General features: G+C 55.0%; 97 protein-coding genes and 20 pseudogenes (1 of these 117 running past the window's edge). 62 read left to right on the top strand and 55 right to left on the bottom strand.

Annotated features, from left to right (window positions below):
• From istA (RAE21_RS19245) to RAE21_RS19230, 4 genes and pseudogenes are all read left to right on the top strand, one after another.
• A protein-coding gene (gene istA / locus RAE21_RS19245; RefSeq protein ID WP_313881606.1) for an IS21 family transposase crosses the window boundary here: on the top strand, positions 1–346 show its 3' portion. 1,187 nt of this gene lie to the left of the window's left edge; the window shows 346 of its 1,533 coding nt (coding positions 1,188–1,533); the start codon falls outside the window, past its left edge; its stop codon occupies positions 344–346.
• A gap of 20 nt (positions 347–366) precedes the next feature.
• A complete protein-coding gene (gene istB / locus RAE21_RS19240) occupies positions 367–1,140 on the top strand; it encodes an IS21-like element helper ATPase IstB (RefSeq protein ID WP_313881564.1) in 774 nt (257 codons plus the stop codon).
• Between the two features lie 180 nt (positions 1,141–1,320).
• A pseudogene (locus tag RAE21_RS19235) lies at positions 1,321–1,652 on the top strand (hypothetical protein); the annotation flags it as partial.
• 146 nt (positions 1,653–1,798) lie between these two features.
• Positions 1,799–2,290: a hypothetical protein gene (locus RAE21_RS19230; RefSeq protein ID WP_313882789.1), complete on the top strand. Its 492-nt coding sequence runs from the start codon at positions 1,799–1,801 to the stop codon at positions 2,288–2,290.
• Positions 2,291–3,142: 852 nt separating this feature from the next.
• Here the strand turns inward: RAE21_RS19230 and RAE21_RS19225 are convergent.
• From RAE21_RS19225 to RAE21_RS19200, 6 genes are all read right to left on the bottom strand, one after another.
• Positions 3,143–3,427, bottom strand: a complete 285-nt coding sequence (locus RAE21_RS19225; RefSeq protein WP_313882788.1) for a transposase — start codon at positions 3,425–3,427, stop codon at positions 3,143–3,145.
• A gap of 274 nt (positions 3,428–3,701) precedes the next feature.
• On the bottom strand, positions 3,702–4,745 hold the full coding sequence (gene trfA, locus RAE21_RS19220) for a plasmid replication initiator TrfA (RefSeq protein WP_313882787.1): 1,044 nt from the start codon (positions 4,743–4,745) through the stop codon (positions 3,702–3,704).
• 1,858 nt (positions 4,746–6,603) lie between these two features.
• A complete protein-coding gene (locus RAE21_RS19215) occupies positions 6,604–7,599 on the bottom strand; it encodes an IS1595 family transposase (RefSeq protein ID WP_313881603.1) in 996 nt (331 codons plus the stop codon).
• A gap of 64 nt (positions 7,600–7,663) precedes the next feature.
• Entirely contained in the window at positions 7,664–8,698 is a 1,035-nt protein-coding gene (locus RAE21_RS19210; RefSeq protein WP_313882786.1) for a ParB/RepB/Spo0J family partition protein, read from the bottom strand.
• Positions 8,699–8,714: 16 nt separating this feature from the next.
• The gene (locus tag RAE21_RS19205) at positions 8,715–9,410 is read right to left on the bottom strand and encodes a nucleotide-binding protein (RefSeq protein ID WP_313882785.1); all 696 of its coding nucleotides are present in this window, start codon (positions 9,408–9,410) and stop codon (positions 8,715–8,717) included.
• A 1,335-nt stretch (positions 9,411–10,745) separates the two neighbouring features.
• A complete protein-coding gene (locus RAE21_RS19200; protein WP_313882784.1) occupies positions 10,746–11,144 on the bottom strand; it encodes a hypothetical protein in 399 nt (132 codons plus the stop codon).
• Positions 11,145–12,170: 1,026 nt separating this feature from the next.
• Between RAE21_RS19200 and istA (RAE21_RS19195) the strand changes: the two genes are divergently transcribed.
• From istA (RAE21_RS19195) to RAE21_RS19170, 6 genes and pseudogenes are all read left to right on the top strand, one after another.
• On the top strand, positions 12,171–13,685 hold the full coding sequence (istA, locus tag RAE21_RS19195; RefSeq protein WP_313882783.1) for an IS21 family transposase: 1,515 nt from the start codon (positions 12,171–12,173) through the stop codon (positions 13,683–13,685).
• A pseudogene (locus RAE21_RS19190) lies at positions 13,675–14,199 on the top strand (ATP-binding protein); the annotation flags it as partial. The gene istA (RAE21_RS19195) and the pseudogene RAE21_RS19190, both read left to right, overlap by 11 nt.
• A gap of 78 nt (positions 14,200–14,277) precedes the next feature.
• Positions 14,278–14,664 (top strand): transposase, encoded by a 387-nt coding sequence (locus RAE21_RS19185; RefSeq protein ID WP_313882625.1) that lies wholly within the window; start codon positions 14,278–14,280, stop codon positions 14,662–14,664.
• A complete protein-coding gene (tnpB, locus tag RAE21_RS19180; protein WP_313879805.1) occupies positions 14,661–14,996 on the top strand; it encodes an IS66 family insertion sequence element accessory protein TnpB in 336 nt (111 codons plus the stop codon). Before RAE21_RS19185 ends, tnpB (RAE21_RS19180) begins: the two co-directional genes overlap by 4 nt.
• A 110-nt stretch (positions 14,997–15,106) precedes the next feature.
• Positions 15,107–16,666 (top strand): IS66 family transposase, encoded by a 1,560-nt coding sequence (gene tnpC, locus RAE21_RS19175; RefSeq protein WP_313879806.1) that lies wholly within the window; start codon positions 15,107–15,109, stop codon positions 16,664–16,666.
• 32 nt (positions 16,667–16,698) lie between these two features.
• Positions 16,699–17,001: pseudogene (locus RAE21_RS19170) on the top strand (ATP-binding protein); the annotation flags it as partial.
• Between the two features lie 66 nt (positions 17,002–17,067).
• On the opposite strand, the gene RAE21_RS19165 reads toward RAE21_RS19170, so the two are convergent.
• Positions 17,068–17,286, bottom strand: a complete 219-nt coding sequence (locus RAE21_RS19165; protein WP_313882782.1) for a hypothetical protein — start codon at positions 17,284–17,286, stop codon at positions 17,068–17,070.
• A gap of 255 nt (positions 17,287–17,541) precedes the next feature.
• Between RAE21_RS19165 and RAE21_RS19160 the strand changes: the two genes are divergently transcribed.
• Positions 17,542–18,558, top strand: a complete 1,017-nt coding sequence (locus RAE21_RS19160; RefSeq protein WP_428984073.1) for an IS66 family transposase — start codon at positions 17,542–17,544, stop codon at positions 18,556–18,558.
• On the opposite strand, the gene istB (RAE21_RS19155) is transcribed toward RAE21_RS19160, so the two are convergent.
• Positions 18,555–19,382 (bottom strand): IS21-like element helper ATPase IstB, encoded by an 828-nt coding sequence (istB, locus tag RAE21_RS19155; RefSeq protein WP_313881566.1) that lies wholly within the window; start codon positions 19,380–19,382, stop codon positions 18,555–18,557. The genes RAE21_RS19160 and istB (RAE21_RS19155) overlap by 4 nt on opposite strands.
• The gene (gene istA, locus RAE21_RS19150; protein WP_428984048.1) at positions 19,379–20,452 is read right to left on the bottom strand and encodes an IS21 family transposase; all 1,074 of its coding nucleotides are present in this window, start codon (positions 20,450–20,452) and stop codon (positions 19,379–19,381) included. The genes istB (RAE21_RS19155) and istA (RAE21_RS19150) overlap by 4 nt, the downstream gene beginning before the upstream one ends.
• 175 nt (positions 20,453–20,627) lie before the next feature.
• Here istA (RAE21_RS19150) and tnpC (RAE21_RS19145) point away from each other — a divergent pair, with 175 nt between their 5' ends.
• The 3 genes from tnpC (RAE21_RS19145) (at position 20,628) to RAE21_RS19135 (ending at position 24,404) form a co-directional block, all read left to right on the top strand.
• Positions 20,628–22,229 (top strand): IS66 family transposase, encoded by a 1,602-nt coding sequence (tnpC, locus tag RAE21_RS19145; RefSeq protein WP_313881599.1) that lies wholly within the window; start codon positions 20,628–20,630, stop codon positions 22,227–22,229.
• 353 nt (positions 22,230–22,582) lie between these two features.
• A complete protein-coding gene (locus RAE21_RS19140; RefSeq protein ID WP_313882781.1) occupies positions 22,583–23,032 on the top strand; it encodes a helix-turn-helix domain-containing protein in 450 nt (149 codons plus the stop codon).
• Positions 23,022–24,404, top strand: coding sequence for a type II toxin-antitoxin system HipA family toxin (locus tag RAE21_RS19135; RefSeq protein WP_313882780.1), 1,383 nt, complete (start codon positions 23,022–23,024; stop codon positions 24,402–24,404). The genes RAE21_RS19140 and RAE21_RS19135 overlap by 11 nt, the downstream gene beginning before the upstream one ends.
• An 82-nt stretch (positions 24,405–24,486) precedes the next feature.
• On the opposite strand, the pseudogene RAE21_RS19130 reads toward RAE21_RS19135, so the two are convergent.
• The 5 genes and pseudogenes from RAE21_RS19130 to RAE21_RS19110 form a co-directional block, all read right to left on the bottom strand.
• Positions 24,487–24,993 (bottom strand): annotated as a pseudogene (locus RAE21_RS19130) (IS3 family transposase); the annotation flags it as partial.
• Positions 24,994–25,022: 29 nt separating this feature from the next.
• Complete coding sequence (gene tnpC, locus RAE21_RS19125) at positions 25,023–26,624, bottom strand: IS66 family transposase (RefSeq protein WP_313881599.1); 1,602 nt, start codon at positions 26,622–26,624, stop codon at positions 25,023–25,025.
• Positions 26,625–26,693: 69 nt separating this feature from the next.
• Positions 26,694–27,041 (bottom strand): IS66 family insertion sequence element accessory protein TnpB, encoded by a 348-nt coding sequence (gene tnpB / locus RAE21_RS19120; protein ID WP_313882779.1) that lies wholly within the window; start codon positions 27,039–27,041, stop codon positions 26,694–26,696.
• Positions 27,041–27,343 (bottom strand): hypothetical protein, encoded by a 303-nt coding sequence (locus RAE21_RS19115; RefSeq protein ID WP_313882778.1) that lies wholly within the window; start codon positions 27,341–27,343, stop codon positions 27,041–27,043. Before RAE21_RS19115 ends, tnpB (RAE21_RS19120) begins: the two co-directional genes overlap by 1 nt.
• Positions 27,340–28,164 (bottom strand): hypothetical protein, encoded by an 825-nt coding sequence (locus RAE21_RS19110; protein ID WP_313882777.1) that lies wholly within the window; start codon positions 28,162–28,164, stop codon positions 27,340–27,342. Before RAE21_RS19110 ends, RAE21_RS19115 begins: the two co-directional genes overlap by 4 nt.
• Positions 28,165–29,225: 1,061 nt before the next feature.
• On the opposite strand from RAE21_RS19110, the gene RAE21_RS19105 reads away from it, so the two are divergent.
• A complete protein-coding gene (locus RAE21_RS19105) occupies positions 29,226–31,316 on the top strand; it encodes a site-specific integrase (RefSeq protein ID WP_313882776.1) in 2,091 nt (696 codons plus the stop codon).
• Positions 31,317–31,513: 197 nt separating this feature from the next.
• Here the strand turns inward: RAE21_RS19105 and tnpC (RAE21_RS19100) are convergent.
• Positions 31,514–32,248, bottom strand: a pseudogene (gene tnpC / locus RAE21_RS19100) (IS66 family transposase); the annotation flags it as partial.
• Positions 32,249–32,347: 99 nt separating this feature from the next.
• On the opposite strand from tnpC (RAE21_RS19100), the gene istA (RAE21_RS19095) reads away from it, so the two are divergent.
• The 4 genes and pseudogenes from istA (RAE21_RS19095) (at position 32,348) to RAE21_RS19080 (ending at position 35,796) form a co-directional block, all read left to right on the top strand.
• On the top strand, positions 32,348–33,421 hold the full coding sequence (gene istA, locus RAE21_RS19095; protein ID WP_428984048.1) for an IS21 family transposase: 1,074 nt from the start codon (positions 32,348–32,350) through the stop codon (positions 33,419–33,421).
• Positions 33,418–34,245, top strand: a complete 828-nt coding sequence (gene istB, locus RAE21_RS19090; RefSeq protein WP_313879687.1) for an IS21-like element helper ATPase IstB — start codon at positions 33,418–33,420, stop codon at positions 34,243–34,245. The genes istA (RAE21_RS19095) and istB (RAE21_RS19090) overlap by 4 nt, the downstream gene beginning before the upstream one ends.
• A gap of 142 nt (positions 34,246–34,387) precedes the next feature.
• Positions 34,388–34,717, top strand: a pseudogene (locus RAE21_RS19085) (transposase); the annotation flags it as partial.
• Between the two features lie 128 nt (positions 34,718–34,845).
• The gene (locus RAE21_RS19080) at positions 34,846–35,796 is read left to right on the top strand and encodes an IS5 family transposase (RefSeq protein ID WP_313882775.1); all 951 of its coding nucleotides are present in this window, start codon (positions 34,846–34,848) and stop codon (positions 35,794–35,796) included.
• Between the two features lie 181 nt (positions 35,797–35,977).
• Here the strand turns inward: RAE21_RS19080 and RAE21_RS19075 are convergent, their stop codons facing one another.
• From RAE21_RS19075 to RAE21_RS19040, 8 genes are all read right to left on the bottom strand, one after another.
• A complete protein-coding gene (locus tag RAE21_RS19075) occupies positions 35,978–37,450 on the bottom strand; it encodes an IS5 family transposase (RefSeq protein ID WP_313880209.1) in 1,473 nt (490 codons plus the stop codon).
• Positions 37,451–37,912: 462 nt separating this feature from the next.
• Positions 37,913–40,084 carry a type III secretion system outer membrane ring subunit SctC gene (sctC, locus tag RAE21_RS19070; RefSeq protein WP_313882774.1) on the bottom strand — a complete coding sequence of 724 codons (2,172 nt, stop codon included), beginning with the start codon at positions 40,082–40,084 and terminating at the stop codon, positions 37,913–37,915.
• A complete protein-coding gene (locus RAE21_RS19065; protein WP_313882773.1) occupies positions 40,081–40,545 on the bottom strand; it encodes a CesT family type III secretion system chaperone in 465 nt (154 codons plus the stop codon). The genes sctC and RAE21_RS19065 overlap by 4 nt, the downstream gene beginning before the upstream one ends.
• Before the next feature lie 16 nt (positions 40,546–40,561).
• Complete coding sequence (locus RAE21_RS19060) at positions 40,562–40,840, bottom strand: hypothetical protein (protein WP_313882772.1); 279 nt, start codon at positions 40,838–40,840, stop codon at positions 40,562–40,564.
• Between the two features lie 29 nt (positions 40,841–40,869).
• Positions 40,870–41,103, bottom strand: a complete 234-nt coding sequence (locus RAE21_RS19055; RefSeq protein WP_313882771.1) for a hypothetical protein — start codon at positions 41,101–41,103, stop codon at positions 40,870–40,872.
• A 32-nt stretch (positions 41,104–41,135) separates the two neighbouring features.
• Positions 41,136–41,906 carry a type III secretion system inner membrane ring lipoprotein SctJ gene (gene sctJ / locus RAE21_RS19050; protein WP_313882770.1) on the bottom strand — a complete coding sequence of 257 codons (771 nt, stop codon included), beginning with the start codon at positions 41,904–41,906 and terminating at the stop codon, positions 41,136–41,138.
• A complete protein-coding gene (locus RAE21_RS19045; protein ID WP_313882769.1) occupies positions 41,903–42,058 on the bottom strand; it encodes a hypothetical protein in 156 nt (51 codons plus the stop codon). Before RAE21_RS19045 ends, sctJ begins: the two co-directional genes overlap by 4 nt.
• Positions 42,059–42,310: 252 nt before the next feature.
• Complete coding sequence (locus RAE21_RS19040) at positions 42,311–42,646, bottom strand: hypothetical protein (RefSeq protein WP_313882768.1); 336 nt, start codon at positions 42,644–42,646, stop codon at positions 42,311–42,313.
• A gap of 169 nt (positions 42,647–42,815) precedes the next feature.
• On the opposite strand from RAE21_RS19040, the gene RAE21_RS19035 reads away from it, so the two are divergent.
• The 11 genes and pseudogenes from RAE21_RS19035 to RAE21_RS19000 form a co-directional block, all read left to right on the top strand.
• On the top strand, positions 42,816–43,418 hold the full coding sequence (locus tag RAE21_RS19035; RefSeq protein WP_313882767.1) for a hypothetical protein: 603 nt from the start codon (positions 42,816–42,818) through the stop codon (positions 43,416–43,418).
• Positions 43,415–44,029, top strand: a complete 615-nt coding sequence (gene sctL, locus RAE21_RS19030) for a type III secretion system stator protein SctL (protein ID WP_313882766.1) — start codon at positions 43,415–43,417, stop codon at positions 44,027–44,029. The genes RAE21_RS19035 and sctL overlap by 4 nt, the downstream gene beginning before the upstream one ends.
• A gap of 236 nt (positions 44,030–44,265) precedes the next feature.
• Positions 44,266–44,382, top strand: a pseudogene (locus RAE21_RS19390) (IS6 family transposase); the annotation flags it as partial.
• A gap of 218 nt (positions 44,383–44,600) precedes the next feature.
• Positions 44,601–44,750: pseudogene (locus tag RAE21_RS19385) on the top strand (transposase); the annotation flags it as partial.
• A 135-nt stretch (positions 44,751–44,885) separates the two neighbouring features.
• Positions 44,886–45,113, top strand: a pseudogene (locus RAE21_RS19020) (DDE-type integrase/transposase/recombinase); the annotation flags it as partial.
• 105 nt (positions 45,114–45,218) lie between these two features.
• Positions 45,219–46,157 carry a CesT family type III secretion system chaperone gene (locus RAE21_RS19015; RefSeq protein WP_313882765.1) on the top strand — a complete coding sequence of 313 codons (939 nt, stop codon included), beginning with the start codon at positions 45,219–45,221 and terminating at the stop codon, positions 46,155–46,157.
• 30 nt (positions 46,158–46,187) lie between these two features.
• Positions 46,188–47,507 (top strand): hypothetical protein, encoded by a 1,320-nt coding sequence (locus RAE21_RS19010; protein ID WP_313882764.1) that lies wholly within the window; start codon positions 46,188–46,190, stop codon positions 47,505–47,507.
• A gap of 21 nt (positions 47,508–47,528) precedes the next feature.
• Positions 47,529–47,645: pseudogene (locus RAE21_RS19380) on the top strand (IS6 family transposase); the annotation flags it as partial.
• Positions 47,646–47,863: 218 nt separating this feature from the next.
• Positions 47,864–48,016, top strand: a pseudogene (locus RAE21_RS19375) (transposase); the annotation flags it as partial.
• 21 nt (positions 48,017–48,037) lie between these two features.
• Positions 48,038–48,244: pseudogene (locus tag RAE21_RS19370) on the top strand (IS6 family transposase); the annotation flags it as partial.
• Between the two features lie 204 nt (positions 48,245–48,448).
• A pseudogene (locus RAE21_RS19000) lies at positions 48,449–48,652 on the top strand (IS5/IS1182 family transposase); the annotation flags it as partial.
• Between the two features lie 93 nt (positions 48,653–48,745).
• Here the strand turns inward: RAE21_RS19000 and RAE21_RS18995 are convergent.
• Entirely contained in the window at positions 48,746–48,928 is a 183-nt protein-coding gene (locus RAE21_RS18995; RefSeq protein WP_313882762.1) for a hypothetical protein, read from the bottom strand.
• 204 nt (positions 48,929–49,132) lie between these two features.
• Between RAE21_RS18995 and RAE21_RS18990 the strand changes: the two genes are divergently transcribed.
• Positions 49,133–49,471, top strand: a complete 339-nt coding sequence (locus RAE21_RS18990) for a hypothetical protein (RefSeq protein WP_313881598.1) — start codon at positions 49,133–49,135, stop codon at positions 49,469–49,471.
• Complete coding sequence (gene tnpB, locus RAE21_RS18985) at positions 49,471–49,818, top strand: IS66 family insertion sequence element accessory protein TnpB (RefSeq protein WP_313873004.1); 348 nt, start codon at positions 49,471–49,473, stop codon at positions 49,816–49,818. The genes RAE21_RS18990 and tnpB (RAE21_RS18985) overlap by 1 nt, the downstream gene beginning before the upstream one ends.
• Positions 49,819–49,984: 166 nt before the next feature.
• Here tnpB (RAE21_RS18985) and RAE21_RS18980 read toward each other — a convergent pair whose 3' ends face one another.
• Positions 49,985–50,980, bottom strand: a complete 996-nt coding sequence (locus RAE21_RS18980; protein WP_313882754.1) for an IS1595 family transposase — start codon at positions 50,978–50,980, stop codon at positions 49,985–49,987.
• A gap of 169 nt (positions 50,981–51,149) precedes the next feature.
• Here RAE21_RS18980 and RAE21_RS18975 point away from each other — a divergent pair, with 169 nt between their 5' ends.
• The 5 genes and pseudogenes from RAE21_RS18975 to RAE21_RS18955 all read left to right on the top strand — a co-directional run.
• Positions 51,150–51,467, top strand: coding sequence for a hypothetical protein (locus RAE21_RS18975; protein ID WP_313882761.1), 318 nt, complete (start codon positions 51,150–51,152; stop codon positions 51,465–51,467).
• 187 nt (positions 51,468–51,654) lie between these two features.
• Positions 51,655–52,041, top strand: a complete 387-nt coding sequence (locus tag RAE21_RS18970; protein WP_313882625.1) for a transposase — start codon at positions 51,655–51,657, stop codon at positions 52,039–52,041.
• Positions 52,038–52,373 carry an IS66 family insertion sequence element accessory protein TnpB gene (gene tnpB, locus RAE21_RS18965; RefSeq protein ID WP_313879805.1) on the top strand — a complete coding sequence of 112 codons (336 nt, stop codon included), beginning with the start codon at positions 52,038–52,040 and terminating at the stop codon, positions 52,371–52,373. Before RAE21_RS18970 ends, tnpB (RAE21_RS18965) begins: the two co-directional genes overlap by 4 nt.
• 110 nt (positions 52,374–52,483) lie before the next feature.
• On the top strand, positions 52,484–54,043 hold the full coding sequence (gene tnpC / locus RAE21_RS18960; RefSeq protein WP_313882760.1) for an IS66 family transposase: 1,560 nt from the start codon (positions 52,484–52,486) through the stop codon (positions 54,041–54,043).
• Positions 54,044–54,081: 38 nt separating this feature from the next.
• Positions 54,082–54,369: pseudogene (locus tag RAE21_RS18955) on the top strand (transposase domain-containing protein); the annotation flags it as partial.
• A 154-nt stretch (positions 54,370–54,523) separates the two neighbouring features.
• Here RAE21_RS18955 and RAE21_RS18950 read toward each other — a convergent pair.
• Positions 54,524–55,375, bottom strand: a complete 852-nt coding sequence (locus tag RAE21_RS18950) for a nucleotidyl transferase AbiEii/AbiGii toxin family protein (RefSeq protein ID WP_313882759.1) — start codon at positions 55,373–55,375, stop codon at positions 54,524–54,526.
• Positions 55,375–56,286, bottom strand: a complete 912-nt coding sequence (locus tag RAE21_RS18945) for a type IV toxin-antitoxin system AbiEi family antitoxin domain-containing protein (RefSeq protein ID WP_313882758.1) — start codon at positions 56,284–56,286, stop codon at positions 55,375–55,377. The genes RAE21_RS18950 and RAE21_RS18945 overlap by 1 nt, the downstream gene beginning before the upstream one ends.
• 338 nt (positions 56,287–56,624) lie before the next feature.
• On the opposite strand from RAE21_RS18945, the gene tnpA reads away from it, so the two are divergent.
• From tnpA to RAE21_RS18920, 5 genes are all read left to right on the top strand, one after another.
• Positions 56,625–57,020 (top strand): IS66-like element accessory protein TnpA, encoded by a 396-nt coding sequence (tnpA, locus tag RAE21_RS18940; RefSeq protein ID WP_313876360.1) that lies wholly within the window; start codon positions 56,625–56,627, stop codon positions 57,018–57,020.
• Positions 57,017–57,292 carry an IS66 family insertion sequence element accessory protein TnpB gene (gene tnpB, locus RAE21_RS18935; RefSeq protein ID WP_346432779.1) on the top strand — a complete coding sequence of 92 codons (276 nt, stop codon included), beginning with the start codon at positions 57,017–57,019 and terminating at the stop codon, positions 57,290–57,292. The genes tnpA and tnpB (RAE21_RS18935) overlap by 4 nt, the downstream gene beginning before the upstream one ends.
• A gap of 147 nt (positions 57,293–57,439) precedes the next feature.
• The gene (locus RAE21_RS18930; RefSeq protein ID WP_313882757.1) at positions 57,440–60,406 is read left to right on the top strand and encodes a Tn3 family transposase; all 2,967 of its coding nucleotides are present in this window, start codon (positions 57,440–57,442) and stop codon (positions 60,404–60,406) included.
• 294 nt (positions 60,407–60,700) lie between these two features.
• Entirely contained in the window at positions 60,701–61,003 is a 303-nt protein-coding gene (locus tag RAE21_RS18925) for a type II toxin-antitoxin system MqsR family toxin (RefSeq protein ID WP_313882756.1), read from the top strand.
• Positions 61,004–61,005: 2 nt separating this feature from the next.
• Positions 61,006–61,407, top strand: coding sequence for a type II toxin-antitoxin system MqsA family antitoxin (locus RAE21_RS18920; RefSeq protein WP_313876341.1), 402 nt, complete (start codon positions 61,006–61,008; stop codon positions 61,405–61,407).
• Between the two features lie 409 nt (positions 61,408–61,816).
• On the opposite strand, the gene RAE21_RS18915 is transcribed toward RAE21_RS18920, so the two are convergent.
• Positions 61,817–62,470 carry a LysE family translocator gene (locus RAE21_RS18915; protein ID WP_313882755.1) on the bottom strand — a complete coding sequence of 218 codons (654 nt, stop codon included), beginning with the start codon at positions 62,468–62,470 and terminating at the stop codon, positions 61,817–61,819.
• A gap of 595 nt (positions 62,471–63,065) precedes the next feature.
• Positions 63,066–64,061, bottom strand: a complete 996-nt coding sequence (locus RAE21_RS18910; RefSeq protein ID WP_313882754.1) for an IS1595 family transposase — start codon at positions 64,059–64,061, stop codon at positions 63,066–63,068.
• Between the two features lie 60 nt (positions 64,062–64,121).
• Here RAE21_RS18910 and RAE21_RS18905 point away from each other — a divergent pair, with 60 nt between their 5' ends.
• From RAE21_RS18905 to RAE21_RS18895, 3 genes are all read left to right on the top strand, one after another.
• A complete protein-coding gene (locus RAE21_RS18905; RefSeq protein ID WP_313882797.1) occupies positions 64,122–65,786 on the top strand; it encodes a site-specific integrase in 1,665 nt (554 codons plus the stop codon).
• An 80-nt stretch (positions 65,787–65,866) separates the two neighbouring features.
• Positions 65,867–66,244: a type II toxin-antitoxin system RelE/ParE family toxin gene (locus RAE21_RS18900; protein ID WP_313876344.1), complete on the top strand. Its 378-nt coding sequence runs from the start codon at positions 65,867–65,869 to the stop codon at positions 66,242–66,244.
• Positions 66,225–66,551 (top strand): XRE family transcriptional regulator, encoded by a 327-nt coding sequence (locus RAE21_RS18895; RefSeq protein WP_313876345.1) that lies wholly within the window; start codon positions 66,225–66,227, stop codon positions 66,549–66,551. Before RAE21_RS18900 ends, RAE21_RS18895 begins: the two co-directional genes overlap by 20 nt.
• Before the next feature lie 123 nt (positions 66,552–66,674).
• Here the strand turns inward: RAE21_RS18895 and RAE21_RS18890 are convergent, their stop codons facing one another.
• From RAE21_RS18890 to RAE21_RS18835, 12 genes and pseudogenes are all read right to left on the bottom strand, one after another.
• Complete coding sequence (locus RAE21_RS18890; protein WP_313882753.1) at positions 66,675–67,544, bottom strand: hypothetical protein; 870 nt, start codon at positions 67,542–67,544, stop codon at positions 66,675–66,677.
• A gap of 169 nt (positions 67,545–67,713) precedes the next feature.
• Positions 67,714–68,229: pseudogene (locus RAE21_RS18885) on the bottom strand (transposase); the annotation flags it as partial.
• Positions 68,230–68,823: 594 nt separating this feature from the next.
• Positions 68,824–69,543, bottom strand: coding sequence for an NYN domain-containing protein (locus RAE21_RS18880; protein ID WP_313882752.1), 720 nt, complete (start codon positions 69,541–69,543; stop codon positions 68,824–68,826).
• A gap of 354 nt (positions 69,544–69,897) precedes the next feature.
• On the bottom strand, positions 69,898–70,194 hold the full coding sequence (locus RAE21_RS18875) for a hypothetical protein (RefSeq protein WP_313882751.1): 297 nt from the start codon (positions 70,192–70,194) through the stop codon (positions 69,898–69,900).
• 24 nt (positions 70,195–70,218) lie between these two features.
• Positions 70,219–71,691, bottom strand: coding sequence for an IS5 family transposase (locus RAE21_RS18870; RefSeq protein ID WP_313880209.1), 1,473 nt, complete (start codon positions 71,689–71,691; stop codon positions 70,219–70,221).
• Between the two features lie 343 nt (positions 71,692–72,034).
• Positions 72,035–72,586 carry an RNA polymerase sigma factor gene (locus RAE21_RS18865; RefSeq protein ID WP_313882750.1) on the bottom strand — a complete coding sequence of 184 codons (552 nt, stop codon included), beginning with the start codon at positions 72,584–72,586 and terminating at the stop codon, positions 72,035–72,037.
• Between the two features lie 631 nt (positions 72,587–73,217).
• Positions 73,218–73,643, bottom strand: a complete 426-nt coding sequence (locus tag RAE21_RS18860) for a hypothetical protein (RefSeq protein WP_313882749.1) — start codon at positions 73,641–73,643, stop codon at positions 73,218–73,220.
• A gap of 370 nt (positions 73,644–74,013) precedes the next feature.
• Positions 74,014–75,255: pseudogene (locus RAE21_RS18855) on the bottom strand (IS5 family transposase); the annotation flags it as partial.
• Between the two features lie 172 nt (positions 75,256–75,427).
• Entirely contained in the window at positions 75,428–76,201 is a 774-nt protein-coding gene (gene istB / locus RAE21_RS18850) for an IS21-like element helper ATPase IstB (RefSeq protein WP_313881564.1), read from the bottom strand.
• Positions 76,202–76,221: 20 nt separating this feature from the next.
• Entirely contained in the window at positions 76,222–77,754 is a 1,533-nt protein-coding gene (gene istA / locus RAE21_RS18845; protein ID WP_313881606.1) for an IS21 family transposase, read from the bottom strand.
• Between the two features lie 193 nt (positions 77,755–77,947).
• Entirely contained in the window at positions 77,948–78,130 is a 183-nt protein-coding gene (gene tnpB, locus RAE21_RS18840; protein WP_313882748.1) for an IS66 family insertion sequence element accessory protein TnpB, read from the bottom strand.
• A gap of 265 nt (positions 78,131–78,395) precedes the next feature.
• Positions 78,396–79,868: an IS5 family transposase gene (locus RAE21_RS18835; RefSeq protein ID WP_313880209.1), complete on the bottom strand. Its 1,473-nt coding sequence runs from the start codon at positions 79,866–79,868 to the stop codon at positions 78,396–78,398.
• A 242-nt stretch (positions 79,869–80,110) separates the two neighbouring features.
• On the opposite strand from RAE21_RS18835, the gene RAE21_RS18830 reads away from it, so the two are divergent.
• Together RAE21_RS18830 and RAE21_RS18825 are read left to right on the top strand one after the other, a co-directional pair.
• A complete protein-coding gene (locus RAE21_RS18830) occupies positions 80,111–80,485 on the top strand; it encodes a plasmid pRiA4b ORF-3 family protein (RefSeq protein ID WP_346432778.1) in 375 nt (124 codons plus the stop codon).
• A gap of 42 nt (positions 80,486–80,527) precedes the next feature.
• Complete coding sequence (locus RAE21_RS18825; protein WP_313882796.1) at positions 80,528–80,848, top strand: DUF1153 domain-containing protein; 321 nt, start codon at positions 80,528–80,530, stop codon at positions 80,846–80,848.
• 23 nt (positions 80,849–80,871) lie between these two features.
• On the opposite strand, the gene RAE21_RS18820 is transcribed toward RAE21_RS18825, so the two are convergent.
• The 6 genes from RAE21_RS18820 to RAE21_RS18795 form a co-directional block, all read right to left on the bottom strand.
• Positions 80,872–81,480: a helix-turn-helix domain-containing protein gene (locus RAE21_RS18820; protein WP_313882746.1), complete on the bottom strand. Its 609-nt coding sequence runs from the start codon at positions 81,478–81,480 to the stop codon at positions 80,872–80,874.
• A gap of 152 nt (positions 81,481–81,632) precedes the next feature.
• Positions 81,633–83,105 (bottom strand): IS5 family transposase, encoded by a 1,473-nt coding sequence (locus RAE21_RS18815; RefSeq protein ID WP_313880209.1) that lies wholly within the window; start codon positions 83,103–83,105, stop codon positions 81,633–81,635.
• A gap of 658 nt (positions 83,106–83,763) precedes the next feature.
• The gene (locus RAE21_RS18810) at positions 83,764–84,639 is read right to left on the bottom strand and encodes a L,D-transpeptidase Cds6 family protein (protein ID WP_313882745.1); all 876 of its coding nucleotides are present in this window, start codon (positions 84,637–84,639) and stop codon (positions 83,764–83,766) included.
• Between the two features lie 4 nt (positions 84,640–84,643).
• The gene (locus RAE21_RS18805; protein WP_313882744.1) at positions 84,644–85,798 is read right to left on the bottom strand and encodes a beta-barrel domain-containing protein; all 1,155 of its coding nucleotides are present in this window, start codon (positions 85,796–85,798) and stop codon (positions 84,644–84,646) included.
• Positions 85,799–85,821: 23 nt separating this feature from the next.
• Complete coding sequence (locus RAE21_RS18800) at positions 85,822–87,924, bottom strand: ATP-binding cassette domain-containing protein (protein WP_313882743.1); 2,103 nt, start codon at positions 87,922–87,924, stop codon at positions 85,822–85,824.
• Positions 87,924–89,180: a TolC family protein gene (locus RAE21_RS18795; RefSeq protein WP_313882742.1), complete on the bottom strand. Its 1,257-nt coding sequence runs from the start codon at positions 89,178–89,180 to the stop codon at positions 87,924–87,926. Before RAE21_RS18795 ends, RAE21_RS18800 begins: the two co-directional genes overlap by 1 nt.
• Before the next feature lie 241 nt (positions 89,181–89,421).
• Between RAE21_RS18795 and RAE21_RS18790 the strand changes: the two are divergent.
• The 4 genes and pseudogenes from RAE21_RS18790 (at position 89,422) to RAE21_RS18775 (ending at position 94,702) form a co-directional block, all read left to right on the top strand.
• Positions 89,422–90,390, top strand: a pseudogene (locus RAE21_RS18790) (IS5 family transposase).
• 273 nt (positions 90,391–90,663) lie between these two features.
• Positions 90,664–91,614: an IS5 family transposase gene (locus RAE21_RS18785; protein ID WP_313881594.1), complete on the top strand. Its 951-nt coding sequence runs from the start codon at positions 90,664–90,666 to the stop codon at positions 91,612–91,614.
• Positions 91,615–91,902: 288 nt separating this feature from the next.
• Positions 91,903–93,375, top strand: a complete 1,473-nt coding sequence (locus tag RAE21_RS18780; protein ID WP_313880209.1) for an IS5 family transposase — start codon at positions 91,903–91,905, stop codon at positions 93,373–93,375.
• Positions 93,376–94,123: 748 nt separating this feature from the next.
• Complete coding sequence (locus tag RAE21_RS18775) at positions 94,124–94,702, top strand: hypothetical protein (RefSeq protein ID WP_313882741.1); 579 nt, start codon at positions 94,124–94,126, stop codon at positions 94,700–94,702.
• Between the two features lie 556 nt (positions 94,703–95,258).
• On the opposite strand, the gene RAE21_RS18770 is transcribed toward RAE21_RS18775, so the two are convergent.
• The 3 genes and pseudogenes from RAE21_RS18770 to RAE21_RS18760 all read right to left on the bottom strand — a co-directional run.
• Positions 95,259–96,008, bottom strand: coding sequence for a hypothetical protein (locus RAE21_RS18770; protein ID WP_313882740.1), 750 nt, complete (start codon positions 96,006–96,008; stop codon positions 95,259–95,261).
• 194 nt (positions 96,009–96,202) lie between these two features.
• Positions 96,203–97,198 carry an IS1595 family transposase gene (locus tag RAE21_RS18765; protein WP_313881603.1) on the bottom strand — a complete coding sequence of 332 codons (996 nt, stop codon included), beginning with the start codon at positions 97,196–97,198 and terminating at the stop codon, positions 96,203–96,205.
• 114 nt (positions 97,199–97,312) lie between these two features.
• Positions 97,313–97,591: pseudogene (locus RAE21_RS18760) on the bottom strand (ATP-binding protein); the annotation flags it as partial.
• A 98-nt stretch (positions 97,592–97,689) separates the two neighbouring features.
• On the opposite strand from RAE21_RS18760, the gene istA (RAE21_RS18755) reads away from it, so the two are divergent.
• Together istA (RAE21_RS18755) and istB (RAE21_RS18750) are read left to right on the top strand one after the other, a co-directional pair.
• A complete protein-coding gene (gene istA, locus RAE21_RS18755; RefSeq protein WP_428984048.1) occupies positions 97,690–98,763 on the top strand; it encodes an IS21 family transposase in 1,074 nt (357 codons plus the stop codon).
• Positions 98,760–99,587 (top strand): IS21-like element helper ATPase IstB, encoded by an 828-nt coding sequence (gene istB, locus RAE21_RS18750; RefSeq protein WP_313879687.1) that lies wholly within the window; start codon positions 98,760–98,762, stop codon positions 99,585–99,587. The genes istA (RAE21_RS18755) and istB (RAE21_RS18750) overlap by 4 nt, the downstream gene beginning before the upstream one ends.
• Positions 99,588–99,912: 325 nt before the next feature.
• Here istB (RAE21_RS18750) and tnpB (RAE21_RS18745) read toward each other — a convergent pair whose 3' ends face one another.
• The 3 genes from tnpB (RAE21_RS18745) to RAE21_RS18735 all read right to left on the bottom strand — a co-directional run bounded on the left by tnpB (RAE21_RS18745) (position 99,913) and on the right by RAE21_RS18735 (position 102,384).
• The gene (tnpB, locus tag RAE21_RS18745; protein WP_313879805.1) at positions 99,913–100,248 is read right to left on the bottom strand and encodes an IS66 family insertion sequence element accessory protein TnpB; all 336 of its coding nucleotides are present in this window, start codon (positions 100,246–100,248) and stop codon (positions 99,913–99,915) included.
• Positions 100,245–100,631: a transposase gene (locus RAE21_RS18740; RefSeq protein WP_313882625.1), complete on the bottom strand. Its 387-nt coding sequence runs from the start codon at positions 100,629–100,631 to the stop codon at positions 100,245–100,247. The genes tnpB (RAE21_RS18745) and RAE21_RS18740 overlap by 4 nt, the downstream gene beginning before the upstream one ends.
• 541 nt (positions 100,632–101,172) lie before the next feature.
• Positions 101,173–102,384 (bottom strand): reverse transcriptase/maturase family protein, encoded by a 1,212-nt coding sequence (locus RAE21_RS18735; protein WP_313882739.1) that lies wholly within the window; start codon positions 102,382–102,384, stop codon positions 101,173–101,175.
• A gap of 102 nt (positions 102,385–102,486) precedes the next feature.
• Between RAE21_RS18735 and RAE21_RS18730 the strand changes: the two genes are divergently transcribed.
• Entirely contained in the window at positions 102,487–102,861 is a 375-nt protein-coding gene (locus tag RAE21_RS18730) for a four helix bundle protein (RefSeq protein ID WP_313882738.1), read from the top strand.
• A 145-nt stretch (positions 102,862–103,006) separates the two neighbouring features.
• Here the strand turns inward: RAE21_RS18730 and RAE21_RS18725 are convergent.
• Positions 103,007–103,975: pseudogene (locus tag RAE21_RS18725) on the bottom strand (IS5 family transposase).
• Between the two features lie 133 nt (positions 103,976–104,108).
• On the opposite strand from RAE21_RS18725, the gene RAE21_RS18720 reads away from it, so the two are divergent.
• The 8 genes from RAE21_RS18720 to RAE21_RS18685 all read left to right on the top strand — a co-directional run bounded on the left by RAE21_RS18720 (position 104,109) and on the right by RAE21_RS18685 (position 114,609).
• Positions 104,109–104,387, top strand: coding sequence for a type II toxin-antitoxin system Phd/YefM family antitoxin (locus RAE21_RS18720; protein WP_313882737.1), 279 nt, complete (start codon positions 104,109–104,111; stop codon positions 104,385–104,387).
• Positions 104,387–104,707: a type II toxin-antitoxin system RelE/ParE family toxin gene (locus tag RAE21_RS18715; RefSeq protein ID WP_313876290.1), complete on the top strand. Its 321-nt coding sequence runs from the start codon at positions 104,387–104,389 to the stop codon at positions 104,705–104,707. The genes RAE21_RS18720 and RAE21_RS18715 overlap by 1 nt, the downstream gene beginning before the upstream one ends.
• Positions 104,708–104,982: 275 nt before the next feature.
• The gene (locus RAE21_RS18710; RefSeq protein ID WP_313882736.1) at positions 104,983–107,574 is read left to right on the top strand and encodes a type I restriction-modification system subunit M; all 2,592 of its coding nucleotides are present in this window, start codon (positions 104,983–104,985) and stop codon (positions 107,572–107,574) included.
• Position 107,575: 1 nt separating this feature from the next.
• Complete coding sequence (locus RAE21_RS18705) at positions 107,576–108,103, top strand: restriction endonuclease subunit S (protein ID WP_313882735.1); 528 nt, start codon at positions 107,576–107,578, stop codon at positions 108,101–108,103.
• Positions 108,104–108,175: 72 nt separating this feature from the next.
• Complete coding sequence (locus tag RAE21_RS18700; RefSeq protein ID WP_313882734.1) at positions 108,176–109,678, top strand: IS5 family transposase; 1,503 nt, start codon at positions 108,176–108,178, stop codon at positions 109,676–109,678.
• Positions 109,659–110,450, top strand: a complete 792-nt coding sequence (locus tag RAE21_RS18695) for a restriction endonuclease subunit S (protein WP_313882733.1) — start codon at positions 109,659–109,661, stop codon at positions 110,448–110,450. The genes RAE21_RS18700 and RAE21_RS18695 overlap by 20 nt, the downstream gene beginning before the upstream one ends.
• A gap of 23 nt (positions 110,451–110,473) precedes the next feature.
• A complete protein-coding gene (locus RAE21_RS18690) occupies positions 110,474–111,469 on the top strand; it encodes a virulence RhuM family protein (RefSeq protein ID WP_313882732.1) in 996 nt (331 codons plus the stop codon).
• Positions 111,470–111,477: 8 nt separating this feature from the next.
• Positions 111,478–114,609 (top strand): type I restriction endonuclease subunit R, EcoR124 family, encoded by a 3,132-nt coding sequence (locus RAE21_RS18685; protein ID WP_313882731.1) that lies wholly within the window; start codon positions 111,478–111,480, stop codon positions 114,607–114,609.
• On the opposite strand, the pseudogene RAE21_RS18680 reads toward RAE21_RS18685, so the two are convergent.
• A pseudogene (locus tag RAE21_RS18680) lies at positions 114,606–115,183 on the bottom strand (integrase core domain-containing protein); the annotation flags it as partial. The gene RAE21_RS18685 and the pseudogene RAE21_RS18680 sit on opposite strands and share 4 nt — an antisense overlap.
• Positions 115,184–115,343: the final 160 nt, after the last annotated feature.

The raw sequence follows: 115,343 nt of genomic DNA, 5'->3' as shown, positions 1-115,343 counted from the left end.
GCCAGAGGCACACCGGGCGCATGCACAGTGGAGTCCGGAGCGGCTTCTGGCCTGGGGCGAGCAAATCGGCGTGGCCACGGCCGGGGTAGTGAGCAAGATGCTGGAGCGCCAGCGCCACCCTGAACATGCCTACCGGGCCTGCTTGGGTTTGCTCTCCCTGGGGCGCCGATACGGCCATGCCAGGCTGGAAGCGGCGAGCTTGATGGCGCTGCAGTTGGGCACCTGCAAATACAGCCATATCCGCGACATCCTGGTCAACCGCGGGGATCAGTTGCTTAAGACCGAGGCCCCCGAGTGGAGCAGCCCGGCACATGCTCACGTGCGCGGGCCTGGCTATTACCAATAGAGACGAATGGAGAGACCCCCATGATGATGAATACGACATTAGCCCAACTGCGTGAATTGAGGCTGGAGGGCTTGGCCACGGGGCTGCAGGAGCAGCTCAGTCAAGCAGGCGTGGCGGCCATGAGCTTTGAAGAGCGGTTGGCGCTATTGGTAGACAGGGAGGTGCACTGGCGCAATGACAAGCGCCAAACCCGCCTGTTGAAACAGGCTAGGCTGAAGTATCCGCAAGCGGCTATCGAAGACATTGACAGCCGCGCCGGGCGCGGCATTCAACGCAGTGCAGTGATGAGTCTGGCCCTGGGCGGGTGGGTGCAAAGCGGACATGCTGTGCTGATTACGGGGCCGACCGGGGCGGGTAAATCCTGGCTGGCCTGTGCGTTGGCCCAACATGCGTGCCGGCGGGGCTTCAGTGCCCACTACCAGCGGGTGCCACGACTGGGGGAGGAATTGCGTATCCGCCATGCCAACGGCACGTTTGGCAAGTGGCTCGATCAGATCCGCAAAACCGATGTCCTGCTGCTCGATGACTGGGGCATGGCTGCGCTGGACAGCCAGAGCCGGGCGGACTTGCTGGAGATCATTGATGACAGGACATCAAGTCGGGCCACGATCATTACCAGTCAGTTGCCCATTGAGCATTGGCACGAGTGGATTGGTGACCCGACAGTGGCCGATGCGATGCTGGACCGGTTAATGGAGAACCATCATCGCTTCACGATCACGGGTGAGTCGTTGCGAAAGAAACCTGCACCCGGAAAAGGCAAAACCGCCAACGCTGAGTCCGCGGCGGGTTGATTAAGAAAAGCCCCAATCAACCAACCTGACAAGGAGTCACTCTGCCGAAAAACCACCTCGGCCTAAAATAAAAGAGCGCAATATCAGTTCCTCACTGCCGCTGCGTTCATATTGGCCGGAATCCATGTTCACGATCCCGGAATCGCCGTTCATCTTCGCCGAAATACGCAGGAGTTAACAGGGACGCAGATCCTGAGGTCTGGTCAGCGCACAGGGGTAACACAGGCTATGAAAGCCATGATCAAACGGCGCAGTGCCATTGAACCCGCGATCGGTCACATGAAGATGGACGGCAGACTGGGAAGAAATCCCCTCAAAGGCGCTATCGGGGACGCGTTGCATGCGGTTCTTTGTGGCGCTGGCCACAACATCCGTATGTTGATCAAGAAGCTGCTGCTTCTTTGTACTCTATATGGCTTGAACTTACGAGCGTTACTGCAAGGAATTCCAGACATGCAGCATTGCCAGTTTCGCTTGGTCGTTTGATAATTGTTTTATTCAGCGCGGACTAAGGAAACAGCTCATCCAAAAATTTACAGGGAACCACATTTCCTTTTGGCGTTAACGGTCGAACCGTAGACCCGACTTGAGTTCGCAGGAAGGTGTGCAAGCAACTCGCAATCTCTATTTATGATTTTTCTGGATATTCAAGCCAGAATTGCACTACCAAATCAAAGGAAATTTTGCGATGACCCCTCAGGATAGCGAGCGCTATGAACAAGTAGACGCCGATGCTCACCAAACGACGCTGGATTTACTGAAAGAGGTGGCTGACTACTTGGACCGTTTGCCTAAACACCCAATGACTCACAGCGTATTGCAGAAGGTCCGTTCTCACTTGAACAGCCCAAGCGCAAAGGCACAAGAAGTACGGTTAGCCATGCTTTCTAAAGATCAGGTAATGAGTGCAAAAGTTAAGTCGGGCAATGGATTCAAAGGCGCATCGCAATACACGCCAACTGGGTTGCCTATCATTTCTGCGAGGTTGCTCTATCCAACCTTACAACTGGAGTCACCCGCAGTACAGGAGCTGCTCAATGCAAGAGAGCCGCTGAAGGCGGAACGCCTCTGTACGGCAATTGGACGTGACATCGCTGGTGGAGTGTCAATTCACCTTTCATCCATTCACCCAAAACTTGACCACGTTTGATCTGATCTCGAAGTAGTAAATAACCACCACCCCCATGAACGAAAATTCTTAAGGTAATCCACCAAAAGGTAATTTGGATCACGATTACCAGCTGGATGATCAAGTCAATCATAGATAAGCACCACCGTACTCTAGATTCACCGAAATCACTGAAGTCTTTGAGGTTGGAGTGTTGGCGCCGATGGAATCTTGATAGTCATATTTCTGTGGGCGGCAACAAGAACGAGCGAGCTGATCAAGCGTCCCAGCAGACCCCGACAAAATGGCCGCTCGAGAGAAGCTTAGTTTCCGCTTCTGACCAAACGCACACCGGTTGTGGCGTCACAAAGACGGCGGGACATGACAACACTGTCACGGCTCAAATTTAAATCCACTGCATTGGTTCTATGGACCCGCCCCTGCGGTTCACTTAACTCATTGGTCCTTGTCATGCTAGGCAGCAAGCAACCCGCTCTCCCCTAGCCTCGCTCAGATCATTTAGACCCGTATGAGCGCGTCATTAATCGAGACCCCCGATGCGGGGCAGTTTTCAATGCAAGCTCAATTTCAACCGGTCCCACAGGCAGCGACACCAGAGCGCGTCGCAAACCAACCAGATGAGCATTGATACGATTGATGATAGCCTACACCGCACCTGTAGTGTGCCCTCCTCTTACGTCACACGCTTTTCAATGTTGTCATCATCCATGCGAAAGCGCAGGCTTGCAGCGTACTGGCCGTTTCTGTTCTGTGTTACAGAGGCACCCTGCTTCTCATCGGAGAAGTGCTAACTCATTTTTCTCACACGGCTGGACTTCACCCACTTCGAGTTGCATGGCAATCAATTGCGCATGCTCTGTGGCCGCTTGAAACTCACTTCATTTGCAGCCAGCGCCACGGGCCGGCAAGTAGTAGATGCTGCCGTTGTGTCGTGATGTACGTAAGCGTCCGGCCATCCCATCTAGATTTCCGATGGCCACTGTCAGACAGCTCACGCAACCAGCGGTGCAGGATGTTGTGATTGATGCCGTGGTTTCGGGCCACGGAGGCGACCGACATGCCGGGGATGCGGCAGGCGGCCACCAATTGGGCCTTGAACTCAGGGCTGTAGGAGCGACGGCCGCGGCCAGTCGGAGTGAGTTGCTTGTTGGTGTACATGTGTCCACGATCAATTGTTGTGGACGCAATGTTGCAAGGTCGAGGGTCGGTCAACAAGGTGACTTCGCTGGCCGCTTACGCATAAGATCACTAGTCGCGCGAACTACTTGTAGAACGGTGCCAAGAGGTTCCAATAAGCCCTATTGGTGAACTTCACTTGCATATCTACTGGTTACTGGCCTGATGCTAGCGATGACATTTTGGAAGGGATCGCACCGTGGCAGGTCTCAAGCCCTAATTCAGCTAGGAGGGCCCTACTGGGTCGTTGAGCGATTTACTCTGTTACTTTTTTCTTCGTTGTTATACGAGGCTTCTTGACCGCTGCAAGGCGTGGCTTGGAATACTTAGTGACTCGAACCATGTCGTTTACGACAGTGAAGGATTCCAGCAAGTCGCGCTCTTGGAGGTGCATCAATGCGGTCTTGAGGTTGCGTCGGAAGCTACTCAATGAATCTTTGGATCTGCAAAGCTCGTGTAGACGAGAAACAGCGTTTGGAAGTGGGTCGCCCCGGTGGGAGAAGTAGAAAGCGTGCAACCACTGCGCGAGCTTGGCGCGGGGGCCGATCCGCTTACGCTCTTCCCATTGCAGAAAAGTCGTTGTGTCTTCCATGAACAATGCGGATATGCGCGGCTCAAATCGAACCATCCACTTTGTATCGCCATCTTCTGAATTAGCATCGGTGAACGCATAGTCACGAATCAACGATCCGGTATAGGCCGACTCATTGCCTTTGGCCGAGATAGATATCGCGGTCACTTTCAATCGCTTGATCGCGTCTTTGACTTTCTTGTAGCTATCAGAATGCAGACGCCAGCCGCAGTCGGTCACGATCTGATATCCGGTGAAGAAAATGCCTTCGGACAAGGGCTTGTTTCGAGCCAAATTTATCAAGGCCATCCAGACCGTTAGGTCTGACTGATGTAGCTCTTCGCCTCTGTAGAGCACATCCAAATTGGAGAGCGAGGCAATTTTTAGATCAGGTATGAACTCGCGTTGAAGACCGCTGTTCACGGTGAATAGACCAGAGCGGATGAAATGGTTTGGGACAGCTCTGTTTTCATCGTCCCACAACGGCAGAACGGCTTGCAATACTCGTTGCTCGATACTTGCACTGCTTGGAACCCTTCGGACAACGACTTCCCCAGCAGTTTCAGATTCCAATGCTTTCTTGGCTTTTTCGACTCGTTTCGCCAAAAAGTCTTTGCTCTTATCCGAGATCTCTGCAACTGTACGGGGCTTGGTTGCTGGTTTCAGTGCTGATTTTGCCGCTTCCTTTTTTCCTGATGCAGTAACTGCCTTTGCAACATGTGGTTGCATCGTGTCTTCAGGAAGTAGATCGGCTAGGGCTCGCATGGCGTCCGGGTTTGTTACGTCTGTGGATTAGATGCATCAAAACCTTGTGCGTCAAGCGACAGTATTAGCGGAGCAGCACGTTTTTTCTTTGGCTTTGAAAATTTATAAAGTGTGCGTTTTGGACTCAATAACCCCATCGGAGAGCCATCGCGAAGACTTTAAGAAAGACTTTAAGAAAGACTTAGGAGGCCGCAAACGCCCTATTCATGCGGGTTTCAAGAGATTTTGAGTGTTGATCCGCTAATAGCTAAGCGTCGTATCGCTATTAGCGGAACAGCACAGCGCTATTAGCGGAATGACACATCGCTAATAGTCGCCACCCACTTATCCACAGGTAGCTCATTAAATCATTAGCGGAGCAACACGCTTCCCCCCTATTTCCTTCTGTTAAGTTAGTGTCTGCTCATTGTATAGGCATCGTCAGCAATGGATTTCTTGATGTCGGTTGGCACAATCGTGTTGTACCGCTAATGGTTTGATTATTTTTTAATCACACCCTGCCTTTCACCGAAATTTGGCATCCCATCACCGACTCTTTTAGCGACTTATTTCTATTAGCGGTACAACACGATTGATCAGTCCCCCATTTCTCGCTATCTAAAACTCACTTCGTTTGGATTCTGGTCGCACTCATCCCGCTGCACTGGGTAAATGAACAAAGTATTAGCGCTGCAACACGATAGAGTGGGACTGTCTCTTTCATATGTTAGTGCTTACCCTCTTGGGAGAGCCCTTCTATAAATATGTTTGTTGAATGCGTTTCTTAAATCGTGTTCGTCCGCTAATACAAGTGCTCAATCTTTCTGCGTCCTGGCTTTTGATGTGTTCTTGCATCGTTGCGTGAGTTTTTTGCATCTGATAGTGACTTTTACACAGTACGGTCTATTAGCGGAACAACACGGCCTATCGTGCAAACCCTTTATCCATAGGCCTTCCAGCCGGTTTGCCTTGAGATCGCTATGGAGCAGGCTATTAGCGGAACAACACGATCTTGATCTGCGGCTCGCTGGTCTTGCTTTTCCTTGGAGTCAGACGCTGATAAATTATTTTTGGATTGAAGTTAGTGTTCGCTTTCGCTAAATCTTCCTATTTGTAACGGCTAATTTCTGAGAGCGATGCAAAATCGTGTTCGTCCGCTAATACTAAGGGCACTGAATATTTCCCTCCCGAGCTATGACACCGTTTCAATGCGTTGAACCATGACACTTTGGGTAGCTGTGGACGTTGTACTCATGATTTATTAGCGGAACAACACGTTTCTCCTTGGACGCGCCTACCCATGGTGGTTCTGGACTTCCACTCTGCCCATCCGCGACGTCGAAGTATTAGCGGAACAACACGCCTGCTATGGGGTCAGGCCCTGATTCCGGCCACTACTATTAGCGGAGCAACACGTTTTTGGCATCCAACGCCGTTAGCTTTGCTTCGCGCCTTGTGTGATGGGCTGAAAAAAGGGCAAACGTATTAGCGGTACAGCACGTTCTTGAGCGGGAACGTCACAACAAGACGGTTTCCATGGGCGTATGGCGATTAAAAATCGGTCCCAATCTATTAGCGGAACAACACGTTGTGCCTTTTTCACTCAGTCCTGTGACCGCGAGACGTCGGGTTTTGCTGATTAACAGTATTAGCGGAGCAACACGACACCAGCTGGAGCGCTAATATCCATGAGCGTTCTCACCCAGATAGGCAGTCCAAGTGCTCAAGATCCGTATTAGCGGTACAGCACGTTTTCCACTCTGGGGCTGATTGTTTTCTGGCGAAAAAAAGCCACCCGAGGGTGGCCTTTTTGAAAGGCTCTGTCACCTTATCGTGTTGGAATTTACTCCAATGTTGATGTTTCAGAGGGGCCGTTGGGTCTCACACGCGGTCTGGATATGACATCCTTTATCAAGTCTTCAGGGACTCGTGACCATCCGCTCTCGTCGTAGAACCGGAACCACGCCAAGTAGACAGGGAGGTACTTCGTTGCAACTCCCTTAAAGGGTTTGAACCAGCTCTTCATGCGACTGTGCAGAGCGTTAACGTTCTGGATGTGATACGGCCCCAGCTTGTGAGTCCCCCTGGGGATTTGACGGATAACAATTCCCAAGTTCTTGGCTGCGGTTTTATACGAACTTGCTGAGTCCGATACCAAGACCGTATCTTTGGACAGGAGCGGCCCCAAAGAAGAAGTAATCGAGGAAGCACTTGGTACACCAGGTAACACAGACATGAAGCTTGTGCGGGAGCCGCGGGATACGGCTGTAAGTACAGGAATCTGCTCTTTGGAGATTCCTCGCTTGCCCGCCGGCATAGCGCGCTTATGGGCTGTTCGAGGCATTCCTTTCTTGAGACCCTTAAACGACTCCCGAAAGAAGGCTTCATCGACCTCTGCCACTCCCTCTAATGCTTCGGGTTGATGCGCGCTATTTGGCGGCATCAGTCGGTGTCGCCAACGAAACACCACATTGCGGTGCAGTCCGAGTTGCTCAGCAGTCTCTCGCACGCTCAAACCGACCTTCATGCACTGGGCGTACTCCAGCAGCAGACTTTTATGCCAGAGGCCGTTTAACGGGGAACCCGTGAGCCCGGTGAAGCTCTTGAAGCACTTCTTGCACCGGTATCGCTGCTCCCCGGACGCAGTAGTCCCCCACCGCTGGAACGCATTACCTTGGCAGTGAGGGCATTGCCCCTCACGTTCCACATGCGCAGTTACGAGCTCCCGCACGGCAGTTTGCTGGGCGAGCTTGCTTACGGTCTCGTCCAGTTGACGCAATTGATGGGGGCTGAGGGACTCTAAGGACTCCACCAACCGCTGGAAATCTCGGCGGCGCATAGCGCCAAAGTGTACTCACCAACACGATAAGGTGACAGAGCCTTTTGAAAGGGGTGTTAAACCCTCAGTTCGCCTTTTGCTCGCTCAGCGCTTTCTTGATCAGTTCTTCCAACTCGGTGACCTTCTCCGGTGCCAGGCCGGTGAACGACAGATCGAGCTGGCCGCGCTGTGGAAACACTTTCAGCGTGCCCGCAATGCCGCCGTAGTTGATCGCGTTTGTGAGAGGCTGTAGACGGGTTTTTGGGCCATCCATGCGCTTTTTGATCAAGGCCTCGACTTGGCTACGGCTCAGGTCGCCCTTGGTGGCCATATCCACGATCTCTTCAGCGATCTTTTCGCACTCTTCGGCTCCACGCTCTTGAACCACTTTGGTTTCGAAGATTTGGCTGATCGCATACGCCATGGCCCATCCACTTGTAGACGGATGCTCCACCATCGTCTTGATCAGCCGTTCTGGGATGCGGGTGATGCCCAGTATTTTCGACACCTGTGGTGGCTTCACGCCCAACCGTGTTGCCAGTTCTTCTTGCGTCCGGTAGACGCCTCGATCAAGCAACTCTTTCCACTTGAAGGCGTCATCAATGCCACTTTGAGCGCTGCGATGCAGGTTGATCAAGCGGGACTGCTCGTACTCTTCCGCTTCTGTTTCTGGCTCTGGAATGATCTTCACTTCCAGTGTGTAAATGCCAGCCATCGCCGAGGCTTGCAGGCGCTTACCGCCATCCGTCAATACGACCTTCCCGTCCCGCACGTAACCCAGTGCAGGCTGGAGCTGCTTGTTCTGAATCAGGCTTTCAGTCGTCTCTTCAAGATCGGCAGCGGTGTAGTAAATCCGAGCGTTGTTTTTGCTGCGAATGATGCGCTGGTGCGGAATGATGTAGTTCTGACCGATGACGAAATCCTCACCTTCCAAGGCGAGCTTTGCGGCTTGGAAGCCCAGTGCACGCTCACCCGGCACAGCTCGGGGCGTAGTCGTGACGGTAGTCGCTTCAGGCAAAGTGCTCAAGGCGCGTCGCATCTGCTCATGGTCAGTGCTGCGTCCAATGGTCGGCACAACAATTGCCGGGATGACTACTGCGCCAGGACGGCGTTGGGGCATCACTGGCCCTTTTGGTTTATGTGTTGCCATTTTTGGCCTCCTTTTGGAACTGGTCGTAAATGCTGAATGCTTCGTTGAAGAACGCTACGAATTCAGCCTCTGCTTTGCGACGTTGAGCTGGTGCCATTTCCATGATGGTTCGGCCCATCTTGTCAGCGTCACGGTAGATTTTTCGCTCGCACAGCACGGAGTTCATCACTGTCACTTCAGGTGCGTACTGACGTAAGGCATCAATGGCTTCCTGTGCTTCGGTGGAGTTGCTACTTGCGGGTGCGCGGTTGTAGACGAACGCGAGGGGAATCTTGCCGTTTTTGTGTTTGTGGTTAGCGCTTGCGAAGGCTTCGATAAGGTTGATGTTGGAATCAGCCTCTTTCTGGCTGGGGCCAGTCGGCGCAATCCAAAGGTCAACGATCCGGGCCATCTCAATCAATCGCTTGTAGTCACCGGCGCCAACATCAACCACCACGATGTCATATACCTTGGCGAGGTTGGGTATGTTCGCGGTTGGGTCGATGGCCTGATTCATGATCGTTACATCGCTAGTCAGTCCCATGCTAGACCGCAGCTGGCCCCACATGCATGTGTTATTGGACTCATCTGTATCTACCAAAGCTACTTTGGATTTTGTGACTTGAGCAATGAGATGGGCCAAGGTGATGGCGATCGTGCTTTTGCCTACGCCGCCTTTTTCGTGTCCGACCATCAAGATCATCGTATTGCACTCCTTTTGATGAAATGCGGGTCACGCCGCATCAGTGTTTAACTATGTTTGACAGCTATTGTAAAGATTTGACTATATTTTGTCAATTGCTGCCAATATTCAATAGTTTTAATTTACTAGTTGTTTATTGCTCAGTGTTGCTTGCTAGATCAATTGATGTTGGTTGCTACTACTGCGTCCCATGCTCTCGGACGTGCGATTATCCAGCCACCGAGAACTTTCTCTGGAGAAAGTTAGATCGGCCCAAGGCTTCCAAACCCTTGTATTCAGAGTTTCTCCAGGGAAAGATTTGAGGGCAAGGCTGCGGATTGAGCATCTCAGGCATCCGATTTATGAAGTTTCGTAAGAGTGAATTTGTTTGCGCCAGGTGGTATTCAAGATAAGTCGAGAGCCCGGTGAGCTATTTTTGAGGTGGCTTGCGCTTTTGGTTTCAATATTTCCCCGGAGAAAGTTCACCTGCTTTTCGGTTTGATGCGGAGTGTGGCGCAAGTTCATTTTTTAGGGTGAGCATCAGGTCATGGAGCTGGATGTTTCTCTGGAGAAAGATCGGAAGTTGGTTTTGGCGGATCGAGGATTGCAGTCTGTTGGTTTCTGGAATTGCATATCCTGGACTGAGTTCCTGGTCTCAAGCTCTATAGAGCAAAAGTCCTTTGCTGTCTGGTCCTGTTGGCTCTTGCGGCGAGCGTGAAACTTTCTCTGGGGAAAGTTTTGCGTGATGTCTGTGGAGAATGTTTCTCTGGTTGAAGTCTACTTGCCCGTGATTCGATGCGCTAGGTGGTGAAAACTTTCTCTAGAGGAAGTTGGGTTGTAAAGGTGGCCCGACAACGATCCGAGGTTGGCTGTGATATTCTTTGCAGTGAAATCAGTGAAAGCCGCAAGTCGTCAACCAGTTCATCTCCCCAATCAGCCTCGCATGCTTTGCGTTACTGAATCAATCGTCTGGCTGGTATTCATCAAGCCTAGCAGACGCGGAGTTTAACTATTTGCACAAGCGCGTGAAGTATTTTGCGCGCTGAGCCATGTACTGGTAGCAACCAATCATCGAGCTTGGGATGATCGCAATTCCATATTTCAGAAGAAGCCTCGTTGTTTTCAGTGCTGCATCGTTATGGGGCATAGCGCTGAAGTTTGTGTTGCATTAGCGATCAATCAGTGCCGCCATCCCTGCATTGACCTAAAGGGTCTCCCCTTCTGCAGACTAGACAATTCGCTATCCAGCGATCTTCGTATGTGCAATCCGCCGATCATGATGCCAATTCCAACTCACTGCTGCAGAAAAACGCAGGCCGTCTGTTGGTACAACCTTGTCAAATGTACCAATTCAAACTATCGCACCTCATCAATCCCATCGCCTTTAGGCGCCTTCTTCATGGTTGAAATCATGCAGTGGAAACCCAATTGCTTGATGTGGCACCAAATATGCAGGGCTCGAAAGCCGCTGTTCACAAAGTGGTGCAAGCCCCATTTAAAGTCTATTGGGATTACATCGTGTTCGTTTGCACGCTCAAACTGGTGTGCTGACTTGCATAGGTTGTCTGCAGTACGTGGTGTCTTACCGGTGGTGGAGTCTGCTTCAAGAGGCTCTGCGCGTTCGCGCTCCATCTCATCGGGCCTAAGCAGGTAAGCCAGAAGGTGCCGACAAATCGACAAGTCATATCCGTCAGGATGCACAGCAAGGTTGCCGGTATGACTGGTGGCTTGCCCCACAACCTCACGCTTTGACATATCCAACTGCGTCGCATTGAGGTAACTCCTGAAGTTGTTCTAGCCGCGCAAATAGGCGTACTTATCATCGGTGTCCAACATCGAATCCATGGAGCAATCGTTATCGCCGTTAAAAGTGTATGCGAAACTGCCGGAGAGGCTCCCGTACGCTCCCTTCTTGAAACTAAGCATGAACATACCGCAAGTGCCAGAGTTTCCAGTATGAATAAAAATTCAGCATCCCTCGAACAATGTCTCCATCAACGTACGCAGTGAAGGGAGGAAGAGAGCCGCCAAAATACTGAATGAGAACATCCCAGACATATAACTCATGTCAGCCTGTAATCAGCGAGAGCGTGAAGTATCTAGATGGATCGCGATTTGGCACAGCGGCCTATTCGCCTTGCGCATGGAGATTCCGCACGCCTTAGACTTATCGAAGTGGGCGTCAAGCATCGATTTGGTTTCACTGCGGCAGGTGGCTTTAACTTTGTTGCTGAACGCCTTCAAGGTTGCTGCTGGAGAGGTTGTGCTAATTGGTCAGAAATGCAGCAACCCTCGCTTACGCTCTCAACAACTCGGGGAAGGAAGCTACGCCCTGTCGTTGACGCCAAAAACTTTGTTGCGCGGTGAAGCCCAACCAGATCGGCTTAGACTGGCAACTTGAGAGCGATGGTTCATCAGGCGATGTTGTCGTGTGCTCCTGACAGCAATTGTTCAATTGCCAGGTTCCCCACACAAGTGCGGCTGCTACTTATAAAGTGAACGACTTGCTGCATACCACGGGCTGCACAGCAGCCAATATGCTTTAAGGCAGGATAGGTTCGTGGTCGTCGAATCCTTACCGTAGCTGAGTGTCATTTCGAAGGAATGAAAACCTTCAATCAACTTCGCCGTAGTGTGGAGAGCTCATCCAGTCAGCGTCTCCAGGATGTTGATTCCAACTGAACACTGGGCCAATTTAAAAGGAATTCCAGTCGAAAACTGAGCCACGTTATCCACAATCCTTGCTTCATTTTTAAGCAGGGGTACATAGGAGTGATAGACGTGGGAACCCTCAGCAAACTCAGACGTATGGTGTTACGTGAGAACGTATCCGTGCGCGAAGCGGCCAGACGGCTGCGTATCTCCAGAAACACCGCAGCCAAGTGGTTGAATGAATCACAGATGGTGGAGCCGCGCTACCCACAGCGCGCAGCTGTGCCAAGCCTGCTGGATCCGTATCGAGAGCAATTGGCCAATTGGCTCAAAGCCGACAGTTACCGTGGCAAACGTGAGCGCCGTAGTGTGCGGGCTTACTTTGAGGCGATCCGTGCCATGGGTTTTACCGGCAGCAAGAATCTGGTTTATGGTTTTTGCAGCAACTGGCGGCAAGAGCAGGCCAACGCCCCGCGCAATGCGGGGTTTGTGCCGCTGAGCTTTGAACTCGGCGAGGCATTCCAGTTTGACTGGAGCTGCGAATACGTAGTAATTGGGGGCTTACGCAAACGTCTGGAAGTGGCGCACACCAAGCTGGCGGCCAGTCGGGCATTCGTGCTGGTGGCGTACTTCACCCAGTCCCACGAGATGCTGTTTGATGCGCATACCAAGGCCTTTGAAGTGTTCGGTGGCGTGCCCAAGCGCGGTATCTACGACAACATGCGAACGGCCGTGGACAAGGTGGGTAAAGGTAAGGAGCGCAGCGTCAATGCCCGGTTTGAATCGATGACAGGGCACTACCTGTTTGAGGCCGAGTTCTGCAACCGCGCAGCGGGCTGGGAGAAGGGGCGCGTGGAGAAGAATGTCCAGGACCGGCGTCGGCACATCTGGCGGGAAGCGGCCGAGAAGCGCTGGACCAGTCTTGCCGAGCTCAATGACTGGTTGCTGCAGGCCTGTCAGGACAGTTGGGCAGAACTGAGCCACCCGGACTGGCCGGAGCTCACAGTAGCCGACGTCATGCAGGATGAGCGTAGCCGCCTGTTGGCCTTGCCCAAGGCATTTGACGGCTATGTGGAGCAACCTTTGCGGGTCACCTCCACGGCGCTGATCCACTTCCAGCGCAACCGCTACAGCGTGCCTTGCGAATGGGTGAACACGGTAGTGAGTCTGCGGGCGTATCCAGAATTCCTTCGCGTGGTGGACAGCCACGGCGAAGTGGTTGATCTGGTTCGCAGCTTTGAGCGTGATCAGACCTTCTATGACTGGCGCCACTACATCAGCCTGATAGAGCGCAAGCCCGGTGCCCTGCGCAACGGCGCCCCCTTCAAGACCATGCCCGAGCCACTTCAGGAGTTGCAACGGCAGTTACTTAAGAACGCGGGAGGGGACCGCGTGATGGCGCAGGTGCTCAGTGCCATCCCTATGCATGGCCTGGACACTGTTCTGGTGGCCATCGAGATTGCGCTGGAAGGAGGACGTGCGAGCGCCGAACATGTCATCAACACGCTGGCCCGGCTCAAGGATGGCGCACGCCCGTTGGCAGTGCTTCAAATTGATACGCCGCTGACATTGCAGACCCCGCCACTGGCCAACGTATCGCGCTACGACAGTCTGCGCACCCAGGAGGCCCGCCATGTCCAATGACATCGTTGCCGCTCTGAAGTCCTTAAGCCTGCATGGCATGGCCAGCGCGTGGCCGGAGGTGCTGGGTACCGCACGCATCAAGACGTTGGACCATGAAACAGTGCTACACCAGCTGCTCAAGGCGGAATCTGCACAGCGTGAGGTGCGCTCCATGGCCTACCAAATGCGGGTCGCGAGATTCCAATCACACCGTGACCTTGCTGGGTTCGACTTCAGCCAGGCTAATGTTGATGAGGCTTTGGTTCGCGATCTGCACCAAATGAAATTCTTAGAGTCGGCTCATAACGTTGTTCTGATTGGCGGGCCAGGCACTGGCAAGACGCATCTGGCTACCAGTCTTGGGGTTGCAGCAATTCGCAACCATGGCAAACGGGTGCGGTTCTTCTCTACGGTCGAGTTGGTCAACGCCCTGGAACTGGAGAAGACGCAGGGGAAGTCAGGACAACTGGCCTACCGACTGATGTATGTGGACATGGTGATCCTGGATGAGATGGGTTACCTGCCGTTCACCCGTAAGCGGCCAGCGAAGTCACCTTGTTGACCGACCCTCGACCTTGCAACATTGCGTCCACAACAATTGATCGTGGACACAATGCTCAAAGACTCAGACACCCCGAGGTACGCCGTGCGCCGTACCAAGCGAACCTATTCAGCAGATACCAAAGCCGCGTTGCTTGCCGCGTGCAGGGCGCCGGGCGCGTCCATCGCAGCGGTCGCCAGCGCGCATAGCATGAACGCCAATGTGTTGCACCGCTGGCTGAAGGAGCAAGCACAGCCGGACGCTCACGCCGAAGCCCTTCCGTCAGAGCCGATAGACATGCCAGCATTTATCCCGGTGCCCCTGCTCACGCAAACGGCAGAGCCCGTGGAGCGCACGATTCGTGTGGAGGTCCGCAAAGGTAGTTTGAGCATGACCGTCACTTGGCCCATGTCTGCTGCCCATGAATTTGCCGGCTGGTCGGGCGCCCTTCTCAAGTGATCCGCATCGACTTCGCCTGGTTGGCAGTCCAACCACTGGACATGCGTGCGGGTACGGATACGGCGCTGGGGCGAGTCGTGCAGGTGTTTGGCGCTGCCCACCCGCACCATGCCTACCTATTTGCGAACAGCCGTGCCAACCGCATGAAGGTTCTGGTACATGACGGCATTGGCATCTGGCTGGCCGCGCGTCGGCTCCATCAAGGCAAATTTGTCTGGCCCACACCGGGCGTCGGTCGGCACCAGCAACTCAGCAATGAACAGCTCCAAGCGCTGGTATTGGGACTTCCCTGGCAGCGCATTGGAAGCGCAGGAATCATCACCGTCGTCTGAGGGGTGGGCGTGTACGCCAATGGTTTGCCAATCGAGTAGCGCGCGTACTTGGCGTCCATTAGTGCATGCACCGATGGCGAAATTCTGCGCCATTTGGCACACTTCGATCCATGGTTTTTACGCCCGATTCACTGCAACAAATGAGCGCGTACGATGTGTGCAATCTGGTCAGTGGACTGATGGAAAAGGTCAGCACGCAGAGCAAAGAGCTGCTGTACCGTCAGAGCAAGATCGACCAGCTCACGCACGAGATGGCGACCTTGAAGCGACTGCAGTTTGGTCGTAGCCGCGAACAACTCGATGCCACGCAGACCAGTCTGCTCGATGAAGCCTGCGATGAAGACCTGGCGGCAATTGAGCAAGAACTCAAAAACCTCACGCCGACGCCCAAGCCCGATAAAGACCACCGTAGCAAGCCCAAACGTGCAGCGCTGCCGGATCACCTGCCCCGTGTAGAAATCCACCACGAACCAGACTCCACCACCTGCACTTGTGGCTGCCAGCTCAAGCGCATTGGCCAGGACGTCGCGCAAAAGCTGGACTACACGCCCGGCGTATTCACTGTTGAGCTGCATGTTCGCGGCAAATGGGCGTGTGGCCAGTGTGAAACACTGATTCAGGCGCCGGTACCGGCCCAAGTCATTGACAAAGGCATTCCAACCGCTGGCCTGTTGGCACAGGTGCTGGTGGCCAAATATGCGGATCACTTGCCGCTGTACCGGCAAGAGAAAATCTTTGGCCGCGCCGGCTTGGAGATTGCATGTTCCACGCTGGGAGCCTGGGTGGGCATGTGCGGCGTGCAATTGCAGCCGCTGGTGGATGCGTTGAAAGAGACGGTACTGAGTCACGCTGTGGTGCATGCCGATGAGACTCCGATCCCGATGCTCAAGCCCGGCAATAAGAAGACCCACAAGGCCTACTTGTGGGCATACGCTCCTGGTGCCTTTGAGCAGATACACGCCGTCGTCTACGACTTCTGCGAGACCCGCGCCGGCCAGAATGCCAGAACGTTTCTGGGGAAGTCTGATGACGATGACCGTGGCTGGCGTGGCTCTCTGGTTTGCGACGATTACGGGGGTTATAAATCGCTGTTCACCAAAGGCGTCAAAGAAGCCGGATGCATGGCGCATGCACGCCGAAAGCTGTTTGAACTGCACGCCAATCACAGCAGTCTGATTGCCGCAGAGGGACTGAAATTCTTCGACCTACTGTATGACGTCGAACGTGACATCAAGTCATTACCAGCGGCCATTCGTCTGCAAATCCGGCAGGAAAAATCCAGGCCCATTGCCGACCTACTGCACCAGTGGCTACTGTTGCAGGCCAGCAAGGTGCCCAGTGGATCGGCCACCGCAAAAGCGATTAACTACAGCATCAAACGTTGGGAGGCGTTGACGCTGTATCTGGACGATGGGCAAGTACCCATAGATAACAATTGGTGCGAAAACCAAATTCGCCCGGCAGCTGTCGGCAGGGGCAACTGGTTATTCGCGGGTTCCCTGCGTGCTGGTCAACGTGCGGCGGCGGTGATGAGTTTGATTCAGAGTGCCAAGCTCAATGGGCACGATCCGTACGCCTATCTGAAAGACGTACTCACACGCTTGCCCACGCAGCGGGCCAGTCAGATCGGGGAATTGCTGCCTCACAACTGGGCACCGCAGACCACGTAAACATTGCGCCGTCAATGTGTGTTGACCGGTTGCTTACGTTCACCCAGTCCGGTGGTGCTCTGCTGTTCCATTTACTGTCCAAACTCTATGAGAGAACCAGTGTGGTGATCACCACCAACCTGAGCTTCTCGGAATGGGCCAACGTGTTTGGGGACGCCAAGATGACCACCGCGCTATTGGACCGGCTGACCCATCACTGCCATATCGTGGAGACCGGCAATGACAGCTGGAGGTTCAAGAACTCCAGTGCGCAGGCTAAGCCAGCACGCAAAGGCGGCAAGGCAAAAACACAAAAAGGAGACGCGCCAGATGTAGACTTATCCACAATCGAGTAGCCAAAAATACCTTTAAACCAGGTGGCTCAATATTCGATTGGAATCTGGCTCAGTTTGACGCTGTAATCAACACTGGCCCCGCAATTTGCGGTGTAACTCTCCCTCATCCAAGGTTTCTATGGCACTCCAATCCAGTCCTGCTGCAAGAGCCTGACGGATGTATTTGGAGATGACGCCTTTGGACAGTCCCAGGGCTTGGGATATCTGATCGTAGGGTAGCCTGCACTCCAGGCTCAATCTCAATGTTTCTTTAACTTTGCGCATCGCGATCTTTCGGGCGGGCATCCGGCCTCCTGTCAAAAATCAGGCAGCCTACCCGCCAGGGTGGTCTCATTTGCGCAACTTCAGTCCCCACTTCTATGCAGGCATACGCCTGCGCCACATTCGCTGTTCACGACTCCGAAATCAACGTTCACGATGCCGAAATCCTTAGCTGCAAGCTATCAAAACGCCCGTTCACGTTGCCCGAAATGGCTGTTCACGTTCGTCCGAAATACCCAACTCTTTTGCTTTGTCCCTAAAGGCCGCAAGATAAGGCCCATGTCGATGCCCAATACCAGCACTCCCACATTTACCGTCGAAACGGTCATGGGGCTGTCGCCGCAGAGCATCGCGCAGACACTGCAAGCACAGGCCGCCAGCATCAGCGCGCTGGAGCAGCAGCTCGAATGGTTCAAACGCCAACTCTTTGGCAAGAAGAGCGAGCGCTTTGCACCCTTGCCCGATGCGCAGCAAATGCACCTGGGGCAACTCCTGGGCGACCTCCCTGCCACTGATGCGCCCGAAGCCGACTCCGACTCCAACACCATCCCTGCACACCAGCGACGCAAACCCCGCAGCAACTTTGCCGACGAGGGCACGCCCGCATCGTTCTTTGACGAAACCAAGGTGCCCGTGCACACCATCGAGCTGGCCAACCCCGAGACCAAAGACCTCTCGCCCGATCAGTACGAGGTTGTCAGCCAGAAGGTCAGCCACCGCTTGGCACAGCGCCCCGGTGCCTATGTGGTGCTGAAGTATGTGCGCTCTGTCATCAAGCGCCACAACACGCAAACCCTGCACTGTGCGGGCGCGCCAACAGGCATCATTGAGAGCAGCCGCGCTGACGTGAGCTTGCTCGCAGGCGTTGTTGTTGACAAGTTTGCCTGGCACATTCCGCTGTACCGGCAGCACCAGCGCCTGAGCCAAGCGGGCTTCAAACTCAGCCGGGCGTGGCTGACGCAACTGGCGCAAAAGACCATTTCCCTGCTGGAGCCGATTTACGACACGCAGCTCGAGTCGATCCGCAACAGCCGGGTCAAGGCAATGGACGAGACCCCCATCAAGGCCGGGCGCAGTGGGCCCTGCAAGATGAAGTCGGCCTACTTCTGGCCTGTGTACGGCGAACTCGATGAGGTGTGCTTTGCCTATTGTCAAACGCAGTTTCGATTTGATACAGCTGTCGAACGCAAACGCGGCGTGGATTTGATACACCGTTGTGTGGGGCGATTGTCTGTTTTGTCTTTGCTTGTCTTTCAAGCAGTCAGTGGCTCGCCACTGACTGCTTGGCGCCCTTAGGCTGCCTGTTCCTCCTGTGTATCAAGGTGACTGCGTTTTCGTTTGAGTAGGGTATTGCTGCTGGCGGCAATCACACCGGCACGCCGCTTATCTTTCAGGCGATAGGAGGCTCCTGAAATCGGGACCACATGGGCGTGGTGGAGCAGTCGGTCAAGTAGCGCCGCTGTCAGCGTGGCATCGTCTGCAAACGTCTGGTCCCATTGCCCAAACGGCAGATTGGAGGTCAGGATGAGACTTCCCACTTCATAGCGTTTGGCAATGACTTGGAACAGAAGATTCGCCTGTTCCCGATTCATGGGAAGGTACCCGACCTCGTCAATGATCAACAGCCGGTAGGGACGCACGATGCGTTTGATAGCCTCTTCCAGGGTGTTCTGCCGTAGTGCCGTGCTCAGTGTCATCAGCAGATCTGCCGCCGTGATGAAACGCGTCTTGATTCCAGCCTGGGTTGCCCTGTAGCCCAAGGCGATGGCCAAGTGGGTTTTGCCCACCCCACTGGCGCCCAGCAAGACCACGTTCTCGCTGCGCTCCACGAAGGCCAGACTGCCAAGCTCCTGTACCAGGGGTTTGGGCACGCCGCTGGCAAACTGGAAGTCAAACTCATCAAGCGTCTTGATGGCGGGGAAGCCCGCTATGCGCGTGAGCATGGCGCGTGTTCTCTCCACTCTGGCTAGAGCCTCGCCACGCAAGGCTTGCTCCAGGAACTCCAGGTACCCCAGCTCTTTCTTGGCCGCCATTTGCCCCAAGTGGGCAAGCTGATCGGGTAAGTTGAGCAGGCGCAGCTGATCACACAGTTCACGCAGTCTTTCCATTTGCAGGCTCATGGTCGTCCTCCTGCTGAGGCTTGGTTGTGCACCAGCGTGTCATACATCGCCAGAGGATGCTGCAGGCCTCGCCATGCCGCGGCTGGAATTGGCCGGACTGCTGCGCCGCTACCGGTGACTTTTTGCAATTGACGCACTGTTCGCCCACTGTAGGCGCTGGGGATGGCCAGCAGATGTGTGCGCTCCTGTTGCAAAGCCAGTGCCGGCACACACCCAGTGGTTCCGTGGATCCGCACATTGGCAACGTCACGCAGCCAGGTGCGCATTTCCCGATTGGCTGTGTCCGCGTCCACCACCAAGCATTGCTGCTTCATACTCGCCACCAATGGCACCCAGAAGCTGCGCCGGATGTAGCCATTCATGCGTTCGACTTTGCCCTTGGTCTTGGCCCGATAGGGCTTGCACACCCGCGGCACAAAGCCATGGTGGTGCGCAAAGTCAGCAAAGGCACCCTGGAACTGGTGCAGGTTCTTGCCGTAGGCGTCACGCTTGAGGATGACGGTCTTCATGTTGTCGTACAGCACTTCACGGGTGACTCCACCAAAGCTCTCGAACGCCCTGACATGGCACGCCAGTAGTGTCTCCAGCTTCATGTCTGTGACAAACTCCGCGAAGGTCGCCCGGCTGTGGCCAAGCGTTGCCACAAACGCCGCCAACATGCCGTCTTTATGCCCAGACTTGCGGAACTCGATCCAGTCCATCTGCATTTGCTCACCGGGCTGGGTCTCGAACCGCACAACCGGATCCGGGCGCGCCTGTGGACGCAACTCCTTGAGGTACTCCTGCAGGATGCGCACGGAGCCCGTATACCCCTGTGCGGCAATCTCACGCTGCAGCACCGTTGCGGGAATCCAATCAGGCTTGGCCGCCTGAATACGTCCAGCCAAGTAGTCCTTGAATGGATCGAGCTTGCTTTTACGTTCCGGCAGTTTCTTCATGGCCGGCGGACCGCCCTCCAAATACTTACGCACCGTGTTGACTGCCATTCCAGTTTGCGCCGATATCTCGCGCAAGCTCAGCCTGTGCTTCCTTAAAACCTTGAGTTCCATGTACTCCTCGTTCGTAATCATTGCCAGTCCCATCCATGGTTCGGATGGCTTGGCACGTTAGTCGAGGTGTATCAATTCCTCACCGCGTTTGCGTGTCATTTTCATACTGCGCGTGACACGGAGGTGACGATGTGCCCATTTTCAATCCGGAGAAGCACTCTTTTGCTTTGTCCCTAAAGGCCGCAAGATAAGGCCCATGTCGATGCCCAATACCAGCACTCCCACATTTACCGTCGAAACGGTCATGGGGCTGTCGCCGCAGAGCATCGCGCAGACACTGCAAGCACAGGCCGCCAGCATCAGCGCGCTGGAGCAGCAGCTCGAATGGTTCAAACGCCAACTCTTTGGCAAGAAGAGCGAGCGCTTTGCACCCTTGCCCGATGCGCAGCAAATGCACCTGGGGCAACTCCTGGGCGACCTCCCTGCCACTGATGCGCCCGAAGCCGACTCCGACTCCAACACCATCCCTGCACACCAGCGACGCAAACCCCGCAGCAACTTTGCCGACGAGGGCACGCCCGCATCGTTCTTTGACGAAACCAAGGTGCCCGTGCACACCATCGAGCTGGCCAACCCCGAGACCAAAGACCTCTCGCCCGATCAGTACGAGGTTGTCAGCCAGAAGGTCAGCCACCGCTTGGCACAGCGCCCCGGTGCCTATGTGGTGCTGAAGTATGTGCGCTCTGTCATCAAGCGCCACAACACGCAAACCCTGCACTGTGCGGGCGCGCCAACAGGCATCATTGAGAGCAGCCGCGCTGACGTGAGCTTGCTCGCAGGCGTTGTTGTTGACAAGTTTGCCTGGCACATTCCGCTGTACCGGCAGCACCAGCGCCTGAGCCAAGCGGGCTTCAAACTCAGCCGGGCGTGGCTGACGCAACTGGCGCAAAAGACCATTTCCCTGCTGGAGCCGATTTACGACACGCAGCTCGAGTCGATCCGCAACAGCCGGGTCAAGGCAATGGACGAGACCCCCATCAAGGCCGGGCGCAGTGGGCCCTGCAAGATGAAGTCGGCCTACTTCTGGCCTGTGTACGGCGAACTCGATGAGGTGTGCTTTGCCTATTTCGAGTCGCGCCGCCACGAGCACGTACAGCAGGCATTGGGGCTGCCAGGGGCCACAGATGCCGTGCTGCTCACTGACGGCTATGAGGCCTATGCACGTTACGCTGCCAAGACCGGCATTACGCATGCCCAATGCTGGGCGCACTGCAGGCGTGGCTTCTTTGAAGCTCTAGGGGCCGAGCCACAGGCCGCTGGCCAGGCGCTGCAGCAAATTGGCGAGATTTACGCCCAGGAAGAAGCCATTCGTGAACGTGACCTCTACGGGGATGCCAAACGAGAGCACCGTCTAAGCCACAGCAAACCGCTGGTGCAGAACTTCTTTGAATGGGTGGATTTGCAGTTCGAGCGGCAAGGCTTCCTGCCCAGCAATCCGTTGACCAAGGCATTGGCCTATGCACGCGAGCGCCGCGCGCAACTGCAGGTGTTTCTGGGCGATGCGGATGCGGCCATGGATACGAACCATCTGGAACGCGCCTTGCGCGCGATACCAATGGGCAGGCGCAATTGGTTGTTCTGCTGGACGGAGGTGGGCGCCAAGCACGCGGGCATCATGCAGAGCCTGATCGTGACATGCCGTTTACATGACATTGACCCCTACACCTACCTGGTTGATGTCTTGCAACGCGTAGGCCACCACCCCGCCTCCAGGGTTTCAGAACTGACGCCTCGTCAATGGAAGCAGCACTTCGCCGAGAATACATTGCGTTCACCATTACACGGTTTGGTAACGTAGGCAATAACGCTGGCCAGTGACCGGTTACCTTGACACAGGCAGGCAGGCAGGTGGGTAGCAAGACGAACCTTTCATAAGTACCGGCGCGGTATGTAAGTCTTTGCAATCTATTTATGCAGATGAAAAATATGTCGCCAATCACAGTCGCAATTACATTCAGCGAATGTTATTGGCGAAATAGATATGCATCTGGTTCAGCTTGACTGCTAACAAATTCGGTGAAACAATGACCGCAATAATAGTCTTTGTAATTCATAAGGACTGCGATTAAAGACACCAATCGTGGCGTCTGGTCTTAGCCTCTCCGGTTACTGCTACCTTGCAGAAATGGGTTGCACCTTTACGGAAAAGCAATGAAGTACGACGAATCACTCCGCACGCCTGAAGCTCGCCTGAAAGAGGCAGAACAGATTGGTGCTCGGCTCCGCACACTGCGCATTGCGCGCGGCATAACCCAGAGTGATGCGGCAGCGCGTGCAGGCGTTTCTCGGTCTACCGCGGTATTGTTGGAGCAGGGGGATGAAGGTCGCACACTCTCCCAGGTCCTGCGCTACTTGCACGCCCTGGAACCTGAGCTTACCTTGGCTGGATTACTGACACACAGGTCAGCTGCTGTACGTGTATTCAATGAGACACCTCGCGTCCATCGTGTCTACAAGTCAAATACAAGCGCAGGACGCAAGGTACACGGCTCCACTTTAGGTATCAAAAGTGGGGCCAAAACGACCTCTCAACCAGATATAGGGCCGTCTACCCAAATGACCACGAAGCGCAAAGCTGAACAAGATCCCTATGACTTCTGACCACAACCCTTATGCCCGTCCTCCCCGTGATGTACTTGTGTTCGCACACGTGGCGGATGAGCATGGCGCGGACTTCGTGCCAGCGGGTTCACTAGAAGGAGCAAACACACCGCAGCCTGTTTTCGTCTATGGAAAACGCTATGTGCAGCGCCCCTATGCAGTCGAGGTGGATCCCGTCGCTTTGCCACTGAGGGATGAGGAGGGAGGAGCCAAGCGCTTTGTCTTGGCTGGACTCACGGAGTTCGGAGGTATCCGCGACGCAGCACCGGATTCTTGGGGACGTAGGGTCATTGAGAACAAGCTCAAGGTGGCTGCGAACAAGTTGCCTGAGGTGGCATACCTCTTGGAAGCGGGCTCAGACCGGGTGGGCGCCTTAGATGTGCGCCTCGCGCGGGATTCCAAGGCCACGGCACCGGTATCAGTTGAGACGGACCTGGCGCGCCTTCTGGAAGCAGCGGACCGCATAGAAAATGAGGAGTACGTCGGGAAGGACCTCGCCATGTACTTCGGGAATCTTGGGAGCGCCGGTGGCGCGCGCCCTAAAGCTTCCGTTCGAACTGATGACGGTATTCTCTGGCTCGCCAAGTTCCCCTCCAATTCGGACCGAGCTTGTAATGCTGTCCTAGAAGCTGGTGCATTGGAGCTTGCACGTGCCGCAGGACTCCGGGTACCTCCCTTGAAAGTCATGCCGGTAGGCGATGCCAAGGTACTGTTCATCCGGCGATTTGACCGATACTGGGCCGAGCCTGGCGTTGTGCCTGAGCCCGACAAAGAAAGTTGGATGCCGTTAGAAAGGCCTAAAGGCCTAGAGCCTATCGAAGGACGCATAGGTTTTTGCTCGGCTCTCACGCTCATGGGCCTCGATGAGCATGATGCAACACGTAGCTCCTACAAGGCCTTGGCAGAAAAAATGCGTGCCCACGCGCTCCCCCAGTATCTCGCGCGAGACTTGCGTGAGCTGTTCAAGCGGCAGGCGCTCAACATCTTCGTCACTAACAATGATGACCACTTACGCAATCACGGATTTCTGTACCAGGTCGCAGCCAAGGGATGGACACTGAGCCCACTTTATGACGTGCTACCTATGAGCGTTATTGCCCAGGAACGGATGCTGCATTTGGAGGTTGGAGAAAGGGGCAGACTAGCTACCCTGGATAACCTGATGACTCACTGGGCTGTGTACTTTTCAAGCAAAATAGAAGCATTGAGGGCACTTCACGAAGTGTGGCTGGTAGCTCGTGCCTGGAAGCCGTTTTTCGAGAAGTTCGGTGCGTCTCAAAAGGATATGGTGCACCTTGACGGAGCCATCAGGAGATTGGACCAAATTGCAACTCCAGAGCTTCAAAAAACGCTACGAGACGTCCAAGGCTAAACCTCTTAAAGAAGGTGGATGGATAGAGCCAGGTGCAGCCAGCTCTATGAATCTGCCCGAGTTTGTTGGAGGCTTTGAATCGCACCGCATCCATGGCCTGTCTACGCGTGGCGAATTTTTGACCATGAATGCATGCGGCCTTCAGGCGCCCCCAAAAGCTTTCCGTCGGCGCGTTGTCCCAGCATTTGCCTTTGCGGCTCATGGATGATCGGATGTTCCATTGCCCCAATGCGTCCCGGAATTCATGGCCGCAATATTGACCGCCTCTATCGCTGTGGAAGATCAGGCCCAGTGCGGGTCTACGCCGGAACCAGGCCATTGCCAGAGCGTCCTTGACCAGATCCGTCTGCATGTTGGCTTTCATGCTCCAGCCCACCAACTGTCGACTGTGCAAATCTAGAACGCCCGCCAGATACAGCCATCCTTCATCGGTGGGCAGGTAGGTGATGTCTCCTGACCACACCTGATTAGGTTCAAGTGGGTTAAACCGGCGCTGAACCAGGTCAGGGGCCACCGGCTAGTGGTGTTTGCTGTCGGTGGTCACCACAAATTTAAGCTTGGTCTTGGTCTTGATGCCATGACGCTGCATCGTAACCGGTCACTGGCCAGCGTTATTGCCTACGTTACCAAACCGTGTAATGGTGAACGCAATGTATTCTCGGCGAAGTGCTGCTTCCATTGACGAGGCGTCAGTTCTGAAACCCTGGAGGCGGGGTGGTGGCCTACGCGTTGCAAGACATCAACCAGGTAGGTGTAGGGGTCAATGTCATGTAAACGGCATGTCACGATCAGGCTCTGCATGATGCCCGCGTGCTTGGCGCCCACCTCCGTCCAGCAGAACAACCAATTGCGCCTGCCCATTGGTATCGCGCGCAAGGCGCGTTCCAGATGGTTCGTATCCATGGCCGCATCCGCATCGCCCAGAAACACCTGCAGTTGCGCGCGGCGCTCGCGTGCATAGGCCAATGCCTTGGTCAACGGATTGCTGGGCAGGAAGCCTTGCCGCTCGAACTGCAAATCCACCCATTCAAAGAAGTTCTGCACCAGCGGTTTGCTGTGGCTTAGACGGTGCTCTCGTTTGGCATCCCCGTAGAGGTCACGTTCACGAATGGCTTCTTCCTGGGCGTAAATCTCGCCAATTTGCTGCAGCGCCTGGCCAGCGGCCTGTGGCTCGGCCCCTAGAGCTTCAAAGAAGCCACGCCTGCAGTGCGCCCAGCATTGGGCATGCGTAATGCCGGTCTTGGCAGCGTAACGTGCATAGGCCTCATAGCCGTCAGTGAGCAGCACGGCATCTGTGGCCCCTGGCAGCCCCAATGCCTGCTGTACGTGCTCGTGGCGGCGCGACTCGAAATAGGCAAAGCACACCTCATCGAGTTCGCCGTACACAGGCCAGAAGTAGGCCGACTTCATCTTGCAGGGCCCACTGCGCCCGGCCTTGATGGGGGTCTCGTCCATTGCCTTGACCCGGCTGTTGCGGATCGACTCGAGCTGCGTGTCGTAAATCGGCTCCAGCAGGGAAATGGTCTTTTGCGCCAGTTGCGTCAGCCACGCCCGGCTGAGTTTGAAGCCCGCTTGGCTCAGGCGCTGGTGCTGCCGGTACAGCGGAATGTGCCAGGCAAACTTGTCAACAACAACGCCTGCGAGCAAGCTCACGTCAGCGCGGCTGCTCTCAATGATGCCTGTTGGCGCGCCCGCACAGTGCAGGGTTTGCGTGTTGTGGCGCTTGATGACAGAGCGCACATACTTCAGCACCACATAGGCACCGGGGCGCTGTGCCAAGCGGTGGCTGACCTTCTGGCTGACAACCTCGTACTGATCGGGCGAGAGGTCTTTGGTCTCGGGGTTGGCCAGCTCGATGGTGTGCACGGGCACCTTGGTTTCGTCAAAGAACGATGCGGGCGTGCCCTCGTCGGCAAAGTTGCTGCGGGGTTTGCGTCGCTGGTGTGCAGGGATGGTGTTGGAGTCGGAGTCGGCTTCGGGCGCATCAGTGGCAGGGAGGTCGCCCAGGAGTTGCCCCAGGTGCATTTGCTGCGCATCGGGCAAGGGTGCAAAGCGCTCGCTCTTCTTGCCAAAGAGTTGGCGTTTGAACCATTCGAGCTGCTGCTCCAGCGCGCTGATGCTGGCGGCCTGTGCTTGCAGTGTCTGCGCGATGCTCTGCGGCGACAGCCCCATGACCGTTTCGACGGTAAATGTGGGAGTGCTGGTATTGGGCATCGACATGGGCCTTATCTTGCGGCCTTTAGGGACAAAGCAAAAGAGTGCTTCTCCGGATTGAAAATGGGCACATCGTCACCTCCGCGCAGGGTGTTGGTAGCGTTTGTGGCGTCGGCGCACTTCGATGCCTTCGAGCATCAGTTTGAGCGCCGTGCAGTCGATCTCGCCACTGCCGCCTTGAACGCCTTTACGGGAGAACTTGCCGCTCTCCAAACGCTTGCACCACAGGCACCAGCCGCTGCGGTCAAAGTACAGCACCTTCATCTGTGTTTGCCGCCGGTTGATGAAAACAAACATGTGTCCGGCCAGCACATCCACTTCAAACCCCTGGTGTGCCAGAGCGTACAAGCCGTCGTAGGACTGGCGCATATCGGCAGCTTGGCCATACAGGAACACGCGAATGCGGCCCTCGGGAAAGAACATTACCGGCGTACCAGATGCAAACTCATGCCCGAGCCGAGTTCGATGCGTAACCCCATGGCTCCATTGCCGCTGCCGTGCACTCCAGCAAGGTCGCCCAGATCAACGAACGCCGCCTTCGGCACGGTGGTGGGGGCTACCTTGTTCGTTCGCAGCGGGGACGCGATTCCCCTCTGTTTATTCCTAAGCGTGCGTCGGCGAGCAAGGCTGCTGCGACTGATGCCTTCGCGGCTGCAAAATTTATCTATCGTCAATCCAGCGCGGTCAAAACGATCCAGTACCTCAGCCCAAGTCTGTTCACTCAACACTGCACGCCTGAGCACGCTCTGCGTCTCTTCCATATCCGACCCCGTCCTGTTTGTTGATCAGGGCGCATTCTTTGGTACCTGCAATCAGTTCGCAAGAACGCCGGACAGTGACCGGTTACGGAGATGCGCAGTGGTCGTGGTGTTGCCTTCTCATGCCAAGCCACGCGGACCGATTGATCGCCGACAGGCGAGCCGCGCACACCTGTGGAAATCACGGTGACAGGCATCTGGATAGCAATATTTCCAAGCCGATCCGAAAGCCCGTCGATATCCATGGGCACAATGGAGCGAACCTGTTGCGAGAGCTCGACCAGCAGGCGCGAGTCGCGCTGCAGGAACCGCGCCGCATCCTTGGAAGTGTCAAACAGCTCAAGAACGTGCGATCCCTCGTAGAAGTTGTTCTTCAGCACACTGTTCCACGGATGCGGATCGTTCAAGTCGGGGTGCACGAACTGTGGAGCCACGGGCGCAAGCTTGCCAACCTTCAGAGGCTTTGGCCCGGTTTTCCACTCGCCGGTCCGAGCGAAATGCTCCACGACGTCCACGAGGAACTGTGTTGAGACGCGGAATCGGAAAACACCGAACTTGTAGTCACTTTTCTTGAGCTCAATGCGCTTCGGGGTCAGGCACTCCGGTTCGCCGGTGCCTTTTGGCGGTAAGCCATGCTCGGCAACAAGGAGACTGAAGAAGTTGGTAGCAGTGCCGTCCTTCTGAAACCCAAGAATCTCTGTGACCTCAAAGCTCTCATAAAAGCCGATGACGCCTGGTTGCAATAGGCGTTTCAGCTCATCTAATAGCTGGTCTGTTGTCCAGTTCATTTCTACTCCCTGTGACCGGCGTGAAACCGCCGTGTGTATTTTGTTGACTGCCAGGCTCGCTTGCTTTCATTTACTAGTGCTCATCTCGACATCGGAGAACGTCTACCCGATAGCTCTAGGCCAGCCGTCCTGGCGCGCAATCAACTAACGAAGGCAGTGCCAATGTCGGGGCAGTAGTTGAGGCAGGCCTCAATGACAGTCATTGAAGCCTCCAAAAGCCTCATGTCGCGCACCGGATCCGTAGTCTCCTGAAATTTCCCACCGTGTACAAGATTGTTTCGGACCCCTTGAACGTAAAAGAACAAGGATTGCATGCGGGTGTATCGAGCCGGCGCTGGTCGTTCTTGCCACCTAGGCGTAGCGTTGTACGTGTCTAGCTTCGGAGGCTCCTCCGTCAAATATTTGATTGCGGAAACTAGCGCTGCATCAGTAGACTCACAAAGCTGAGTCCCCAACGCACGAGACACTTTTTCCCAATCAACTTCTATGTTGCCAAATTTCCCTCTTTTCGAATAACCGGCCGCCTTGCAAGCAAATTCAAATCTTGCGAATACGAGAAAAAACTGCTCCAACGTATCCCTTGGGACAGTCAGAACATGATCAGGAACGGATATCGGCATTTTGGGTAGCGCTGTTGGCGCCAATGGAATCTTGACAGTGCGGGGGTGCGGCGTAAAACTCGTTCTGTCGCCCCTCGCGTAGGGGCGTGGATTGAAACCTCATTCCAATGTTGGAGTACAACGATAAGGCCCGTCTGCTCGCGCTGGAGGCTTCCGATGTACGTGGCCTTGCGTTCCTGATAGGTGACGGCCCATGCCATCAAAGTGTTACTTCGGTCTACCCAGTCGGCAGCATGCTCTTGGTGTGTTTGCATGTTCATGGAAGTAGTACATCTTCCCTCTTATCCTGCTTGGGCAATTATGCCGTTTCCCGCCCACAACGCCCTCCCCTCTGCCCTCCTCTAATTATTGCGATCTGAGTGCGTCATGATTATCCTTATAATCATGACGTGGAATAAATTAGTCTAAGTCGCTATTTCCCAGACATACGAGGTCCCGCTCATGGCAGTTTCCACCGCTTTTCCCTCGGCAGACCCGCTGTTTCACAGCCCAGTGCCCAAGCGCCGCGGCCGCCCCGCAGGGTCCAAGTCCAAGGTCATCAAGGACCCTCGCTCTTTAGGAGTGCACCATTTCGCCTTCGTGCGCTCCGCTTTGCTCGGATTGGATCTGCGCCAGTCTTTTGACCGCTACCTCGCCTGGGCGGAGAGCACCACCGATCTGCGTTACGTCCAGAACCGCAAGGATGCCTTGCTCCAGCAGATCATCGAAGCTGGACGCAACCTTGACCTTGGACTGCCCAAACACGCGGGCCTGCATGCCTCCTTGGACCTACTGCGCAGCCAGGCAAAACCGGTCGCAGCCGTGCAGCTGCCAACTCTGGAGGAATGGGTGGAGCAAGAAGGCATGGACCCCGACATGTACTCGGAAGCCGAGCTGATGGACGAATACAAGGCCGCTTTCGGACTGGACAATGCCGATGCTCTGGAGGCCGGCTCCCATCTCAAGGACCCTTCCGCCGAACAGGTGCGCGCCCTGAACCACCTGGAATCTTTGCTGGCCATCCAGCCTACGGCCGAGGACAAGCTGGAGCTCTGGTTCGCTCGCCCGGTGGTCAAACGCCTGCGCAATGTGGGACTGCTTTTTCTCAAAGACTTGGTGAACTTCATCAATGTCTATGGCTACCGCTGGCACGGGCGCATTGAAGGCTTTGGTGGACTGAGAGCAAGGCAGGTGGTTTACTGGCTGCAACTCCAGCAAGAACAGCTGCGCATGGCTATCCAAGCCACGGCCCTCCAACCTAAATCCCTGAGCGCCCTGCAGTCCCCCAAAGTCATCTTTTCAGAATCACCCTCCCCTGCCCTTCCCTCCGCTTCAGGCAGTACCTCCGGCACCCTCACCCTGATCGACCGCGAACTCCAGCGCATCGCACTCACCCCCACCCTCACCGGAGAAGGCGGAGTGTTTCGCAGTCACATGGCCAACACACTAGGCGCCGGCAACGACTGGGAAGCCATCACTGCCTGGCTAAGTCGTTACAACGAGAAGCCATCGACCCAGCGCAGCTACCGTAAAGAAGTTGAACGTTTCGCTCTCTGGTGTGCCCAAGAACTGCGCAAGCCCATCAGTTCCATCACCGCCCCCGATTGCCAACGCTACCGGGAGTTTCTGAAAGCAGTCCCTGCATCCTGGATCCACCCCCTGCCTGTCCCGCAATCCGATCCCCAGTGGCGGGCATTTAGAGGGCAGCCCTCCCCTGTTTCGCAAAAGCAAGCATTGGTCATTTTGCAGACGTTGTTCACCGGACTCATGGATGCCGGCTACCTAGTGGCCAACCCGTTCAGAGCCCTGATGAAGTCCTTTGACTTGCCGGTCTCCAAAGTAGACATCCGTCGCAGCTTTACTGAAGCAGAGTGGGCCTTTGTGCTGCAGAACTTAAGCGCCCTGCCCTCTTCTCCGGAGTCTCATCGTCTACGTTGCATTCTTGAACTATTGGTCACCAGCGGCGTGCGCTTGGAAGAATTGACGAACGCACGCTACAAAGATCTGCGCCTTGAAAATATTTCTGATTTGCCACCCACCTGGGTACTTACTGTCACAGGCAAGCGTAATAAGATCCGTGAAATCCCGCTGAAGGACTCCATAGTTGCGCTTATCTCCCAACACGCTAAAGAGTTCTTAGCTGAGGACAAGCAACTGGTAGATGCGGGTGAACTCCCCCTGATCCGCACCTTGCATGCATCAGTACCGAAGTGGCACCAATCCAGCACAGGCGCTACACACGTGAGCGCCGTCTCGACGATGCGTGGCTTACCACTATCGGCCTCCGGGATCTACGCAGTTCTCAAACGCTTCTTCAATAAGATCTCGTATCTCTGCCATGAGGCAGGTTTAGAACAAGCCAGATTCCTAAAAGCATCTACCCACTGGATGCGACACACATTTGTTCGACAGGCATTGGTTGATGGCGTTCCGGTTGAAGTGGTGAGCGAACTGGCAGGACACGCCTCTATCGATACGACTTCCATTTACTCGACTCAGGAGTTAGCGAGAAAGATCGATGCGGTGAAGCTTATGAAGCGGCGCAGTATTTAGATTTAAGTATCGGGTGGCTGTAAGGACCTACGCCCAATATGACGACAACACTTTCTCACTAGCTCCACTTGATGCAGCATTTAGCGAGTCACGATTTTTTGAATGAATCATCAAGTAATCTTTTGAAGAATGTTGACGCTGAAACTCGTCGATTCAAGTCTTTTGCAAAGTAACCGGTCACTGGCCAGCGTTATTGCCTACGTTACCAAACCGTGTAATGGTGAACGCAATGTATTCTCGGCGAAGTGCTGCTTCCATTGACGAGGCGTCAGTTCTGAAACCCTGGAGGCGGGGTGGTGGCCTACGCGTTGCAAGACATCAACCAGGTAGGTGTAGGGGTCAATGTCATGTAAACGGCATGTCACGATCAGGCTCTGCATGATGCCCGCGTGCTTGGCGCCCACCTCCGTCCAGCAGAACAACCAATTGCGCCTGCCCATTGGTATCGCGCGCAAGGCGCGTTCCAGATGGTTCGTATCCATGGCCGCATCCGCATCGCCCAGAAACACCTGCAGTTGCGCGCGGCGCTCGCGTGCATAGGCCAATGCCTTGGTCAACGGATTGCTGGGCAGGAAGCCTTGCCGCTCGAACTGCAAATCCACCCATTCAAAGAAGTTCTGCACCAGCGGTTTGCTGTGGCTTAGACGGTGCTCTCGTTTGGCATCCCCGTAGAGGTCACGTTCACGAATGGCTTCTTCCTGGGCGTAAATCTCGCCAATTTGCTGCAGCGCCTGGCCAGCGGCCTGTGGCTCGGCCCCTAGAGCTTCAAAGAAGCCACGCCTGCAGTGCGCCCAGCATTGGGCATGCGTAATGCCGGTCTTGGCAGCGTAACGTGCATAGGCCTCATAGCCGTCAGTGAGCAGCACGGCATCTGTGGCCCCTGGCAGCCCCAATGCCTGCTGTACGTGCTCGTGGCGGCGCGACTCGAAATAGGTGTCACGCGCAGTATGAAAATGACACGCAAACGCGGTGAGGAATTGATACACCTCGACTAACGTGCCAAGCCATCCGAACCATGGATGGGACTGGCAATGATTACGAACGAGGAGTACATGGAACTCAAGGTTTTAAGGAAGCACAGGCTGAGCTTGCGCGAGATATCGGCGCAAACTGGAATGGCAGTCAACACGGTGCGTAAGTATTTGGAGGGCGGTCCGCCGGCCATGAAGAAACTGCCGGAACGTAAAAGCAAGCTCGATCCATTCAAGGACTACTTGGCTGGACGTATTCAGGCGGCCAAGCCTGATTGGATTCCCGCAACGGTGCTGCAGCGTGAGATTGCCGCACAGGGGTATACGGGCTCCGTGCGCATCCTGCAGGAGTACCTCAAGGAGTTGCGTCCACAGGCGCGCCCGGATCCGGTTGTGCGGTTCGAGACCCAGCCCGGTGAGCAAATGCAGATGGACTGGATCGAGTTCCGCAAGTCTGGGCATAAAGACGGCATGTTGGCGGCGTTTGTGGCAACGCTTGGCCACAGCCGGGCGACCTTCGCGGAGTTTGTCACAGACATGAAGCTGGAGACACTACTGGCGTGCCATGTCAGGGCGTTCGAGAGCTTTGGTGGAGTCACCCGTGAAGTGCTGTACGACAACATGAAGACCGTCATCCTCAAGCGTGACGCCTACGGCAAGAACCTGCACCAGTTCCAGGGTGCCTTTGCTGACTTTGCGCACCACCATGGCTTTGTGCCGCGGGTGTGCAAGCCCTATCGGGCCAAGACCAAGGGCAAAGTCGAACGCATGAATGGCTACATCCGGCGCAGCTTCTGGGTGCCATTGGTGGCGAGTATGAAGCAGCAATGCTTGGTGGTGGACGCGGACACAGCCAATCGGGAAATGCGCACCTGGCTGCGTGACGTTGCCAATGTGCGGATCCACGGAACCACTGGGTGTGTGCCGGCACTGGCTTTGCAACAGGAGCGCACACATCTGCTGGCCATCCCCAGCGCCTACAGTGGGCGAACAGTGCGTCAATTGCAAAAAGTCACCGGTAGCGGCGCAGCAGTCCGGCCAATTCCAGCCGCGGCATGGCGAGGCCTGCAGCATCCTCTGGCGATGTATGACACGCTGGTGCACAACCAAGCCTCAGCAGGAGGACGACCATGAGCCTGCAAATGGAAAGACTGCGTGAACTGTGTGATCAGCTGCGCCTGCTCAACTTACCCGATCAGCTTGCCCACTTGGGGCAAATGGCGGCCAAGAAAGAGCTGGGGTACCTGGAGTTCCTGGAGCAAGCCTTGCGTGGCGAGGCTCTAGCCAGAGTGGAGAGAACACGCGCCATGCTCACGCGCATAGCGGGCTTCCCCGCCATCAAGACGCTTGATGAGTTTGACTTCCAGTTTGCCAGCGGCGTGCCCAAACCCCTGGTACAGGAGCTTGGCAGTCTGGCCTTCGTGGAGCGCAGCGAGAACGTGGTCTTGCTGGGCGCCAGTGGGGTGGGCAAAACCCACTTGGCCATCGCCTTGGGCTACAGGGCAACCCAGGCTGGAATCAAGACGCGTTTCATCACGGCGGCAGATCTGCTGATGACACTGAGCACGGCACTACGGCAGAACACCCTGGAAGAGGCTATCAAACGCATCGTGCGTCCCTACCGGCTGTTGATCATTGACGAGGTCGGGTACCTTCCCATGAATCGGGAACAGGCGAATCTTCTGTTCCAAGTCATTGCCAAACGCTATGAAGTGGGAAGTCTCATCCTGACCTCCAATCTGCCGTTTGGGCAATGGGACCAGACGTTTGCAGACGATGCCACGCTGACAGCGGCGCTACTTGACCGACTGCTCCACCACGCCCATGTGGTCCCGATTTCAGGAGACTCCTATCGCCTGAAAGATAAGCGGCGTGCCGGTGTGATTGCCGCCAGCAGCAATACCCTACTCAAACGAAAACGCAGTCACCTTGATACACAGGAGGAACAGGCAGCCTAAGGGCGCCAAGCAGTCAGTGGCGAGCCACTGACTGCTTGAAAGACAAGCAAAGACAAAACAGACAATCGCCCCACACAACGGTGTATCAAATCCACGCCGCGTTTGCGTTCGACAGCTGTATCAAATCGAAACTGCGTTTGACAACCGGGGCAAGGACAAGCGGTTGACCGATGAAGAGCGCAGACTGCTCAAACGGCGCCAAGCGATCGAGCCGATCATCGGGCACCTCAAAGCGGATCACCGCATGGACCGCTGCCACCTCAAAGGCTCAGCAGGCGATGCACTGCACGCGGTGCTGTGCGCGGCGGGCTACAACATCCGCTGGCTGCTGCGGATGATCGCCCGGAAAGGCCTGGGCCTTTTGTTGTGCCTGCTGCAGGTGAGCGGTTTGACGGGCTTGTTTGAGAAATTGGCCAAAATCATCGGCCTCAACCGACTGCAAGGCTCAGATCGGCGCTGGGGGGTGGCTTGAAGTGAATTTTGCAGGGACGACGACTTATCCACAATCGAGTAGCCAAAAATACCTTTAAACCAGGTGGCTCAATATTCGATTGGAATCTGGCTCAGTTTGACGCTGTAATCAACACGTTCAATGACGGCATGAAACAAACCGACCTTGGTCTTGACCTGAACACGCGCCGCACGCGCAAGATGGAACTGCTGGAGCTGATGAATTGCGTGGTTCCCTGGCCTGAGCTGGTGGCCCAGCTCATAGCGGTGTCGCCGCCCAAGACAACGGGCCGCCCGCCCTTTGGGCATGAGATCATGCTGCGCTTGCATCTTCTGCAGCAACTCTTTGGTCTGAGCGACTTCGCCATGGAAGAAGCTCTGTTTGAGACGCCGCTGTACCGCGAATTTGCCGGCTTGGATACGAACGACCGATTGCCCGATCGGGTCAGCATTCTTAGGTTTCGCCACCTGCTGGAGAAGCACAACCTGGCCAAGGCATTCTTCGAGACCGTCAATGCCATGCTCAAGGCTCGTGGCCTGATGCTCAACAGTGGCACCGTCATCGATGCACCCAGCTCCACCAAGAACAGCAGCGGCAAGCGCGACCCTGAGATGCACCAGGCCAAGAAAGGCAATCAGTGGCATCACGGCATAAAATCGCACATTGGCTCGGATGCTGACTCTGGCCTGGTTCACTCGATGGTGGGCACTGCGGCCAACGTCAACGATGTCACGCAGGCCCATGCGCTGGTGCATGGAAGCGAGAGCGACGTGTATGCCGATGCCGGCTACCAGGGGGTGGGCAAGCGCGAAGAAACCCAAGGCATGGATGTCAACTGGCATGTAGCCATGCGGCCGGGCAAGCGCCGGGCACTGGACAAGACGAGCACGCTGGGTGCGATCACCGACCAGATTGAAAAACTCAAGGCCAGCATTCGAGCCAAGGTGGAGCATCCGTTTCGGGTGATCAAGCGTCAGTTTGGCCACAACAAGGTGCGCTATCGCGGTCTGTCCAAGAACACCGCGCAGTTGTTCACGCTGTTCATGCTCTCGAACCTGTGGATGGTTCGCAAGAAACTGGCAGCAGGATCGCAGGCATGAGTGCGCCCGCAAACGGCCAGGGCGCCCAGATCGGGCGCGAAAACGCCAGGATTTCGATGGCTGCAGCGCAGATTCAATTGAAATGGAATCCGTCAGATCCGTTATGCGGGATTCAGACATTTACAGCCGCTTCGGCGTTGAGTTTTGGACACCATCCTTAGTCGTCCCTGCAAAATTCACTTCAAGCCACCCCCCAGCGCCGATCTGAGCCTTGCAGTCGGTTGAGGCCGATGATTTTGGCCAATTTCTCAAACAAGCCCGTCAAACCGCTCACCTGCAGCAGGCACAACAAAAGGCCCAGGCCTTTCCGGGCGATCATCCGCAGCAGCCAGCGGATGTTGTAGCCCGCCGCGCACAGCACCGCGTGCAGTGCATCGCCTGCTGAGCCTTTGAGGTGGCAGCGGTCCATGCGGTGATCCGCTTTGAGGTGCCCGATGATCGGCTCGATCGCTTGGCGCCGTTTGAGCAGTCTGCGCTCTTCATCGGTCAACCGCTTGTCCTTGCCCCGGTGTTTGATCTCAATGTCCGGGTTGTCTTTGTCCACACCCCGGTAGCCCAAGTCTGCGTACACCACCTCGGGCTTGACCCCCAAGCCTTGCATCAGGATAGCGCTTTGCTCGATCTGCTCGTGCATGGTGTGCCCGTCATACGGGTTACCGGGAAAGCTCCTGGCTCCCACGATCAAATTGCCCTTGAGCGTCATGGCCAGACCCACCTTCACGCCGAACTCGTACGGATTGCGGCTCTTGCCTTTTGAGATGCACTCCACCTCGGGCGCATGCCAGCTGTAGAGCTTGGCGCGGTTGTCCACTGCCTTGCGACTGCCGGTCTGCGTGACCAAGCGTTTGGCCTTGTCCAAGGTCTGGCCCAAGGTCTCTTGTATGGCTTGGCTGAGCGTGGTCATCTTGCGAGCCACCTCGCGCTGCAGCCGTCCAACGATGGTGCGCTGGCGTTTGATGGCTTTGCGCATGCGCTTGAACTGGCGGGCATGGGCATAGCGCCCAGCCTTGTAGCCCAGCAGTTGGCCTTCTTTGGCGTAGGTCTGTTTGAGCTCGATGCCATTGGCTTTGGCCAACTCGACCACCTTGGATCGGGCGGTCTCCAGCAGCTTGCTGTCGGTGGGATGTGCCACAGCTTTTTCTTGCACCGTGGAGTCCACGATCATGCGGGTCAATTCTTTCTTGGCAATCAGCTTGAGGGTGACCGCCACTTCCATGGTGCGGGCCAGCAGTTCTTCCACGCCTTCTTCGCCCAGAGCTTTACGAAAGCGCCCCAGTTGTGTCGGGTCGCACGGCCACTGGTGTTCAAAGTATTCGTTGCCAGAAAAGTACTGCCAAGTGGGGGTCTCACCCCAGCGCTGGATCACGTCCTCGTCGCTCTCATTGAACGCATGCTTGAGGTACAGCAAGGCAACCATTAACCGGGTGGGCAGACGGGGACGGCCGGCATTGGAGACGCCGCCACCGGCAACGGCCGAGACCGGACCAAACAAGTCCAAGTCTTCTATCTTCTTGCCAGACTTGACCTGGCGTGCCCAGCGCTGGACGAGGGAGGCTTCGATCTCTTGCCAAGGCATGCGGTTAGCAAGCACCGCCAGAGGGTGGCGCAAATCGATCATCTGATCCAGGCGGTTGCGGAAAAAGTCATCGGTCATGGCGCTGCTTTCAAAAACTCCCAGAAAACAGACTCCATTGAATATCTATTTGAGAGTTCTGACCATCCGGAATCACCCCAGATCACAAGCGTTCATGCGGGTTGCAGGGGTTTTGCAGGGACAACCACTTATGGAAAGCCACCGGGCTTTCTGTCGAGGCGCAGCAGGGGCTGCAATGCATGGCCTCAGTCGGGATCTGTGCAGACCGAGCCATCGCGAAGGTGGGCGGCCCCTCGAGCCAATGCGTGGCGTGATCAAAAACATGCGCTTCCTGCGCTGCTGAACCACTAGGGTGGAACGAAATAACGCGCCCAGCTTGGGTATATCTCTCAAAGCCGTTTCCACGTCCGAGGCCGTATCAGAACGGGATGGCGCCAAAGCGCTTGAGATGGGTGGGGCAACTTTGAATCGCTTGTTATGGATCGGAACATGCGGTCAAACCAACCGAGACCAGCGCCGTCCTCACAAAGCTCTTTCGCGAACAATTAGCCAGCGGCCGCCTGAGTTGCTCAACTCCAATATTTTGACGTTAGTAGCGTTGATACCGTCAGATTCATAAGACTGCTCGAATCTCACATGAGCATCTGACTGCTTCAGCTCCACCTGAAGTTGGCTTACTCGAACGCGGATGAACTTGCGCTGCTCGATTCGGGCGCGACGATCCTTCGCCCAGTCTTGGCGTGATTGTCCGTTAGCAGGCGTAAAGTCTGCCGAGTATGCGTCCAGATAACGGGTGATATCGCGCCTGCTCCAAGCTTCAGCCCACGCGGTGATCGCGCGCCGGATGGCTGCTGTCTCCGCCTCCTGAGTGCTGTTCTCCAGCGCGGCAGCAGTGCTTGACAGGGTAGGCGGTGGTGGCGCAGCTGGCTCAGGCTTGGCTACCAGGGGCTGCAAGGTCATGGCTTCAGTCGGCACCTGTGTAGACCGAGCGATCGCAAGGGTGGGGGCGCCCATCGAGACAATGCGTGGCGTGATCAAAAACATGCGCTTCCTGCGCTGCTGATCCACCCGCGTGGAACGAAACAACGCGCCCAGCTTGGGTATATCTCCCAGGAGCGGGACTTTCTCCATGCTGTTTTGTTGGGTTTCTGTGTCGTAACCGCCAATGAGCAAGCTCTGGCCCTCCAGGATCGTGGCCTGCGTGCTGATGGTGGTGCGCTGAACCACGGGCAGATCCAGGCCGGTGCGGTCCACCAGAGCCCCGTCTTCGATGTCTATGACAAGCTGAATCTCTGTCTGGCCAGCCTCGGTGGTGACGATGCGCGGCGACACCTTGAGCATGACGCCCACTGTGACGGGCGTGAGATTGGCCACGCGTTCGCCCGTCACCTTTGTATAGAAGGTCTGGCTCAGGTCTATCAAGGCGCTTAGGTTGTCGGACGTGAGAATGGAGGGCTTTCCCGCCACATAGGCATCGCCTGTGGTTTCCAGGAAGCGTATACGGGCGAGCAACGCAGACGCCTGATCGGCCACCACCGTGGTCGCTGCGGCGGCGCCCCGGTAGCCCAGCGACAACACGCCAGGCGCTACCGGCTGATTGGCGACGCCGAAGCCCGCGCTGACGTTGCGGAGGTTAGCGCTCCAGTCAATTCCCAGCTCTTCCAGGCGCGACTTGTTGACATCGATGGTGATGGCTTCAATCTCAACCAAGCCAACAGGCGTGTCCAGTGCAGCAATGAGGGCTTGGTAGCCTGCAATCAGATCGGCGGGGCCTTTCATCACGATCGCATTGAGTCGAACGTCGGCCTCGATGGTGACCCCCCGGCCCGAGAGTAACTGGGGCCGGCCAGGTGCTGTGGTTTCGGCAGCACCGGCAGGCAGGGTGGGCGTTGCGCCCTGCCCCCCTGCGGCACCCGCATCGAGGCTCGAACCGGAAGGCGGGCTTGCGGCCCCGCCGCCTCCGATGGAAGGCGCCGGCTTCAAGGACTCAAGCCGAGAAACACTGTCCTGCCCATTCGCATTTTTCACCACCACATCGGAGCGGCTGCCACCCAACGCTTGCAGCAAGCTCTTAATGCCGGGAATGAGGGTGGTCTTGTCGCGAACGGTGACCTGGCGGTCTTCGACGTTGGCGTATTTCAACTTCCACACCACCATCTGCTGCCCGGTGGGTGCGGCCTGCACCGTGCGCATGGTTTTGGCAACCAGGTCCAGGTAAGCCGGTGGCCCTGTGACCACCACCATGCCCTGTTCCGGCAAGGTAGCCCAGCCAAAGCGCTCATCCAATACCTTCAGGTCCAACAGGGCACGCTTCAGTCCTGGAATGGACTCGCGCGAAATGGCATGGGCCTGCGTGTCCCGTTCGGTCACGCGTGTCACGTAAACGGTACCTGCGTAGTAAAACCAGTCCAGACCTGAGGAGGCCGTCACCGTGTTCAGAAACTCGGACGCTGATGGTGCGCCCAGCCTGCCACTCATGCGAGTGGCAATGCCGGTGTCCATCTGCAGTTGTATACCGAAGTTCGAACAGAACTCGGTCAGCATCTTCACGAGTGGTGTGTCATTCGCATGGTAGGCATACGAACTGCTGTCAAACGGGAGAGGCGAGGCGTCTGACCGAGGCATGAACCCCGTCGCCGCACACAGCACCAGCGCGGCCACCAGCTTCGCGCAAAAACGGCCTTCCCCGTTCATGGTTGAAGCGCGGATCGCGATGCGGGCTGCACCCGCACGGCTTGGCGCACCGCTGCAGTCGACTCGGCTGCGGGGTTGATCGCACTCCCCCAGTCATCGACCGAATTGAGAAAGTGCTCTAGCGCGGAAAGCGCGGCCACGGGCCCTGCCCGGTCGGGCACCGCACACTGCAGGACAAGTGCATCGGCAAGCAGACACAGCGTGTCGTGCCGAATCTGCATTCGCGCCGTTGAAAACCGCAACGCCTTTTGGATGAGTGCGGACCGGGCGGCGACAGATTCGGGCAATACGGCCAGCGTTGCTTCCAGCACCAGACGTCCATCTGGCAAAGCGTGAATGTCCAGCCGCCGGCCACCGTCGTAGCTCAGTGAATAGCGACCATCGGCACGGCACTGCGCCTGTGCGACGCCAAATTTCTCCAGCGCCCGGAACAGATTGGTGATGGCTTGCGTATGGCGCATTCAATGATGCCGGGTTTCAAGCCACGTTTTTGAGCACTGAACTGACCATGTCGCGCAACGACTTCATGAGCTCCGATGTCAGCTGGGTGGTTTCGGCCATTTCGGCCGTTTCACGCTGCACCACCAGCAAGTCCTGGCTGGACATTTCACCCTGGCCTTGTATTTGCTGCAAGCGATCACGAAAACGCTCGGAAATGGTCTGCAGCATGGGCGTGAGCACGCTGTAGACAGAACCAATGTTCACGCCAGCGCCCGCAGAAGAAGGCGTGGATTCGTAGGTATTAAAAAGTGCCATGATCAAAAAGTAGTTGGGTTGAAGGGAGCCTACCGGCGAGACGGGGCAAGAACCTGATGAGCCGCTTCGATAGCAGACTTCAACAGCTTCAGCCCCATGTATTGCTTGGAATTCGCGCGCAGCATCGCGCGCTCGACCTCTAGGCTTGCATGGCCAATTTCTCGAACTAGTTGTGCGCGGCGGCCGGGTGACATGGGAAAAATATTTCCCGCACGCCCGGGCGATGACGGCAACAGCAGCGGGTCAGCGCGTTCATCGTCCATGGTCAAACGTCCTCCTCTGAAACCATGCCGCTTCAGTTGCGCAGGCGCATAACCTGCCGTATAGCCACGGCAACGCAGGCCACTAAGCCTGCCGCCAGCAAGCCGAGCAGCACCCAAAGACCCGTGGCTGACCCCGGGTCCACCTTCATGAACAACACCTTGGAAAAGGCGGTGCCATGCGCCTCGTTACCAGCTTCACCGTTGGCAACAGGCACCAGTGCCACGGCGACACGCTCCAGGGACAACCCCGGAATGCCGCTCGCCACCAAGGCCCGCACTGGCACCACGACGTTTTCCACCCCGTATCCCTTGCGATACTTCAGAAAGACTGAGGCCGAGGATGGTGTGGAGGGGTCCATGGGTCCGATGCGTTCGGGCAGCACGACGTGCACACGGGCAGCGACCACCCCGTCGATTGAGGTCAGTGTGTGCTCCAACTCCTGCGCCAGCGCATACAGATACCGCGCCCGCTCCTCCAAGGGTGAGGAGATGAGGTTTTCTTTCTTGAACACATCACCGAGCTTGGCGCGCCGCTCGCGCGGCAAACCGTTCTGGCGCAGGATTTCCAACGCCTGCGCCACCGAGCCCGACTCCACCAGGATGCCGCGCCCCGTTTTGCTGGTCGTCTTGGTGGCGGAAATGTTGGCTTCAAGCAAAAGCCCGAGCACTTCATTGGCCTCGGCGTCGTTCAGTTCGCTCACCAGATTGATGGACGCAGAGCAAGCAGCCAGAATGCCCGCGACCGCCAACCCCAGAAGGGGCCGCGTCCAATGCGCTAGGATCTGCCAAGCCTTTTTGATCATTGTGTGTGGGATAGCTGATCGACGGTTTTGGCGGCCTGCTTGCCCAGCAGAGAAACATACTCGACCTGCAACGTGAACAGCTGCAAATGCATTTGCCTTTGGAGCAGATCGACGCTGTTGAAACCAACGGCCGGATTGATCGGCGCCAGCACGCTCTTCCAGTGACCCTCCGCGCCCCGACTTATTTGCCCTATCGACTTCAAGAGGGCATCAGCCCATCGTGGGAGGACGGTCAGAAACAAAACCAGCCGAAACGCTGGTGGCTGGGGAGCCCGAGCCCATGCGGTCTGCATACATGGCAGCAAACGAAATAGCATCCGCATTATTCACACGTCCTGGTCCCTTTGCTTTCGGTGACAAGTCCGAAGACAGCGCCTGGTCCACTGCAGGCTTGCTCATTAGACTCATGTCGAAGCTCCATTCTGCAAAACAATATCCAGCAGCTCGATCAACGCTCGACTTTCAGGCACCTTCACCAGACCTTGCGCCACCTCTGCAGCGGCAGCTTCGAACCTCGACTGGAGCAACTCAATCAACACTAGCCCCACGTAGGGAAACTCACTCTCCGATCGAAATTCCTTGAGCACCGAGAAAATCTGATGCGCCCGCGGCCAATCTTTTTGATCAATGGCCAGAAAACCGACCTCACTCAATAACCTAGCCAACCCTGGCGCAAGCACGCCCGCCACGGACAATGACTCAATGTTTTGGTTCGGATAGGCTGTCTTCGCGTTGTACATGAGCTCAATTGCTGTAGTTCACCCATCTGAGTGGGATGGGGTGAAACGAAAGTTCAGCAGGGACGCCTTTTTTTATTTTTTGGTTTCTTCTGTTGCACGGATAAACTCCAGTGTTACGGGTAACCACTCATCCTTCAAGCCAGTTTCTAGCTTTACCTGTCACAGCTCCATGTCTCCTGATGCCCCTCACCACATTCACGGCATTGACACCAACCGACTGAGCGAGCGCGCTCGCCAGCTGTTGTTGAAAGTCACATTTCCCGCAGAACGCGGGGCAGACACTCCGAGCCTTGGGCACTCTTATGTCTTGGCGTGGACACTACTCTCCATACCTGCAACGCGCCTGGAGCGATTCGCCGACTACGTGGGTGTATTGGGTGCGGCGGCCACCTTGCGCAAGGTACTGGATGGAAGGCGCATGGCCATATTCCGAGAAAAGCTGGGGCAAGAGCTGTACCTTTTCGGCATGCTGCGTGCCCCCCTCGTCGGCATGCTGGCCGTTCCGCCATATTGGTTCGAAGACCCGGAGCAAGCGGGCACAGCCGTGCGCGAAGCCGGCATGGCCGCTTTGCACGCCTATTGCCATGGCCTTGAATGCGACCACCCAATGCTCGCCGCGCGCGTGTCGGCCCGGTTGAATGCAGTCGACCGCGACGCGTCGACCCCACGTCTGCTTGTGATGGCGCCCAGCGGCGCCCTCTTGCAGCGCGTGCTGAGGGAAGCCGAGCCCATTCTGGCGGGTGCGCTCGATGCCCCCGGAGAGGCGGCATGAGATCGGGAAAGATCATTCGTCGCGAGGATGCCAGCTGCTTGCGTCTGGCATCCAGCATTCTGGCCGATGCGAAAGCAGAAGCTGCGCAGTTGCTGGAAGCGGCGAACCATCAGGCAACCGAGCAGGCTGAAAGTATCCGCCGCGAGAGTACAGAAGTCGCCGCCCAGGAAAAATCCCGCCTCCTATTGGAGGCCATCGCCAGTCGGGATGCATACATGGCAGACATTGAGCAGGAACTCGTGAGCGTCGTCATCAATGCGGTGCGGTCGATCTTTTCCCAGTACAGCGACCATGAACGCGCCACACTGGCCGTGGGCAAGGCGCTCAAAGCCCTGCGCCAGGAAACGCAGGCCACGCTGCACGTTCATCCGACCCACTACGACGCCCTCTGCGCAGCCGTTACCGACCTGCTGCGACAATCACCGCCGTTGCAAACGCTGGTTGTGGAAAGGGACTCACGCCTCAAACCCGGCGCGGTCATGCTGAGCAGCGACATGGGACTGGTTGAAACAGATTTCGAATCCCAGCTGCGTGCCATCGAGAATTCGTTGACCCGCAGCGTCAAGGCCTCCAACGCGGCCAGAACCAAGGTGGTCGGCATTCAGATCTGAACGGATCCGCCTGGCGCGAGGCTGGTCCTGAAAATCATCTAGCCGGCATCCTGCCTTCGAGGTAGGTGTTAGTCTAAAGTGAGTTAGCAAACTTTCTTTAACCAACTTGGAGGCTGAGATGAAATACTGCGGAATTGACCTTCATTCAAATAGCAGCGTGGTGTCGGGACTCTGTTGCAGTAAGCGACAACGACAATCTGGTTCTGTCGAAATAAGCGTAAACGACAATCCCGGCCATGCTCGATTTCCGTCAAAGCCAGATCAACAGCGCCTTGAACAGGGTCCTCAAACGCCTTCACTACCCACTTGAGGTGATGTTGACCTGCGTGCGCTGGTACATTGCCTTCCCGTTGAGGGCGTTGTTGAATAAATCGGAAATTTGGCCAATCGCCCATCGAACTGGCATGACCCTTGTCAATTTCACACTCCGAGACAGCCCGTGCCCTACAAACGTAGCGAGAAGCGCCGCGCCAAATTCACCAAGCCCAAATATAAGGTGACCAACTGGCCCGAATACAACGACGCATTGAGTCGGCGCGGTGACGTCACGATCTGATTCACTGAAGAATCGATTGAGCAGTGGCACCCAGCCAAGTCCGCAGCCCGAGGCAGGCCACTGCTGTACGCCGATCACGTTATCGAGACGTCCATTTTGATAAGGCAAGTATTTCATCTTCTCCTGCGCCAGACCGAAGGTCTTATGAATTCGATGGCCCGACTCATGAACGCAGCGATCAGCATTCCCGACTTCAGCAGCATCTCCAAGCGCAGAATCGAAGTGCCCCGCCATGTACTGAGCAAAACGATTGAACCTGGGGATACGGCCGCCATTGAAAGCGTCAAGGCTGATGCCTGTGTTGACATCCTGATGCGCCAAAACAAATACCTCAACAACATCGTTGAGCAGGACCACCGAGCTGTCAAAAGAGTCACCCAACCGATGCTCGGATTCAAATCGTTTTGGAGCGCTCGAATCCCTATCGCCGGAGTCGAGACGATGCACATGATTTGGAAGGGGCAGATGGACTGCCCCGGCGGCCAAACCATATCCGCAGCCAACCAGTTTTACAGTCTCGCAGCTTGATCGTCGGCCAACCTGCAGCCCTTTTCGGCCTGACGCCACTATTGCAACAGAACCCTGAACTTTACAAGCCGGAGGATTCACTTACCTCCAAAGAGAGGGCCTGACATGAAACAATTGGAATACACCAGACTACTGAAACAGATGTGCGAGCACCTTGGCCTGCCTGATGCATTGCTTGAGACGGGCTTGCTGCGCGTCGGCGGACACGACCTGCTCTTGCACTACGACGAAATGTTCGAGCCGGACGTCATTCAAGCGCGTCTGGATATGGGGGCGCTAGACAAGGATCAGCGGGAATGGATGTGGTATCGGCTGCTGGTCAGTAACTTTGAATGGGGAGCGAACGGCACCGTGGGCTGGAGCCTGACGCCCGAAGGGGACCATGTCACTGTCACTGCGCAATATCCCTTTGATGTACAAACCACCGGCGCGGCATTGGCGGACTGGTTGCGCAATCTCGTTGCCTGTACCGAGGCGTATTGGCGGGTGCTGCCCTCACGGCAACCGGTTGCCGAAATCTTGTCCCTGGTTTCGCTACAGCGTGTCGTGGTACCTGCTCAGCCTGAGGCTACCAGTTGGGAGGCGTTGATCGAGGCATTTTGCACTCATGTGGGTTTGACGGAGCGAAGTCATTTGCTCAATGACGGGGGAATGTTTGCCGTTGACGGTGTCGACATGCTGTTGCGGCATGACAAGGCCGCAGCAGGGCGCTTCGAAGTGCGTATCGATTTGGGCATGGATATCGTTACCTCGCGCGAAAAGCTATGGCAAGGATTGTTGTGGAATAACTTTGTGGCGGGGTTGAGTGGCCGGGTTTTGTTCAGTGTGCATTCCGATCGGGATGCGGTGGTACTGACATTGCAACAGGATCTTCCCGCCGAGGCGAATGCTAAGGATTTTGTCGAGTTGCTGCAATCTATCGCCGGGAATGCGAAGAATTTTTGGAGCGAGGCGCGGGCTGCGATTGGGCGAGCTGAAGCAGCGCTACAGAAAGGCCCACCTCATAGAGGCGCATCAAAGGTGCGCCAGAGATCGGTTGGATGATTTTATTTTCAGTTAAAAAGAATTTGTATTATGACACATTCAATTCGATTTGGGCCGATGCCGCTTGGCTTCCCTAAGATTGAACAGCCCTTCCGTGATGTTTCAGCGGTTCGTGACGATGCCTCCAATACGAGTATCCTAATCAGTAGCAATAATCATGTAGGTTCTGGTGGCAATGATGCACTTCATTTTGTACCTCCACCAAATTATTTACCTACTGACAATAACAAGGACCCGAAAAAGCTGCCGGTCGAAAACAGTGTAATTGAGATTCCAGTAGCGACGATAAAATCAAACGATGGAGCGAGGCCATTAAAAAATAATTTAACTGATGCTGCACCGATGCAAGGCTCAAACGTGGCTACCAGAGGGCTTGAATTCCGGTTCGGTAGGCTTTTTCCTGCGGAGCAGGACGCATTTATACGCTTAAAACAAAACACCGCCTTTCTCCAAGCTCTTGATTGCGCAGTTAATGACGAAAATATTACAGCCGATCACTTAAGCCGTGCGATAGCCCAAGCACGCGCGCCTCACACTCTAAATGCCCACCATAAACCGTATGGCGCGCTTGCCTTGACCAATCTGGACGAAATCGCTGTGTTGAAGAAATTAATGAATCGATCAAGCTTGCCCATCTTCTCCAACGAATTAAAAGAGCGCGAAAAGGTCAGCCTCCTTAACAGAGTACTACGTGATACGGCAGCGCCCCCCGTGCGTGCGTTTGAAAAACGCCCGCCAGGGGAATGTTATATTATTTCATTCGACGATGGAAATAGCGTGATTAGAAGTGGCGCAAAGACCAAAGCCTTGCGAAATCAAATTCCAACGGATAACTGTTTTTATTCCGGCACAGTGGCTCCCAACCGTCCGTCAGGAAAGCCTCTCCTTGGAAACTCGCTTGAGAATCTTGGGCTTGAGAGCCGACTCACTCTTATAGGCCATGCAAGCGAAAATCGCTTCAACACATATGCTCCTAAAGCACTAGCCGAAAAACTACGCGACGCTGGGCTGAAAGAGGCTGGAATTCTTAAATTGGAAGGCTGCAATGTCGGGAAGGGCGACTATCTTGAAAAACTAAAGATTGCCCTAGATGAATTAGATATCAAAGTAGGATACCTTTCCGGCCCAAAAAGTTATCATGCCAATACAGATGAGGTTATAAAGACCCCCTTTGGTAGAAAGGCTTTCGATGTACTGTTCCTGCTGAAGCTTATAGCCCCACCAATGTGGCCATATCTATTTACCAGCAATGTAACAGGCTCACTCCCAGGAACCCATCTAAAGATTGTAAAGGGCAATGCCGATATTACTTTCCCCGGCACACACTACGATCTGGTTCTGTCGAAATAAGCGTAAACGACAATCCCGGCCATGCTCGATTTCCGTCAAAGCCAGATCAACAGCGCCTTGAACAGGGTCCTCAAACGCCTTCACTACCCACTTGAGGTGATGTTGACCTGCGTGCGCTGGTACATTGCCTTCCCGTTGAGGGCGTTGTTGAATAAATCGGAAATTTGGCCAATCGCCCATCGAACTGGCATGACCCTTGTCAATTTCACACTCCGAGACAGCCCGTGCCCTACAAACGTAGCGAGAAGCGCCGCGCCAAATTCACCAAGCCCAAATATAAGGTGACCAACTGGCCCGAATACAACGACGCATTGAGTCGGCGCGGTGACGTCACGATCTGATTCACTGAAGAATCGATTGAGCAGTGGCACCCAGCAAAGTCCGCAGCCCGAGGCAGGCCACTGCTGTACGCCGATCACGTTATCGAGACGTCCATTTTGATAAGGCAAGTATTTCATCTTCCCCTGCGCCAGACCGAAGGTCTTATGAATTCGATGGCCCGACTCATGAACGCAGCGATCAGCATTCCCGACTTCAGCAGCATCTCCAAGCGCAGAATCGAATTGCCCCGCCATGTACTGAGCAAAACGATTGAACCTGGGGATACGGCCGCCATTGAAAGCGTCAAGGCTGATGCCTGTGTTGACATCCTGATGCGCCAAAACAAATACCTCAACAACATCGTTGAGCACCCTGAAAACCTATATTCCATGAGGGTTGCGAGAGATTTTCAGGGCTGACTACAAAGGGTGCGGGCATCTATCTCAAACAGACGTTCGCCAAAGAAGGCCGCTTGGTGCGTTTCAAAGCTGATTGTTATTCGCACGCCAAGCAGCTCAAACGCATGGGCCGTGCTATCACACGCCAGCGCACCATCCTAGCATGCATAGGGCGCCAGATTGTTGCTCAGGCCGCTTCGCGCGAGAACACCACCAACACCCAAACTCTACACCTGGCACGCACCGGAAGTGGAGTGCATCGCCAAAGGCAAAAGCAAGACGCCACACGAGTTCGGCGTGAAGGTGGGTATTGCGTCCACCTTGAAGCACAACCTGATCGTGGGTGCCAGGTCCTTTGCGAGCAAACCGTATGACGGGCACACACTGTATGAACTACTGGAGCAGACCGCCATCCTGATGCAGGAGACTGAATAAAGGCCGCTGACTGCCTATGTGGACCTAGGTTAACGAAGTGTGGAGCAGACAACACGGACATTGCCATCAAGCACCGGGGAAAGTTCAAGGTGATAACGGACCAAAGAGCGCGAGTTGCTCAAACAGCATCAAGAAATCGAACCCATCATTTCGCACCTGAAGGCAGATCACCGGATGGATCTCTGCTATCTCAAGTGCGAACAGGACGACCGGCTCAATGCAGTTCTGCGTGCCGCCCAATTGAATTGCAGTCAGCGCATCACCCACACTCACAGCACAGTGATCACGCCCGCATCGCCCATGCGCTGCCAAGGCAATCCCAGCACCAAAGCGCTCAGCTGGGCGGCGTTCATAGGCAGGCGTGGCGACAGCCGGGCATCGCCCCGTAACCGGTCACTGTCCGGCGTTCTTGCGAACTGATTGCAGGTACCAAAGAATGCGCCCTGATCAACAAACAGGACGGGGTCGGATATGGAAGAGACGCAGAGCGTGCTCAGGCGTGCAGTGTTGAGTGAACAGACTTGGGCTGAGGTACTGGATCGTTTTGACCGCGCTGGATTGACGATAGATAAATTTTGCAGCCGCGAAGGCATCAGTCGCAGCAGCCTTGCTCGCCGACGCACGCTTAGGAATAAACAGAGGGGAATCGCGTCCCCGCTGCGAACGAACAAGGTAGCCCCCACCACCGTGCCGAAGGCGGCGTTCGTTGATCTGGGCGACCTTGCTGGAGTGCACGGCAGCGGCAATGGAGCCATGGGGTTACGCATCGAACTCGGCTCGGGCATGAGTTTGCATCTGGTACGCCGGTAATGTTCTTTCCCGAGGGCCGCATTCGCGTGTTCCTGTATGGCCAAGCTGCCGATATGCGCCAGTCCTACGACGGCTTGTACGCTCTGGCACGCCAGGGGTTTGAAGTGGATGTGCTGGCCGGACACATGTTTGTTTTCATCAACCGGCGGCAAACACAGATGAAGGTGCTGTACTTTGACCGCAGCGGCTGGTGCCTGTGGTGCAAGCGTTTGGAGAGCGGCAAGTTCTCCCGTAAAGGCGTTCAAGGCGGCAGTGGCGAGATCGACTGCACGGCGCTCAAACTGATGCTCGAAGGCATCGAAGTGCGCCGACGCCACAAACGCTACCAACACCCTGCGCGGAGGTGACGATGTGCCCATTTTCAATCCGGAGAAGCACTCTCCGTATTTCGGCGAAGATGAACGGCGATTCCGGGATCGTGAACATGGATTCCGGCCAATATGAACGCAGCGGCAGTGAGGGACTGATATTGCGCTCTTTTATTTTGGCTCTGTCACCTTATCGTGTTGGAATTTACTCCAATGTTGATGTTTCAGAGGGGCCGTTGGGTCTCACACGCGGTCTGGATATGGCATCCTTTATCAAGTCTTCAGGGACTCGTGACCATCCGCTCTCGTCGTAGAACCGGAACCACGCCAAGTAGACAGGGAGGTACTTCGTTGCAACTCCCTTAAAGGGTTTGAACCAGCTCTTCATGCGACTGTGCAGAGCGTTAACGTTCTGGATGTGATACGGCCCCAGCTTGTGAGTCCCCCTGGGGATTTGACGGATAACAATTCCCAAGTTCTTGGCTGCGGTTTTATACGAACTTGCTGAGTCCGATACCAAGACCGTATCTTTGGACAGGAGCGGCCCCAAAGAAGAAGTAATCGAGGAAGCACTTGGTACACCAGGTAACACAGACATGAAGCTTGTGCGGGAGCCGCGGGATACGGCTGTAAGTACAGGAATCTGCTCTTTGGAGATTCCTCGCTTGCCCGCCGGCATAGCGCGCTTATGGGCTGTTCGAGGCATTCCTTTCTTGAGACCCTTAAACGACTCCCGAAAGAAGGCTTCATCGACCTCTGCCACTCCCTCTAATGCTTCGGGTTGATGCGCGCTATTTGGCGGCATCAGTCGGTGTCGCCAACGAAACACCACATTGCGGTGCAGTCCGAGTTGCTCAGCAGTCTCTCGCACGCTCAAACCGACCTTCATGCACTGGGCGTACTCCAGCAGCAGACTTTTATGCCAGAGGCCGTTTAACGGGGAACCCGTGAGCCCGGTGAAGCTCTTGAAGCACTTCTTGCACCGGTATCGCTGCTCCCCGGACGCAGTAGTCCCCCACCGCTGGAACGCATTACCTTGGCAGTGAGGGCATTGCCCCTCACGTTCCACATGCGCAGTTACGAGCTCCCGCACGGCAGTTTGCTGGGCGAGCTTGCTTACGGTCTCGTCCAGTTGACGCAATTGATGGGGGCTGAGGGACTCTAAGGACTCCACCAACCGCTGGAAATCTCGGCGGCGCATAGCGCCAAAGTGTACTCACCAACACGATAAGGTGACAGAGCCAAAATAAAAGAGCGCAATATCAGTCCCTCACTGCCGCTGCGTTCATATTGGCCGGAATCCATGTTCACGATCCCGGAATCGCCGTTCATCTTCGCCGAAATACGCAATCGCCATGAAGGATAGCCGCGTGACATTACTTGACGAGGCCAGCCACAGCCACTTTACCGTGCCCTATGAGGCAATCATGTTGACGCCTTCAAGCGAACCAACGACTTCCAACGACGCTACTGCTGCCTCGAGCGCACAAAATACCCCCAGCCCGCCGCCGGAAATCGCAAGACGTGAAGACTTCCGCGTTGGCAATAGGGTGAGCTTTACAGACCAGGATTTGCAACAGCGTGTCGGCTTGATCGTGCGCATCAACCAGCGTACAGCCACACTCGACTGCGATGGCCAGACTTGGCGCGTCGCCTTCGGCCTGCTTCGTCACCTCGCAGACATCTGACTTCAACACAACCGTCAAGTACGGTATTCGCCGGACTCTTACCACCGTGCTGCCGGGCAGCCTGCTGGGCAAGGCACTGCATTACATGTCTTCGCAGTGGAGCAAACGTAAGCGGCCAGCGAAGTCACCTTGTTGACCGACCCTCGACCTTGCAACATTGCGTCCACAACAATTGATCGTGGACACAATGCTCAAAGACTCAGACACCCCGAGGTACGCCGTGCGCCGTACCAAGCGAACCTATTCAGCAGATACCAAAGCCGCGTTGCTTGCCGCGTGCAGGGCGCCGGGCGCGTCCATCGCAGCGGTCGCCAGCGCGCATAGCATGAACGCCAATGTGTTGCACCGCTGGCTGAAGGAGCAAGCACAGCCGGACGCTCACGCCGAAGCCCTTCCGTCAGAGCCGATAGACATGCCAGCATTTATCCCGGTGCCCCTGCTCACGCAAACGGCAGAGCCCGTGGAGCGCACGATTCGTGTGGAGGTCCGCAAAGGTAGTTTGAGCATGACCGTCACTTGGCCCATGTCTGCTGCCCATGAATTTGCCGGCTGGTCGGGCGCCCTTCTCAAGTGATCCGCATCGACTTCGCCTGGTTGGCAGTCCAACCACTGGACATGCGTGCGGGTACGGATACGGCGCTGGGGCGAGTCGTGCAGGTGTTTGGCGCTGCCCACCCGCACCATGCCTACCTATTTGCGAACAGCCGTGCCAACCGCATGAAGGTTCTGGTACATGACGGCATTGGCATCTGGCTGGCCGCGCGTCGGCTCCATCAAGGCAAATTTGTCTGGCCCACACCGGGCGTCGGTCGGCACCAGCAACTCAGCAATGAACAGCTCCAAGCGCTGGTATTGGGACTTCCCTGGCAGCGCATTGGAAGCGCAGGAATCATCACCGTCGTCTGAGGGGTGGGCGTGTACGCCAATGGTTTGCCAATCGAGTAGCGCGCGTACTTGGCGTCCATTAGTGCATGCACCGATGGCGAAATTCTGCGCCATTTGGCACACTTCGATCCATGGTTTTTACGCCCGATTCACTGCAACAAATGAGCGCGTACGATGTGTGCAATCTGGTCAGTGGACTGATGGAAAAGGTCAGCACGCAGAGCAAAGAGCTGCTGTACCGTCAGAGCAAGATCGACCAGCTCACGCACGAGATGGCGACCTTGAAGCGACTGCAGTTTGGTCGTAGCCGCGAACAACTCGATGCCACGCAGACCAGTCTGCTCGATGAAGCCTGCGATGAAGACCTGGCGGCAATTGAGCAAGAACTCAAAAACCTCACGCCGGCGCCCAAGCCCGATAAAGACCACCGTAGCAAGCCCAAACGTGCAGCGCTGCCGGATCACCTGCCCCGTGTAGAAATCCACCACGAACCAGACTCCACCACCTGCACTTGTGGCTGCCAGCTCAAGCGCATTGGCCAGGACGTCGCGCAAAAGCTGGACTACACGCCCGGCGTATTCACTGTTGAGCTGCATGTTCGCGGCAAATGGGCGTGTGGCCAGTGTGAAACACTGATTCAGGCGCCGGTACCGGCCCAAGTCATTGACAAAGGCATTCCAACCGCTGGCCTGTTGGCACAGGTGCTGGTGGCCAAATATGCGGATCACTTGCCGCTGTACCGGCAAGAGAAAAGCTTTGGCCGCGCCGGCTTGGAGATTGCATGTTCCACGCTGGGAGCCTGGGTGGGCATGTGCGGCGTGCAATTGCAGCCGCTGGTGGATGCGTTGAAAGAGACGGTACTGAGTCACGCTGTGGTGCATGCCGATGAGACTCCGATCCCGATGCTCAAGCCCGGCAATAAGAAGACCCACAAGGCCTACTTGTGGGCATACGCTCCTGGTGCCTTTGAGCAGATACACGCCGTCGTCTACGACTTCTGCGAGACCCGCGCCGGCCAGAATGCCAGAACGTTTCTGGGGAAGTCTGATGACGATGACCGTGGCTGGCGTGGCTCTCTGGTTTGCGACGATTACGGGGGTTATAAATCGCTGTTCACCAAAGGCGTCAAAGAAGCCGGATGCATGGCGCATGCACGCCGAAAGCTGTTTGAACTGCACGCCAATCACAGCAGTCTGATTGCCGCAGAGGGACTGAAATTCTTCGACCTACTGTATGACGTCGAACGTGACATCAAGTCATTACCAGCGGCCATTCGTCTGCAAATCCGGCAGGAAAAATCCAGGCCCATTGCCGACCTACTGCACCAGTGGCTACTGTTGCAGGCCAGCAAGGTGCCCAGTGGATCGGCCACCGCAAAAGCGATTAACTACAGCATCAAACGTTGGGAGGCGTTGACGCTGTATCTGGACGATGGGCAAGTACCCATAGATAACAATTGGTGCGAAAACCAAATTCGCCCGGCAGCTGTCGGCAGGGGCAACTGGTTATTCGCGGGTTCCCTGCGTGCTGGTCAACGTGCGGCGGCGGTGATGAGTTTGATTCAGAGTGCCAAGCTCAATGGGCACGATCCGTACGCCTATCTGAAAGACGTACTCACACGCTTGCCCACGCAGCGGGCCAGTCAGATCGGGGAATTGCTGCCTCACAACTGGGCACCGCAGACCACGTAAACATTGCGCCGTCAATGTGTGTTGACCGGTTGCTTACGAGCAAACTTACACAGTTCGTTGAGGACGGCAGCTACCCTATCGATAACAATGCCTGCGAAAATTCGATCCGCCCGTTTGTCGTTGGGAGACGCAACTGGTTGTTCTCGGATACCGTAGCCGGGGCCAACGCAAGCGCCAATTTGTATTCGCTGCTGGAGACCTGCAAAGCAAACGGGGTCAACGCCTATCAATACTTGCGTGGCTTGCTGATCGCGTTACCGCAAGCCAAAACCGCAGATGACTACGAGGCCTTGCTGCCTTGGAACCTTACTCTGTCAGCAAATTAGCTGCGCAGCCATCCACCAATCACTTCCGAGACGCTACGGCAAGAGACGCAGTTAATTGATCGCTTACAACAGAGCAAGAGCAGGTTTTAGTGGCCTTTAGGCGACCTTTCGAAGCGCAAATGAACAAAGAGTTATTCGACTTAGCTGACCCAAACTACCAAGGCAATGCTCCATACAAGGCCATGACTCGTGCCATCGCATCATCAAATGATGGAAGCTCCCCATCGACATCAGCGGCCAAGTCTTGATAGCCACTCCGCGCCATCGATACAACTTCATCTAACTCCATCGAGTTCATATGAGGTTCAATGCCCTTAGATAGGCAAGAAGCAACTAGGATTTGATGGACTTTGCTATGGTCTTCAACGCTCAGCGCAGGCATTGTTTCCAGCAACAACCAAATGTCATACACATCCTGCCGACGGTTGCGCCTTCGTATAGGCTGCTGAAGCAGTGAACGCATCTTTTCAGCAAGCACATTACTCAAGGAATACGAGTGGATGGTTGCTCCGCCTTCCAACTCCAATACTTCAACATCAAATACCGCTTCGTTGAAGCTGTAATCAATTTCAACAACCTGTCCAGCTGTTCCCGCTTCTAAGCGGGCAATCTGTGAGGGATTGCTGCGATTTGCATATCCAATCTTCAGCGCAAGGCTTTGGTGAGTCTTGTTCTCGCCTTTTGGCTGAACCTTGTAGGACTGAATACGACATGCCGTGTTGTACGGAAGGCGGTCCTCAGCAGCTATAAGCCCGTCCCGTAACTCAGTCAACAGAACGTCAGCGCCTGCTGCAGTGTATTGATCTTGTGTGGAGAAGTCTAAATCCCGGGTGTAACGGGAGCTGTCATACCGAATAGCCAAGAGCAATCCGCCTTTCATGACCATCTTGGCACTCAGATTTTGCGAATGTCCAATGCCATCCAAAATGATATGCACTGCTTCTCGGAAGCCCTGTTGGCCATGAGGAGCACTCTCAACCCATGCCTCGATCTCAATTTCGTTCATCAATCCTCCAAGCTCTCACCTGACGAACTTAACGTCGGAACGTTCAATGACAGTGCCCAACGTTCTGAGAAGAAGGGAGCGTACTCACCTTGTGGATCGAGCTTTCGGGATCCGCCCCGTTGCACGGAAGTTGCCCAGATATCAATCTGCGGCTCTGACAAACCGCATACCGATTCCAGCAAAAACCCGGCACGCGCTTGCTCGATCGCTGTTCCGTGTTTGCTGACCTCTTCCACAATGAGCTTCAGATAGGTGCCAGCGTACTCCCGGTAAACATCGACCACATGTTGCATGCCGCCACAGAAGTCAGGCTCACGAAGCATATCTAGAAATGTGCGCCCAATCATTGCGACACGAATAGACGGCGACTTAATGGTCTTGAATGCTCCGCGATGGGAACGCCGCATCAATTCAACCCGCATTCCATCAATACGCTCGAACTTCTGGAACTTCAGTGCAGGCAACTTGTTAGCCAAATAGGATTCCTTATTTGGCTTGAGATCCTTTTCCATGCGTCCGTCCGCTTGCTCCTTCCATTCCTGATCGGATGGAGTAGAGAGGTAGAGGATTTTGGAGAATCGCTCGGTGATGCCATGGTATTCCATGGCACTCAAATGACTCACGTAAGCAAATGGGTCGACGGAGCAAGCTACCTCTTTCGCTTGTGATTTCACTCGGCCAAATAGATGAAACACTGTTCCAGGTTTGAAGTCCTTCGAAGGCGAAATGAGACCGAAAGATGAGAGCGTACGAACGACCTCATTGAGCAAAGAAGCCGTAATTGGTTTCGTATCCAACTCGCTCGCAACCAACACTCCCAATTCGTATGCCGTTATGACAGGCCGATCCCATGTTGCCATTCGCTCTTGAATGGGTTTAATCACGGAATTTACTGTTTCGGTTTGTGTCACTATGTCTTCCATTGATAGGATCAGCGTCCTCGGGACGCTGATCCTATCAATGGAAATGAAATTTTGAAAGAAATTAGTTGACGCATCTAATGCCACAATCCTACAATGAGTCCTAGGACTCATTGTAGGATTGTGGCGTAACCCCATCTGCCATTGATTAAATGACATTCGGACGGGACCAACTCCATCTAGTTGACAATCCTTACTCGCACCGATTGCTGTGATAGCCCGTAATAGCTCGGCGAATACCGTTCTTGCGCAGACCTGAGCTGGTGGGCAGTATGGGCAGCAGTTGCACTCCATTGGAGGTGTGCACTTAACTGGCCAGAGTGCACACCATGCAAGAGTTGAATTTGTCCCCGGTCATTACTACTAAGCGCAGGCACAGTGCTGCCTTCAAGCGCAAGATTCTTGAGCTGGTCGAGCAACCTGGCGCGTCGGTGGCCGCAGTGGCGCTGGAGCATGGCGTCAATGCCAACTTGGTATTCAAGTGGCGCAAGGCCAAACTTGATCGCAGGCGTCCTCCGCGGGCGATGCATCTACCAGTGCTGCTGCCGGTGTCCGTTGATCCTCAAGAATCGCCTTTAACGGTGCCGACACCTGAGCCCGAAAGATCTGCGCGTAAAGAGGGTGTCATTGAGGTCGAAATTGGTGGTGCCCGCGTGCTGTTGCGTGGCTGCGTTGATCCGGTCAATGTGCGCAGCGTCCTGTTGGCACTTCGGGATTGCGCATGATTGGCTTGCCCGCTGGCACGCGGATTTGGCTGGCTGCAGGCCTCACCGACATGCGTCGTGGCTTTGATGGTCTGGCCGCCCTTGCGCAAGGCGCCCTGGAACAAGATCCTTTTAGCGGCCATGTCTTTGTGTTCCGGGGGCGGCGCGGTGACATCGTGAAGTTACTCTGGTGGGATGGACAGGGCTTGTGCCTGTTTGCCAAGCGGCTGGAAAAAGGCCGCTTCATATGGCCACAGGCGTTGAGTGGCTCAGTGGGGGTAATCTCGGTTTAGGTGCAAATCGTATCGGTAAGGCATAAGGGTTAACCCTTACTTTCATTGGTGGCGACGGACTATGGTGCGTTTACGATTGCCCCACTGCCTTGAACTGATGTCATAGTCGGCGTTGCACGCAGGGAGCTATGACGTCGGAGACAGAATTTGCCAAGTTACCGCCTTCGGTTTGTCGGTCAAACAAGCCTGCCCAAATCCATTTCACAAAACGAGATTGACGAAGACTTCAGCCTCAGCGACGCTGATGTTGAGGAAATCCGGTCGAACTTCCGTGGCATTGGCCGCCTCGGTGCTGCCATTCTGTTGGTAAGTCTGCGTGCCACTGGCCGATCTCTTGATTCGTTCACCGGCCTTCCTCGGCTGCTTCTTCAGTCGCTGTCCAAGAGGATTGGAGTCAACGCTGCAATGATACAGATTGCGTCGCTCAAAACGCTTTATTCCCGGCCAACTACGCGGTTTGAACACCAGCGTTGGGCGCGCAACTACGCTGGCTATAAGGCACTGGGTCAAGAAGATCAGCATAAAGTCACCGACGTCTTGGCCCACCTTTCCAAGTCAGCAGTATCGATACACGATTTGGTGAAGTCGGCCGAGGTGTGGCTGTTCGAAAACCAATATGTGTTACCGGGTGACCGCACCTTGCGGGACCAAGCTCGGCAAGCGTTTGCCGCCCAAGACGACGTCGCCATTGCAACGGTGCGCCAAAGTGTGCCACGTCGCAATTTAGACATCGTTATGTCCAGGATGTTTTCGAAGCGCAGGGGCCCAACTGGCGCGTCAGTGTTGGAATGGCTGCGAACCGCCCCCGCCAAGCACGGCCCAAGGACGCTGAATGAAACTATCCAAAAGGTGGCCTACCTCAAAACGCTGCAAGTCCATGAATGGGATCTGTCTGCCATTCCCCCTGCCCGCAGAGAGGCATACAGCCAGGCGGTAGTCAATCGTCCACCCTATGACACCGAACGCCTGGCACCTGATCGCAAGGCACTAGAGCTGTGCTGCTTTCTGCATACTCTGTTGTACGAGCTGACCGACGTGTCCGCGGACATCACCGGCAGAAGGCTAAATGACATTTACCGCTTTGCATCCAACCATGCCGAGAAACTGCAAGTCCGCAGATCCACCGACCTTCGCGCCGAGCGTGTGAAGCTCAAAGCTGTTCTCTATGATGGGAAATTATCCGACAAGCAAAAGGTAGCCGCAATAAAGGAGCTGATCACCAACGAGCCGCACACCGTCGAGGACAGTCGCGCATCTTTGGTGCGTCAATCACTTGTTGAGGATGAGTCGCACCGGATTTCTGCCTTGGTCAATGCCATGGGTGTGTTCGATGTACGGGGTGACGACAATAACACCGTACTCAAACAGGTCAAAATTCTGCGCGACCTGGTTGAGCGCCGGGTTGGTGAACTGCCTGGCGACTTTGACATCTCGCTGGCTGCGCCGAATTGGCGTGCGATGCTACAGTTACCGGACCGCAAGAAGGCATTGGCAGCGCTCAAGGCCTGTGTCATGTCCTCGGTACGCAAAGAGATCAAGGGCGGAAAACTGTGGCTTGCACACAGCCGCAAGCACCGGGATCGCGAAGAGCAGCTCATTCCAATCTCAGATTGGCAGGCCATGCGCGGCGGTTTCCTAAGCGCCATGAGCCTGACAGCTGATCCGGAAAAATACCTTGCCCGACTTTGTGAAAAAGTTCAGCACTCCCTCTCTGAACTCGCCACCGCCGTGGATGAAGGGCGTGTCACGATTGACGGACAAGGACATTTGCACATTCCGGCCATTGTTGCCTTGGACGTTGAGCCCGAAGTCGCCCGAACGCGGGATTCCATCTTTGAAATCATCGGCCCGGTTCAGCACGGGCAACTGCTGGTAGAAATTGACGCCAGGTCAGGTTTTAGCGAGGTGTTGCTGGGGCGCAAGGCGAAGACCGCACAGGAGTTGACGGCACTGTATGGTGCCCTGCTGGCACACGGGACGGACAACGACGCAAGGGGCGTGGCACAGATGATCCCTGGCGTGCAGGTGTCGCAAATAGCATCTGCCATGCGGGCGATGGAGAGCCAGGGGCGTTTGGCCAAGGCCAATGAACGGATTCTGGATTTTCAGCAATCCATGGACATCTCCAAGTTATGGGGCGACGGTGACAAGGCATCGGCCGATTCGATGACGATGGACACGTCGCGCCATTTACATGTGGCGCGTATGGAATATCGCCGCAAGCAACCAGGTATTGGTATCTATACGCATGTGCGGGACTCATATGGGCTGTTTTACAACCAGCCCATCGTTCTCAATGATCGGCAGGCTGCCAGCGCAGTCCACGGCGTGGAAAGCCATAACGCGACCCGACGGGAGGACCAAATCAAGTTGTCACTGCTGGCAGTCGACACCCACGGGTACACCAATGCGGCCATGTCGGTGGCAAAGTTTTTGCAGTTTGACCTCTGTGTGAGGTTGCGCCAAATCTCTGAGCGCATGCTGTACCTGCCGCCTTCCATCAAGCTGCCGGAGTCACTGGAGCGCTTGAGAACAGGAAAAGTCAGCCCTAAAAAGGTCAAAGTCGGCTGGGATACATTTCTGCGGTTTGTGGCATCGATTCGCGAGGGGCGGCTCACCGCCAGAGAAGGGCTGCAAAGGCTTGGCAGTGCAGCCAAGGGGGACAAGTTGCATTCCACCGCTGACGAGATTGGCAAACTGCTGCGCACCATTTTTCTGTGCGACTATTTCAGCAAACCAGAATTCCGCCGGGAGATGCATGCACTGCTGGATCGTGGCGAGTCTGTCCACCAGTTGCAGCGCGCTGTTCACCAGGGCCGCATAGGAACCCAACGTGGACGCAGGCGCGATGAGCTGTGGGCGATTTCTGGAGCCCATACGCTATTGACGAACGCCATCATTGCCTGGAACACCATGAAAATGCAGCAAGTGGTGGATGACTGGAAGGCCAGAAGACAACCCATTGACGATAACTGGGTGCGCCGCATGGGGCCTGTGCACTTTAGCCACATCAATTTCCGGGGAACCATTGCCTTCGAGCTAGAACGATTCCTGGATGACTTGTTGCAGCGCATGCCCACGACGAAAAAGAAAACCCAAGTCGCGCCGTTCTAGTAAGTTGTCCACATTTTGGCTGGCAGAAGCCCAACGTTGTGATCGGTGCTTAGCGTTACTATCTGCACGCAAACCGGCACCATCCAAAAAGCGGCACGTTGTAAGTTGTTGATTTTGAAGGACTGAGCATTGCTTACCGATACGATTTGCACGTAAACCGGCGCGTGTTTGTGGCGATCCAAAAGCGCACTTTTGTGGCTTTTTGAACGCGCTATTGGCGTTCTAAGCCATAAGCCACAAAACCCCCGGCACTAACCCAATTGCTCAATTAACCTATTAGGTTATAATTGCAGTATGGAAAAGGGCACCCCTCACTGCAAGCTGCCAGTCGTTCAGGCCTTGGTTGCCGCTGGAATGGTTCGTGCAACGGCAAGCGCCTTCAGCGGTGCGCGTGATTTGGGTATCAATGACCTGGCTGGGATGTGCGCAGTTGTCATGTCGCTCACATCCGCCGACTTCTACAAGAGCATGACAACCCATGCCGATCACCGAATTTGGCAGGACGTGTACCACACCAAGATAGCCAATAGTACCGATGTGTACTTGAAGCTGACCGTTATTGATGACGTTTTAATTGTTTCTTTCAAGGAGCTGTGACCATGAAATGCCCATGCTGCGGTGCCGCCGAACTGATCCACGACACCCGCGATATGCCCTATACCTACAAGGGCGAATCCGCCACCATACCAGCGGTGACGGGTGACTTTTGCCCGGCCTGCGGTGAGGTGGTACTGAACCGTGAACACGGTGACCGCTACAGCGAAATGCTGGGCCAGTTTCAGCGCCAGGTAAACGCGGCCTATGTCGATCCCGCCTACATTGCCACCATGCGCAAGCGGCTCGACCTAGACCAGCGCCAGGCAGCTGAAATATTCGGTGGTGGGGTCAATGCCTTTTCTCGTTACGAAAACGGCAAGACCAAGCCTCCGCTGGCCCTCGTTAAGTTGCTCAAGGTGCTTGAGCGTCACCCTGATCTGCTCAACGAAGTTAGAGCGGCCTAACTTCGATTGGGGGCGGTCATAGTTGCGTACACCCTACCTGCTGGAGATGAAGGTCCGCAATGGAGAAGATCGTAGACCGGCACTGCAGCGGTTGCGGGTACTGGCGAAAGGCGGGTTACTGGAAGTCCACCGGGGTGCCCGTCAGCAGGCGGTCGTAGACTTCATGTTTGCCGCGGAAGCGGTCAGTCACTGTCCGGCTAGTTGCACCCGCAGAGGGCCAGAAGCAGTCGGTCACATCTCGCTTTTGCAAGTCAGGTGCGCCGCGATTGCGTCCATTCAAATTGACCGAGGGGATAAGTGATGTGGCTCAACGATCTATATTTTTACCTCATCGTAACCGCATGATTTACAACAATAAAAAGGCGTGTTCAAATTTATAGCAGGTTACACCTGCTTACTTAGTTAGGCATCACCGCGCACTTGATGATGGCCGCTCTTGAAGCAGCAGCGCAATTCCAAGAGAGATGAAGATGACTCCACTTGCCTTACTCGTGAAGCGCTGAAACCTTGCTGGCACAAGCGATTGGGCTCGCGACCGCAGGTGTCTGATTCCAAACATGAGGGAGATGTCCCACCCAACTTGGAGCACTACAAACGTTCCTCCCAGAATGAAGAACTGGAACGCAACATCTCCCACGGATGGATCCACAAACTGTGGGACGAGCGATGCATAGAACAAGATGGCTTTTGGATTCGCGGTTTCAACAATGAAACCTTGGACGGCAGCTCCGGCAGCGCTCCTGCGGCTTGGCTGCACAGGCGGCGAGGCCAGGGTCGCAGGCGTGGCCCTAAGTGCAACTAAACCAAGATAGATGAGATAAGCGCAGCCGGTGATTTGGAGGAGCATGTAGGCAGTTGGCGAAGCTGCGATCAGTTGCGAGGCGCCCAATGCAAGCGCAACTGTTATCGCAAGTCCGCCTAAGCCCATACCAATGGCGTTGAAGGCGATCTCTCCACGCGTCGCTCGTGCGCCAACGGCCACCGCGTAGGCAAACGATGGGCCAGGAATGGCGAGAACCACTAGACTCGTAATCAGAAATGAGAGGTAGAGAGTGGTATTCATGGCTCGGTACCAAGGTGGATTTGTGTGATGCCTGCGTTGCTGACTTTAGCAGCTCCAGACTCAAGGGCAGCATTGGGTCGGGAACAGCCAGCCATCGTGGCGCCCCGAAAGTCAGGTTCCAGCCCATGGCGGGTGCCCACCTTGAAGAAATGATCACCCCAAAGCTGCCCGTCCGTCCCTGGTATCCATTGGCAGCTATGAGGCAAGCAGATCGCAAACCTCTGCACCCGCTTCCAGCCTGAAAGAGACGGTCAAAAACGCAGTCCAATTCGGTGTTTTTGCTAGGTTTAGGACCAGAAAAGTGCCCTGGTTTGCACTGGAATGAGGGCGGGGTTTGGAATTGGTGGCTCTGTTCTGTGGTTACGCACAAAGTCGAACCACACCCGTCAATTGCGTATCTTGGTTGAGATTTCGCACCGTTTTTGAAGAGGAAGCATCCCAAGTTGGGTGTAAAAAGGCTGCTTTAAATGCGTGCTATCGAGATAACGATTATTACCACGCTAGATTCAATTTAGTCATAAACTCAATAAATGCAAAAGTACGAGGTAGCCAGTTTGGCAAAAACAAAGGCTCTGTCACCTTATCGTGTTGGAATTTACTCCAATGTTGATGTTTCAGAGGGGCCGTTGGGTCTCACACGCGGTCTGGATATGGCATCCTTTATCAAGTCTTCAGGGACTCGTGACCATCCGCTCTCGTCGTAGAACCGGAACCACGCCAAGTAGACAGGGAGGTACTTCGTTGCAACTCCCTTAAAGGGTTTGAACCAGCTCTTCATGCGACTGTGCAGAGCGTTAACGTTCTGGATGTGATACGGCCCCAGCTTGTGAGTCCCCCTGGGGATTTGACGGATAACAATTCCCAAGTTCTTGGCTGCGGTTTTATACGAACTTGCTGAGTCCGATACCAAGACCGTATCTTTGGACAGGAGCGGCCCCAAAGAAGAAGTAATCGAGGAAGCACTTGGTACACCAGGTAACACAGACATGAAGCTTGTGCGGGAGCCGCGGGATACGGCTGTAAGTACAGGAATCTGCTCTTTGGAGATTCCTCGCTTGCCCGCCGGCATAGCGCGCTTATGGGCTGTTCGAGGCATTCCTTTCTTGAGACCCTTAAACGACTCCCGAAAGAAGGCTTCATCGACCTCTGCCACTCCCTCTAATGCTTCGGGTTGATGCGCGCTATTTGGCGGCATCAGTCGGTGTCGCCAACGAAACACCACATTGCGGTGCAGTCCGAGTTGCTCAGCAGTCTCTCGCACGCTCAAACCGACCTTCATGCACTGGGCGTACTCCAGCAGCAGACTTTTATGCCAGAGGCCGTTTAACGGGGAACCCGTGAGCCCGGTGAAGCTCTTGAAGCACTTCTTGCACCGGTATCGCTGCTCCCCGGACGCAGTAGTCCCCCACCGCTGGAACGCATTACCTTGGCAGTGAGGGCATTGCCCCTCACGTTCCACATGCGCAGTTACGAGCTCCCGCACGGCAGTTTGCTGGGCGAGCTTGCTTACGGTCTCGTCCAGTTGACGCAATTGATGGGGGCTGAGGGACTCTAAGGACTCCACCAACCGCTGGAAATCTCGGCGGCGCATAGCGCCAAAGTGTACTCACCAACACGATAAGGTGACAGAGCCAAAACAAATGGCCCAGAAATCGATGGATTTCCGGGAACGGCTGAGCTTGCCGCCCTGCGCGCTTGGTACTCAGGAATGTCCACCCGGGATGCTGTTGACCAGTATCTGGGTGACCAACGGCTTTCGGGGCAGTCTTCACGATCTCAAATAGGGAACATCCGCAGGAAGCTGGCGACCCTTGCAAGGCTTCGTAGACGCGAGGATCTTGCCAGTGCCTTTGAGCATTCCGAACAGAAACGCATCCAGCACAGCCGCGCGGCTGTTGCCGCCATTGAACTGCTGCGCACCATTACCCCGCCAGCGCCGCAAATCACCGACGATATCGGTTTGTGGCTGTCTGAGCGCTCGGTGCGGTCCTTGAAAGCCCATGGCATCGACACCCTGGCCGACCTAACTGTGCGCGTACCGCGCCGGCGGCGCTGGTGGGTGGCTGTACCTGGGCTGGGAGTGACTGGTGCCCGGCAGATTGAGGCCTTCTTTTCCCAGCACCCGCAGCTTGTTGAGCGCGCTCGTGCCCTGATCGTTCGCAATGCCCAGCAGGAAGTGCAGCCCTGGGAGATGCTCGTGGTGCCCGGTGAGGTGGATGGTTCCCGTGGGACCTTTCGTGCGCCACCTGAGAGTTGCACGCTGAATTCTGCCAATGACTACGAAGCTGTCCAGGCTTGGCTGTCCTTGCACGAGGCGGCCGCCACCCAGCGTGCTTACAGAAAAGAGGCCGAGCGACTGATCCTGTGGGCCATCGTCGAACGCGGCAAAGCACTATCTTCCCTGAACACGGAAGACGCCATTGCTTACCGGGCGTTTCTGCGGCACCCGACACCGGCCAGGCGGTGGATTGGCCCACCCCAGGCGCGAACATCACCGGACTGGAAACCCTTTGTGGGCGGTTTGGCACCCCGCTCTGTGGCTTATGCCTTGGCGGTCCTTGGTGCCATGTTTCGCTGGCTCATGGAGCAGCGCTATGTGTTGGCCAACCCATTCTCTGGGGTCAAAGTGCGTGGTGCTTCGCACGCGGCACCTATGGATACGGGGCGGGTGTTCTCTGAAGGGGAATGGGCCATCATCCGTGCGGTGGCCGACGGGCTGGAATGGACCTATGGTTGGCAGGTACCGGCGGCGCAGCGTTTGCGCTTTGTGCTGGACTTTGCATATGCCACGGGACTGCGGGTCAGCGAGCTGGTCGGCGCCAAACTGGGACAAATCGAAGTCGATTCGCATGGCGACCACTGGATCAAATTGGTTGGAAAGGGCAGCAAGTCGGGCAAAGTTGCACTGCCGCCGCTGGTGCGCTCCGCGTTGGACCACTCGCTGATGCAACGGGGTTTGCCCATTACGCCAGCGCATTGGAAGCCTTCCACCCCCTTGATTGCCGACCTGGGCGACCCAGACGGAAAATCGGGCATCACCGCCACCAGGGTCTGGAGCCTTATGAAACGATTCTTCACCACGGTAGCGACTGCAATCGAAAAGGAGGCACCTGCCACTGCGGAAAAGCTGCGCAAAGCCAGTCCGCATTGGATGAGGCACACGCACGCCACGCATGCTTTGGCGCGCGGTGCCGAACTGACCACCGTGCGCGACAATTTGCGCCACGCGTCGGTGGCCACAACGTCGATCTACCTGCACACCGATGAGGTCAAACGGGCTAGGCAGATGGGTGATGCGTTTGGGGCGCGGTCATAAAGGGATGGGCAGGATAGCGCGTTCTTTTAGCTCTGCTTTATTCCATTGACGGAATATTCCATGGAGGCTATACTTGTCGCATGATTTGGGATGTTGAGTACACAGACGAATTCGGCGAGTGGTGGAACGGTCTGTCTGAAGATGAACAAGAGTCTCTGGATGCATCCGTGCGCTTGCTGGAGGATCGAGGCCCGAATTTGGGGTTTCCTCACAGCAGCGGGATTAACGGATCGAAACACAGCCATATGCGTGAATTGCGCACGCAGCACGATGGGCGACCGTATCGAACTCTATATGCGTTTGACCCTAGACGGTCGGCCATCCTGCTGATCGGAGGCGATAAGACTGGGGACGACCGGTGGTATGACGTACACATCCCGATTGCGGACGGACTCTACGATGAACACATAGAGCAACTTCGGAAGGAAGGACTGATAAATGGCAAACAAATTCTCTGACTTGCGCTCGCGCATGGCGCCCCAGGCCCAAGCGAGGGCAGCGGTTAAGGCACAAGCGATGCTTGCCGAAATGCCACTCAACGAATTACGGCAAGCCCGTGGCCTGTCCCAAAAGATGCTGGCCGAGGTGTTGCACGTCCAGCAGCCATCTATCGCCAAAATGGAAAAACGCACGGACATGTATCTATCAACGCTGCGCAGTCACATTGAAGCGATGGGTGGGCAGTTGGACGTGATTGCGCGCTTTCCGGATGGCGCGGTCAAAATAAGCAACTTTGGTGACCTTGGGTCCGCTGCGGTAGCGTGACTTTTCCGGGTGCCACGTCCTGCCCCCCAATTTGCTAGATGGGGTTCCACGCCCAAACCGGCGGAAATTTCAGACGGCTGCCAAAACAGGATGAATTTGAGTGATGCATGTGGGCATGCGTAGTTAACGCGGCACGGTGATTGCCCCCGACTGGATGCCTTGGGCAATATGCGCCAACAGTTGGACAAAGCGATCAAGCTCCGGGTGCGCCTCGCACAGGACGTTCATCTCTTCTTTCTGCGCCGACTGCATCAATTGTTGAAACAGCTCCATATAGGGGGCCATCTGGGCCAACAACTCCAACTGGTTGCCATTGTCGGTGCGTTCAAACTCACGCATTTTGGCATCCAGCAATTGGGCGATGGCCAGGCGCTCGTCGCGATTCTTGTCTTGCGGTGCCTGGGCACCTCTAGGCGTTAACTCCAAGGGGTCTTTTCGGGGGTCCAGACAGTCCACATGGTCACGGCACACCCAGGTCAGCAAAGCGTCGGGGTCCTGCGTCTGTTTCTGGATGACCTTGACCGCTTTTTGGTACTGCAAATCGTTGGTACGGGAGTTTTGCAGACGGGGCCAATGCTCACGCAAGCCAGCCAAGCGGTCGGCCTCAAACTCCGCGCGAAAGGCTGTCACCGTCGCATCGGGTGCAAGGGCCAAGAAAAAATACTGCTTGCTGGCCAGCATATGGGACAACACCTGCTTGACCAAGGGGTTGTTGGGATTGAGCAGCACGCTGTAGGTGGCAAAACCATAGAACTCAAAGAAGAGCTGAACTACTTCAAAGTCTGCATTGCCCACCAGGGTGTGGCCGAAATTGAAGCCCAAGGCCATGGCTTCCTTCGGCATGGCCTTGGGTGGACGCAGTGCCAACAGGCCCATCGGCTCTTGGCGCTCCTCCACCATGCCCAATGCAAAGCAGGGTGCCTTGGCCGCCCAAAGGTCTTCGGCAAACTGACGGTGAAGCGTTAACCTTGGCAGTAGATGCTGGACATTCATAGGCGCGGTATGTAGGTAGCTCGGACGAATTGCGGACGCAGTTTAAGCCAAGTTAATTTCCGCCATTGGTGACTCGATTGGGAGGCCACATTGTCCATTGTTGCCATAAAAACCAAGGGTAAACCCTTGCACCTTACCGTTACTATTTGCACCTAAACCGAGATTACCCCTTATGGGCTGTTCGAGGCATTCCTTTCTTGAGACCCTTAAACGACTCCCGAAAGAAGGCTTCATCGACCTCTGCCACTCCCTCTAATGCTTCGGGTTGATGCGCGCTATTTGGCGGCATCAGTCGGTGTCGCCAACGAAACACCACATTGCGGTGCAGTCCGAGTTGCTCAGCAGTCTCTCGCACGCTCAAACCGACCTTCATGCACTGGGCGTACTCCAGCAGCAGACTTTTATGCCAGAGGCCGTTTAACGGGGAACCCGTGAGCCCGGTGAAGCTCTTGAAGCACTTCTTGCACCGGTATCGCTGCTCCCCGGACGCAGTAGTCCCCCACCGCTGGAACGCATTACCTTGGCAGTGAGGGCATTGCCCCTCACGTTCCACATGCGCAGTTACGAGCTCCCGCACGGCAGTTTGCTGGGCGAGCTTGCTTACGGTCTCGTCCAGTTGACGCAATTGATGGGGGCTGAGGGACTCTAAGGACTCCACCAACCGCTGGAAATCTCGGCGGCGCATAGCGCCAAAGTGTACTGCTAATTCTGATGTGCCTGAAACCACTGAAGAATTCTTTTCAAAAGAGTCACCATCCCGCTGACGAATCGCCATTTAGATTGGTCTAGTCTTGAAGCGCATTCAATACAGTACGTCAAAGCGCCACGACCGCCTGCGCAAGCCACAACTCTCGTTTGGCCCGAATAGACGGCGGTCCGAAGTCCACGAGTAGGCCCTTCACAATCCGCGTCTGGCATAGCGGCATGCTCCATATTCTGATTCAGACGATCCGCTGTAACCTGTCTTGATGACTAAAAGGGGAGCAGAGTACGGAACCGCCTGGGACGCACACCACCATCTGGTTTAGACAAGCCAGCTCGTCAGTTACAGGACAATCTATCTTTCATATCCGTCGCATCTGAAGCAATTTGAGTTACTCAGTAATGCCTGATAGCTAGGTCAGTGAGCGTGAAGGGCACGACAACCGCACCTCTTCAATCCTTAATCACAGCCGTTGTTGAGATGGCAGTGAGCGTAGCAACGGGTCTGGAAGGTTGCATCGCAGAGTCCTCACCGATATGTTGGGAGGTGCCATAGGAGCATTTGAAATGAACCGAATTACCAATGTGCTGGCCTGCGAATAGGTTTCTTTTTGGTAGGGACAACATCGGGCAGCAATGCGGCTTGAAGATGCTCATCCGAGATGGACTCGATGGTCCAATCTGCTCGAGCCGCCAATGAACCACTTCGCCTTCTTTGGGGTTGATTAGCAGCAATGACTGGATGGCGTGGCATGACAACGCCGATCATGATGCTCGGAAAATCCTGTCGCACTGCTTCCAGTAGGGGCTCAGTGTCACTGTCGTTGGAAACCAGAATCACACGGTCGACCAATCCCTTGGCAACATCGCGGTACATGCCGAGAGCGATATTCACATCCGTCTGCTTCTCTTCGATTTTCCAAACCCTGGTGCGCACATTTCGATCGTAGGCTGCGCTCTCTACGAAGGTGGGCAACAGTGTTCCTTTGTCATCCGTGGAATGCGTACCGTAGGTGATACCGAACCGGTCACCATGTCGATGCTGAAGTGCCCGGTGATAGGCACCCTGTGCTTGTACGGAAGCTTCGCAATGGGTGGAAAAGCGAGCAGCTGCGAAGGCGGTGAACAAGTTGACACGCGTTAAGACCTCGTTTTGGTCCCGGCGCTTCAACAAGTGTTCAAAAAAAGTGACGAGGTCAAGCCACTTGAATGTGGTTCCGCGGAGGCGTCCGTAATACAGGTTGTAGCCATCGACATACACCCCAGTACGTCGAGGGGAGGCGTTCTTTTGCTCCACTTTTGCGCTTGTCTCCAGATGTGAAAAAGCCGCCCACAGGGAGCGGCTTTTTCGTCCCAGGAGGGAGCCAACTGAATGACACCTCTAAGGATGAGTAGTGAGTCGATTATCTCAAAAATATTTACGTTGTCAACAAATGTGGACTCCATGCGGTCGTGCTTCCATGACCCATAGGACTATAGATCCCCACATTGATGACCCACGGCTGGATTGATTTACGCACTTATCCATGGGGAAAGTACACAGGTCTGTTGATAACCCATCTGAACGTAGCCCAGATCGTTAAAGCATGCGGCCTTCGAGACGTTGCTTAAACTTTTAGCATCGTCAACGTGATCGAAAGATCCCAAGGTTTCAGGTCCTTTGGCTGATCTTTTTCTGCATCCAGCCGATCTCCAGAATCTTCATGATCTCCGCCACCTGATATGCGTTTTTCGGGTCCTGTGACTGGACCCAATCTGCAAGTTCATACCGTTTTTCTCTGGCGTCCCAAGCGGACATCAGCACCTTTGTCCAAAACTCATCTTGCGCCGCACCTCTGCGTTGGATGTTTTGCTGCACATGCTTGATGGTGGTAACAAGGTCACGGGGCCATCCCGCCCGTGGCATCCATTCATGAAACAGGTGGACTTCGTGGATGCGCAGTTGCAATTCGTCGTCCCTGCAAAATTCACTTCAAGCCACCCCCCAGCGCCGATCTGAGCCTTGCAGTCGGTTGAGGCCGATGATTTTGGCCAATTTCTCAAACAAGCCCGTCAAACCGCTCACCTGCAGCAGGCACAACAAAAGGCCCAGGCCTTTCCGGGCGATCATCCGCAGCAGCCAGCGGATGTTGTAGCCCGCCGCGCACAGCACCGCGTGCAGTGCATCGCCTGCTGAGCCTTTGAGGTGGCAGCGGTCCATGCGGTGATCCGCTTTGAGGTGCCCGATGATCGGCTCGATCGCTTGGCGCCGTTTGAGCAGTCTGCGCTCTTCATCGGTCAACCGCTTGTCCTTGCCCCGGTGTTTGATCTCAATGTCCGGGTTGTCTTTGTCCACACCCCGGTAGCCCAAGTCTGCGTACACCACCTCGGGCTTGACCCCCAAGCCTTGCATCAGGATAGCGCTTTGCTCGATCTGCTCGTGCATGGTGTGCCCGTCATACGGGTTACCGGGAAAGCTCCTGGCTCCCACGATCAAATTGCCCTTGAGCGTCATGGCCAGACCCACCTTCACGCCGAACTCGTACGGATTGCGGCTCTTGCCTTTTGAGATGCACTCCACCTCGGGCGCATGCCAGCTGTAGAGCTTGGCGCGGTTGTCCACTGCCTTGCGACTGCCGGTCTGCGTGACCAAGCGTTTGGCCTTGTCCAAGGTCTGGCCCAAGGTCTCTTGTATGGCTTGGCTGAGCGTGGTCATCTTGCGAGCCACCTCGCGCTGCAGCCGTCCAACGATGGTGCGCTGGCGTTTGATGGCTTTGCGCATGCGCTTGAACTGGCGGGCATGGGCATAGCGCCCAGCCTTGTAGCCCAGCAGTTGGCCTTCTTTGGCGTAGGTCTGTTTGAGCTCGATGCCATTGGCTTTGGCCAACTCGACCACCTTGGATCGGGCGGTCTCCAGCAGCTTGCTGTCGGTGGGATGTGCCACAGCTTTTTCTTGCACCGTGGAGTCCACGATCATGCGGGTCAATTCTTTCTTGGCAATCAGCTTGAGGGTGACCGCCACTTCCATGGTGCGGGCCAGCAGTTCTTCCACGCCTTCTTCGCCCAGAGCTTTACGAAAGCGCCCCAGTTGTGTCGGGTCGCACGGCCACTGGTGTTCAAAGTATTCGTTGCCAGAAAAGTACTGCCAAGTGGGGGTCTCACCCCAGCGCTGGATCACGTCCTCGTCGCTCTCATTGAACGCATGCTTGAGGTACAGCAAGGCAACCATTAACCGGGTGGGCAGACGGGGACGGCCGGCATTGGAGACGCCGCCACCGGCAACGGCCGAGACCGGACCAAACAAGTCCAAGTCTTCTATCTTCTTGCCAGACTTGACCTGGCGTGCCCAGCGCTGGACGAGGGAGGCTTCGATCTCTTGCCAAGGCATGCGGTTAGCAAGCACCGCCAGAGGGTGGCGCAAATCGATCATCTGATCCAGGCGGTTGCGGAAAAAGTCATCGGTCATGGCGCTGCTTTCAAAAACTCCCAGAAAACAGACTCCATTGAATATCTATTTGAGAGTTCTGACCATCCGGAATCACCCCAGATCACAAGCGTTCATGCGGGTTGCAGGGGTTTTGCAGGGACAACTCCTTAGGTGTTATTCAGTGCGGACTAGGTAGTCGGCCCCGCAAAAACTCCTCAACCCCAACACCCTCAAACCGATGGAGCGAAACAACTTACGAAAACAGGCTGACAATCCAAAATAAATGCGAAAACTAGCCTGAAAACCGTTGTTGTCGCTCAGTTCTTATGCGAGAGAACCCAACAATCTCCCCAACAGTCCGCCAGCCGTCTTTATCGAGCACCTAGTGAAATTCCGGATCTCGCGGTTGTAATAATTCCCGCAAACGGGAGGCCCTGGATCGAACCGTGCCAATAGGCACGTTCAGAAAATCTGCAGTTTGCTGATAAGTCAAATCGTATACGAATATCGACTCAAACGTCATTCTAAGGGATGGTGACATTGTTTCGACCTCTGCCTGAACCTGGCGCAAGCGCTCAGTTGCAATTAAATTATCCATAAAACTCATATCAACATGCTGCAGCTCAATATCTTCTTCATCCATTTGCACCTCTCTTCCGCAGAATCGGCTCGTGGACATGCTTGCCCTATGACTTCGCCCCAAGTTGGCGGCAACACCAAATATCCAAGTTTCAGGATTCGATCTGCCCTCATATCGTGAAGCAGACTTGATCACCTCGACAAAGACATCCTGAACAAGATCTTCCACAAGGAATGGGTCCCGTTCGAAGCGCCGTAAGAATCGCTGTAACTTCGAATACTTAGTAATCGCAATATTGACAATCGCATCAACATTAACTTCCTGACCTGTAACGAAAGTATCATCGTTTTTCATTTTACACCTCTCCGCGGTGAGCATGTAGTAGAGATACCTTGACGCTACCAAGCACAAGCGTGGCGAAGATGGCGAGATCGAGCGTGAGTAGAGGTCATTGCAAATCCTTTATTGAGTACGTCAGACGAATTTGATTTCAGTGAGCGTTGGCAACTGTCGATTAATAAATTCACTTTGATCAGTAGCTTTACTAAGTGACACTGTGAATTCATCCAAGACGAATGGTGGCGCCGCAGGAACCGAATCAAGCTGTTTAATTTGCTCCATTGCCGGGCGAGTCGATTGCATGAGCAAATTACACAAAGATTGGCGTTATCGACGAGATAAAATAACAAAGCCAAGCCGTTCGGTTTCCCTTGGGTAAAAAGTTGGTGAATACGTTCACTCGCGCAGGCTTCAGCAAATTCACGACTAGTTATGTGTGTCGGACTCTCCGACCTTGGTGAAAGGCGGGTAATGCCCGACTTGGAGGCTGTGCTCAACACCCCGTCTTCAAGGCGCAAAGCAAGAATTTGGCTAGGCTCGTTTCGCCCAAGGATGAGCTCTGGTCGTGTTGTGTTAACTGTTCTAGACATATTTACTTGGTAAATAGCAAGACATATTTTTCTGATCTGTGTCTTTTTCAAACAATTTATGAAATTGCTGCAATCATTAAATTGGTTAATCGACTCGAGGCATTGATATACGTTACTTTGTTAGTTAGTAACGAATTTGATTTTTTCGGCTTTAGCCGAAAGGGGGTGTGTGAGTCTTTAACTCTGGCGGCAATCCACCCCCTAGTCCAGACTTGTTGCTGCATCCTTAATGTAGTAACTTGTTCATCTACTTGATATGAGTAGTCTTTCTTCGCAGCACTAACGCTCTCAACTGAGAGCGAAGGCTTTGGGAGATACTGCCATTTAGTTATTTCAAGGCTTGAACTACTACTTCCCAAGCTGGCACGCTGTGCTGTCGGTGCTAGGCGTCGAGATAATGATTCAATAATCAGTGTCTGATGATTTTCGGCATGTACTATAGATGCACCAAGAATCCACAAAACTGTTACGGAACATTTCATATAGGCTCCTAAACTTTGTTTGATATTGTTTCATTCATACCGTCTCATTCCTTTCATATCCTTGCGGTATGCTATTTAAGGTGTGCTTCAAAATTGCGGGTTTCGGCTAACACAGACGTGATCGTTTCTCCGTAAGGATTTCGAGATTTATCGTTCGGCACGATGGAGTGGCGGCAGGCTCGTCGACCTGCAACGGGTCAGCCTTGCTGAGGCATCAGGGGGCCAAAACCCAGCATCGTCAGCCAATGCGGGTGCTCCTCACCCGTCAAGAGCTGGCGAGTACTTTTGCAAATCGGCTTAGGCACACGGCTACGCAGGAACGTGCGGTATTTGAGGAAGAACTTAAGTAGTCGTCCCTGCAAAATTCACTTCAAGCCACCCCCCAGCGCCGATCTGAGCCTTGCAGTCGGTTGAGGCCGATGATTTTGGCCAATTTCTCAAACAAGCCCGTCAAACCGCTCACCTGCAGCAGGCACAACAAAAGGCCCAGGCCTTTCCGGGCGATCATCCGCAGCAGCCAGCGGATGTTGTAGCCCGCCGCGCACAGCACCGCGTGCAGTGCATCGCCTGCTGAGCCTTTGAGGTGGCAGCGGTCCATGCGGTGATCCGCTTTGAGGTGCCCGATGATCGGCTCGATCGCTTGGCGCCGTTTGAGCAGTCTGCGCTCTTCATCGGTCAACCGCTTGTCCTTGCCCCGGTGTTTGATCTCAATGTCCGGGTTGTCTTTGTCCACACCCCGGTAGCCCAAGTCTGCGTACACCACCTCGGGCTTGACCCCCAAGCCTTGCATCAGGATAGCGCTTTGCTCGATCTGCTCGTGCATGGTGTGCCCGTCATACGGGTTACCGGGAAAGCTCCTGGCTCCCACGATCAAATTGCCCTTGAGCGTCATGGCCAGACCCACCTTCACGCCGAACTCGTACGGATTGCGGCTCTTGCCTTTTGAGATGCACTCCACCTCGGGCGCATGCCAGCTGTAGAGCTTGGCGCGGTTGTCCACTGCCTTGCGACTGCCGGTCTGCGTGACCAAGCGTTTGGCCTTGTCCAAGGTCTGGCCCAAGGTCTCTTGTATGGCTTGGCTGAGCGTGGTCATCTTGCGAGCCACCTCGCGCTGCAGCCGTCCAACGATGGTGCGCTGGCGTTTGATGGCTTTGCGCATGCGCTTGAACTGGCGGGCATGGGCATAGCGCCCAGCCTTGTAGCCCAGCAGTTGGCCTTCTTTGGCGTAGGTCTGTTTGAGCTCGATGCCATTGGCTTTGGCCAACTCGACCACCTTGGATCGGGCGGTCTCCAGCAGCTTGCTGTCGGTGGGATGTGCCACAGCTTTTTCTTGCACCGTGGAGTCCACGATCATGCGGGTCAATTCTTTCTTGGCAATCAGCTTGAGGGTGACCGCCACTTCCATGGTGCGGGCCAGCAGTTCTTCCACGCCTTCTTCGCCCAGAGCTTTACGAAAGCGCCCCAGTTGTGTCGGGTCGCACGGCCACTGGTGTTCAAAGTATTCGTTGCCAGAAAAGTACTGCCAAGTGGGGGTCTCACCCCAGCGCTGGATCACGTCCTCGTCGCTCTCATTGAACGCATGCTTGAGGTACAGCAAGGCAACCATTAACCGGGTGCGTATTTCGGCGAAGATGAACGGCGATTCCGGGATCGTGAACATGGATTCCGGCCAATATGAACGCAGCGGCAGTGAGGAACTGATATTGCGCTCTTTTATTTTAGGCCGAGGTGGTTTTTCGGCAGAGTGACTCCTTGTCAGGTTGGTTGATTGGGGCTTTTCTTAATCAACCCGCCGCGGACTCAGCGTTGGCGGTTTTGCCTTTTCCGGGTGCAGGTTTCTTTCGCAACGACTCACCCGTGATCGTGAAGCGATGATGGTTCTCCATTAACCGGTCCAGCATCGCATCGGCCACTGTCGGGTCACCAATCCACTCGTGCCAATGCTCAATGGGCAACTGACTGGTAATGATCGTGGCCCGACTTGATGTCCTGTCATCAATGATCTCCAGCAAGTCCGCCCGGCTCTGGCTGTCCAGCGCAGCCATGCCCCAGTCATCGAGCAGCAGGACATCGGTTTTGCGGATCTGATCGAGCCACTTGCCAAACGTGCCGTTGGCATGGCGGATACGCAATTCCTCCCCCAGTCGTGGCACCCGCTGGTAGTGGGCACTGAAGCCCCGCCGGCACGCATGTTGGGCCAACGCACAGGCCAGCCAGGATTTACCCGCCCCGGTCGGCCCCGTAATCAGCACAGCATGTCCGCTTTGCACCCACCCGCCCAGGGCCAGACTCATCACTGCACTGCGTTGAATGCCGCGCCCGGCGCGGCTGTCAATGTCTTCGATAGCCGCTTGCGGATACTTCAGCCTAGCCTGTTTCAACAGGCGGGTTTGGCGCTTGTCATTGCGCCAGTGCACCTCCCTGTCTACCAATAGCGCCAACCGCTCTTCAAAGCTCATGGCCGCCACGCCTGCTTGACTGAGCTGCTCCTGCAGCCCCGTGGCCAAGCCCTCCAGCCTCAATTCACGCAGTTGGGCTAATGTCGTATTCATCATCATGGGGGTCTCTCCATTCGTCTCTATTGGTAATAGCCAGGCCCGCGCACGTGAGCATGTGCCGGGCTGCTCCACTCGGGGGCCTCGGTCTTAAGCAACTGATCCCCGCGGTTGACCAGGATGTCGCGGATATGGCTGTATTTGCAGGTGCCCAACTGCAGCGCCATCAAGCTCGCCGCTTCCAGCCTGGCATGGCCGTATCGGCGCCCCAGGGAGAGCAAACCCAAGCAGGCCCGGTAGGCATGTTCAGGGTGGCGCTGGCGCTCCAGCATCTTGCTCACTACCCCGGCCGTGGCCACGCCGATTTGCTCGCCCCAGGCCAGAAGCCGCTCCGGACTCCACTGTGCATGCGCCCGGTGTGCCTCTGGCATGTGTTCATCCGTCGTGGTGAAGCCGCCCCGGCGAGCGCTTCTGAGGTGGCTGCACACCCGCTGGCCCCGGTTCAGAATCTCCAGTGTGGTGCGGGTCACCCGCAGCTCCAGCGTCTGGCCCACCAGTGCATGTGGAACGCTATAGCGGTGGCCTTCAAACTCGACGTGATAGTCAATGTGTACTTTGACCGTCTTGAATACCGCAAGCTCAAACGGTTCAGGCGGCAGGGCCATCAATGCTGGCACATCCAGGGCGGTAAACGCGCTTGCCCGGCATCCGGGTAGCTTCTGAAACGGTTTGTTGTTCAGATACTCCAGCAAAGGGGCAATGGCTGCGTTGACCTCAGTGACGCTAAGAAACGATTGATGCCGCAGTCGCGCCAATATCCAGCGCTCAACAATCTGGACCGTGGACTCGACTTTGGCCTTGTCCTGCGGGTGGTAGGCACGCGCAGGTAGTACGCTGCAGCCGTAATGGCATGCAAAGTCCAGCACGGTGTCAGTAGCTCGGGGCTCGTAACGGCTGACCTGCGCAATCACTGCGCGCGGGTTGTCCGGCACGATTAGCTGCGGCACTCCACCATAGAAGGTCAGCGCCTTGACACACCCCTCCAGCCAATCTGCCGTGGTCTGTGCAGGTGTCGCCCACGCGAAGGCGTAACCTGAGGCGCCCAAGGCGGCCACGAAGATATTGGCTTTACCACCCTCGGCCAGCACAATGGTCGGGCCAGCGTAGTCAATGAACAGTTTTTCTCCGGCGCGATGCACTTGGCGCATTGAGCGCTTCAGTGTCTTGGCAAACCGGCGGTAGTGCTCGCAGAATTGGGTGTACTGGTAAGGCCTGACCTGGGTGTCTTCGGCCCACTTGGCGCAGTATTCTTGCCACAGCAGCATCAACGTAACGCCTTTGCCGCGCAGCTCCAAGTGCACCCGTGCGTAGTCAGGCGCAACAAAGACAACGGGCTCACTTTGCTGGCCCCGCAATTTGCGGTGTAACTCTCCCTCATCCAAGGTTTCTATGGCACTCCAATCCAGTCCTGCTGCAAGAGCCTGACGGATGTATTTGGAGATGACGCCTTTGGACAGTCCCAGGGCTTGGGATATCTGATCGTAGGGTAGCCTGCACTCCAGGCTCAATCTCAATGTTTCTTTAACTTTGCGCATCGCGATCTTTCGGGCGGGCATCCGGCCTCCTGTCAAAAATCAGGCAGCCTACCCGCCAGGGTGGTCTCATTTGCGCAACTTCAGTCCCCACTTCTATGCAGGCATACGCCTGCGCCACATTCGCTGTTCACGACTCCGAAATCAACGTTCACGATGCCGAAATCCTTAGCTGCAAGCTATCAAAACGCCCGTTCACGTTGCCCGAAATGGCTGTTCACGTTCGTCCGAAATACCCAATCTGTGTTTGCCGCCGGTTGATGAAAACAAACATGTGTCCGGCCAGCACATCCACTTCAAACCCCTGGCGTGCCAGAGCGTACAAGCCGTCGTAGGACTGGCGCATATCGGCAGCTTGGCCATACAGGAACACGCGAATGCGGCCCTCGGGAAAGAACATTACCGGCGTACCAGATGCAAACTCATGCCCGAGCCGAGTTCGATGCGTAACCCCATGGCTCCATTGCCGCTGCCGTGCACTCCAGCAAGGTCGCCCAGATCAACGAACGCCGCCTTCGGCACGGTGGTGGGGGCTACCTTGTTCGTTCGCAGCGGGGACGCGATTCCCCTCTGTTTATTCCTAAGCGTGCGTCGGCGAGCAAGGCTGCTGCGACTGATGCCTTCGCGGCTGCAAAATTTATCTAGTCGTCCCTGCAAAATTCACTTCAAGCCACCCCCCAGCGCCGATCTGAGCCTTGCAGTCGGTTGAGGCCGATGATTTTGGCCAATTTCTCAAACAAGCCCGTCAAACCGCTCACCTGCAGCAGGCACAACAAAAGGCCCAGGCCTTTCCGGGCGATCATCCGCAGCAGCCAGCGGATGTTGTAGCCCGCCGCGCACAGCACCGCGTGCAGTGCATCGCCTGCTGAGCCTTTGAGGTGGCAGCGGTCCATGCGGTGATCCGCTTTGAGGTGCCCGATGATCGGCTCGATCGCTTGGCGCCGTTTGAGCAGTCTGCGCTCTTCATCGGTCAACCGCTTGTCCTTGCCCCGGTGTTTGATCTCAATGTCCGGGTTGTCTTTGTCCACACCCCGGTAGCCCAAGTCTGCGTACACCACCTCGGGCTTGACCCCCAAGCCTTGCATCAGGATAGCGCTTTGCTCGATCTGCTCGTGCATGGTGTGCCCGTCATACGGGTTACCGGGAAAGCTCCTGGCTCCCACGATCAAATTGCCCTTGAGCGTCATGGCCAGACCCACCTTCACGCCGAACTCGTACGGATTGCGGCTCTTGCCTTTTGAGATGCACTCCACCTCGGGCGCATGCCAGCTGTAGAGCTTGGCGCGGTTGTCCACTGCCTTGCGACTGCCGGTCTGCGTGACCAAGCGTTTGGCCTTGTCCAAGGTCTGGCCCAAGGTCTCTTGTATGGCTTGGCTGAGCGTGGTCATCTTGCGAGCCACCTCGCGCTGCAGCCGTCCAACGATGGTGCGCTGGCGTTTGATGGCTTTGCGCATGCGCTTGAACTGGCGGGCATGGGCATAGCGCCCAGCCTTGTAGCCCAGCAGTTGGCCTTCTTTGGCGTAGGTCTGTTTGAGCTCGATGCCATTGGCTTTGGCCAACTCGACCACCTTGGATCGGGCGGTCTCCAGCAGCTTGCTGTCGGTGGGATGTGCCACAGCTTTTTCTTGCACCGTGGAGTCCACGATCATGCGGGTCAATTCTTTCTTGGCAATCAGCTTGAGGGTGACCGCCACTTCCATGGTGCGGGCCAGCAGTTCTTCCACGCCTTCTTCGCCCAGAGCTTTACGAAAGCGCCCCAGTTGTGTCGGGTCGCACGGCCACTGGTGTTCAAAGTATTCGTTGCCAGAAAAGTACTGCCAAGTGGGGGTCTCACCCCAGCGCTGGATCACGTCCTCGTCGCTCTCATTGAACGCATGCTTGAGGTACAGCAAGGCAACCATTAACCGGGTGGGCAGACGGGGACGGCCGGCATTGGAGACGCCGCCACCGGCAACGGCCGAGACCGGACCAAACAAGTCCAAGTCTTCTATCTTCTTGCCAGACTTGACCTGGCGTGCCCAGCGCTGGACGAGGGAGGCTTCGATCTCTTGCCAAGGCATGCGGTTAGCAAGCACCGCCAGAGGGTGGCGCAAATCGATCATCTGATCCAGGCGGTTGCGGAAAAAGTCATCGGTCATGGCGCTGCTTTCAAAAACTCCCAGAAAACAGACTCCATTGAATATCTATTTGAGAGTTCTGACCATCCGGAATCACCCCAGATCACAAGCGTTCATGCGGGTTGCAGGGGTTTTGCAGGGACAACTATCTATCGTCAATCCAGCGCGGTCAAAACGATCCAGTACCTCAGCCCAAGTCTGTTCACTCAACACTGCACGCCTGAGCACGCTCTGCGTCTCTTCCATATCCGACCCCGTCCTGTTTGTTGATCAGGGCGCATTCTTTGGTACCTGCAATCAGTTCGCAAGAACGCCGGACAGTGACCGGTTACCTGGCAGGTTCAGCTTCATTCACCTGGGTCTATGACTATGGCGACTTCTGGGCCCATAAGGTCAAACTGGAGCGCATCGTGGATCTGGGTGTGCCACTGGAAACGGCAATGTGCATCACCGGTGCAAACGCCTGCCCACCAGAGGACATTGGCGGTGCACCAGGCTATGAAGAATTCCTGGAAGCCATCCGTGACCCACAGCACCCGGAACACCAGTCCATGATGGATCACTGTGGTGGGAAATTCGATCCCCGTGAGTTTGACCCGATGCAAGCTCAGGAACGCCTGGACGTCATCAGCATCTGATTGCCGGCGCCGTCAAGTACGGTAGTCACCGAGCTATTACACATCAAGCGTTGGACGGCCAAGAGAAAGACGGCCCTGGTCCTGGGCCCCATTCAAGGTAAGGCCACAATTTCAGAGGCCACGCGGGCCTACGACCTCAACCCATCTGAGGTTGAACAGTGGGTCGATGAAGACAAGCGCGGCATGGAGAACGCTCTGCGCAGCAAGCCACAGGGATTTGGCATGCTATACGCCGGCGACTGTTATCAGAAACAGCCTTTGGGCAAGACTGTTCTTGGACAGGTGTACTGCCAACTTAACCCGGATCTGCCCACGAGGGGTGACGAGCTACTGCAAACACCCTTCAGAAACCCTTTGGCATAGGTCAGCAAGTCAGCTCGATGACATTAACTTGTTACCGGACGCTTATCCGCCCCCAGCAATTTAACAGTGAGTGCATCCAAGTAGCCACATAGTCGTTCGGCATTTAATTGCTTTTCAAAACGTACGACTCGCATAGGTATGTGGCTATGTTTCTTAAACTGTTCGAGGGAAAGGGACGTCAGACCAATTACATCGGGGCCTTTCATTCCAAATTCATCTTCAATTGCCTGCGCTAACCTAAACCCATCAACCAGTTCTGAGTCAATATTCATGACTAACAGATCAGGCTGAAAAGCAAGGATCAAATCGATCGCTTGTGTTGCAGGATTCACAATGGCAAGCTCAACACAATGACCCATACGCCTCAAAATGGCTTTAAACGATGCTATTTGCACATGATCGTCTTCAAGCAAGAGGATGCGTAGAGTTAGTCTGCCGGTAACGCCTGCTAAACCTTTTTTGCGTGAGTCAAGCAGTTGTTCCACACTGCTACGAAAGATCCTGCGGTGACCACCAGGGGTAATCCATCCAGCCAACTCACCTTTAGTGGCCATCTTCTGAACAGAGGTGGTTGACAAACCTAAAATAATTGCTGCCTGTTGAGTCGTTAATACGTCGCGTTTTTCGGTCATAGCACAAGCTTTGGAGATTAGTGTAAAACAGCCTGTCAGGAGACACTGTTGATTCACAGATCACTTTTGCTGCATGTAATTTAATGAAATATCTTTAAAAAAACAAACAAAAGCGTTAGTTCATTTCTTTAGTCGTCCCTGCAAAATTCACTTCAAGCCACCCCCCAGCGCCGATCTGAGCCTTGCAGTCGGTTGAGGCCGATGATTTTGGCCAATTTCTCAAACAAGCCCGTCAAACCGCTCACCTGCAGCAGGCACAACAAAAGGCCCAGGCCTTTCCGGGCGATCATCCGCAGCAGCCAGCGGATGTTGTAGCCCGCCGCGCACAGCACCGCGTGCAGTGCATCGCCTGCTGAGCCTTTGAGGTGGCAGCGGTCCATGCGGTGATCCGCTTTGAGGTGCCCGATGATCGGCTCGATCGCTTGGCGCCGTTTGAGCAGTCTGCGCTCTTCATCGGTCAACCGCTTGTCCTTGCCCCGGTGTTTGATCTCAATGTCCGGGTTGTCTTTGTCCACACCCCGGTAGCCCAAGTCTGCGTACACCACCTCGGGCTTGACCCCCAAGCCTTGCATCAGGATAGCGCTTTGCTCGATCTGCTCGTGCATGGTGTGCCCGTCATACGGGTTACCGGGAAAGCTCCTGGCTCCCACGATCAAATTGCCCTTGAGCGTCATGGCCAGACCCACCTTCACGCCGAACTCGTACGGATTGCGGCTCTTGCCTTTTGAGATGCACTCCACCTCGGGCGCATGCCAGCTGTAGAGCTTGGCGCGGTTGTCCACTGCCTTGCGACTGCCGGTCTGCGTGACCAAGCGTTTGGCCTTGTCCAAGGTCTGGCCCAAGGTCTCTTGTATGGCTTGGCTGAGCGTGGTCATCTTGCGAGCCACCTCGCGCTGCAGCCGTCCAACGATGGTGCGCTGGCGTTTGATGGCTTTGCGCATGCGCTTGAACTGGCGGGCATGGGCATAGCGCCCAGCCTTGTAGCCCAGCAGTTGGCCTTCTTTGGCGTAGGTCTGTTTGAGCTCGATGCCATTGGCTTTGGCCAACTCGACCACCTTGGATCGGGCGGTCTCCAGCAGCTTGCTGTCGGTGGGATGTGCCACAGCTTTTTCTTGCACCGTGGAGTCCACGATCATGCGGGTCAATTCTTTCTTGGCAATCAGCTTGAGGGTGACCGCCACTTCCATGGTGCGGGCCAGCAGTTCTTCCACGCCTTCTTCGCCCAGAGCTTTACGAAAGCGCCCCAGTTGTGTCGGGTCGCACGGCCACTGGTGTTCAAAGTATTCGTTGCCAGAAAAGTACTGCCAAGTGGGGGTCTCACCCCAGCGCTGGATCACGTCCTCGTCGCTCTCATTGAACGCATGCTTGAGGTACAGCAAGGCAACCATTAACCGGGTGGGCAGACGGGGACGGCCGGCATTGGAGACGCCGCCACCGGCAACGGCCGAGACCGGACCAAACAAGTCCAAGTCTTCTATCTTCTTGCCAGACTTGACCTGGCGTGCCCAGCGCTGGACGAGGGAGGCTTCGATCTCTTGCCAAGGCATGCGGTTAGCAAGCACCGCCAGAGGGTGGCGCAAATCGATCATCTGATCCAGGCGGTTGCGGAAAAAGTCATCGGTCATGGCGCTGCTTTCAAAAACTCCCAGAAAACAGACTCCATTGAATATCTATTTGAGAGTTCTGACCATCCGGAATCACCCCAGATCACAAGCGTTCATGCGGGTTGCAGGGGTTTTGCAGGGACAACAAATTACAGCACCATGTTTAAGTTTCATGACATGGACTTCGTGATTAAAAAATCCACCCTGGCCGCTACTTCGCGTTTGCACTCGCAATATTCACATTCCTTTTCTACGAACAACATGGGTTTCGATTCGACAATTATCGCCAATACAAAGACAGTCAAGGCAAAAAGCCATAACCCGGCCGACCACGCATATTGAAATGTGCCGTACATCGAGGCATGCATTCATTAATACAAAACAGTCAACGAAGACCGATAACATGGAAGCATTTCGATCGCACGGCCCCGAACCGTCTCCCCCGAATCCGGAATATGCATCCACAACATGGCAGCCAACGCAAGCACAAGGTAAATAGCGACTAAACGTCACCATTGACTTTCAGTTCATGTGCAAAAAATGGAGTGCAGTACAATTCACGCAGAAATTTGCACGAATCCAACATTGGTACTAGAGCAATAAAGTAACATTGATTCAAGAGAATGGATACACAGCAGTGTGTATTGCATTAATCCTTTAATTCGTAATTAGAATCTAACTAGAACCGCGACTTACATTCTGACGGATCGACTGCACCTAGTTTAAATGTCTCACTCACGATCAACCACTTGCCGGAGCTCCGTGAAAATACAATCATTTTACACCCCCTATCTGAATAGCCAAGCGAATCATATGACTGGAAGAAAGTAATAGATGCCAAATCACTATTAATAAATTCAATTATTTCGCCGCCAATACTAATTCTTATGTTTTTTGAGTTAGGCACAATAGACAATCGGTTTTCCCGCCAAGCAAAGTGACTTTTAAATTTTCCCGAAAAGCTAGAAATGTACATTGAAAAATAGTCATGCATATTGGCGGCTTCCCAAGCTTGTTTCCAATTGGTGAGCGCATCACACAATTCCGACTCGCTGGGCACTAGCGGATCAATTTCTGGATGATTAGGAGCAATAACCATAACAACATCTTGATTTTCGTCTATGAGAGCCTCAAGAGACTTTATGTTATGCAGAGCAATGTTTCTCAACGATAGACTTTGTACCGGGCCAAGCTGTTTCCCGGAAAATAACGTATCAGAATCAGCATAATTCTGAACATACAAATACGCTTTTCGAGCCTTATCAAGGTGACCAGATTTCTGCCAGATAAACCCTAAATTTAATTGAACCCACGGGTTATCCGGATCTAGTAAATATGCTTCTTCAAGAATGATTGACGCAGTATCGTACTCGCCAACTTTCATTAACTCAAACGCGGTGGCGAGCGACCTATTGACATCCAACTTGTGCTTGTCACGTTGGTCCTGCGGAGACTCAAGAGCGCTACTAGCTAGCACCAGAGAAGCGCTGACATCGACTGACTGACAGCCGTAAGTCAAAAACGAAAAAATTACAGCAAAAATGAGTTTGAACATAATGTTAACGCTCCGAAAGTGCGCCTCTGAAAGCCCTTGCAAAAGGTTTGAAGATATATTCAAACAATGAGCGCTTGCCAACCATAATATCAATGGTGCTGGTCATTCCCGGCTTTATTTCCATGTTTTTAAGTAACAAGTTCGATTGGATATCAGGATCATCAAACCGAATGTTTACACGATAATAGGTGGATGCTTGCCCGTTGGCTACTGCCTGGTCGGTCAACGTATCAGAGCTGATGTGGACAACTTTTCCTGTCAAAGAACTATATGACGAATAATCATACGCATCTAGTCTTATGACTGCAATGTGTCCTATTAAAAGACGTCCGATATCTGAAGGATTTATTTTTGCCTCCACTATGACGCCACCCTCTGTCGGGGATATCTGTAAGATTTCGTCACCGGCACGCAAGACACCACCAATGGTATTTATTCGTAGGGACTTTACAATACCAGAAGCTGGAGACGTTACCCTAGTATGGTCAAGTACACTGACACGCTCTAGCAGTTTTGAGCGGATTTGCGCTAAATCCTCTTCCAATTTCACTATCTCCAATCTGGCATCCTGACGATACTTCTGTTTGGAGGCCTCTATTTTTCCAACAATCTCTCGAACCTGTCTTTTCGAGCGGCTCACCTCTAAAGCACTGATATCTCCACTTTGTAGAAGTTGCTGATTAACAGCCAATTCATCATTAGCAGTGTCGAGTACAGATTTGAGTGTATCAAGCTCAGTAAAGAGAGTCGCCAGCTTCTGCTTGTAAAGTTCTGTCTGTGTTGAAACAAAACCCTGATACTCATCGAATTCGGTTCCAAAATCCAAAGGAGAACCTCTTGCCTCAGCTCGAGCTCTAGCTAGTGCTGATTTTATTGCGGCCATCCTACTGTTCAACTCAGATACTGCAGCTCTGGGGCGCTCAGGCTCGAATGTAGCTAAGAGCTGACCTTCTTCAATATGTTGACCTTCATGCACTAACAGTTCGGCCAATACTCCACCATCCGCGCTTTGGACCAATTGATTCTTTGCACTGGGAATAACTTGTCCGCGCGCACGAATTGTTTCATCTATATCAAAAATTGTAGTCCACCCGAAGAATACTACAATACAGAGAAATGATATAAAAACCACTGATAGATGATTGAAATTTTTAATCATGATTTATAGTTCTATTGGTGATTTTAAATATTTACATGCTGATCTTTCAAATGTCTAAGCACTAAGTCTCGTTCGCCATCCAAGACAATTTGATTCTTCACAATGACAATGAGTCTATCGACTAACAATAGCAGATCTAATTTGTGAGAGATCACGATTAAAGTGTCCTCTTTTTTTATAGTACTCTTTAACGCTTCAATCGCCCTTTTTTCTGATTCTGAATCCATTGAGGCAGTTGGTTCATCGAGTAACCAAACAGATCGATTGCGCATGAATGCGCGTGTAAAGTGGACTAACTGCCGCTGCCCAATTGACAAGCCAGTACCACCCTCGTAGACCTCTTGATATAAGCCTTTCTCATGAGTCATTAACACCGAATCATAAAGCCCTGTTTTTTTTGCAACCTCATAAATAAATTGATCGCCTGGATCAATAATGCCCAAAATCAAATTGTCCTTTAACGTCCCGGCAAATAGGCGAGCATCTTGAGCCACAAAGGCGGTGTGCATAGATAAAACCGGTTTTGACAGGATTGATATATCGATATCATCAAGCAAGACCTTGCCAAACTGTGGCTTGTACATTCCAGAAAGAAGACGGATCAGGGAGGTTTTCCCTGCTCCAATCGGGCCTATTACGCCTACTTTTGATCCGCTGGAAATTTGTAGATTAGGTATATTTAGAACAGGTTTTCCGCCATAGGCGAATTCAACTGAGCTCAATTTGTATTTCCCGGCAATCCCTTGCAAGACAACGGGCTGAGGTAACCCATCATGGTCATCTTTCATGGACCATAACTTATCGATACCTTGTATAGCAACTCTTGTTTGATTAAGCTGACTAATAAATCCTGGTATCAGCGCGATACATGAAAGCAAACGCCCCGACAGAATACTAACTGCTATAAGTCCACCTTGCGTTAAATCACCTTGGCCGACCACAAGTGCGCCAGCGGCAATTATAAGAACATATGACAGTTGATGAAATGTTGAGGCAACATGTTGATACCACTCAGTCGATTTCTTGATTGAAAACTCAGACTTTTGAGAATCAGCAGTTACCTTTAGCCATCGCGACAGCATTCGCCACCCACCCTGGCCGGCCTTTATTGTTTCAGCTCCTTCGACAGTCTCAACTAGTAGGCCCATCTTCTGATTCGTCGCTTGATATCCAATAAGTGCCATTCGTGTACTCTCGTTAGACGACAAAACCCCAAGGACAAGAGAAATGATTAAGAATGTGAGCGGAATGAAGACAAGTTTTCCACCAATAATCAGAATTGAAATAGCAAATACTAGGATGAAGGGCAGGTCAGTTAGTAACTGGGAGGATGTTCCTGTAAAAAATGTACGAACGCTCTCATAACCACGAAGCTGAGAAGCTAGCCCCCCAACGCTCTGAGGCAGTTGGTCTAGGCGTAGCGAGAGAAACCTGTTGTAAACATCTTTTGCTAGAGCTGAATCAATATCTGATGCCAATTCGGTAAACAAGTTAGACCTCACGTGTCTAACTATAAGCTCCAATATAATAGAAGCACAAACGCCTATTGTTAAAACTAATAATGTTGAGCTTGCACCAGTTGGTACCACACGATCATAGACATGCATGCTATACAACGAAGTTGCAATGACAAGCACGTTAATTGTTAGCCCGGCAATTAAAAGACTGACAACCGATTTCTTGTTTTCTTTTAGCTTTTCACATACGAGTCTAAAAACACTACTCTTAGGTTTATCAATTTTGCTAATTTTTTCAAACAAAAAGCTCTTGAAAGATTTTTCATCGCTATAGCTGTTTAATGTCCAATTGTTAGATTGGAGATCAAGACACTCGACTATCCAATGGCCGATAGAATTGCGGCCTCTCAGTATTCCCCATCTGCCATCGTTTAACCTCACTAAAAGTGGAGCAAGCGTCTGATCTGGTTTTTGGATTAAACGTATTGATCCATAGCCCATCCCATTTCCAATTGCACTAAGAAGGCTAGTTGGATCTCGCATCGTTTGATCCGTAAATGACTTTGAAACAACTTCTGTGAGTGCTACCGCATCAACCTCGACCTGCATGAGGTAGCATAGGCGCAACAAGGTTGGTAATAGTTCGCGGGGCATCTCTTCAACACGCATTATTTTTCTCCAAGTAAGACCGCTGGTAAGCCATAGGTATTTACTGCAAGGCGCCACGAGAGGTGTGTTTGTGCCGCTTCGATTTCTGAACATTGAGATTGATATTGCGCAGTCTCACGAGCGGCATTCATAACTTCTATCCATGACTTCCGGCCAGCTAAAAACTGCCGAGTATATGAATCCAATATACTTTCAGATATGATGATTGATGACCTAATTGCATTTAGACGTTCGGTCAACATACTTAATTGCAAAAAGTCATTCACTACCTCTTCTCGCACTAGCAACTTGTGAACATTAATCTCTTCACGAGCTGCTTCTTGCTGGGCTAGAGCACCATTTATTGCAGCTTTATTTGATAGCCCTGGGCTTAATGAGCTCGAAAATCCAAGAAACGAACGTGTTGAAGGATCGCTATTGGGTATTGAATAATTTCCAAACTGTCGCTCTATTCTTAAATAGACTTGAGGCCATAGTTCTGCTTTTTTTTCAGCAACTGTTGCAGTTATTAATTTTTCTTGTGCTTGAAGACGTTCTAGTGCTGGGGAATTCATTACTGCCAATTGTTGAATAGCAGATACCGAGTCATATATAGGATAGGGTGAACTGCTAACAGCTTCCAATTCGGAATTTTGTATTTCGCGTCCAAGTGCTAAAGAAATTTTGCTTTTTGCAGAATTAATTTGACCTTTTATCATCGCTACCTCTGCAGAGAGTGAATTCAGGCGTACTGAAACGACCGATCGATCACTTTCAGCGGAAGCCCCCAATTCCACTCGTCGCCTCAACTGTTTTTCGAGCGTCTCGTGAATTTTGTAGCTTTGATTAACCACCTTTAGGCGCAGGTCTGCTGAAACCCAATCGCTGAACGCCTGTATGATCTTCAAGGAAAGCTGTTTTCGGACTTCCTTTTCACTGGCCTTTGCTTGGGACATAGATGCCTCTGCTTTTTCAACCCCAGCGGCAATTTTGCCCCCGGTCCAGACTGGCTGCTGTATTCGTAGTGTCGTGACTCGTTCATCACCTTGGTATGAGTAGTCTTTCTTTGCAGCACTAACGCCCTCAACCGAGAGTGAAGGCGTTGGGAAATACTGCCATTTAGCTATTTCAACGCCTGAACTACTACTCTCCAAGCTGGCACGCTGTGCCAGCAGAGCTGGGTGTTGAGATAATGATTCAATAATCAGCGCCTGCAAAGTTTCGGCTTGTGCTGTTGATACACTGAGAATCCATAAAGCTATTGCGGAATATTTCATATAGACACTCAAACCTTTTCAGTATTTTTCCATCCACACCGCTCAATTCCTTGCATAGTCTTGCATTTCGCTATGCTATAGCCCCTATAGAATTCATCTCAAGCCAGCGCCCAGCGCTGATCTGCGTTTTGCAGACAGTTGAGGCTGTGGATTTCGGCCAATTTCTCAAATAAGATCGCAAAACCGCTCACCTCTAGGTCTGCATAAGTCAGCCGATGGCGAGCTCATGCGTTAAACGGTCATGAAACAACAAAGCCTTGCCACAGCTGGTTTCGAATTGGCCACCAAGCGCACGCGCAAGCGTGAGTTCCTTGACGAGATAAACCTGGTGGTTCCCTGGACGGAGTTGGTTGGACTGACCCAACCGCATGCGCCTGCGGGCAAGACGGGACGGCCGCCGTTTGCAGTCGAGACCATGCTGCGCATCCACTTCATGCAACAGTGGTTCGGCCTGAGCGATCCGGCCATGTAAGAGGCTTTGCACGACGTGCCTCTTTACTGCCAGTTCACTCAACTCGATCCTGGCCTGAGCCGCCTGCCCAACGAAAGCACCATCCTGCGCTTTCGTCACTTGCTTGAAGCGGGCGATCTGAGCCAACAGATCATGGCCGCGATCAACGCCACACTGGCCTCCAAGGGCCTGATGCTCAAGACGGGCACGGTGGTGGACGCCACCTTGATTGCTGCGCCCAGCTCGACCAAGAACAAAGACGGCGAGCGAGACCCCGAGATACACCAGACCAAGAAGGGCAACCAGTGGCACTTTGGCATGAAGGCGCACATTGGGGTGGATGCTGACTCGGGCTTGGTGCATAGCGTGATCGGCACGGCTGCCAACGTGAGCGATGTCACACAAGGCCATGGTCTGCTGCATGGCCAGGAGAGCGTGGTGTTTGCCGATGCGGGCTACCAGGGTGCCGGTAAGCGCCCGGAGGCCACCGCTGTCCAGTGGCAAGTGGCCATGCGTCCGGGCAAGCATCGTGCCTTGGCCAGCAATGGCTGGGGTGCCTTGCTTGAGCAAGCTGAAAAGCTCAAGGCCAGCGTGCGCGCCAAGGTCGAGCATCCGTTTCGGGTGATCAAGCGCCAGTTTGGCCACGTCAAGGTGCGCTACCGGGGTCTGGCCAAGAACACAGCGCAACTGGTCACGCTGTTCGCGCTATCGAACCTGTGGATGGTACGCAAACGAATTTTGCAGGACCTGCACGCATGAGTGCGCCTGCAATTCGGGCAAGAGCCCGAATGGGGGCTAAAACATGACCGTAGAAGGGGAAATTGACGCCAAATTCGGCGGCGGTTTCATCATGTGAACAAGTCCCCCTCAACGGCAGCTCCTGAGGCTGTTGTGCAGACCATCCCTAACATCCATGCGAGTTGAGGAGGTTTTGCGGGGCGGACTAATTATTTTTCTAATACCTAAGGAATGTGTTCAAAACTCTCCGGCGATTTGCATGATTGAGGCACATAAATTGCGTTCAATGACGGCATGAAACAAACCGACCTTGGTCTTGACCTGAACACGCGCCGCACGCGCAAGATGGAACTGCTGGAGCTGATGAATTGCGTGGTTCCCTGGCCTGAGCTGGTGGCCCAGCTCATAGCGGTGTCGCCGCCCAAGACAACGGGCCGCCCGCCCTTTGGGCATGAGACCATGCTGCGCTTGCATCTTCTGCAGCAACTCTTTGGTCTGAGCGACTTCGCCATGGAAGAAGCTCTGTTTGAGACGCCGCTGTACCGCGAATTTGCCGGCTTGGATACGAACGACCGATTGCCCGATCGGGTCAGCATTCTTAGGTTTCGCCACCTGCTGGAGAAGCACAACCTGGCCAAGGCATTCTTCGAGACCGTCAATGCCATGCTCAAGGCTCGTGGCCTGATGCTCAACAGTGGCACCGTCATCGATGCACCCAGCTCCACCAAGAACAGCAGCGGCAAGCGCGACCCTGAGATGCACCAGGCCAAGAAAGGCAATCAGTGGCATCACGGCATAAAATCGCACATTGGCTCGGATGCTGACTCTGGCCTGGTTCACTCGATGGTGGGCACTGCGGCCAACGTCAACGATGTCACGCAGGCCCATGCGCTGGTGCATGGAAGCGAGAGCGACGTGTATGCCGATGCCGGCTACCAGGGGGTGGGCAAGCGCGAAGAAACCCAAGGCATGGATGTCAACTGGCATGTAGCCATGCGGCCGGGCAAGCGCCGGGCACTGGACAAGACGAGCACGCTGGGTGCGATCACCGACCAGATTGAAAAACTCAAGGCCAGCATTCGAGCCAAGGTGGAGCATCCGTTTCGGGTGATCAAGCGTCAGTTTGGCCACAACAAGGTGCGCTATCGCGGTCTGTCCAAGAACACCGCGCAGTTGTTCACGCTGTTCATGCTCTCGAACCTGTGGATGGTTCGCAAGAAACTGGCAGCAGGATCGCAGGCATGAGTGCGCCCGCAAACGGCCAGGGCGCCCAGATCGGGCGCGAAAACGCCAGGATTTCGATGGCTGCAGCGCAGATTCAATTGAAATGGAATCCGTCAGATCCGTTATGCGGGATTCAGACATTTACAGCCGCTTCGGCGTTGAGTTTTGGACACCATCCCTAGTAGTTGTCCCTGCAAAACCCCTGCAACCCGCATGAACGCTTGTGATCTGGGGTGATTCCGGATGGTCAGAACTCTCAAATAGATATTCAATGGAGTCTGTTTTCTGGGAGTTTTTGAAAGCAGCGCCATGACCGATGACTTTTTCCGCAACCGCCTGGATCAGATGATCGATTTGCGCCACCCTCTGGCGGTGCTTGCTAACCGCATGCCTTGGCAAGAGATCGAAGCCTCCCTCGTCCAGCGCTGGGCACGCCAGGTCAAGTCTGGCAAGAAGATAGAAGACTTGGACTTGTTTGGTCCGGTCTCGGCCGTTGCCGGTGGCGGCGTCTCCAATGCCGGCCGTCCCCGTCTGCCCACCCGGTTAATGGTTGCCTTGCTGTACCTCAAGCATGCGTTCAATGAGAGCGACGAGGACGTGATCCAGCGCTGGGGTGAGACCCCCACTTGGCAGTACTTTTCTGGCAACGAATACTTTGAACACCAGTGGCCGTGCGACCCGACACAACTGGGGCGCTTTCGTAAAGCTCTGGGCGAAGAAGGCGTGGAAGAACTGCTGGCCCGCACCATGGAAGTGGCGGTCACCCTCAAGCTGATTGCCAAGAAAGAATTGACCCGCATGATCGTGGACTCCACGGTGCAAGAAAAAGCTGTGGCACATCCCACCGACAGCAAGCTGCTGGAGACCGCCCGATCCAAGGTGGTCGAGTTGGCCAAAGCCAATGGCATCGAGCTCAAACAGACCTACGCCAAAGAAGGCCAACTGCTGGGCTACAAGGCTGGGCGCTATGCCCATGCCCGCCAGTTCAAGCGCATGCGCAAAGCCATCAAACGCCAGCGCACCATCGTTGGACGGCTGCAGCGCGAGGTGGCTCGCAAGATGACCACGCTCAGCCAAGCCATACAAGAGACCTTGGGCCAGACCTTGGACAAGGCCAAACGCTTGGTCACGCAGACCGGCAGTCGCAAGGCAGTGGACAACCGCGCCAAGCTCTACAGCTGGCATGCGCCCGAGGTGGAGTGCATCTCAAAAGGCAAGAGCCGCAATCCGTACGAGTTCGGCGTGAAGGTGGGTCTGGCCATGACGCTCAAGGGCAATTTGATCGTGGGAGCCAGGAGCTTTCCCGGTAACCCGTATGACGGGCACACCATGCACGAGCAGATCGAGCAAAGCGCTATCCTGATGCAAGGCTTGGGGGTCAAGCCCGAGGTGGTGTACGCAGACTTGGGCTACCGGGGTGTGGACAAAGACAACCCGGACATTGAGATCAAACACCGGGGCAAGGACAAGCGGTTGACCGATGAAGAGCGCAGACTGCTCAAACGGCGCCAAGCGATCGAGCCGATCATCGGGCACCTCAAAGCGGATCACCGCATGGACCGCTGCCACCTCAAAGGCTCAGCAGGCGATGCACTGCACGCGGTGCTGTGCGCGGCGGGCTACAACATCCGCTGGCTGCTGCGGATGATCGCCCGGAAAGGCCTGGGCCTTTTGTTGTGCCTGCTGCAGGTGAGCGGTTTGACGGGCTTGTTTGAGAAATTGGCCAAAATCATCGGCCTCAACCGACTGCAAGGCTCAGATCGGCGCTGGGGGGTGGCTTGAAGTGAATTTTGCAGGGACGACTCTTTAGCCACTCGCGGGTTCCGTACCTGCCGTCTCAAGTCTGGTTGATTCGATTCATCCAGCGCCTCGAAAGAGGTTCACTCTGATCGTGACGATCAACACCGGCTGCATAAGCCACGCCGCAAGGCACACCCCCCGCCGTTTAGGCACCCCCGCTTGAAAAAGCATTCTCACGTTGAGGCCTATGGACGCACTTCTGTGTTCCGAACGCTTAGACCGAGAAACCTCCGCTGATCAATCGAGTGAATTGATCGAGCCAGATGACGTTCTCACCAGCGTGCGTCTGGAAGTGGCAGTCCCGAAGAGGAACTGCCCACCAGCAAACTTATCTCCGTGCTGCGTTTGCAGCTTGCCGATTACATGTGCTCTGGCGAGCAATGCGATTGGGTGCCCGAGAGGGCGAAATAGATAACACCCGTGTTCTACACACACTGCGGCCCTACTGGGGTCAATCCAATCCGCCTGTCCGCTTGAGGATGGGAGCCATAAGGGCTTGAAAGGTGATTGGAGTTAGGCGGTGGTGACTGGGCTCACGTAACAGCGTGGGTTGAACGGGTGATTTACGACTGGCTAATAGAGGCTGGTAGAGAGTTGTGGGCTTAACCCACTCGGTGGAGACACCGGAACCCCCTGCATTCGTCCTACCCAGGATGCAGGAGGCCTCGCAAGAGGTTGCCCCCATTCGTTATGGACAAGGCAGGATAGTTTGCTGACGTGCACAAAGACTGTGATCCGCCGATCTGGAGGCGCTAAGCCCAGAGAGATAGACAAACGCCAGAAAGAAAATGATTTTGGTTATGAGGAAGTGGAGCCTGTTTATACGGAAAGCAGGAGACAAGCTGACTCAACGAGAGCGGAACAGAACGCAATGGAAATGATCAAGAAAGCGCGCATTACCGGTGAAGAAAGTTCGTCCGACGCGATACAAAGCACCATAGACGTGAAAAAAGCGTCTCAACCCGTGCGCGAAAAGACAGCGCGTGAAATCAACCGCGAAATAAGCCAACAGCTCAAGGAAGAAAAATACCGTGAGCGCGAGAAACGCACGGCCAGGGGAAGTGGACTTGGAGCGCTGGAGCGGGCCGAGAAAAAGCACAAGGGAGACGCCGTAGCCCAGCTGGCCATGTTTTTTGGTGAATACAACATCAAGGCAGGCACTGGGCGCAGCCGCTACATATCTGAGCGGACGCGGGACATCTATGCGGAAGAAATGTTCAAGTTGCTACGTCAACTCAAAGAGCAAGGTAGGGGTGTATCGAACTTACGCGAGTTAGGTCAACCCCACGCAGTTGCCCTCATCAGGTAGCGTCAAGGACAGGGTGGGGGGCGCCCACTACCGCCCCTAAAAATTACTTTGGAAATACTGGCTCCATCATCTCCCTATAAGAACGCAACCCCTTCCCACTATGTAGAGGACAGCATAGAACAAGAAATATCATCTGACGCGCACAGTCGTCAAAACTCAATCCCACCTTCGCTCTCAGCCAAGTCGCTCAGCTAGCAGCCCCGACATCACCAACAAAGAAACACAATCTCTGCACCTATCGCACACAACTCGCGCGCACTATCCCAAGCCTACCGGCAAAGTGTTCGTCATGCCGCGTGATCGTCATGATATTCTGAGATTGGGACCACGTACAAATGCTAATCGGATAGCTGAGAAGCATCAGTAAAAAACTGATGGGATATTTCTCTGTAATAGAGGACCACGAGTAGTCTTATCGCATCCAGTGCTACAGCCTATGGGATATCTAATCACCTAAGAAAAAGACCTGTCGAGCGCCATGCGACGCGATCAGGCCTTGAAGGCTTGGACTCGCTCGGTGCTAGCCTGCGCCGAGTGAGTTGCCCAAATAGCGGGTTTACTTGCTATCGAACGCCGGAATGGTTTTCTGACCACCATCGAGCCAGTCAATGTAGGCCTCACCCATTTGGGCACCCCATTCCTTCAGACGCGTTTCAGTCGCATCACCGACCTTAAAGTCGGCAGGCACCTTGGAGATGAACGTCACCACCAAACTGCGGCCCTTGTCCTTGTTGAAGCTACCCCACAACCAGTTGTAGCCAAATTCATAGCTGGCGGCATTGGCAGCCAAAGGTATCAAACGAGTCTTGAACCACTGGTTCTTGGATTCACCAATGCCCTGCAGGTAGGTCTTAAGTGTCCTAGGGGCCAAGTACACATAGTCATTGGTGCAGGCGTAGATCAAGCTGCCGGTCGTCTTGCCGAAGTCATTGACCCAATTAGCTTTAGCACCCATCGTTTGGCAGGACGAATTGCCATTCCAACGAATGCCCACCTGTTCAGGGGTATAGGTCACCAGTGCGGCCACCAAAAGGCTATCCTGATCCTGATTTTCCAGCGTGAGGGTGATCTGTGGCACCGAATCGGGTCCGTTGCCGGTGAGTTTGATTTGGTCCTCGATTCGACCCACGATCTTCCAGTTGCCAGGGGACAGGGGCAAGGCCTTGGGCTGAAAGGACTTCATGGTCACACCGGACGCATCCAGCGTCTGGCCCACAACCGCCTCATCTGAGGGCAACGCAGCATGTGCTGCCATGCAAGCCAGTGCCAAAACACCGGTCAAAAATTGCGTTTTCGTCTTGATCAAATTGCTTCTCCTGTTGAAAGTTCCCAAGCCATCGTCACCGGGCGGCGCTGCCATGGCAGGGTGCGTATTTCGGCGAAGATGAACGGCGATTCCGGGATCGTGAACATGGATTCCGGCCAATATGAACGCAGCGGCAGTGAGGGACTGATATTGCGCTCTTTTATTTTGGCTCTGTCACCTTATCGTGTTGGAATTTACTCCAATGTTGATGTTTCAGAGGGGCCGTTGGGTCTCACACGCGGTCTGGATATGACATCCTTTATCAAGTCTTCAGGGACTCGTGACCATCCGCTCTCGTCGTAGAACCGGAACCACGCCAAGTAGACAGGGAGGTACTTCGTTGCAACTCCCTTAAAGGGTTTGAACCAGCTCTTCATGCGACTGTGCAGAGCGTTAACGTTCTGGATGTGATACGGCCCCAGCTTGTGAGTCCCCCTGGGGATTTGACGGATAACAATTCCCAAGTTCTTGGCTGCGGTTTTATACGAACTTGCTGAGTCCGATACCAAGACCGTATCTTTGGACAGGAGCGGCCCCAAAGAAGAAGTAATCGAGGAAGCACTTGGTACACCAGGTAACACAGACATGAAGCTTGTGCGGGAGCCGCGGGATACGGCTGTAAGTACAGGAATCTGCTCTTTGGAGATTCCTCGCTTGCCCGCCGGCATAGCGCGCTTATGGGCTGTTCGAGGCATTCCTTTCTTGAGACCCTTAAACGACTCCCGAAAGAAGGCTTCATCGACCTCTGCCACTCCCTCTAATGCTTCGGGTTGATGCGCGCTATTTGGCGGCATCAGTCGGTGTCGCCAACGAAACACCACATTGCGGTGCAGTCCGAGTTGCTCAGCAGTCTCTCGCACGCTCAAACCGACCTTCATGCACTGGGCGTACTCCAGCAGCAGACTTTTATGCCAGAGGCCGTTTAACGGGGAACCCGTGAGCCCGGTGAAGCTCTTGAAGCACTTCTTGCACCGGTATCGCTGCTCCCCGGACGCAGTAGTCCCCCACCGCTGGAACGCATTACCTTGGCAGTGAGGGCATTGCCCCTCACGTTCCACATGCGCAGTTACGAGCTCCCGCACGGCAGTTTGCTGGGCGAGCTTGCTTACGGTCTCGTCCAGTTGACGCAATTGATGGGGGCTGAGGGACTCTAAGGACTCCACCAACCGCTGGAAATCTCGGCGGCGCATAGCGCCAAAGTGTACTCACCAACACGATAAGGTGACAGAGCCTTTATTTTAGGCCGAGGTGGTTTTTCGGCAGAGTGACTCCTTGTCAGGTTGGTTGATTGGGGCTTTTCTTAATCAACCCGCCGCGGACTCAGCGTTGGCGGTTTTGCCTTTTCCGGGTGCAGGTTTCTTTCGCAACGACTCACCCGTGATCGTGAAGCGATGATGGTTCTCCATTAACCGGTCCAGCATCGCATCGGCCACTGTCGGGTCACCAATCCACTCGTGCCAATGCTCAATGGGCAACTGACTGGTAATGATCGTGGCCCGACTTGATGTCCTGTCATCAATGATCTCCAGCAAGTCCGCCCGGCTCTGGCTGTCCAGCGCAGCCATGCCCCAGTCATCGAGCAGCTGTCACGCGCAGTATGAAAATGACACGCAAACGCGGTGAGGAATTGATACACCTCGACTAACGTGCCAAGCCATCCGAACCATGGATGGGACTGGCAATGATTACGAACGAGGAGTACATGGAACTCAAGGTTTTAAGGAAGCACAGGCTGAGCTTGCGCGAGATATCGGCGCAAACTGGAATGGCAGTCAACACGGTGCGTAAGTATTTGGAGGGCGGTCCGCCGGCCATGAAGAAACTGCCGGAACGTAAAAGCAAGCTCGATCCATTCAAGGACTACTTGGCTGGACGTATTCAGGCGGCCAAGCCTGATTGGATTCCCGCAACGGTGCTGCAGCGTGAGATTGCCGCACAGGGGTATACGGGCTCCGTGCGCATCCTGCAGGAGTACCTCAAGGAGTTGCGTCCACAGGCGCGCCCGGATCCGGTTGTGCGGTTCGAGACCCAGCCCGGTGAGCAAATGCAGATGGACTGGATCGAGTTCCGCAAGTCTGGGCATAAAGACGGCATGTTGGCGGCGTTTGTGGCAACGCTTGGCCACAGCCGGGCGACCTTCGCGGAGTTTGTCACAGACATGAAGCTGGAGACACTACTGGCGTGCCATGTCAGGGCGTTCGAGAGCTTTGGTGGAGTCACCCGTGAAGTGCTGTACGACAACATGAAGACCGTCATCCTCAAGCGTGACGCCTACGGCAAGAACCTGCACCAGTTCCAGGGTGCCTTTGCTGACTTTGCGCACCACCATGGCTTTGTGCCGCGGGTGTGCAAGCCCTATCGGGCCAAGACCAAGGGCAAAGTCGAACGCATGAATGGCTACATCCGGCGCAGCTTCTGGGTGCCATTGGTGGCGAGTATGAAGCAGCAATGCTTGGTGGTGGACGCGGACACAGCCAATCGGGAAATGCGCACCTGGCTGCGTGACGTTGCCAATGTGCGGATCCACGGAACCACTGGGTGTGTGCCGGCACTGGCTTTGCAACAGGAGCGCACACATCTGCTGGCCATCCCCAGCGCCTACAGTGGGCGAACAGTGCGTCAATTGCAAAAAGTCACCGGTAGCGGCGCAGCAGTCCGGCCAATTCCAGCCGCGGCATGGCGAGGCCTGCAGCATCCTCTGGCGATGTATGACACGCTGGTGCACAACCAAGCCTCAGCAGGAGGACGACCATGAGCCTGCAAATGGAAAGACTGCGTGAACTGTGTGATCAGCTGCGCCTGCTCAACTTACCCGATCAGCTTGCCCACTTGGGGCAAATGGCGGCCAAGAAAGAGCTGGGGTACCTGGAGTTCCTGGAGCAAGCCTTGCGTGGCGAGGCTCTAGCCAGAGTGGAGAGAACACGCGCCATGCTCACGCGCATAGCGGGCTTCCCCGCCATCAAGACGCTTGATGAGTTTGACTTCCAGTTTGCCAGCGGCGTGCCCAAACCCCTGGTACAGGAGCTTGGCAGTCTGGCCTTCGTGGAGCGCAGCGAGAACGTGGTCTTGCTGGGCGCCAGTGGGGTGGGCAAAACCCACTTGGCCATCGCCTTGGGCTACAGGGCAACCCAGGCTGGAATCAAGACGCGTTTCATCACGGCGGCAGATCTGCTGATGACACTGAGCACGGCACTACGGCAGAACACCCTGGAAGAGGCTATCAAACGCATCGTGCGTCCCTACCGGCTGTTGATCATTGACGAGGTCGGGTACCTTCCCATGAATCGGGAACAGGCGAATCTTCTGTTCCAAGTCATTGCCAAACGCTATGAAGTGGGAAGTCTCATCCTGACCTCCAATCTGCCGTTTGGGCAATGGGACCAGACGTTTGCAGACGATGCCACGCTGACAGCGGCGCTACTTGACCGACTGCTCCACCACGCCCATGTGGTCCCGATTTCAGGAGACTCCTATCGCCTGAAAGATAAGCGGCGTGCCGGTGTGATTGCCGCCAGCAGCAATACCCTACTCAAACGAAAACGCAGTCACCTTGATACACAGGAGGAACAGGCAGCCTAAGGGCGCCAAGCAGTCAGTGGCGAGCCACTGACTGCTTGAAAGACAAGCAAAGACAAAACAGACAATCGCCCCACACAACGGTGTATCAAATCCACGCCGCGTTTGCGTTCGACAGCTGTATCAAATCGAAACTGCGTTTGACACATCAGTCCACTGACCAGATTGCACACATCGTACGCGCTCATTTGTTGCAGTGAATCGGGCGTAAAAACCATGGATCGAAGTGTGCCAAATGGCGCAGAATTTCGCCATCGGTGCATGCACTAATGGACGCCAAGTACGCGCGCTACTCGATTGGCAAACCATTGGCGTACACGCCCACCCCTCAGACGACGGTGATGATTCCTGCGCTTCCAATGCGCTGCCAGGGAAGTCCCAATACCAGCGCTTGGAGCTGTTCATTGCTGAGTTGCTGGTGCCGACCGACGCCCGGTGTGGGCCAGACAAATTTGCCTTGATGGAGCCGACGCGCGGCCAGCCAGATGCCAATGCCGTCATGTACCAGAACCTTCATGCGGTTGGCACGGCTGTTCGCAAATAGGTAGGCATGGTGCGGGTGGGCAGCGCCAAACACCTGCACGACTCGCCCCAGCGCCGTATCCGTACCCGCACGCATGTCCAGTGGTTGGACTGCCAACCAGGCGAAGTCGATGCGGATCACTTGAGAAGGGCGCCCGACCAGCCGGCAAATTCATGGGCAGCAGACATGGGCCAAGTGACGGTCATGCTCAAACTACCTTTGCGGACCTCCACACGAATCGTGCGCTCCACGGGCTCTGCCGTTTGCGTGAGCAGGGGCACCGGGATAAATGCTGGCATGTCTATCGGCTCTGACGGAAGGGCTTCGGCGTGAGCGTCCGGCTGTGCTTGCTCCTTCAGCCAGCGGTGCAACACATTGGCGTTCATGCTATGCGCGCTGGCGACCGCTGCGATGGACGCGCCCGGCGCCCTGCACGCGGCAAGCAACGCGGCTTTGGTATCTGCTGAATAGGTTCGCTTGGTACGGCGCACGGCGTACCTCGGGGTGTCTGAGTCTTTGAGCATTGTGTCCACGATCAATTGTTGTGGACGCAATGTTGCAAGGTCGAGGGTCGGTCAACAAGGTGACTTCGCTGGCCGCTTACGAGCCTTGGGCTTTGCTGAAGCATTCAGTGATGCCCAAGGCGCTCTGAACGTGGGTGGTTTTAGGAGGGGAGCATTCCGCTGACCGCAGTGTTTAACTGCGGTCAGCGTCTTATGGGGCCTGTGGTCATGGCTGCAGGCAAAAAGGGCTGTTAAGGAATGTTGCTGGCGCTTTCCACGGTGCGTTGGAAGCCTCTTGACCGGGGCTGAGCACCGTATTCACAAAGCCTGCGGGGTGCCGGGATTCAACAACCCGGTACGCCAAAGGCAAGGCGAAATATTGAACCTCGCAAACAGTGAAAGCGCAAACAGTGAAAGCGCAAGGCGTGCCGGCTGGTTGGAACAACAACAACTACTGGTCTGCGACGCCCTCGGCCTCTGGCCACGTCATGCTCTTCCTTGGCGGCATGTACGGTGGCACAATCTACGACTGGACTGACGACGTCCCAAAGGCCGTTGCCTTTCAGGTATTGTGAGGCGGTTTTCGCGGAGCGACATTCTCAAACCTTGTTTGAGCCACCCGCAGCCGTGCGCTCATCTTGTTCAAGGCAGCCATGCCTTGCGGATTCTGAGGTGGCGGTAGTTGGGGCCGTCCGGCAGGAAGAAGGTTTTGAGGGGGCCGAGTTCGTGCTCGTAGATGTGCTTGCGCAAGCGCCAGGTGCTGGCGTGCCCATAGATGCCGTAGTAGCTGTTGAGGGTGGCCAGCATGCGCTGCAGCAGCGCGGTACCCGTGGGCGTGGATGGCCTGGTGGTTGGCCAGCCAGCGTTGCCAACTGCCACTGGGCTGCTGCATGGGGTGGTGCGTATCGTGCGGGAACACCAAGGCCCTGAACCAATGCAGCCGCCGCTTCAAAGCACGTACTGCGCGTTGACGGGTCAGGCGGTGGTGGGGGTGGACGATGGCGCCCAGAAAATCAGCGCCCTGGCTGCAGCGTTGCAGAACAGTTTTTGTGGGATGCAGCTGCAGGCGCAGCCGCTCTTGCAGGAATTGTTCAATGCGGGCTTTGTGCACCAGCAGGGTCTGGGGGGCATCAGCCAGCAGGACAAAGTCGTCAACGTAGCGTATGTAGCCGCGCACCTTGAGGGTGTGTTTGACGAACTGATCGAGCTCGTTGAGGTAGACGTTGGCAAAGAACTGGCTGGTGAGGCTGCCAATCGGCATGCCAACACCGGGCGGTGCGCCAAAAAGAGACTTGTGCGGCGGTACGCGCGCCAGCAGGTCGATGTCGCCGCTGCGCCGGGGCGGAGGCTCGGTGGGCGATTGTTGAATGATGGCGGTTGCCACTTGGTCCAGCTGCTGGCGTGTGGACGCAGGCCAAGGCAGTTTGGGCAAGGCGGTTTGCCGCAGCTGCAGCAGGATGCGGCGGTCGATGCTGGGAAAGAAGGCCCGGATGTCGAGTTGGCAGTACCACCGGTGTCCGGGTTGGCGCATGAAGTGCTGCAGGCGCCCGATAGCGGCTTGCGTGCCCTTGCCTTGCCGGTTGGCGTAGCTGTCGTCAATAAACCGCTTGTTCCACCAGGGTTCAATGTGTTGTACCAGCCATTGCTGGACCAGGCGGTCGGCGAAGGCCGGAGCAAAGATTTCGCGCAGCTTGGGGTCGGTGACGGCAAAGACCGTGAAGCCGCTGGGCCTGTAGTGGCCGCTGGCAATGTCATGCGCCAATGCAAGCACCATGTTGGGCAGCTGCAGCAGATGCGCGCTTGTGTTCGCTGTTGCTGGCTTTGGCGGCGCAGGCAAACAACTGCCGGGCAATGTCGTTTTGAGTCATGGAGAAGTATGGAACGCACGTTCAAACACCCTCAGATTTTTGCAGACTTGCTGAGCCTGTGCCAGCTTTATTACCCGATGCATAACAACTTGCCCAAACCTTTTCGCTATGCGGTGGGCGATCGCATTCTGTCGGAGCTGGCTGAGTGTTTGCGGCTGGTCGTGCTAGCTAACGCGGTGGACAAGCAGAGTCAGCTTGGCCGGCGTGACGGCGCGGCGTACGTGCGCCAGGTTCGCGCCGGTATCGAGGTGATACGCGGCTTTTTGCTGTTGGGCTGGAAGCTCAAGCTGGTTTCGCATGGCGCGCTGACAGAGTTCGGCATACGGCTGGAGGCTATCAGCCGGCAGGCGGCGCGCTGGCAGCAGTGGTTTGAGACGGTCTAGGGATGGTCTGCACAACAGCCTCAGGAGCTGCCGTTGAGGGGGACTTGTTCACATGATGAAACCGCCGCCGAATTTGGCGTCAATTTCCCCTTCTACGGTCATGTTTTAGCCCCCATTCGGGCTCTTGCCCGAATTGCAGGCGCACTCATGCGTGCAGGTCCTGCAAAATTCGTTTGCGTACCATCCACAGGTTCGATAGCGCGAACAGCGTGACCAGTTGCGCTGTGTTCTTGGCCAGACCCCGGTAGCGCACCTTGACGTGGCCAAACTGGCGCTTGATCACCCGAAACGGATGCTCGACCTTGGCGCGCACGCTGGCCTTGAGCTTTTCAGCTTGCTCAAGCAAGGCACCCCAGCCATTGCTGGCCAAGGCACGATGCTTGCCCGGACGCATGGCCACTTGCCACTGGACAGCGGTGGCCTCCGGGCGCTTACCGGCACCCTGGTAGCCCGCATCGGCAAACACCACGCTCTCCTGGCCATGCAGCAGACCATGGCCTTGTGTGACATCGCTCACGTTGGCAGCCGTGCCGATCACGCTATGCACCAAGCCCGAGTCAGCATCCACCCCAATGTGCGCCTTCATGCCAAAGTGCCACTGGTTGCCCTTCTTGGTCTGGTGTATCTCGGGGTCTCGCTCGCCGTCTTTGTTCTTGGTCGAGCTGGGCGCAGCAATCAAGGTGGCGTCCACCACCGTGCCCGTCTTGAGCATCAGGCCCTTGGAGGCCAGTGTGGCGTTGATCGCGGCCATGATCTGTTGGCTCAGATCGCCCGCTTCAAGCAAGTGACGAAAGCGCAGGATGGTGCTTTCGTTGGGCAGGCGGCTCAGGCCAGGATCGAGTTGAGTGAACTGGCAGTAAAGAGGCACGTCGTGCAAAGCCTCTTACATGGCCGGATCGCTCAGGCCGAACCACTGTTGCATGAAGTGGATGCGCAGCATGGTCTCGACTGCAAACGGCGGCCGTCCCGTCTTGCCCGCAGGCGCATGCGGTTGGGTCAGTCCAACCAACTCCGTCCAGGGAACCACCAGGTTTATCTCGTCAAGGAACTCACGCTTGCGCGTGCGCTTGGTGGCCAATTCGAAACCGGTCGTGGCAAGGCCTTGCTGTTTCATTTGTCGTTAGCGTCCCAAGCGGTCAAAGCGCTGACTTGTGCAGACCATCCCTAGCGATTCAGTTTTGGGATGCGTGCTTGACTTTGACCAAATTCGGTACTAAATTCAGACCCATCAACACCAAAGGATCGCCATGCTTTCCGCCGCCAATATCAAATCCATCTCTTACCTGAAGAGCCATGCAGCTCAGATCTCCGAAGACCTGGAGATGAACGGCACGCCTTTTTTCATCACCCAGAATGGCGAAGCCAGCATGGTGGTTGAAAGTGTGAAATGCTTTCAGGAAAAGGAAGCGCTCATCGCCGCCTTGAAAATCATCGCCTTGGGTGAAAAAGACCGCTTGCAAGGCAAAGGCATATCCGTTGCCGAGTCACGGGCGCAACTGGCAGCAGCTCGCCAACGCCGCAAGTAATGTCCATCATCATTCTTCCCGATGCACAGGAAGACTTGCTCTCGCTTCAGGAGTACATGCTCAATAAGTGGAGCGAGACTGACTGGCTCAATGCCGAAAACGAAATATTCGAAAAGCTGGCGCTGGTTGACACTGGACTTTTGACTGGGCCGCCCGTCCAGGAGCTTGCCTCCGTTGGCATCTTTGAGTACCAAAACGTCTTTACGTCACACCACAAGCTGGTCTATCGGCGAATCGACAGGGACGTTTACGTGTACCTCATTGCTTCGCACCGACAGGATTTCCCGACGCTGTTAGTGAGACGACTTCTGAAAGTTTGACACCCCATTGACGTGACCTCGCATGCTCAAAATGCGGCAGAGGCTCCCGCTCCAGCAGCACCCTCGCCAGGCATTGTGGACTACTGCCCGCCCTATGATTGGGACTGGGGAATTGGAGACAAAATGACCTGCGTCCAAAATTATCTAAACCCTTTTGAATTCCGCGAAGCCACCAACAACACACCAAGTCACGGAAACGAGAAGGGGCAACAGTTTAAGCACCTATCCCGCCGCCTCGCCGATGGCATAGCAACAAGTACTCATTCTTTTCTACGATGAACAAACAACAACTAGCCGCCAAGATATGGGAATCGGCTAACCAGATGCGGTCGAAGATAGAGGCCAATGAATACAAGGACTACATCCTCGGCTTCATCTTCTACAAATACCTCTCAGACAAGCTGGTGCGCGTTGCCAAAAGCGAAAACTTCAGCGACGAAGACCTCCGCGCCCTGTCAGAAGACGATGCCGAAGCTGTTGACCACATCAAGGGCAAGATCGGCTACTTCATCGCCCACCAACACCTGTTTTCTACCTGGCTAGAGCTCCAGGGCGACTTCAACGTATCCCATGTGCGCGATGCCTTGTCTGCTTTTGGTCGCCTCATTCACCCCAACCATAAGCGCCTTTTCGATGGCATCTTCAAAACCCTTGAAACGGGTTTGAGCAAGCTAGGCGACACGGCCGCCAAACAAACCAAGGCCATAGCGGAGCTGATTCAGCTCATCAAAGACATCCCCATGGATGGCAGGCAGGGCTACGACGTGCTGGGCTTTGTTTATGAGTACCTCATCAGCATGTTTGCTGCCAATGCAGGCAAAAAAGCGGGCGAGTTTTACACCCCGCACGAGGTCTCTGTGCTCATGTCCGAGGTCATTGCCCACCATCTGAAAGACCGCCAGACCATCCAGATATACGACTCCACCAGTGGATCGGGCTCGCTATTGCTCAACATAGGCCAGTCCATTGCCAAGCACATGGCGGACAAAAACAACATCCGCTACTACGCCCAAGAGCTCAAAGAAAACACCTACAACCTCACCCGCATGAACCTCATCATGCGCGACATCCTGCCCAACAACATCGTCACCCGCAACGCCGACACGCTAGAAGATGATTGGCCCTACTTTGACGACCAAGATCCCGTCAACACCTACGACCCACTGTACCTAGACGCCGTGGTCTCCAACCCGCCTTACTCACAAAAGTGGGACCCGCAGCACAAAGACACCGACCCCCGCTACGCCCGCTTTGGCCTGGCACCCAAGTCCAAGGCCGACTACGCTTTTTTGCTGCACGACCTCTATCACCTCAAGCCCGACGGCATCATGGCCATCGTCTTGCCACACGGCGTGCTCTTTCGGGGTGGCGAAGAGGGTGCCATCCGCAAGCAGCTGATTGAAAACAACCACCTTGAGACCATTATTGGCTTGCCGGCCAACATCTTCTTTGGCACCGGCATCCCCACCATCATCTTGGTGCTGCGGCAAAAGCGCGAGAGCAGCGATGTGCTCATCGTCGATGCATCCAAGGGCTTTGCCAAAGAGGGCAAAAGCAACAAGCTGCGCGCGTCTGACATCAAAAAAATCACCGACACCGTCAACAGCCGCACCAGCGTGACGCGCTACAGCCGCCTAGTGCCCAAAACCGAGCTGCAAGCCAACGACTACAACCTCAACATCCCGCGCTATGTGGATTCATCTGAGCCCGCCGAGAGCTGGGATTTGTATGCCTCCATGTTCGGCGGCATCCCCGTGAGCGAGTTGGACAGCTTGGCAGAATTTTGGCAAGCATTCCCAAGCCTGCGCGCCGCTCTGTTTGCCGACAATGGCACGCCCTACGTGGCACCCAAGGTGCAAGACCTTGCCGCAGCCACCCGCGCACACCCAGAGGTGACGCAATTCGGCCAAGCCTTCATCACCGCCTTTGCCACTTTCACCCCCTGGCTGCGACAAGCGCTGTTGGCGCACATGCTCACCCTGCACATCCCCCAGCAGGAGGCGCTGATCAGCGCAGAGTTGTTTGCACGCTTGGCCAATGTCGGCTCCGTGCCGCTCATCGACCGCTACCACGCCTACCAAATCCTGGCTGACCACTGGCAGCCCATCGCAACCGATCTGGAAATCTTGCAGACCGAAGGCTTTGATGCCACCCGCGTGATAGACCCCCACATGGTCACCAAAAAGAAAGACGGCAAAGACGCAGAGGTACAAGACGGCTGGAAGGGCCGCATCATGCCCTTTGAACTGGTGCAGGCCACCTACCTCACACAAGAGTTAGACGCGCTGCGCAAGCAAGAGGCTAGCCTTGGCGAAATTACTGCCTCCATAGACGATGCCTTTGATGGCCTGAGCGAGGAGGAGAAGTCCAACGACACCGTGAACGACGCAGGCGACAAGTTTGTCAGCGCCGCCGTCATCAAAGAAGCCAAGGCCTTGCAAGCAGAAGCAGAAAAGCCCGGCAACTTTGATCCCGAATCGTACGAGGCCAAAATCATCCAAGTGGCCGACTGGCTGGCAGAAGAGAAGACGCTCAAAGCCACCATCAAGCAAGCCGCCGCCGCCCTGCACCTGAAAACCAAAGCGACTATCGAAGCCTTAAGCGACGCGCAGGTGCGCGAGCTGCTGGAGCGCAAATGGATCAGCCCTCTGGTGGACGAATTGCACAGCCTGCCCGACCAGCAGATTGATGGATTGATTCGCAAGCTGGAAGCCCTGGTGCAAAAGTACCAAATTACCTATGCCGACAACGCCCGCGAGATCCAGCACACCCAAACCGCGTTGGCAGGAATGATTGAGGAGTTGGATGCGAATGCGTTCGACCTCAAAGGCTTAGCAGAATTGAAAACCTTGCTCGCGGGAAACTGAGATGACCGAGCAGACAAGCAGCAAAGTGCCGCAGATTCGCTTCAGTGAGTTTAGTGGCGCTTGGGGACGAAAGAGTTTGGGAGAAGTTTGCGTGGTTGGCGACGCAGATCATTGGATGCCCAAAACCACTTCCCACGGAATTCCATATGTAATGACTGGCGACTTTTTCGGGATTAACGGAGTCGATTTCAAGAATGCAAAACTAATTTCTGAAGCAGATTTTTACAAGCTCTCCAGAAAAATCAAACCGGAGCACGGCGACATATTGTTTGCACGTTATGCGTCGATTGGTTCAGTCAGATACATCAACACGACTCAAAAATTTATTGCCTCCTACTCATGCGCCATTTTGAAGTGCAGTAAATTTTTTGATGGTGAATATCTATTCTTTTTACTCCAAGCCAAACGATGCCAAGATCAGCTGAAGTCATCAACAAATACAGGGTCGCAGGGTAATGTTGGCATAGATTCAATTAGTTGTCCCTGCAAAACCCCTGCAACCCGCATGAACGCTTGTGATCTGGGGTGATTCCGGATGGTCAGAACTCTCAAATAGATATTCAATGGAGTCTGTTTTCTGGGAGTTTTTGAAAGCAGCGCCATGACCGATGACTTTTTCCGCAACCGCCTGGATCAGATGATCGATTTGCGCCACCCTCTGGCGGTGCTTGCTAACCGCATGCCTTGGCAAGAGATCGAAGCCTCCCTCGTCCAGCGCTGGGCACGCCAGGTCAAGTCTGGCAAGAAGATAGAAGACTTGGACTTGTTTGGTCCGGTCTCGGCCGTTGCCGGTGGCGGCGTCTCCAATGCCGGCCGTCCCCGTCTGCCCACCCGGTTAATGGTTGCCTTGCTGTACCTCAAGCATGCGTTCAATGAGAGCGACGAGGACGTGATCCAGCGCTGGGGTGAGACCCCCACTTGGCAGTACTTTTCTGGCAACGAATACTTTGAACACCAGTGGCCGTGCGACCCGACACAACTGGGGCGCTTTCGTAAAGCTCTGGGCGAAGAAGGCGTGGAAGAACTGCTGGCCCGCACCATGGAAGTGGCGGTCACCCTCAAGCTGATTGCCAAGAAAGAATTGACCCGCATGATCGTGGACTCCACGGTGCAAGAAAAAGCTGTGGCACATCCCACCGACAGCAAGCTGCTGGAGACCGCCCGATCCAAGGTGGTCGAGTTGGCCAAAGCCAATGGCATCGAGCTCAAACAGACCTACGCCAAAGAAGGCCAACTGCTGGGCTACAAGGCTGGGCGCTATGCCCATGCCCGCCAGTTCAAGCGCATGCGCAAAGCCATCAAACGCCAGCGCACCATCGTTGGACGGCTGCAGCGCGAGGTGGCTCGCAAGATGACCACGCTCAGCCAAGCCATACAAGAGACCTTGGGCCAGACCTTGGACAAGGCCAAACGCTTGGTCACGCAGACCGGCAGTCGCAAGGCAGTGGACAACCGCGCCAAGCTCTACAGCTGGCATGCGCCCGAGGTGGAGTGCATCTCAAAAGGCAAGAGCCGCAATCCGTACGAGTTCGGCGTGAAGGTGGGTCTGGCCATGACGCTCAAGGGCAATTTGATCGTGGGAGCCAGGAGCTTTCCCGGTAACCCGTATGACGGGCACACCATGCACGAGCAGATCGAGCAAAGCGCTATCCTGATGCAAGGCTTGGGGGTCAAGCCCGAGGTGGTGTACGCAGACTTGGGCTACCGGGGTGTGGACAAAGACAACCCGGACATTGAGATCAAACACCGGGGCAAGGACAAGCGGTTGACCGATGAAGAGCGCAGACTGCTCAAACGGCGCCAAGCGATCGAGCCGATCATCGGGCACCTCAAAGCGGATCACCGCATGGACCGCTGCCACCTCAAAGGCTCAGCAGGCGATGCACTGCACGCGGTGCTGTGCGCGGCGGGCTACAACATCCGCTGGCTGCTGCGGATGATCGCCCGGAAAGGCCTGGGCCTTTTGTTGTGCCTGCTGCAGGTGAGCGGTTTGACGGGCTTGTTTGAGAAATTGGCCAAAATCATCGGCCTCAACCGACTGCAAGGCTCAGATCGGCGCTGGGGGGGGTGGCTTGAAGTGAATTTTGCAGGGACGACCAATTAAGCAGTTAACCGCTTACTTTCCAGAGAAAAATGAGCAAGAGAAGGTTGCCAAATTCCTTTCCAGCATCAATGAGATGCTTGAGGGGCTTCAGCGCAAGCATGACAAGCTGGTGACGCTGAAAAAAGCGATGCTCCAAAAGATGTTCCCGCAACCCGGTGGTACCACGCCAGAAATTCGCTTCAAAGGGTTCTCTGCGCCATGGGACACGATTGCAATGGAGAAACTTGGGCAAACCTATTCGGGGTTGTTTGGGAAATCCAAGGGTGATTTTGGACGCGGTGACGGATATTTTGTCACGTATATGGGTGTTTTTAATCACACAGTTTCAAACCTAAATGTGACCGATGCCATTGGTGTCGATCCAAGTCAGAACGAAGTGAGAAAGGGTGATGTCCTCTTCACAATTTCTTCAGAGACACCGCATGAGGTGGGAATGTCATCTGTCTGGGCAGGCGATGCGAAAAACGTTTACTTGAACAGTTTCTGTTTTGGTTTTCGGCCCTTGCCCAGCCTGAAGAGTGACTTCTTAGCCTATGTTTTTCGAGCAGACGAATTTAGGAAAAGAATTTGCCTCTTGGCACAAGGCATTTCTCGCTACAACATTTCGAAAACAAAGGTAATGAAAATACCTGTCAGCATTCCAGACACTGATGAACAACAAAAAATCGGCACCTATTTCCGCACACTGGACGAGCTGATTTCTCAACACGCCACCCAGCTCCAAAAGCTCCAGCAGATCAAATCCGCCTGCCTAGAGCGCATGTTTGTCTAGCGCGCCGCATCCAGAGATTTCCCATGCTTATTCTCTACACCACAGACGACGGCAAAAGCCAGATTCAGCTGCGCAGCAAAGACCAAACCGTCTGGCTCACGCAGCGCGAGATGGCGGAGCTTTTTGATGTCAGCACGGACAACATCGGCCTGCATCTCAAGAACATTTTTGCGGACGGCGAGCTTGAGCAAAGTTCAGTTACCGAGGAATCCTCGGTAACTGCCGCCGACGGCAAAAGCTACCTGACCAAGCTCTACAACCTGGACGCGATTTTGGCCGTGGGCTACCGGGTTCGCTCACCGCGTGGGGTGCAGTTCCGCCGCTGGGCGTCCACCATCCTTAAGGAGTACCTGCACAAGGGCTTCGTGATGGACGACGAGCGCCTGAAGAACCCCGATGGCCGCCCAGACCACTTCGACGAGATGCTGGCGCGCATTCGCGACATTCGGGCCAGCGAAAAACGCTTCTACCAAAAGGTGCGCGACCTCTTGGCCCTGAGTAGCGACTACGACAAGACAGACAAGGCCACGCAGGTGTTTTTTGCCGCCGTGCAGAACCTGCTGATTTATGCCGTCACCCAAAAAACGGCCGCTGAGCTCATCACCGCGCGGGCCAAAGGCGACGACCCGAACTTTGGGCTGCTGCACTGGCAGGGGGCCAAGGTGCGCAAGGCAGACATTCTGGTCGCCAAAAACTACCTGACCGAAGACGAGATAGACACCCTGAACCGCTTGGTGGTCATCTTTCTGGAAACCGCCGAGCTGCGGGCCAAGAGCAAGCAAGAGACGCGCATGGCTTTTTGGAAGCAAAACGTTGATCAAATCATCACGTCCAACGGTTTTCCGCTGCTCACCCATCTGTGCACCATTAGCCATGCGCAAATGGAGAGCGCAACCAGCGCCCTTTATGCGGACTACGACCAGCGCCGCAAGACCATTGAGGCGCAGGAGGCCGATCAGCAGGATGAAGCCACGCTCAAAGCGCTGGAGCAAAAAATCAAACATCGCCCACATTCTTGATGGATCGCATGACCACCTCTGCCAAAGAATCTGAATTTGAAGCCGCTGTAATTCACGAGCTGCGCCAGCGTGGCTGGGGCGACGCGGATGTCATCAAGAACCCCAGCGAGGCAGACTTGTTGGCAAACTGGAAGCGCATTCTTTTTGAAAACAATCGCGGCCAAGACAGGTTGAACGAAGTTCCGCTGACCGACAGCGAGATGCAGCAGGTGATGGAGCAGATCACCGCGCTGCGCACACCGCTCAAGCTCAACGGGTTTATCAACGGCAAAACAGTGGCTATTACGCGCGACAACCCAGCCGATGCGCTGCACTTTGGCAAAGAGGTGAGCCTAAAAATTTACGACCGTCACGAGATAGCTGCAGGGCAGAGCCGCTACCAAATCGTGCAGCAGCCACGCCATGTACGGGGCTCGCCGCTGCTCAATGACCGGCGGGGCGAATTGGTGCTCCTCATCAGTGGCATGCCGGTGATTCACATTGAGCTCAAGAAAAGCGGCGTGGCGGTGAGCCAGGCCTACAACCAGATACAAAAATATTCGCGCGAGGGTATTTTTACGGGCATTTTTTCACTCATCCAGATATTCGTGGCCATGGAGCCCGACGAGGCGCTTTACTTTGCCAACCCAGGGCCAGATGGCAAGTTCAACAAAGACTATGCCTTTCACTGGGCGGACTTCAACAACGAGCCTGTCAACGACTGGAAGAGTTTTACGGCCAGCCTGCTGTCTATCCCCATGGCGCACCAGCTCATTGGCTTTTACACGGTCGCCGATGAGTCAGACGGCGTGCTCAAGGTGATGCGCAGCTACCAGTACTACGCTGCGCACGCCATTTCAGACAAAGTGGCCAAGACGGATTGGAAAAACCCCAACCGCCTAGGCGGCTACATCTGGCACACCACGGGCTCTGGCAAGACGATGACCAGTTTCAAGTCGGCCCAACTAATCGCTAACTCTAAAGACGCGGACAAAGTGGTCTTTTTGCTGGACCGCGTAGAGCTAGGCACGCAAACGCTGCAGGCCTATCGCAATTTCGCTGGCGATGGCAATGCGGTGCAAGCCACGGAATACACCGCCATGCTCATCAAGAAGCTCAAGAGCACGGACCCCGCCGACACCCTGATAGTTAGCTCTATCCAAAAGATGAGCAAGCTCAAGGACGAGGATGACGGCCTCAAAGCGCATGATCTGGAAACCATGCGCGCCAAGCGGATTGTGTTCATCATTGATGAATGCCACCGCAATACCTTTGGCGACATGCTCATTGATATCAAAGAGAGCTTTTCGGGCGCGGTGTTTTTCGGTTTCAGCGGCACACCTATCCAGCGGGAGAACGTGCGCAAGGACAACACCACCACCGATGTCTTTGGCGATGAGTTGCACCGCTACAGCATTGCGGACGGCATACGCGACAGAAACGTGCTGGGCTTTGACCCCTACCAAGTGCTGACCTACCGCGACCGCGATTTGCGACAGGCTGTCGCGCTAAGTAAAGCTAAAGCTGCAACCCCAGCGGAAGCCTTTGCAAATGCCAAAAAGAAAGCGGTTTTCAATAGTTACATGAACGATGTGCCCATGGCGGGGCACCGGGATAGTGCAGGCGTTTATCAACCCGGCATAGAAGACCACCTGCCCAACACCCAATACAGCCTCGCCGGGCACCACAACGCCGTAGTGCAAGACATTGCCGACAACTGGCTCACCCTGAGCCAAGGCAGTAAGTTCCACGCCATTTTTGGCACCAGCAGTGTGTCGGAGGCTATTGCCTACTACCGTCTGATAAAGGTGAAGTGCCCGCAGTTAAACATCACCGCGCTGTTTGATCCGCACATCAGCGATGAAGACGGCGGTGGCGATCCGGTGTTTAAAACCAATGGCCTGGTGGAGATTTTGCAAGACTACAACCATGCCTACGGCCAAAAGTTTGACCTGGGCAGTCACGTCAATTTCAAGCAAGACCTGGCCGCCCGCCTTGCGCACAAGGTGCCCTACATTCGCATCGAGGCCGAGCCACACAAGAGGCTAGACCTGCTGATTGTGGTGAACCAGATGCTCACCGGCTTCGATTCGAAGTGGGTCAACACGCTCTACCTCGACAAGCTGTTGACGTATGAGAACATCATTCAGGCGTTTTCGCGCACGAACCGCCTCTTTGGGCCAGACAAGCCGTTTGGCACCATTCGCTACTACCGCAAGCCGCATACCATGAAGCGCAACGTGGCCGCTGCCGTAAAGCTGTATTCAGGCGACAAACCCATTGGCCTGTTTGCTGACCGCTTGCCCCACAATTTGGAGCGCATGAATGCCAGCTTTGCGGAGATAAGCGCCATATTCAGCGCAGCAGGCATTCAAGATTTCATGAAGCTGCCAGACGACCTGACCGAGCGCGCCGCCTTTGCTAAGACCTTCCAAGAGTTCAACAAAGTGCTGGAGGCAGCCAAGATTCAAGGATTCAATTGGGAGCAGGCGATTTATGAGGGCGACGAGACAAACGAGTCGGTAGCACTTGCACTGACCCAGCACCAATACCTGACTCTTTTGCAGCGTTACAAAGAACTTTCCGCAGGAGCTGAGGGCGGCGGTGGTGGCGAGAGCATTCCGTTCGAGATTGACAGTCACATTACTGAGATTGACACCGGCAAGATAGATGCTGACTACATGAACTCGCGCTTTGACAAATATCTTAAAGTCTTGCAAGGTGGCGATGTGCACGCCAAAGAAACCACCTTGGCCGAGTTGCACCGCTCGTTTTCATCGCTGTCCCAAGAAGAGCAAAAAATCGCGGAGATTTTCCTGCACGACATTCAGCGTGGCGACGTGCAGATAGACACGCACCGCACCTTCCGCGACTACTTGGCTGACTATCAGGCCCATGCCAAGAATGTGCAAATCGACAAGCTGGTGGCTCTGGTGGGCGTAGATAAAGCAAAACTCGTCGCACTGATGAACACGCATGTAACGCTAGCCAATCTCAACGAATTTGGTCGCTTCGACGATCTGAAAGCAACCGTCGATCAGCAAAGGGCTAAAACATATTTCGAAGGCTTGGAAAGTAAGGCGCTACCCTTATTCAGGGTCAACATCAGAGCTGCGAAGCTCCTTCAGGATTTCATCATCCAAGGGGGGATTGTTGTCTAACTTTTCCTACGAGGCGTTCGACGTCCCCCCATTTTCAGTAGCATTTGGGTTTGGAGTCCGGGGTTAATTTAACTGGTTTCTGAATCAGTGTTTTTGCATAGGCGGCCGGTGTCAGTCCGCCCAGTGATCTCTTCGGTCTCTCCTCGTTGTATTCCTTCCTCCATGCTTCAACGATCACACGGGCATGCGGCAGACTGGTGAACCAGTGCTCGTTCAGGCATTCATCGCGGAATCGCCCGTTGAATGATTCGATATAGGCGTTCTGGTTGGGCTTGCCGGGTTCGATTAGAAATAACTTAACACCCCGTGCATGGGCCCATGTCAGCATGGCCCGGCTGCAGAACTCTTTCCCGTTGTCGGCCCTGATCGCTTTGGGTAAGCCTCGCGTGGTGCTCAGTTGTTCCAGGATGCGTACGATCTGATTCCCGCCCAATGCACGCTCCGGCACGATCGCCACGGCCTCATGGGTTGCGTCATCCACTACCGTGAGGTTCTTGATGCTGCGCCCCTCTGCCGTGCGGTCAAACACGAAGTCCATCGACCACACTTGGTTAGCTGCCGTGGGGCGCTCCAATGTAACCGGTCACTGGCCAGCGTTATTGCCTGCGTTACCAAACCGTGTAATGGTGAACGCAATGTATCCCAAGCCCTGGGACTGTCCAAAGGCGTCATCTCCAAATACATCCGTCAGGCTCTTGCAGCAGGACTGGATTGGAGTGCCATAGAAACCTTGT

The sequence above is a fragment of the Rhodoferax potami genome (genome assembly GCF_032193765.1).
Taxonomy (GTDB): Bacteria; Pseudomonadota; Gammaproteobacteria; order Burkholderiales; family Burkholderiaceae_C; genus Allorhodoferax; species Allorhodoferax potami.
This window is presented reverse-complemented; position numbering and strand designations above follow the sequence as displayed.

Bases quoted from the DNA above. Each gene is read 5' to 3' on its own strand.
- istB (WP_313881564.1), top strand. From the start codon at position 367: ATGATGATGAATACGACATTAGCCCAACTGCGTGAATTGAGGCTGGAG.
- RAE21_RS19225 (WP_313882788.1), bottom strand. From the start codon at position 3,427: ATGTACACCAACAAGCAACTCACTCCGACTGGCCGCGGCCGTCGCTCC.
- trfA (WP_313882787.1), bottom strand. From the start codon at position 4,745: ATGCAACCACATGTTGCAAAGGCAGTTACTGCATCAGGAAAAAAGGAA.
- RAE21_RS19215 (WP_313881603.1), bottom strand. From the start codon at position 7,599: ATGCGCCGCCGAGATTTCCAGCGGTTGGTGGAGTCCTTAGAGTCCCTC.
- RAE21_RS19210 (WP_313882786.1), bottom strand. From the start codon at position 8,698: ATGCCCCAACGCCGTCCTGGCGCAGTAGTCATCCCGGCAATTGTTGTG.
- RAE21_RS19205 (WP_313882785.1), bottom strand. From the start codon at position 9,410: ATGATCTTGATGGTCGGACACGAAAAAGGCGGCGTAGGCAAAAGCACG.
- RAE21_RS19200 (WP_313882784.1), bottom strand. From the start codon at position 11,144: ATGTCAAAGCGTGAGGTTGTGGGGCAAGCCACCAGTCATACCGGCAAC.
- RAE21_RS19185 (WP_313882625.1), top strand. From the start codon at position 14,278: ATGCTCAAAGACTCAGACACCCCGAGGTACGCCGTGCGCCGTACCAAG.
- tnpC (WP_313879806.1), top strand. From the start codon at position 15,107: ATGGTTTTTACGCCCGATTCACTGCAACAAATGAGCGCGTACGATGTG.
- RAE21_RS19165 (WP_313882782.1), bottom strand. From the start codon at position 17,286: ATGCCCGCCCGAAAGATCGCGATGCGCAAAGTTAAAGAAACATTGAGA.
- RAE21_RS19160 (WP_428984073.1), top strand. From the start codon at position 17,542: ATGTCGATGCCCAATACCAGCACTCCCACATTTACCGTCGAAACGGTC.
- istB (WP_313881566.1), bottom strand. From the start codon at position 19,382: ATGAGCCTGCAAATGGAAAGACTGCGTGAACTGTGTGATCAGCTGCGC.
- istA (WP_428984048.1), bottom strand. From the start codon at position 20,452: ATGATTACGAACGAGGAGTACATGGAACTCAAGGTTTTAAGGAAGCAC.
- tnpC (WP_313881599.1), top strand. From the start codon at position 20,628: ATGTCGATGCCCAATACCAGCACTCCCACATTTACCGTCGAAACGGTC.
- RAE21_RS19140 (WP_313882781.1), top strand. From the start codon at position 22,583: ATGAAGTACGACGAATCACTCCGCACGCCTGAAGCTCGCCTGAAAGAG.
- RAE21_RS19135 (WP_313882780.1), top strand. From the start codon at position 23,022: ATGACTTCTGACCACAACCCTTATGCCCGTCCTCCCCGTGATGTACTT.
- tnpC (WP_313881599.1), bottom strand. From the start codon at position 26,624: ATGTCGATGCCCAATACCAGCACTCCCACATTTACCGTCGAAACGGTC.
- tnpB (WP_313882779.1), bottom strand. From the start codon at position 27,041: ATGTTCTTTCCCGAGGGCCGCATTCGCGTGTTCCTGTATGGCCAAGCT.
- RAE21_RS19110 (WP_313882777.1), bottom strand. From the start codon at position 28,164: ATGAACTGGACAACAGACCAGCTATTAGATGAGCTGAAACGCCTATTG.
- RAE21_RS19105 (WP_313882776.1), top strand. From the start codon at position 29,226: ATGGCAGTTTCCACCGCTTTTCCCTCGGCAGACCCGCTGTTTCACAGC.
- istA (WP_428984048.1), top strand. From the start codon at position 32,348: ATGATTACGAACGAGGAGTACATGGAACTCAAGGTTTTAAGGAAGCAC.
- istB (WP_313879687.1), top strand. From the start codon at position 33,418: ATGAGCCTGCAAATGGAAAGACTGCGTGAACTGTGTGATCAGCTGCGC.
- RAE21_RS19080 (WP_313882775.1), top strand. From the start codon at position 34,846: ATGAAACAAACCGACCTTGGTCTTGACCTGAACACGCGCCGCACGCGC.
- RAE21_RS19075 (WP_313880209.1), bottom strand. From the start codon at position 37,450: ATGACCGATGACTTTTTCCGCAACCGCCTGGATCAGATGATCGATTTG.
- sctC (WP_313882774.1), bottom strand. From the start codon at position 40,084: ATGAACGGGGAAGGCCGTTTTTGCGCGAAGCTGGTGGCCGCGCTGGTG.
- RAE21_RS19065 (WP_313882773.1), bottom strand. From the start codon at position 40,545: ATGCGCCATACGCAAGCCATCACCAATCTGTTCCGGGCGCTGGAGAAA.
- RAE21_RS19060 (WP_313882772.1), bottom strand. From the start codon at position 40,840: ATGGCACTTTTTAATACCTACGAATCCACGCCTTCTTCTGCGGGCGCT.
- RAE21_RS19055 (WP_313882771.1), bottom strand. From the start codon at position 41,103: ATGGACGATGAACGCGCTGACCCGCTGCTGTTGCCGTCATCGCCCGGG.
- sctJ (WP_313882770.1), bottom strand. From the start codon at position 41,906: ATGATCAAAAAGGCTTGGCAGATCCTAGCGCATTGGACGCGGCCCCTT.
- RAE21_RS19040 (WP_313882768.1), bottom strand. From the start codon at position 42,646: ATGTACAACGCGAAGACAGCCTATCCGAACCAAAACATTGAGTCATTG.
- RAE21_RS19035 (WP_313882767.1), top strand. From the start codon at position 42,816: ATGTCTCCTGATGCCCCTCACCACATTCACGGCATTGACACCAACCGA.
- sctL (WP_313882766.1), top strand. From the start codon at position 43,415: ATGAGATCGGGAAAGATCATTCGTCGCGAGGATGCCAGCTGCTTGCGT.
- RAE21_RS19015 (WP_313882765.1), top strand. From the start codon at position 45,219: ATGAAACAATTGGAATACACCAGACTACTGAAACAGATGTGCGAGCAC.
- RAE21_RS19010 (WP_313882764.1), top strand. From the start codon at position 46,188: ATGACACATTCAATTCGATTTGGGCCGATGCCGCTTGGCTTCCCTAAG.
- RAE21_RS18990 (WP_313881598.1), top strand. From the start codon at position 49,133: ATGGAAGAGACGCAGAGCGTGCTCAGGCGTGCAGTGTTGAGTGAACAG.
- tnpB (WP_313873004.1), top strand. From the start codon at position 49,471: ATGTTCTTTCCCGAGGGCCGCATTCGCGTGTTCCTGTATGGCCAAGCT.
- RAE21_RS18980 (WP_313882754.1), bottom strand. From the start codon at position 50,980: ATGCGCCGCCGAGATTTCCAGCGGTTGGTGGAGTCCTTAGAGTCCCTC.
- RAE21_RS18970 (WP_313882625.1), top strand. From the start codon at position 51,655: ATGCTCAAAGACTCAGACACCCCGAGGTACGCCGTGCGCCGTACCAAG.
- tnpC (WP_313882760.1), top strand. From the start codon at position 52,484: ATGGTTTTTACGCCCGATTCACTGCAACAAATGAGCGCGTACGATGTG.
- RAE21_RS18950 (WP_313882759.1), bottom strand. From the start codon at position 55,375: ATGAACGAAATTGAGATCGAGGCATGGGTTGAGAGTGCTCCTCATGGC.
- tnpA (WP_313876360.1), top strand. From the start codon at position 56,625: ATGCAAGAGTTGAATTTGTCCCCGGTCATTACTACTAAGCGCAGGCAC.
- tnpB (WP_346432779.1), top strand. From the start codon at position 57,017: ATGATTGGCTTGCCCGCTGGCACGCGGATTTGGCTGGCTGCAGGCCTC.
- RAE21_RS18925 (WP_313882756.1), top strand. From the start codon at position 60,701: ATGGAAAAGGGCACCCCTCACTGCAAGCTGCCAGTCGTTCAGGCCTTG.
- RAE21_RS18920 (WP_313876341.1), top strand. From the start codon at position 61,006: ATGAAATGCCCATGCTGCGGTGCCGCCGAACTGATCCACGACACCCGC.
- RAE21_RS18915 (WP_313882755.1), bottom strand. From the start codon at position 62,470: ATGAATACCACTCTCTACCTCTCATTTCTGATTACGAGTCTAGTGGTT.
- RAE21_RS18910 (WP_313882754.1), bottom strand. From the start codon at position 64,061: ATGCGCCGCCGAGATTTCCAGCGGTTGGTGGAGTCCTTAGAGTCCCTC.
- RAE21_RS18900 (WP_313876344.1), top strand. From the start codon at position 65,867: ATGATTTGGGATGTTGAGTACACAGACGAATTCGGCGAGTGGTGGAAC.
- RAE21_RS18895 (WP_313876345.1), top strand. From the start codon at position 66,225: ATGGCAAACAAATTCTCTGACTTGCGCTCGCGCATGGCGCCCCAGGCC.
- RAE21_RS18890 (WP_313882753.1), bottom strand. From the start codon at position 67,544: ATGAATGTCCAGCATCTACTGCCAAGGTTAACGCTTCACCGTCAGTTT.
- RAE21_RS18870 (WP_313880209.1), bottom strand. From the start codon at position 71,691: ATGACCGATGACTTTTTCCGCAACCGCCTGGATCAGATGATCGATTTG.
- RAE21_RS18865 (WP_313882750.1), bottom strand. From the start codon at position 72,586: ATGAAAAACGATGATACTTTCGTTACAGGTCAGGAAGTTAATGTTGAT.
- RAE21_RS18860 (WP_313882749.1), bottom strand. From the start codon at position 73,643: ATGAAATGTTCCGTAACAGTTTTGTGGATTCTTGGTGCATCTATAGTA.
- istB (WP_313881564.1), bottom strand. From the start codon at position 76,201: ATGATGATGAATACGACATTAGCCCAACTGCGTGAATTGAGGCTGGAG.
- istA (WP_313881606.1), bottom strand. From the start codon at position 77,754: ATGCCCGCCCGAAAGATCGCGATGCGCAAAGTTAAAGAAACATTGAGA.
- tnpB (WP_313882748.1), bottom strand. From the start codon at position 78,130: ATGTTCTTTCCCGAGGGCCGCATTCGCGTGTTCCTGTATGGCCAAGCT.
- RAE21_RS18835 (WP_313880209.1), bottom strand. From the start codon at position 79,868: ATGACCGATGACTTTTTCCGCAACCGCCTGGATCAGATGATCGATTTG.
- RAE21_RS18820 (WP_313882746.1), bottom strand. From the start codon at position 81,480: ATGACCGAAAAACGCGACGTATTAACGACTCAACAGGCAGCAATTATT.
- RAE21_RS18815 (WP_313880209.1), bottom strand. From the start codon at position 83,105: ATGACCGATGACTTTTTCCGCAACCGCCTGGATCAGATGATCGATTTG.
- RAE21_RS18810 (WP_313882745.1), bottom strand. From the start codon at position 84,639: ATGTTCAAACTCATTTTTGCTGTAATTTTTTCGTTTTTGACTTACGGC.
- RAE21_RS18805 (WP_313882744.1), bottom strand. From the start codon at position 85,798: ATGATTAAAAATTTCAATCATCTATCAGTGGTTTTTATATCATTTCTC.
- RAE21_RS18800 (WP_313882743.1), bottom strand. From the start codon at position 87,924: ATGCGTGTTGAAGAGATGCCCCGCGAACTATTACCAACCTTGTTGCGC.
- RAE21_RS18795 (WP_313882742.1), bottom strand. From the start codon at position 89,180: ATGAAATATTCCGCAATAGCTTTATGGATTCTCAGTGTATCAACAGCA.
- RAE21_RS18785 (WP_313881594.1), top strand. From the start codon at position 90,664: ATGAAACAAACCGACCTTGGTCTTGACCTGAACACGCGCCGCACGCGC.
- RAE21_RS18780 (WP_313880209.1), top strand. From the start codon at position 91,903: ATGACCGATGACTTTTTCCGCAACCGCCTGGATCAGATGATCGATTTG.
- RAE21_RS18765 (WP_313881603.1), bottom strand. From the start codon at position 97,198: ATGCGCCGCCGAGATTTCCAGCGGTTGGTGGAGTCCTTAGAGTCCCTC.
- istA (WP_428984048.1), top strand. From the start codon at position 97,690: ATGATTACGAACGAGGAGTACATGGAACTCAAGGTTTTAAGGAAGCAC.
- istB (WP_313879687.1), top strand. From the start codon at position 98,760: ATGAGCCTGCAAATGGAAAGACTGCGTGAACTGTGTGATCAGCTGCGC.
- RAE21_RS18740 (WP_313882625.1), bottom strand. From the start codon at position 100,631: ATGCTCAAAGACTCAGACACCCCGAGGTACGCCGTGCGCCGTACCAAG.
- RAE21_RS18735 (WP_313882739.1), bottom strand. From the start codon at position 102,384: ATGGTGCTTGCATTGGCGCATGACATTGCCAGCGGCCACTACAGGCCC.
- RAE21_RS18730 (WP_313882738.1), top strand. From the start codon at position 102,487: ATGGAACGCACGTTCAAACACCCTCAGATTTTTGCAGACTTGCTGAGC.
- RAE21_RS18720 (WP_313882737.1), top strand. From the start codon at position 104,109: ATGCTTTCCGCCGCCAATATCAAATCCATCTCTTACCTGAAGAGCCAT.
- RAE21_RS18715 (WP_313876290.1), top strand. From the start codon at position 104,387: ATGTCCATCATCATTCTTCCCGATGCACAGGAAGACTTGCTCTCGCTT.
- RAE21_RS18710 (WP_313882736.1), top strand. From the start codon at position 104,983: ATGAACAAACAACAACTAGCCGCCAAGATATGGGAATCGGCTAACCAG.
- RAE21_RS18705 (WP_313882735.1), top strand. From the start codon at position 107,576: ATGACCGAGCAGACAAGCAGCAAAGTGCCGCAGATTCGCTTCAGTGAG.
- RAE21_RS18700 (WP_313882734.1), top strand. From the start codon at position 108,176: ATGACCGATGACTTTTTCCGCAACCGCCTGGATCAGATGATCGATTTG.
- RAE21_RS18690 (WP_313882732.1), top strand. From the start codon at position 110,474: ATGCTTATTCTCTACACCACAGACGACGGCAAAAGCCAGATTCAGCTG.
- RAE21_RS18685 (WP_313882731.1), top strand. From the start codon at position 111,478: ATGACCACCTCTGCCAAAGAATCTGAATTTGAAGCCGCTGTAATTCAC.